Source organism: Kitasatospora sp. NPDC003701 (assembly GCF_053587085.1).
Genome location: NZ_JBSFNM010000002.1, coordinates 111,768 through 225,226, shown reverse-complemented (window position 1 = coordinate 225,226; position 113,459 = coordinate 111,768). Strand labels below are relative to the sequence as shown.

The window sequence follows — 113,459 nt, the reverse complement described above, 5'->3', positions numbered from 1 at the left end:
CCGGCGAGCCCGGGCGCAGCCCGGCGGAGGTCTCCACCAGCGGCAGCTCGGTGATGCCGGGGACCAGCTCGTGGGCGTCGCGCAGCAGCTCGTACACCCCGCCGGCGGTGACGGTGGTGTCGTAGCCCTGCTCCTCGCTGGTCGCGCCGATCACCAGCTCGCCGTTCTCGCGCGGCACCAGGTAGAGGTGCTGACCGCGGACCACCGCGCGGACGTTGCGGGAGAGGAACGGGCGGTAGGCCGGCGGGATGTGCAGCCGCAGGATCTGGCCCTTCACCGGACGGATCGCCGGCAGCACGCCCTCGGGCAGGCCGGGCAGCAGATGGCTGCGGGAGCCGGCGGCGAGCACGATCCGGTCGGCGGTCAGCGTCTCGGCGGTGCCCAGCCGGACGCCGACGGCCCGGCCGTCCTCGACCAGCAGCTCGGTGGCCTCGGTGCGGTGCAGCCCCACGTTCGCCCGCTCGCAGGCGAGGACCAGGGCCCGGGCCAGCCGGCGGCCGTCCACCTGGTGGTCGTCGGTGACGTGCAGGCCGCCGCGCACGCCCGGGGCGAGCATCGGTTCCAGCCGGCGGGCCTCCCGGCCGGTCAGCCACTGCGAGTCGAGGCCGAGCCGCCGGTGGAAGGCGTGCAGTTCGCGCAGTTCCTCGCGGTCGTCGGAGTCGAGGGCGACGGCGACGGTGCCGCACCGGCGGTAGCCGGTGTCCTGGCCGTCGGAGGCCTCGGTGAGCTCGGCGGCGAAGGCCGCGTACCGCTCGTTGGAGGCCATCCCGAGGCGCAGCAACGGCTCCTCGCCGTACTGGAGTTCGGTGACGGGGGCGAGCATGCCGGCCGCCACCCGGGCGGCGCCGCCGCCGGGGTCGGGGTCGACCACCACGATGTTCCGCACCCCGCGCAGGGCCGCCCGCCAGGCGACGGCGAGGCCGATGATGCCGCCGCCGACGACCAGGACGTCGGCATGGGCGCCTGCTGCCAAGCGTGTCAAAGTCGCTGCTCTCCCTTCGCCGGTATGACCCGGATCAGGTTCGGACGGTCGCAGGCCGTGTCAGCCCGCCTCTCAGCCCGGTCCGCCGGGCTCCCGTGATGGTGCCCCCACCATAACTCCGGGGGTTGTCGCCGCCGAAGGCGCGTACGAGGGGTGGACGGCGGGGTGGCCGGCGGGTCCGGCGGACGGGCCGACCGTCCTCCGGTGCTCCCGGCGGGCGCCAGTACAGTGACGGGCGTGGCAGAGCTGAGCGGGACGGATCAGGTGGTCGTGGTCGGGGCCGGGCTGGCCGGGGCGCACTGCGCCGCGGGCCTGCGGCAGGGCGGCTGGCGGGGGCGGATCGTCCTGGTCGGCGAGGAGCCGCACCGGCCGTACGACCGGCCGCCGCTCTCCAAGGAGGTGCTGCTCGGCAAGGCCGACGCCACCCCGCTCGACCTCGACCTCGCGCAGCTGGGCGTCGAACTGCTCACCGGCCGCCGCGCGACCGGCCTCACCCCCGGCGTGCTGCACACCGACGGCGGCGACCTGCCGTACGACGCCCTGGTGCTCGCCACCGGCGCCACTCCGCGCGCCCTGCCCGGTGCCGAGCGCGCCCTGCCCGGTGCCGAGCGCGCCCACCTGCTGCACACCCTGGACGACGCGCTGGCGCTGCGCGCCCTGCTCCGCCCCGGCCTGCGCCTGGTGCTGGTCGGCGCGGGCTGGATCGGCGCCGAGGTGGCCACCGCCGCCCGGGCGGCCGGCTGCGAGGTCACCGTCGTCGAGGCGGGCCCGGCGCCCGTCCCCGGCGCGCTGCCGGCCGCGGTCGGCCACGCGATGGCGGCCTGGTACGCCGAGGCCGGTGTGGAGCTGCGCTGCGGCGTCGGGGTCGCGGCGGTCGAGCCCGGCGCGGTGCTGCTGGCGGACGGCTCGCACCTGCCCGCCGACGAGGTCGTGGTCGGCATCGGCGCCCGCCCGGCCACCGACTGGCTGGCCGGCTCCGGTGTCGGGCTGGACGCCGCCGGCGCCGTCCTGGTGGACGAGCGGCTGCGCACCACCCTGCCCGGCGTCTACGCGGCCGGCGACTGCGTGAGCTACCCGTCGGCGCGGGCCGGCGCCCGGCTGACCGTCCAGCACTGGGACCACGCGCTGCAGTCCGGCGGGGCGGCGGCCGCCGCCGTGCTCGGCGCGGACCTCTCGTACGACCCGGTGCCGTACTTCTGGTCGGAGCAGTTCGGCCGGATGGTGCAGTACGCCGGGCGGCACGGCGAGGGCGACGAGCTGGTCTGGCGCGGCTCGCCGCAGGACCCGTCCTGGGCGGTGCTCTGGCTGCGCGACGGCGCGTTGCGCGCCCTGCTGACGGTGGACCGCCCGCGCGATCTCACCCAGGGCCGCCGGCTGGTCGAGCGCGGCGCGGTGCTCGATCCGGGGCGGGCGGCGGACCCGGCGGTGGCGCTGAAGTCGGCCGTCGCGGAGTAGCCCGGGCGGCCGATTGGTGCGCGGCGGGCCGTGGAGGTGGCAGTCTGGTGACGTGAGTGAGATCGAAAGCAAGATTGAAGCCCTGGTCACCGAGTGGATGTACCTGCCCGACATCTCGGAGCAGTGGGGGGTCCGGGTCACCGAGGTGCGCGACCTGGTCAAGAACGGCGGGCTGATCGCCGTCCGGCGGGGCCCGAACAAGTCGCTCCAGGTGCCGGCCGCGTTCATCGACGGCCCGGGCCTGGTCAAGCACCTGTCCGGCACCCTGACGGTGCTGCGCGACTGCGGGTACAACGACGCGGAGATCCTGGAGTGGCTCTTCACCGAGGACCCGTCGCTGCCCGGCAGCCCGATCCAGGCGCTGCAGGAGAACCGTGGCACCGAGGTGAAGCGCCGCGCCCAGGCGATGCTGATCTGATGGCGGCGGACACACCGCGCCGGCGGCTCGCCGACGCCCGGCTCTACCTGTGCACCGACGCCCGCCGCGAGCAGGGCGACCTCGCGCAGTTCCTGGACGCGGCGCTGGCCGGCGGGGTGGACATCGTCCAGCTCCGCGACAAGGGCCTGGAGGCCAAGCAGGAGCTGGCGGCCCTGGAGGTCTTCGCCGACGCCTGCCGCCGCCACGGGAAGCTGCTCGCCGTCAACGACCGCGCCGACGTCGCGCACGCGGCCCGGCCCGACGTGCTGCACCTCGGGCAGGACGACCTGCCGGTGCCCGCCGCCCGGGCGATCCTCGGCGAGGACGTGCTGATCGGCCGCTCCTGCCACGCCGAGTCCGAGGTGGACGCGGCGCTCGCCGAGCCCGGCGTGGACTACTTCTGCACCGGCCCGGTCTGGCCCACCCCGACCAAGCCGGGCCGCCACGCGCCCGGCCTCGGCCTGGTCGCGTACGCGGCGGAGCGGACCACCGACCGGCCGTGGTTCGCCATCGGCGGCATCGACCTGGGCAACCTGGACGAGGTGCTGGCGGCCGGCGCGAGCCGGGTCGTGGTGGTGCGCGCCATCACCGCCGCGGACGACCCGCAGGCGGCCGCCGCCGCGTTCGCCCGTCGGCTGCGGGCGGTCTGACCCGGACGGCTGCCGCCGTCCCGGCACGTCCCGGGCAGCGCGTTGCCGGGCAGCGGGTTCTCCGGCACCCGCGGCCCGGGACCTCCGGCACCCACCCCCGGGTGCCGGAGGCCTCAGTACTTGCGGACGGTGGCGGCCTCGGCCAGCGCCAGCAGCACCTCGCGGGCCCGCCCGTCGGCCAGCGGCGCCGCCTCCAGCGCGGCCAGCGACTGCCGCATCAGCTCCTCGATCCGCTGCTCCACCCGCTCGGGCGCGCCGCTGCGCCCGACCAGCTCGCGCAGCCGGGCCACCTCCTCGGGCGCCAGGTCCGGCGCGCCGAGCCGCTCGTCCAGGTACCGGGCGTCGGCGGCGGGCAGCCCCCGCATCGCGTGCGCGACCAGCAGCGTCCGCTTGCCCTCGCGGAGGTCGTCCCCGGCGGGCTTGCCGGTGACCGCCGGGTCCCCGAAGACGCCGAGCAGGTCGTCCCTCAGCTGGAACGCCTCGCCCAGCGGCAGGCCGAACGCCCCGTACGCCTCGACCAGCTCCGGCCCGGCGCCCGCCAGCAGCGCGCCGACCTGCAGCGGCCGCTCGATCGTGTACTTGGCCGACTTGTAGTGCAGCACGGTCTGCGCCCGGTCCAGCGCGCCCTCGTCCGTGGAGTCCCCGGCGACCGGCTCCAGGACGTCCAGGTACTGGCCGACCATGACCTCGGTGCGCATCAGGTCGAACGCCGGCTTGGCGGCGAGCACGGCGGCCGGGTCCAGTCCCGAGCGCAGGAACAGCTCGTCGCACCAGATCAGCAGCAGGTCGCCGAGCAGCACCGCCGCCGAGGCGCCGAACTGCTCGCGGTCGCCGCGCCAGCCGCTCGCGCGGTGCAGCGCCTCGAAGCGGCGGTGGACGGAGGGCAGGCCGCGGCGGGTGTCGCTGCGGTCCATCAGGTCGTCGTGGACCAGCGCGCTGGCCTGCAGCAGCTCCAGGGCGGCCGCGGCGTGCGCGATGGCCTCGCCGGCGGCCGGGCCGCCGGCGCCGCGCCAGCCCCAGTAGCAGAACGCCGGGCGCAGCCGCTTGCCGCCGTCCAGCAGGAAGTCGCGCAGTGCCTCGACGGCGGGCGTCAGCTGCGGGGAGATCTTCCCCAGCAGGGCCGACTGGCCGTCCATGAACCCGGCGAGGGCGGCGTTGACGCGCTCGCGCACGTCCTCCACGTCAATCGGGTTGGCCGGCCGGTTGCTGGACGAGGTCACGATGAGGCTCCGGAGGTTTCGCTGGGGGTGCGGCAAGCGTAGCCGGACGGACGCGAACAGCTGTACGGACGAGCCCGATGCGGCCGTCCGGGTGGTAAGCGGAATATCGTCCATTGATTGTCTCAATAGCTGGAACCGGGTTGTCCGTGCCCTTCGGCCGACGGTTAACCTGCCACCATGGCACTCGGCATCGCTACCACCAGAACAGACCGCGCTTCGACGGTCCGCGAGCTTCTGGCGGCCGGCAAGCGGTCCTTCTCCTTCGAGTTCATGCCCCCGCGCACCGAGGTCGGTGAGCACCGCCTCTGGGACGCCATCCGCCGCCTCGAACCGCTCGACCCCAACTTCGTCTGCATGACGTACGGCGCCGGCGGTTCCTCGCGGGAGCGCACGGTCAACATGGTCGGCCGGATCGCCACCGAGACCACCCTGACCCCGGTGGCCCACCTGACCGCGGTGGACCACTCGGTCGCCGAGCTGCGCAACATCATCGGCCAGTACGCCGACCAGGGCGTGCGCAACGTCCTCGCCGTGCGCGGCGACCCGCCCGGCGACCCGACGGGCGAGTGGGTCAGCCACCCGGAGGGCGTCACCTACGCCTACGAGCTGGTGGAGCTGATCAAGGGGATCGGCGACTTCTGCGTGGGCGTCGCCGCCTCGCCGAACATGCACCCGCGCTCGACCGACTGGGACGAGGACATCCGGCACTTCGTGGCGAAGATCCGCTCCGGGGCCGACTACGCGATCACCCAGATGTTCTTCGAGGTCGACGACTACCTGCGGCTGCGCGACCGCGTCGCGGCCGCGGGCTGCGAGGCGCCGATCATCCCGGAGATCATGCCGGTCACCAACGCCAAGCAGCTGGAGCGCTTCCCGCAGCTGAGCGGGTCGGCCTTCCCGCCGGACCTGGAGGAGCGGCTGCGGGCCGCGATCGACGACCCGGCGGCGCTGCGCGCGATCGGCATGGAGCACGCCACCGCGATGTCCGAGCGGCTGCTGGCGGAGGGCGCCCCCGGGCTGCACTTCATCACGCTCAACCACTCGACCGCGACGCTGGAGATCTACCAGAACCTCGGCCTGCACCAGCGCTGATCGGGCCCGCTCTCCCGGCCGGCCGGGCCTTCGGGCGGCCGGGAACGCAATGCGGTACCCGGGCCGTTCAACCGGTACAGTCGCCGCACACGCGCGGCGCGCGCGGGCACGCGACTCGGAGGTAGCGGGCGGATGGGCATCGGATACCTGCTGCTGTACGGGGCGTTGGCGGTGGTGGCGCTCTGGCTGCTGGCCGAGCTGCTGCTGCAGAACCGCGCCCCGGTGCACTGGCGCGCGCTCGCCCTGGCCGGCTTCCTCGGGGTGCCCGCCGGGATGGCGATCGGCTCGGTCGTGGTGATCGGCGCCGGCGCCGCCCTGTTCGCGCTCGGCCAGACCCTCGTCACCCTCTCCGTGAAGCGCGGCTACGCGGCCGGCTGGTCGCTGCGCCGGGCCGACGGCGGCCTGCCCGGCCCGCTGGCCAAGGTGCCCCTGCTGGGCGCGCTGACCGGTGGCGCGGCGGCGGCCACCGCGGTGGCGGCCGACCGGATCGGCACGGTCAGCGCGATCGAGGAGAGCCCGGCACCGGTCGCGGTGGCCGAGGACGTCCCGGCCGTCGAGCAGACCGCCGCCTTCGAGATGCAGGAGCTCGCCGCGGACGGCGTCTACGCCCCCGGCTACTACGAGCAGCAGCAGCCCGCTCCGCAAGCCCAGCCCGACCCGTACGCCGAGGCCTACCAGGCCGGCTACGACACCCCGCAGCAGCAGCCCGCCTGGGACGCGAACGCCCAGCAGCAGTGGCAGACCCAGCAGCAGCCGGCCTTCGCCTACGACCAGGGCTACGGCACCTACCAGCAGCAGCCGGACCCGTACGCGGGCTACCAGCAGCAACCGCAGGTGGACGCGTACGGCGCCTACCAGCAGCACGGCCAGCAGCAGCCCGAGCAGCAGCAGTACGGCTACGACCAGCAGGCGCAGCACGCCCAGCAGCAGTGGCAGCAGCAGTTCGACCAGCAGCAGCCGCACCAGCCCCAGCCGGGCATCCCGCAGCAGCCCGGCTACGACTACGGCTACCAGCACCAGCAGCAGACCAGCTGGCAGCAGCAGAGCTGAGCCCGCCCTCCGGCCGGGCCGCTCAGGCCGGGCCGGTCAGGCCGGGCCGATGAGGTTGGCCGCGATGCAGGCCGACATCCCGACCCGGGCCAGTCCGCCGCCGGGGTGGGCCGCGCCGCCGACCAGGTAGAAGCCGGGCGCCTCCTCGGTCGGGGCCTGGAGGTAGGCACCGCGGGCGCCGGCCAGCGCGGGCAGCGGCACGGAGCCGAAGAAGGAGCCGGTCTCCCGCTCGGTGTCCGCCGGGGTGCGCACCACCCGCCAGAGCACCCGCTCGCCGAGGCCCAGCCCGGCGGCGTCCACCTGCGCGAGCATCCGGTCGGCGAAGCGGTCGGCGACGCCCGGCGCCGTCCAGTCGAGCCCCATCGCCGGGGTGGTCGCGGTGAGCACCACGGCCTCGTGGCCGGCGGGGTGCAGCGACGCGTCGTCCGGGCGCAGCACCTGGACGGTCGGCCGGTCCGCGAGCGGGGTGCCGGCGTCGAAGACCCCGTCCAGTTCGGCGGTGCGGTCCGCGGCGTGCACCACCGTCCGGTGCGCGGTGCCGGCGGGGCGCTCCCCGCGCAGCGCGAGGAGCACCACGACCCGGCCGGGCGCGGCGTACAGCCGTTCCATCGACGAGGGCCAGTCGTCCTGGGAGCCGGCCGTGCCGAGGTACTCCGAGAACACCACCCGGGCGTCCATCGCGGAGACCACCACGTCGGCGTCGAGCCGGCCGGCCGTGGTGTCGACGCCGCACGCCCGGCCGTCCTTCTCCAGCACCTCCTCGACCCGGGTGTCGAAGCGGAACTCCACCCCGCGCTGCTCGCACCGCCGGTACACCGCGTCGGCCAGCGCGCGGATGCCGCCCCGGACGTACCAGACCCCGAAGGACTGCTCCATGTAGGGCAGCACGGTGGCCCCGGCCGGCGCGGTGCGCGGGTCGAAGCCGAAGCGCAGGGCGTGCTCGTGCAGCAGCGCGGTCAGCCCGTCGTGGCCGCCGAGCTCCTTGGCGGCGACGTCGGCGAGCGTCCACGGCTTGGCGCCGAACAGGCGGGCGAGCAGACCGGGCGGGGGTGGCGCCGTGGGGTACGGGTCGGTGCGCAGCGGCGCGGGGTCGGCCGGGAGGGGTTCCTCCAGCAGCGGGCGGCGGGTGGCCTCCCAGACCGTGCGGCCGTGGTTCATCACCTCGGCCCAGCGGGCGCCCGAGCCGGCGCCGAACGCCGCGTCCAGGGCCTGGATCACGCCGCCTCGGGAGGCGTTGGGCAGCAGCAGGTCGGTGCCGTCGGGGAACAGGTGCCGGCTCTCCGGGTCCACCGGGGCCAGCTCGACCAGCTGCTCCAGCGGCTCCCGGCCGGTCTTCAGCGCGAGGTCGCGGTAGACGGCCGGGAGGGTGAGCAGCCCGGGCCCGGTGTCGAAGGCGAAGCCGTCGCGCTCGTACCGGCCGACCATGCCCCCGTACGTCCCGCTCGCCTCGCAGACCGTCACCCGGTGGCCGAGGGTCGCCAGCCGGGAAGCCGTCGCGAGCCCGCTCATTCCTGCGCCGATGATGACGATCCGTGCCATGGACCGCATCCTACGGCCGGGGTACGGGCACCTTCTCCGCCGGTCGGACGCCCGCCGCGCGGGCGGCCCGGCGCTCGCGGCGGCGGTCCCGGAAGCGGCGGATCCGGCTGATCGCGAACCAAACCAGCAGCAGGCCGACGGCCAGCAGGACGGCGGCGATCGAGGCGGCCAGCCACGGGTGGAAGATCGCCAGGGTGACCAGGGCGGCGACCGAGACGTCCTCGGCCAGGCTCACCGCGATGTTGCTGGCCGGCTCGGGGGAGGTGTTGACGGCCATCCGCAGCGAGGCCTTGACCAGATGGCTGACCAGCGCGGTGGTGCCGCCCATCGCCCCCGCCGCGACCTCGCCCAGCGAGCCCGGGTCGGCGCTCGCCAGCAGCGCGCCGACGGTGGCGCCCGCGATCGGGCGGATCACCGTGTGGACGGCGTCCCACAGGCTGTCCACGTACGGGATCTTGTCGGCCACCGCCTCCAGCAGGAACAGCACCGCGGCGGCGACCAGCACGTCGGTGCGCTCCAGCGCGGGCGGCACCGAGTCGGCGCCGGCGAACCGGCCCAGCAGTCCGAGCAGCAGCACCACCGCGTACGCGTTGATCCCGCTGGCCAGTCCGCTGGTGAAGATCAGCGGAACGATGGTCATCCGTTCCTCCTCGTGGCGCCCGCCGGGATCCGCCCGGCTCGCCGTACCGTACCGGGACGCCCGGCGGGCGGCCGTCGGTTCCCGCCCCGGCGGAACTGAGTACGGATACTCAGGAACCCGGTTGAGTAGTTGAGCGGATGGCCTCCGACCTGCGGAGACGGGACAGTGGTGACACCGGGACAGCGGCGCGTCGGGCGCCGCGGCCCCGGGACGGCGGACAGGTGCCGTCCAGCGGGCACGGGGGCCGCGGACGCCACCGCTCGGTCCGCACCGGAGCCGGTCGTAGGCCGCGCACCGCCGACACGGGGCGGCGGAGCGGGGTCAGGGGGGACCGGCGACCCGGAGGGGGCTCCGAAGCGACGACCGTGGGGGACGGCGCTCCGGCGAGGGTGCGGGGCGGTGGGGCGCGGGACCGGCGGGGCCGGCCGGCGGGCCGCCGCCCGCACGCGTGCGCGCGGCCGGAGCCGGTGCGCGCGGCCGCGTTGTCAGTGGCCCCGGTCACGATGGAGGAGCACGGACCACCCGGTCCGCGCGCTGCCTCGGACCGGGGGAGACCATGACCATCAGCCGTCCTGAGCCCGTCACCACCCGCCTCCACTCCGCCGCCCACCGGCCGGACGCGCACCGCCCCGCCGCCGGGGACGTCCACCCGGTGGTCCGCCGGGTCGCCGCGCCGCCCGCCGCACTCGACCTGCTCGCCGACGCGCACCGCACCCTCGCCGGGGCCCGCGCCCGGGAGGACCCGCTGGAGCGGTACGCCGCCGCCCACCTCGCCGCGCTGCGCACCGTCGCGGCGGTGCTGGCCGCGCGTGGCCGCCCGGAGAAGAGCCCCCGGCGCCGCCAGGCCATCCGCAGCGCTTGGGAGGTGCTGCCCGAGATCGCCCCCGAGCTCGCCGAGTGGGCGGTGTACTTCGCGGCCGGCGCCCGCCGCCGGGCCGCCGCCGAGGCCGGGATCAGGGGCGCCGCCTCCGCCCGCGACGCCGACGACCTGATCCGCAACTCCGCGCTCTTCCTGCGGCTGGTCGAACGGCTGCTCGGCCTGCACCCGACGCCGCCCGCCCCGCGGCTGCCGCTGGACGACGACGGGGGCGACGGCGGGGGCGACGGCCACGACCCGGTGTTCCGGCGGTGACCGGCGGAGGGGCCCGGCCCCCGTCCCGGTCTAAGGTGGAGGCATCCTGATCGATCTGCACGTGCCAAGGAGCCCGACCTTGTACCCGACGCGTCCCCGCAGCGCCCTGCGTACCGCCGTGGTGTGGGAGGTGGTGCGGGCAGCCCTGGAGAAGCGGGCGGCCGAGCTGGACCAGCCCGTGCTCGACGTGGTCGACACCGGCGGCGGCACCGGCAACTTCGCGGTGCCGGTCGCCCGGCTCGGCCACCGGGTGACCGTGGTCGACCCGAGCCCCGACGCGCTGTTCGCGCTGGAGCGCCGGGCCGCCGAGGCCGGCGTCACCGACCTGGTCCGCGCCGTCCAGGGCGACACCCAGACGCTGCCCGAGCTGGTCGCCCCCGGCACCGTCGACGCGGTGCTCTGCCACGGGGTGCTGGAGGTCGTGGACGACCCGGCCGAGTCGCTCGGCAGCCTGGCCGGCACCCTGCGCCGCGGCGGCTTCGTCAGCCTGCTGGCCGCCAACCGCAACGGCGCGGTGCTGGCCCGCGCGCTCGGGGGCCACTTCACCGACGCCCGCACCGTCCTGGAGGCCGCCGACGGCCGCTGGGGCGCGAGCGACCCGATGCCGCGCCGCTTCACCGGCGAGGAGCTCGACCGGCTGGCCGTCGGCGCCGGCCTGCGGGTGGACTCGGTGCACGGCGTCCGGGTCTTCGCCGACCTGGTGCCCGGCGTCCTGGTGGACACCGAGCCGGGCGCGCTGGAGGCGCTGCTCAAGCTGGAGGAGGCCGCCGCCGAGCAGCCGGCCTTCCACGCCGTGGCGACCCAGCTCCACCTGCTGGCCACCCTGGCCTGACCCCGCCTTCTCCCGCGGTTCTCCGCCCGGTCTCCTCGCGGCCGGCGCCGAAGCTCCCCAGGTCCCGACCGATTCCACCCGGTCGGGCACTTGTCCGCTCCCGGCCGCGTTGAGCACTGTGCAGCCCGGACCGCCCGGTGCGGCCCGGCCCTCGCGTGGTCGACCACCCCGCAACGGGCCGGTGGACCGTATGATCTGGGTAAAGCCGGAAAGCATGACAGCCGGATGCATGGGGCATATGGACGACACGGGCCTGGGCCCCCGTACAGGCGTCCGACCGCGTGTTCTGAAGGCTGATTGGACTTTGCCTCCCCGACCGGGGCGGCGGACCGGTCGCACCGGCGACCGACGAGTAGGAGGACTCCGTGCCGCTCTCGGAGCACGAGCAGCGACTGCTCGACCAGATGGAGCGAGCGCTGTATGCCGAAGATCCCAAATTCGCGACGGCGCTCGAGGGAACCGGGCTGCGCACCTACACCCGTCGGCGGGTCTACCTGGCCGTCGGTGGCTTCGTGGTGGGCATCGGACTGCTGATGGGCGGCATGGTCGTCCCGGACCAGATCTGGGTGAGCGTGGTCGGGTTCCTGGTGATGCTGGGGTGCGCCGTCTTCGCCGTGACCGGCTGGCGCCGCGGGCCCGCGGGCCAGGCCTCCGGCCCCCGGCCGGCTGCGGCACCGCGCCGCAAGGCGGGGGTGATGGACCGGGTGGAGCAGCGTTGGCAGCGCCGCCGGGACGAGCAGACCGGCGGCTTCTGAGCCACCGGCCGCACACCGGAGAACGCCACGAGGGCGGGCAGTCGATCCGACTGCCCGCCCTCGTGTTTCGTGTGCGCCCCGTGTCGGCGTTCCGTGTGCGCCCCGTGTCAGGGCGTCTCGCGGTCCGCACCCTTGCGACGGCGCAGCCGGTCCAGGCCCCGACGCAGTGGCGCGGTCGCCCGGGCGACCCGGCCGCGGGCCGCGAGCCGGGCGGCCAGCACCGCGTCCGAGAGCTGCCACCAGAGCTTGGCCGAGGACGGCGGCAGCAGCACCGCCTTCGTCCGGCCGACCCGGCCGGCGCCGGCCCGCAGGCCGTCCCGGGCGGTCCGGACGTCCGCCGCCACGGGCGTGGACACCTCGGCGGAGCGGGCGTAGAGCACCCGCTCGGTGGCCAGGGCCACCCGCCCGGCGGCGGCCGCCGAGGCCTCGTCGAGCTCGGCCGCCTCGGCGATCCGGCGGGCGGCGGCGCGCGGGGTGCGCGACTCGTCCGGCGGGATGCCGAGGTCCCAGGCGGAGTCGATCAGCTCGTCCCAGGCGGCCAGCACCTGTGCGTCGGTCGGCTCGGCCGGGCCGTCCCCGCCGGGCCGGCGCCGCCCGCCCGCACCGAGCCGGCGGCGGCGCAGCAGCTCCCGCCAGACCATCGGGGTGAGCAGCAGGGCGAGCACCACCAGCACCGCGGCCAGGGTGGTGAGCACCTGCCAGGACAGCAGCCAGGAGTCCTGCCGGGCGCCGGCGGCCGACTTGCCCTTGTCCCCGCACTCGCCCATGCGGCGCAGCTTGGGGTCGCAGTCGCTGCTGCTGGAGGGCGCCGCGACCGGGGCGGTGCTCTGCGCGGCGGCGGTCGGCTGCTGGGTCGGCGCGGTGGCGGGCGCGGCGACCGGCTCGGTGTAGCGGGGCTGGACGCCACGGGTCGGCGTGGGCTCGAAGCGCAGCCAGCCGAAGCCCTGGAAGTACAGCTCGGGCCAGGCGTGGTACATCAGCCCGTTCACCGAGTAGCGGTCGCCGCCCTTGGCGTCGCCCGGGGTGAAGCCGACCGCGACCCGGGACGGGATGCCCAGGGTGCGGGCCATCGCCGCCATGGTGGAGGCGAAGTGCACGCAGAAGCCCTTGCGGTCGCGCAGGAAGTCCGCGATCGCGGTGCTGCCGGTACCGGCCTTGATCTTGGTGTTGTAGGTGAACTCGGAGCTGGTGAACCAGTCCTGCAGCGCGAGCGCCCGGTCGTACGCGGTGGACGCGTTCCGGGTGACGTCCTGGGCCTTCTCCCGGACCACCGGCGGCAGGTCCTTGGGCAGCTCGGTGTAGTGCTCGGCGAGCTTGGGCGGTACCGGTCCCGCGCCGCGCAGCTCGGCCGCGGTGGGCCGGACGTCGTAGGCGGTGGCCTTGTAGCGCAGGCCCTTGATGGCCTTGTCCCTGGTCGAGAGCACGGTGCCGGTGAGGGTGTCCACCTTCCAGTCGCCGGGGTTGGGGACGCTGACGCCGCTGGCCGGGTAGGGCATGGGCAGCCAGCTCGACTCCAGCCTGTCGGTGGCCTGGAAGTCGCCCTGCTGTGCCGGGATGTCGGTCTTCGCCAGACCCTCGGGGGCGGGGAGGCCGTCCTTGAGTTCGGTCACCGCGGGGTTGCTGAGCTTCCACGCGGTGCCGTCGAACTGGTCCAGCGAGCCGGTGCGCAGGTAGGCGGTGTCCGCGAGGCTGCTGTCCATCCGGTAGGTGAGCAGCTCGACGTCGCTGGGGGTGGCCAGCGCCGCCTCCAGGGTGACCAGCGGGTCGAGGGTGGTGACGCCGCCGGCCCCGACCCCGGCGCCCGAGCCGCCGGACGGGCCGGTGTGGACCAGGCCGCCCTCCCAGCGCGGCAGGAAGGCGGGCACCAGCAGGGCCAGCGCGAGCGCCAGGACGCCGATCCGCTGGCCGCCCTGGCTGAGTGCGCCGGAGCCCTCGCCCTGGCGCGCGGTGCCGCGGAAGACCCGGCCCCAGCGGGACACCCGGTCCTGGCCCTCGGCGAACAGCAGCACCAGGTAGCCGGCGGCGGCGAGGCCGAACCAGACCCAGCTGCCGCCGTCCCCGGCCAGCCCGTTGCCGACCGAGTAGAGCGCCAGCAGCGGCAGCCCGGCCAGCGCGGAGCGCCGGTAGGTGACCGCGACGGTGTCCACCGCGATGGCGATCAGACCGACGGAGCCGACCAGGATCAGCCGCAGGCCCGGCTCGGGCGGCGCGGGGATGGCGTACTCCCGGATGTCGTCGAGACCACGGCCGAGGACCTGGGCGAGGGTGTGCACCGACCGGGTGCCGGGCACCACGCCGCCCCAGAGGGCGGTGGAGCTGGCGAAGCCGACCAGCAGCAGGACGAACAGGACGATCAGCTGCCCGAGCGGCACCGTCCAGCGGTAGAACGGCGTCCGGCGCAGGCCCGCGCCGGCCGCCGCGACCACGGCGATCACCAGGTAGGCGTGGGTGATCCAGCCCTTGGTGGTCAGCAGCGGGATCAGGCAGAGCGCGGCCAGGGCGGTGGCCAGCGCCGAGTACACGGTCAGTTTGGCCCGGGTGGTCACGCGCCGGCCTCATCTCGGTAGGGGGAGGGCGACTCGGTCCGGTCGGCGGCCTGCCAGAGCTCCGGTGCGGAGTCCCCGGCGCGGACCGGCAGGACGGTCCAGCCGGCCTCGCGCAGCTGCCGGACCCGGTCGCGGAACTCCTCCCCGCCGGTGTCGGGCGCGAGCATCCGCAGGCCGGCCCAGGTGCCGGTGTCGAGCAGGAAGACGACGGCGCCGCCGGTGCGGCGCCGCAGCCGGGCCAGCCGGGCGGTCTGCGCCTCGTCCAGCTCGCCGAGGACGGCGACCAGCAGGCCCTCGCCGGAGCCGCGCAGGGGCTCCTCGGCGCGGGAGAGCCCGCCGCCGTCGGAGAGGTCGACCACCGCGAGCGCGTCCAGGATCAGGCCGGAGGCGTCGGCGGCGGTGTTCCCGCCGCCGGCGTCCGGTCCGGGCACGCAGTGGCCGGTGTCGGTGAGCAGCCGGGTCTGGTAGCCGCGCTCCAGCAGGTGCGCGGCGACCGAGGCGGCGCAGCTGACCGCCCACTCGAAGGAGGACGCCGGGCCGCTGCCGCGGTGGCCGGTCTCCCGGGTGTCCAGCAGGACGGTGGCCCGGGCCTTCTTCGGCTGCTCCTCGCGGCGGACCATCAGCTCGCCGTACCGGGCGGTGGACTTCCAGTGCACCCGGCGCAGGTCGTCACCGTGCCGGTACTCGCGCAGGATGACGTCGTCGTCACCGGCCAGCGCCAGGGTGCGGGTGTGGCTCTCGCCCTGGCCGAGCCACTCGCCGCTGAGCCGCACCTGCGGCAGCTGCTGCACCTGCGGCACGACGGTGAGCACGTCGGAGGCGGTGAAGGAACGGTTCACCTCGCACATGCCGAACGGGTCGGAGAGCCGCAGCTGGAGCGGGCCGAGCGGGTAGCGCCCGCGCAGGTCGGAGCGGACCCGGTAGGAGACCTCGCGGTGCCCGTGCGGTTCGACCCGGTCCAGCACGAACCGCGGGCGCGGCCCGAGCACGTACGGGACCTTGTCCTCCAGCAGCAGCAGGCCGGTGGGCACCCGGGAGACGTTGTCCACCCGCAGGTGGACCCGGGCCTCGTGGCCGGCGACGGCGCGGCGCGGGCTGAGCCGGCGTCCGCTGGCCACCCGGTAGCGGGTGTTGGCCAGCAGCAGCGCGGCGGCCAGCGGCAGCGCCGCCAGCAGCACGCCGACGCGCAGCAGCGCGTCCTGGTCGAGCAGGTAGGCACAGGCCACCGAGGTGACCCCGGCGGCGAGGAAGGAGCGGCCCCGGGTGGTGAGGCCGTTCAGGCCGGCGCGCAGGCCCGACGGTGCGTCGGACGGTCCCACCTCAGCCCCTCCGCAGCGCCGGGCCGGCCTGGCCCTGCGGGCGCGGCAGCGGCAGCCGGGCGACCAGGTCGGCCACGATCTGCTCGGAGGTGCGCCGGCTCAGCTGGGTCTCGGCGGTCGGCATCAGGCGGTGGGCGAGCACCGGGACGGCCAGGCGCTGGATGTCGTCCGGGGTGACGTAGTCGCGGCCGTCCAGCGCGGCGGCGGCGCGCGCGGCCCGGACCAGGTGCAGGGTGGCGCGCGGCGAGGCGCCCAGGCGCAGCTCGTGGCTGGTGCGGGTGGCGCCGACCAGGTCGACGGCGTAGCGGCGGACCGGGTCGGCGATGTGCACGGTGCGCACCAGGTCGATCAGCTTGAGGATGTCGGCGGCGTGCGCGACCGGCTGGAGGTCCTCCAGCGGGCTGGCGCCGCCGTGCACGTCGAGCATCGCGAACTCGGCCTCGGGGCTCGGGTAGCCGATCGAGATCCGGGCCATGAAGCGGTCCCGCTGGGCCTCCGGGAGGGGGTAGGTGCCCTCCATCTCGACCGGGTTCTGGGTGGCGACCACCATGAACGGCGAGGGCAGCTCGTAGCTGGTGCCGTCGATGGTGACCTGGCGCTCCTCCATCGACTCCAGCAGCGCGGACTGGGTCTTCGGCGAGGCCCGGTTGATCTCGTCGCCGACCACGATCTGGGCGAAGATCGCGCCCGGGCGGAACTCGAAGTCGCGCTGGTGCTGGTCGAAGATGTTGGTGCCGGTGACGTCGGAGGGCAGCAGGTCCGGGGTGAACTGGATGCGCCGCACCGTGCAGTCGACGGACCTGGCCAGCGCCTTGGCCAGCATGGTCTTGCCGACGCCGGGCACGTCCTCCAGCAGCAGGTGGCCCTCGGCGAGCAGGACCGTCAGCGCGATCCGGACGGCCTCCGGCTTGCCCTCGATCACGCTCTCGATGTTGGCCCGGACCCGCTCCACGACGGCGGCGAGCTCCGGCAGGCCGACCGGGTGGTAACCCTTCGCCCCCTGGTCGCTCCCCGCGCGACCTTCGAGACCGGCCTGATCGTTGTAGCTCGTCACCCGTACGCTCCCTGGCACACTGCGCCCGCCTCACCCCGAGGCGGGCCCCCACCCCATGCTGGACGCGGCTCCTCCGGGAGCGGTTCCGTAGCGGGAGCCGGTGCCGTGGTGGGGCCTGCGGCTGGCCGCCCCAGGTGGTTCGGGGTCCGACCGGCAGGCGCATTCTCCCCCGGGCGGTGGCCAGAAGTCACCACCCGGCCGAAAGGCGCCCGGGAAAGCCGTGGGGTGGCGGGGCACCCGGTCGGGAGCGGGGGGAGTGCCGCGGCGGGAACGCCGGCGGGGCCCGGACGACGTTGGCCGGGCCGGCGGCGGACGGTGGGCGGGGTGGGTCAGGCGATCTCGCGGAGCAGCCCGGTGTGGACGTCGAAGACGAAGCCCCGGACGTCGTCGGTGTGCGGCAGGAAGGGCGAGGTGCGGACCCGCTGCATGGACTGCCGGACGTCGCTGTCGAGGTCGACGAAGGCCTCGACCGCCCACTGCGGACGCTGGCCGACCTCCTGCTCCAGCTCGCGCCGGAAGTCCTCGGTGAGGCCGAGCAGACCGCAGCCGGTGTGGTGGATCAGGGCGACGGAGCGGGTGCCGAGGGCGCGCTGGCTGATGGTGAGCGAGCGGATGGTGTCGTCGGTGACCACACCTCCGGCGTTGCGGATGACGTGGGCGTCGCCCAGTTCGAGGCCGAGCGCGGCGAACAGGTCGAGTCGGGCGTCCATGCAGGCCACCACGGCGATGTGCTGGACGGGCCGGGCGTCCATGCCGCCGTCGCGGAAGGTCACCGCGTACTCGCGGTTGGCCGCCACGAAGCGGTCGATGATGTTCGGTTCGGTGGTGTCGGCAGCGGCTGTCGGCGTGGGCCGGTCGGGGGTCACTGTCATGGTGAAGACGTTAGTGCGATTCGGGCGTCCGTGGTGGGGTCGAGGGCTACAGAGCGGGCTGCTGTGACCGAGTGCATATCGACAACCGGGCGGGGTCGCCGACCGGCCGCCGGGGTGTTCCGGGCGGGTTTGTCCCGCCTCGTCGGGCTCGGGGCGCGCGGCGGTGCCGCGCGATCCCCGGGCGGAGCCCCCGGCGGCCCGTCGGACGCCCACGACCTGCGGTGATCCGTACCGCCGCCCGGGTGGTGCGCCGGAGCGGACCATTGACTGACGGGGTGTCCGCGATAGAGTTGCGGCGCAGTGGAGCACACCCGCCGAGGCCCGTCAACCGGGCGTTTTCCGGCCGGTGCGACGGCCGACGCGGCCGGTGGCCTCCACCCGCTCCGTGCCACCTGGCGCACCTTCCCCGGCGCCGGGCGGTCACGATCTTCCCCCTGAGCGGGCGGGGACCACGGGCCGCGTTCCGGCCGCCGGCGGCTGCCACCCGCCGCCCCAGGCGCCGACTCCGGCACACAGTGGGCCAAAATGGTCGGAGCTCCCGGACGTCGGGGCTGCTTCGCACCGAAGAAGGGCGCCACCGCGCATGAGCACCAACGATCCGGCCCCCAAGCACGTCCCCGTGATGCTGCAGCGGTGCATGGACGCGCTGGCCCCGGCGATCTCGCAGCCCGGCGCGGTGGTGGTGGACGCCACGCTCGGCCTCGGCGGGCACAGCGAGGCCCTGCTGACCCAGTTCCCGGACGTCCGGCTGGTCGCGGTGGACCGCGACCCGGCCGCCCTCAAGCTCTCCGCCGAACGGCTGGCCCCGTTCGGCGACCGGGCGACCCTGGTGCACGCCGTCTACGACGAGATCCCCGAGGTGCTGGAGCGCCTGGACATCCCCCGGGTGCAGGGCGTCCTGTTCGACCTCGGCGTCTCCTCGATGCAGCTGGACGAGGCCGAGCGCGGCTTCGCCTACTCCCAGGACGCCCCGCTGGACATGCGGATGGACCAGACCCGGGGCCTGAGCGCGGCCGAGGTGCTGAACACCTACACCCACGGGCAGCTGGCCCGGATCCTCAAGGTGTACGGCGAGGAGCGGTTCGCCGGGAAGATCGCCTCGGTGATCCTGCGCGAGCGGGAGAAGGAACCGTTCACCAACAGCGCGCGTCTGGTCGATCTGGTGCGCAACGCCATTCCGGCCGCCACCCGCCGCACCGGCGGGAACCCGGCCAAGCGCACCTTCCAGGCGCTGCGGATCGAGGTCAACGGCGAGCTGGAGGTGCTGGACCGGGCGATCCCGGGTGCGCTCGACGCGCTGGCGCTGGGCGGGCGGATCGTCGTGATGTCCTACCAGTCGCTGGAGGACCGCCTGGTCAAGCAGTACTTCGCGGCGGGCGCGACCACCACCGCCCCGCCGGGGCTGCCGTTCGTCCCGGAGGAGCACCAGCCCTGGCTGAAGCTGATCACTCGCGGTGCCGAGCTGGCCACCGAGGAGGAGATCGAGGAGAACCGGCGCGCCGCGCCCGTGCGACTGCGGGTGGCGGAGAGGATCAGGGACCGAAGCACCCGGGGCTGACCAGGTTCGCGGGGCGGTCCGAAGGGCGGAGGAGACAGCGTGGGGCCGGTGGCCGGAGGCGGGGCGGGGAGCGCGGTGCTCCCCGGGCAGGGCGGCAGGGCGCGGATCACGGTCCGGCCGGGGCGGCGCCCGGTACGGGGGAGGACGCCGTTCGCCGTCCTGGTCGTGGTCCTGCTCGCGGCCGGGCTGCTCGGTCTGCTGGCCCTGAACACCGCGCTCAACGAGGGCTCTTTCGAGCTGTCCAGACTGCAGCGGCAGACCACCGTGCTCACCGACGAGCAGCAGGGCCTGCAGCACCAGATCGACCAGAACTCCGCGCCGGACGCGCTCGCCCGCCGGGCCGCCGAGCTGGGCATGGTGCCCGCCGGGGGGTTGGCCTTCCTGGACGTCCCGAACGGTGGCAAGGTGCTCGGTACGCCCGGACCGGCCCAGGACAGCCCCCCGGTGAAACGGTCCACCACCGAGCCGTGGCCCGGGAAGCAGCCGTCGCCGAGCGCCCAGCCGGGTGCCCCGGCCGCGCCGGCGCCCGGCGGTGACACCACGGTCCAGATCAATCCGGCCGTTCCCGCCCCCGCCGGTTCGCCGGCCGCGCCCCAGCCGGCGCCGACCACGACCGGAGGTGCGGGCCGATGAGCGAGCGAGTCAATCGGAGGGTGTGCGTTGCGCGGAGTGCTCGCCGAGTGCAGCGAGGTGGGCGCATGAGCGGGCGGGTCGCCGGAGGGTGTGTGTTGCGCGGAGTGCTCGCCGAGTGCAGCGAGGTGGGCGCATGAGCGAGCGGAGCGAGCGAGTCAATCGGAGGGTGTGCGTTGCGCGAAGCGCTCGCCGAGTGCAGCGAGGTGGGCGCATGAGCGGGCGGGTCGTCGGAGGGTGTGCGTTGGGCGGAGTGCTCGCCGAGTGCAGCGAGGTGGGCGCATGAGCACGCCCCGACAGCCCACCGGCGGGACCGGCGGCGCCGGTGGCCGCCGGCCCGTCGCCAAGGGCGCCGCACCGCGGCTGACCCCGCGCGGCCAGGCCGGCAAGGCCCAGCCCCCGAAGGCGCAGCCGGCCAAGCCCCAGCCCGCCCGCTCCAAGCAGCCCCCGAAGGCCCAACCTCCGAAGGCCCAACCTCCGAAGGCTCAGCCCCCGAAGTCCCAGACCCCCAAGGCGCAGTCGGCCAAGGCCCAGCCCCCGAAGGCCCAGTCGGCCAGGGCCCGGGATCCGCAGGCCGCCGGCCGGTCGGCCCGGACCCCGCAGCAGCGCCGCCCGGAGGGCCGCTCGCCCCTGCGGGGCCAGGCACCCGGCCGGCCGCGCCCGAAACCCCGCCCGGCGCAGCGCCCGCAGCCGAAGGCGATCCGGCTGGCCGACCCGCGCCGCCGGCTGCGGGTGGTCACCGTGGCGCTCTCCCTGGTGTTCTCGGTCTTCGCCGGCCGCCTCGTCCAGCTCCAGCTGCTGGACTCCGACGCGCTGGCCGCCGACGCCAACACCAACCGCTACCTGGACATCCCGATCACCGCCGAGCGCGGCTCGATAACGTCCGCCGACGGCGTGGCACTGGCCACCACCGTCGACGCGTACGACATCACCGCCGACCCGGCCATGTTCACCCCGGAGGCGGCCGGCATCCCGGACGCCCCCGAACAGGCGGCCGCGCTGCTGGCCCCGATCCTCGGCCTGCCCAAGGAGAAGATCGCCGCCGACCTGCACACCCCCAAGACCCGCTACAAGCGGCTCGCCGCCCAGCAGACCCCGGACGTCAAGAACCAGATCAGCGACCTCAAGTCGGGCCTGGAGAAGCAGGCCGGCTCGCGCGCCTGCGCGGCCCAGAAGCGTCTGCTCAGCAAGGCCGTGGACGAGGGCGGCCGGACCAGGCTGGACAACGAGTGCGTCAACCCGCTGGCCGGGGTGTTCAACCGGGAGACCCAGAAGCGGGTCTACCCCTCGGACGGCCTGGCCGCCAACCTGGTCGGCTTCGTCAACGCCGAGGGCGAGGGCGCCGGCGGCCTGGAGTCGCAGTACCAGAAGGTGCTGGCGGGCAAGGACGGCCACAGCAGCTACGCCCAGGCGGGCGGCCGGCTGGTGCCCACCGCCGGGGGCTCGCTGGACCCGGCCGTGCCCGGCACCGACCTGCGGCTGACCGTCAACCGGGACATCCAGTGGGCCGCCCAGCGCGCCATCACCGACCAGGTCGCCAACGCCGGGGCGGAGAAGGGCTACGTCATCGTCCAGGACGTGAAGAACGGCCAGGTCCTGGCGATGGCCACCTCGCCCGGTTTCAACCCCAACGACCTGAGCACGGCGAAGTCCTCCCAGCTCGGCAACCCGGCCCTGCAGGACGCCTACGAGCCGGGCTCCACCGCCAAGCTGATGACCATGGCCGCCGTGCTGGACACCGGCAAGGCCACCTGGGACACCAAGGTCACCGTGCCGTACCCGCTGGTCCGCGGCGATGTCGCGTTCAAGGACGACGTCTGGCACGACACCTGGTACCTGACGCTGGCCGGCGTGCTCGCCAAGTCCTCCAACATCGGCACCATCGAGGCCGCCCAGACCCTCGGCGCCACCCAGCCCGAGGCCAACAAGGTGCTCCACGACTACCTGCGCAAGTTCGGCATCGGCGAGCAGACCGGTCTCGGCTTCCCCGGCGAGACCCCGGGAATCCTGGACAAGGCGGAGGACTGGAAGGCCTCGAAGCAGTACACCATCCCGTTCGGCCAGGGCCTGTCGGTGAACGCCCTGCAGGCCACCTCGGTGTTCTCCACCATCGCCAACGGCGGGGTCCGGGTGGCCCCGAGCGTCGTCCAGGGCACCACCGCGCCGGACGGGCGCTTCACCCCGGCCGCGCCCGGCGCGCAGTCCCGGGTGGTCAGCGAGCAGACCGCGAAGACGCTCACCGAGATGCTGGAGTCGGTCGTCACCGACGAGCAGGGCACCGGCGGCAAGGCCGCCATCCCCGGCTACCGGGTGGCGGGCAAGACCGGCACGGCCAACCGGGTGGACCCGAAGACCGGTGGCTACCGCGGGTACACGGCCTCGTTCATCGGCTTCGCCCCCGCCGACGCCCCCCGGGTCACCGTCTCGTGCGTGATCCAGGACCCGGTCAACGGCCACTTCGGCGGCCAGCTCTGCGGTCCGGTGTTCAAGCAGGTGATGGAGTTCACCCTGAAGACCCTGCAGGTGCCGCCGAGCGGCAGCGAGGCACCCAACCTGCCCGTCGAGTGGAAGCCGTGATCGACCATGAGCAACGAGCGGACCGGGCGGGACGACGGCACGGCGAAGGCCCGGTTTGGCCCTGGACACCCTCCGGCGGATAGCCTTCCCGCCGTGCCGAAACCCGATCAAATCACCGTGAGCCCGCCGCGCCCCGCCCGGGCGCAGGCCCTGCCGCTCGCCGAGCTGGCCCGTCTGCTCGGCCTCGCGCCGGTCGAGGGGGGCCCGGTCACCGGTGTCACCCACGACTCCCGCGCGGTGCGCCCGGGCGATGTCTACGTGGCCTTCCCGGGCGCCAACCACCACGGCGCGGCCTTCGCGGCCCAGGCCGCCGCCGCGGGCGCGGTGGCGCTGCTCACCGACCCGGCCGGCGCCGAGCTGGCGGCCGGCACCGGCCTGCCGCCGCTGGTGGTCGACCGCCCGCGGGCCCGGATGGGCGAACTGGCCGCCGCGGTCTACGGCCGGCCCTCCGAGCGGCTGCTGATGATCGGGCTGACCGGTACCAACGGCAAGACCACGACCTCCTACCTGGTCGAGGGCGGCCTGCGCGGCGCCGGGCGCAGCCCCGGGGTGATCGGCACCGTCGAGATGCGCGTCGGTGACGAGCGGATCAAGAGCGAGCGCACCACCCCCGAGGCCACCGACCTGCACGCGATCCTCGCCGTGATGGGCGAGCGCGGCGCGGACGCGGTGACCATGGAGGTCTCCAGCCACGCGCTGGTCTTCGGCCGCACCGACGGCGTGGCCTACGACGTCGCGCTGTTCAACAACCTCACGCCCGAGCACCTCGACTTCCACCCGGACATGGAGGACTACTTCCAGGCGAAGGCCCGGCTCTTCCAGCCCGGCAAGTCCCGGCTCGGCGTCGCCAACCTGGACGACCCGTACGGTCGCCGGCTGGTGGCCGAGGCGAAGATCCCGGTCACCTCGTTCTCGGCGACCGGCGCGGCGCAGGCCGACTGGCGGGCGGTGGACGTCCAGCTCGGCCCGGTCGGGTCGACCTTCCGGGTGCTCGGCCCCGACGGCGCCGAGGCCGACGCGTCCGTCCCGCTGCCGGGACCGTTCAACGTCGCCAACGCGCTGGCCGCGATCACCGTGCTGGTGACCGCCGGGCTGCCGCTGGAGCAGGTCGTCGCCGGCATCGCCGCGGTGCCCGGGGTACCGGGCCGGCTGGAGCGGGTGGACGCCGGACAGCCGTTCGTCGCGGTGGTCGACTACGCCCACAAGCCGGACGCCCTGCGCGCCGTCCTGGCCTCGCTGCGCGAGGTCACCAAGGGCCGGCTGCACGTGGTGGTGGGCTGCGGCGGCGACCGCGACCCGCACAAGCGCGCCCCGATGGGCGCCATCGCCGCCGAGCTCGCCGACACCGCCCTGCTGACCAGCGACAACCCGCGCAGCGAGGACCCGTTGGCGATCCTCGCCACCATGCTCACGGGCGCCGCCTCGGTGCCCGAGGCCGAGCGCGGCGCCGTCCTGGTCGTGCCCGACCGGGCCGAGGCGGTCCACCTCGCGGTGGCCCGTGCCCAGGCCGGCGACACCGTGCTGGTGGCCGGCAAGGGCCACGAGCTCGGCCAGTACGTACGAGACGAGATCCGCCCCTTCGACGACCGGGAGGTACTGCGGGACTCGATCACGCGGACCACGGCCGCCCGGGGCACCGGAGGAGTAGAGCAGCCGTGATCGCACTGACCCTCGCCGAGGTGGCCGCAGCCGTCGGAGGCACCCTGGACGGCGCCGACCCCGACACCCCGGTGACCGGCCCGGTCGAGGTCGACTCCCGCAAGGTGCGCCCCGGCTGCCTGTTCGCGGCCTTCGCCGGCGACCGCGTGGACGGCCACGACTACGCCGAGCAGGCGGTCGCCGCCGGCGCCGTCGCCGTGCTGGCCTCCCGCCCGGTCGGGGTGCCCGCCGTCCTGGTCGACAGCGTGGTGGACGCGCTCGGCAAGCTGGCCCGGACCGTGGTGGCCCGCGCCGAGGCCACCACCGTGGTCGCGCTGACCGGCTCGGCCGGCAAGACCAGCACCAAGGACCTGATCGCCCAGCTGCTCCAGCGGCTCGGCGAGACCGTCTACCCGCCCGGCTCGCTCAACAACGAGATCGGGCACCCGATGACCGCGCTGCGGGTCGAGGCCGGCACCCGGCACCTGGTGATGGAGATGGGCGCCCGGCACAAGGGCGACATCCAGTACCTCACCTCGATCACCCCGCCGCGGATCGGCCTGGTGCTGAACGTCGGCACCGCGCACGTCGGCGAGTTCGGCTCCCAGGAGGCGATCGCCGAGGCGAAGGGCGAGCTGGTCGAGGCCCTGCCGGCGGACGGCGCGGCGATCCTGAACGCAGACGACCCGCTGGTACGCGCGATGGCCTCCCGCACCAAGGCCCGGGTGGTGTACTTCGGGGAGTCCCGGGAGGCCCACATCCGGGCACAGGACGTTCGCCTGGACTCCACCGGACGGCCATCGTTCACGCTGACCACCCCGGCCGGTTCCGCACCCGTGCAGCTGCGCCTGTACGGTGAGCACCACGTCTCGAACGCCCTCGCCGCCGCCGCGGTGGCGGTGGAGCTCGGGATGACCGTCGACGACACCGCCGAAGCGCTGAGCGAGGCGGGTGCGCTGTCCCGCTGGCGCATGGAGGTCGTCGACCGGGCCGATGGTGTCACCGTCGTGAACGACGCCTACAACGCGAACCCCGACTCGATGCGGGCCGCGCTGCGGGCGCTGGTCTCGATCGGGGGACGCGGCCCGGAGCGCCGCCGCACCTGGGCGGTGCTCGGCGAGATGCGGGAGCTCGGCGAGGAGAGCCTGGCCGAGCACGACGCCATCGGGCGGCTCGCGGTACGGCTGGACGTCACCAAGCTGGTGGCGGTCGGCGGACGCGAGGCGGCCTGTATGGAACTGGGCGCTAGGAACGAAGGTTCGTGGGGTGAGGAGTCGGTGCTGGTGTCCGACGCGGACGCGGCGGTCGAACTGCTGCGCAGTCAGCTTCGGCCGGGGGATGTGGTCCTGGTGAAGGCGTCCCGTTCGGTGGGGCTGGAGAAGGTGGCCGAGACACTGCTCGCGGACGGTGCGGCCGAGTAATGAAGCAGATCCTCTTCTCCGGCATGATCGGCCTGGTCCTCTCGCTGCTCGGGACCCCGGCCCTGATCAAGCTGCTCGCCAAGCACGGCTACGGCCAGTACATCCGCGACGACGGCCCCAAGGCGCACCACAGCAAGAAGGGCACGCCCACCATGGGCGGCATCGCCTTCATCCTGGCGACGCTGATCGCCTACTTCGCGACCAAGGCGATAACGGGCGAGTCCCCGACCGCCTCCGGTCTGCTGGTGCTGTTCCTGACGGTGGGTCTGGGCCTGGTCGGCTTCCTGGACGACTACATCAAGGTCGTCAAGCGCCGCTCGCTCGGTCTGCGGGCCAAGGCGAAGCTCTTCGGCCAGTCGTTCGTGGGCCTCGCCTTCGCGATCCTGGCCCTGCAGTTCAGCGACGACCGCGGGCTCTCCCCGGCCTCCCAGCACCTCTCCTTCGTCCGGGACTTCGGCTGGTCGATCGGACCGGTGCTGTTCGTCATCTTCGCGTACTTCATGATCGCGGCGATGTCGAACGGCGTGAACCTGACGGACGGTCTGGACGGCCTGGCCACCGGCGCCTCGGTGATGGTCTTCGGCGCCTACACCTTCATCGGCGTCTGGGAGTACGGCCAGAGCTGCGCCTACGCGATCTCGGCCACCTCCAGCTGCTACGACGTCCGCGACCCGCTGGACCTCGCGGTGGTCGCCGCCGCCCTGATGGGCTCCTGCTTCGGCTTCCTCTGGTGGAACACCTCGCCCGCCAAGATCTTCATGGGCGACACCGGCTCGCTGGCGCTCGGCGGCGCCCTGGCCGGTCTGGCGATCTGCTCGCGCACCGAGCTGCTGCTCGCGCTGCTCGGCGGCCTCTACGTGATCATCACCCTCTCGGTGATCATCCAGGTCGGCTCCTTCCGGATGACCGGCAAGCGCGTCTTCAAGATGGCCCCGCTCCAGCACCACTTCGAACTCAAGGGCTGGACCGAAGTCCTGATCGTGGTCCGGTTCTGGATCATCCAGGGCCTCTGCGTGGCCGTCGGCCTCGGCCTCTTCTACGCGGGATGGGTGACGGGATGACCGGACCCGAGTGGACCGGACTGCCGGTCGCCGTCGCCGGCCTCGGCGTCTCCGGGATCAGCGCCGCCCGGGTGCTGCACGGCCTCGGCGCGCAGGTCACCGTCGTGGACGGCGGCTCCGGCCCGGGCCTGGAGGCCCGCGCCGCCGAGCTGCGGGCGCAGGGCGTCACCGTCCGCCTCGGCGACGGCGACAGCCTGCCCGGGGGCACCCGGCTGGTCGTCACCTCGCCGGGCTGGCCGCCCACCAGCCCGCTGTTCGCCGCCGCCGGAGCGGCCGGCGTCGAGGTCTGGGGCGACGTCGAACTGGCCTGGCGCCTGCGCCGCCCGCTGGCGTCCACCGGCGAGCCGGCCCCCTGGCTGGCCGTCACCGGCACCAACGGCAAGACCACCACCGTCCAGATGCTCGCCTCGATCCTGACCGCCGCCGGCCGGCGCACCGCCGCCGTCGGCAACGTCGGGGTCTCGGTGCTGGACGCGGTGCTCGCCGAGGAGCCGTACGACGTGCTCGCCGTCGAACTCTCCAGCTACCAGCTGCACTGGGCGCCCTCGCTGCGCCCGTACGCGGCGGCCGTGCTCAACCTGGCGCCCGACCACCTCGACTGGCACGGCTCGATGGAGGCGTACGCCGCCGACAAGGGCCGGATCTACGAGGGCAACGTCGTCGCCTGCGTGTACAACCTGGCCGACCCGGCCACCGAGGCGCTGGTCCGCGAGGCCGACGTCGAGGAGGGCTGCCGGGCGATCGGATTCGGCCTCGGCGCGCCCGGCCTGTCGAACCTCGGCGTGGTCGACGGCCTGCTGGTGGACCGCGCCTTCGTGCCGGACCGGGCCAAGAGCGCCGCCGAGCTGGGCTCGGTCGCCGACGTCCACCCGCCGGCCCCGCACAACATCGCCAACGCCCTCGCCGCCGCCGCCCTCGCCCGGGCGTACGGGGTGGACGCCGCGGCCGTCCGGGAGGGCCTGCGGGCCTTCCGTCCGGACGCCCACCGGATCGCCGAGGTCGGCGTGGTCGACGGGGTCACGTACATCGACGACTCCAAGGCCACCAACACCCATGCCGCGGCGGCCTCGCTGGCCGCGTACCGGCCGGTCGTCTGGATCGCCGGCGGCCTGGCCAAGGGCGCCGCGTTCGACGACCTGGTGCAGGGCGCGGCCGAGCGGCTGCGCGCGGTGGTGCTGATCGGCGAGGACCGCGCGCTGATCCGGGAGGCGCTGGCGCGACACGCGCCGGATGTCCCGGTGATCGAGGCGGCCGAGGGCCAGACTGGCGCGGTGGCGATGGCCGAGGTGGTGCGGACGGCCGCGTCGCTCGCCCGATCGGGTGACACGGTGCTGCTGGCCCCGGCCTGCGCCTCGATGGACATGTTCACCAACTACGGCGAGCGCGGCGACCTCTTCGCCGCAGCGGTCCGGGACCTCACGGACAGCTGAGGCGTGACAGCGGCCCGCCACCCGAACGGGGTGCCGGGCCGTTCGTCCACCCGCGCGAGGGCGGACGAGCCCGACGGCCGTCCTCCCGTGCACGGGCGAACGAGCCGAAGGGCCGGACAGAAGCGGCCCGGAGGCGGGCCGAGCCACGAGAGAAGGGGAGCACGTGGTGGCGGGGCAGGGCAGGGTGGGCGGTTCCGGTACGCCGGAGAAGGGCCCCGCCGATCCGTGGCGGGTGATCTCGGCCACCACGACCGCCTACAAGTCGGCCGGCCCGGTGGCCCGTCTGCAGGCCTTCCGGGCCCGTCTGCGGTACACCCTGGACCGGCCGCTCACGCCCTACCTGCTGATCATCGGCGCGACGCTGCTGCTGGTGGTGCTCGGCCTGATGATGGTCTTCTCGGCCTCGCAGATCCTCGCGCTGGGCCAGCACCGCTCGACCCAGTTCTACTTCTTCAAGCAGCTGGTCGCGGTGCTGCTCGGCTTCTCGCTGCTGGTCGGCTTCGCCCTGGTGCCGGTCGCGGTGCTCCGCGTGATCGTCTACCCCGTGATGTTCGGCGTGATCGGCGCCCTCGCGCTGGTCGCGATCCCCGGCGTCGGGGTGGAGGTCAACGGCAACCGCAACTGGCTGGACCTGGGGTTCTTCCAGTTCCAGCCGTCCGAGTTCGCCAAGCTCGCACTGGTGCTCTGGGGCGCCGACCTGCTCGCCCGCAAGCAGCGGAACGGCACCCTCGACCAGTGGAAGCACCTGCTGGTCCCGCTGGTGCCGGGCGCGCTGCTGCTGCTCGCGATGATCATGCTCGGCGGGGACATGGGCACCTCGATGATCCTGGTGGCCATGCTCTTCGGCCTGCTCTGGATGGTCGGCGCCCCGATGCGGCTGTTCGTCGCCACCCTCGGCGTCGCCGTCGTGGTCTGCACCGCCCTGGTGGTCACCGTCCCGCACCGGGCCGAACGGCTCTCCTGCATCGGCGTGACCAAGCTCGATCCGGCCGGTTCCTGCTTCCAGGCCCTGCACGGTGTGTACTCGTTCGGACTCGGCGGCCTGTTCGGTTCCGGCCTCGGCGCCGGCGTCGAGAAGTGGGGCCAGCTCCCGGAGGCGCACACCGACTTCATCTTCGCCACGACGGGCGAGGAACTGGGCCTGGTGGGGACGCTGTCGGTGATCGGTCTCTTCGCGGCACTAGGCTACGCGGGTATCCGTGTGGCCATCGGTACGAAGGATCCCTTCGTCAGGTACGCCGCGGGAGCCGCCACCACCTGGATCATGGCGCAGGCCGTGATCAACCTGGGGTCGGCGCTGGGACTGCTGCCCATCGCGGGCGTCCCGCTCCCGCTGTTCTCCTACGGCGGTTCCGCCATGCTGTCGGCCATGTCCGCGATCGGTGTGCTGCTGTGCCTCGCACGCAGCACCTCGGGCGCGAAGGCGGCCCTGGCCGCCCGGAGCAAGAACTCCCGGATCAGGAGACGACTGGCCCGGGTGCTGCCACGACGACGAACCACAGCGCGCCCGGCCCCGGTGCCGGCACGCAGGGAGCGGTGAATTTCGGTGCATGTCGTACTCGCCGGCGGGGGGACCGCCGGTCACATCGAGCCGGCCCTCGCCCTCGCGGACGCCCTCCGCAGGCACGACCCGTCCATCGGGATCACCGCCCTGGGCACCGAGCGCGGACTGGAGACCCGGCTGGTACCCGAGCGGGGTTACCACCTGGAGCTGATTCCGGCCGTTCCGCTGCCCCGCAAGCCGACCCCCGAACTGATCACCGTCCCGGGCCGGCTGCGCGGCACCGTCCGGGCCGCCCAGGAGATCATCGAGCGGGTCAACGCCGACGCCGTGGTCGGCTTCGGCGGCTACGTGGCGATGCCGGCCTACCTGGCCGCCAAGCGGGCCGGGGTGCCGATCGTGGTCCACGAGGCCAACGCGCGGCCCGGCCTGGCCAACAAGATCGGCGCCCGCTACAGCGACTTCGTCGCGGTCTCCACGCCGGACAGCAAGTTGCGCGACTCCCGGTACATCGGCATCCCGCTGCGCCGGACCATCGCCACCCTGGACCGCAACGCGGCCCGGCCCGAGGCCCGGCACTACTTCGGCCTCGACCAGCGGCTGCCCACCCTGCTGGTCTCCGGCGGTTCGCAGGGCGCGCGGCGGCTCAACGAGACCGTCACCGCCATCGCGCCCCGGCTGCAGCAGTACGGCGTGCAGATCCTGCACGCCGTCGGCCCGAAGAACGAGCTGCCGCAGGTGGACGACATCCCCGGGATGCCGCCGTACCGCGCGGTGCCGTACGTGGACCGGATGGACCTCGCGTACGCCGCCGCCGACCTGATGCTCTGCCGGGCCGGCGCCATGACGGTGGCCGAGCTGGCGGCGGTCGGCCTGCCGGCCGCCTTCGTCCCGCTGCCGATCGGCAACGGCGAGCAGCGGCTGAACGCCCAGCCGATGGTCAAGGCCGGCGGCGGCCTGCTGGTCGACGACGCGGAATTGACCCCGGAGTGGGTGCTGCAGAACGTGCTGCCGGTGCTCACCGACCCGCAGCGGCTCTGGGACATGAGCCGGGCGGCCGCCGAGTTCGGCCGCCGGGACGCCGACGAGCTGCTGGTCGGCATGGTCTACGAGGCGATCGAGGCCGCCAGGGGTGGCCGCCGACGTGGCTGACGGCCGGCTCGCCGATCCGTCCCGGCCCGGCGGCCGGGGGACACCTCCCGGCCGCCGGGCCGGGGGCGGGTACCCGCAGGAGGAGGTGGAGTTCGGGGACGAGGACCACTCGCCCCGGCTCCGGCTCTCCCGGCGGGGCATCGCGGTGCTGGGTGCGCTCGGCGCCGCGGTGCTGGGCGTGCTGGCCTGGCTGGTGTTCTTCTCCTCGGCGCTGGACGTGCGCAGCGTCGCGGTGCAGGGGGTGCAGGACGACCGGCTGACGGTCGAGCAGGTGCGTGCGGCGATCGGCACGGTCGGGGCCGGCCCGCTGGCCCGGGTGGACCTGGACGACGCCACCCGGCGGGTGGAGGCGATCCCGCGGGTGGCCCGGGCCGAGGTCTGGCGAGGCTGGCCGCACACCCTGCGGGTGAAGATCACCCAGCGCACGGCGGTCGCCGCCGTCAAGGGGGAGGACGGCAAGTTCACCCAGGTGGATGCGGGTGGCGTGAGCTTCGCCACCGAGGACGCCGCCCCGGCGGGGGTGCCGGTGGTCGAACTGCGGCTCAGTCAGCAGGCGAACGATGTGGCCGCCGTGATCACCCGTCCGCAGTTGGTGCAGGGGGCGGTGGCGGTGGCGGCCGGACTGCCGGCGGAGGTCCGCCAGCGGGCCGGGGCGGTGCTGGTGCACTCCTACGACGACATCCAGCTGCAGCTCAGCGGGGGTGCGACGGTGCGCTGGGGGAGTCCGGAGCAGATCGATCGAAAAGCCCGGGTGCTGGTGGCACTGATGAGTCAGAAGGGTACGAACTTCGACGTCAGTGCGCCGGAGGCGCCGGCGGTGTCGTGATGATCCGGTAGGTTCTCTCTCTGGGGGAGGGGTTGACGCCTTTCGGTGACGGCCCGACCCTTGGTGGTCACCCCGGTTTCATAAGCCGGTTGATGATCACATAGGCTCAAAAGAAAAAGGGAAGCTCGGCGTGTTCGTTGAAACACGTGCCCGGGGCCACCTAGTGTCCTGTGTCACCAGACTGTGTTTCCTGGTGATGTGACGGAGGCACAGGACTAACCCTAAAGGTCAAGTTTAGGGTTGGGGTCGGCGGTCGGCATTTCGGACATTCAGTCAGAAACCAGGCTCCCTACCCATCGACATCCGTCGGTACGGCACCCCACCGGGGCCGGCCGACCCGGAAATTCGAGGCGAGAGGCCTTCGACGTGGCAGCACCGCAGAACTACCTCGCAGTCATCAAGGTCGTCGGCATCGGCGGCGGTGGTGTCAACGCCATCAACCGGATGATCGAGGTCGGTCTCAAGGGCGTCGAGTTCATCGCGATCAACACCGATGCGCAGGCCCTCCTGATGAGCGACGCCGACGTCAAGCTCGATGTGGGCCGTGAACTCACCCGGGGCCTCGGCGCCGGCGCCAACCCCGAGGTCGGCCGCAAGGCCGCCGAGGACCACCGCGAGGAGATCGAGGAGGTCCTCAAGGGGGCCGACATGGTCTTCGTGACCGCGGGCGAGGGCGGTGGGACCGGCACGGGCGGCGCGCCGGTCGTCGCCAACATCGCCCGCTCGCTCGGCGCGCTGACCATCGGCGTGGTCACCCGCCCCTTCACCTTCGAGGGCCGCCGCCGCGCGAACCAGGCCGAGGACGGCATCGCCGGCCTGCGCGAAGAGGTCGACACCCTCATCGTCATCCCCAACGACCGGCTGCTGTCCATCTCGGACCGCCAGGTCAGCGTGCTGGACGCGTTCCGCTCCGCCGACCAGGTGCTGCTCTCCGGCGTCCAGGGCATCACCGACCTGATCACCACCCCGGGTCTGATCAACCTCGACTTCGCGGACGTCAAGTCCGTCATGTCGGAGGCCGGTTCGGCGCTGATGGGCATCGGTTCCGCCCGCGGCGAGGACCGCGCCAAGGCGGCCGCCGTGATGGCGATCTCCTCGCCGCTGCTGGAGGCCTCGATCGACGGCGCCCGCGGCGTGCTGCTCTCCATCTCCGGTGGCTCGGACCTCGGCCTGTTCGAGATCAACGAGTCCGCCCAGCTGGTCAGCGAGGCCGCGCACCCCGAGGCCAACATCATCTTCGGTGCGGTCATCGACGACGCGCTCGGCGACGAGGTGCGGGTCACCGTGATCGCGGCCGGCTTCGACGGCGGCCAGCCCCCGGCGATCGTCCGCGACCCGGTGGTCAAGGCCACCCCGGCCACGCCGCCCGCCGCCCCCGAGCGTCCGGCGACCCGGCCCTCGTACGGGAGCATCGGCTCGGTCACCTCCCGTTCGGAGAACGAGGCCCCGGCGCGCTCGGCGGAGAGCCCGGCCACCACGACGGCCGCTCCGGTGCCGCCGCAGGTGCAGCCGGTCCGCCAGCCGTACGTGGAGAGCCCCGCCGAGGAGCTCGACGTGCCGGACTTCCTGAAGTAAGCAGTGGTCGATCACGCAGTACGCAACGGTGCTCACTTCGCCTTCACCGACCGGTGGGGCGGGGTGAGCACTTCGCCGTACGGGGAGCTGAACCTCGGCGGCGCGGTGGGGGACGACCCGGCCGCCGTCCGGCGCAACCGGGAGATCGCGGCCGGCGCGCTGGGCCTCGACCCGGCGGACGTGGTCTGGATGAACCAGGTCCACGGCGCGGACGTGGCCGTGGTGACGCGGCGCCAGCCCGCGGGGGAGGCGCCGACCGTCGACGCGGTGGTCACCGACCGGCCGCTGGCGCTGGCGGTGCTGACCGCGGACTGCACGCCGGTGCTGCTGGCCGACCCGGTGGCGGGCGTGGTGGGCGCGGCCCACGCGGGCCGGCCCGGGCTCGCGGCCGGGGTGGTGCCGGCGGTGGTCCGGGCGATGGTCGAACTGGGTGCCGAGCCGGGGCGGATCACCGCCGCGACCGGGCCCGCGGTCTGCGGCCGCTGCTACGAGGTGCCGGCCGAGCTGCGCGCCGAGGTGGCCGCGCTGGTGCCGGCCGCGCACGCCGAGACCTCCTGGGGCACCCCGGCCCTGGACGTGGCGGAGGGAGTGGCGGCCCAGCTGGCCGCTGCGGGAGTCACCGAGTTGGTGCGATCATCGGTCTGCACCCTCGAATCCGCCGATCACTACTCCTATCGCCGCGAGCAGCGCACGGGCCGGCTCGCGAGCTACGTCTGGTTGGGCTCTGATCACTCATGACGAACGACATCTACGGACCGTTCCCGGGCGGTGCGGATTTCCTGGCCGCCCTGACGGAGGGCCAGCGCGCCCGGTACGAGGAACTCGGGACCAACCTCGACGTGGTCGAGCGCCGGATCGCCGACGCCTGCGCGGCCGCGGGGCGGGCGCGTGACGAGGTGCGGCTGATCGTCGTCACCAAGACCTACCCGGCACAGGACAGCGCGCTGCTGGCCGCACTGGGCGTCACCGATGTCGCGGAGAACCGCGACCAGGACGCGGCGCCCAAGGCGGAGCAGTGCAGAAACCTTCCGCTGGACTGGCACTTCGTCGGCCAGCTGCAGACCAACAAGGTCCGCTCGGTGGTCCGGTACGCGAACCACGTGCACTCGGTGGACCGGCTGCGGCTGGTGGAGTCGCTCTCCGCGGCGGTGCTCAAGGCCGAGCGCCCGGAGCTCGGCTGCCTGGTGCAGGTCGCGCTGGAGAAGGAGCACGGCGAGGGCGAGGGCCGGGCCGGGGTCGCCCCGGCGGAGGTCGGGGCGCTGGCCGACGCGATCGCCGCCGCGCCCGGGCTGCGACTGGACGGTGTGATGACCGTCGCCCCGCTCTCCGGGCCGCTCGCTGGGGACCCGGCCCGGGCCTTCGGGCGGTTGACGGAAATCGCAACCGCCGTACGGACGGCCCATCCTGCTGCCACCATGGTTTCCGCAGGAATGAGCGGTGACCTTGAGCAGGCCGTTGCCGCCGGGGCGACACATGTGCGCGTCGGAACGGCGGTACTCGGAGTGCGGTCACCCCTCAGGTAACGTCACCGGGTAGTAGATCAGACTGCAGGACAAAATAGGACAGAAACTAGCAGCTTTCCAGAGCGCTAGCGAACCGTGGATCGCAGCTCCGCGGCCCCCACCCACGAGTTCTGACCGGCCGTCGGCCCGACGGCTCGTCGTGGGCGGACCGCGGAATCCGCAGGCGGGGCCGGACGGCCCGGCCGTCGGTACGGAGCCGGTCCACCACGGAGCGAGCAGGGCGAGCGACCATCGAGAGGCGCGCGTTCGCGAAGCGACCACCTCGCGTAGCGGGGCGGGCATGAGCGGAGGAGACAGGAGCATGGCCGGCGCAATGCGCAAGATGGCGGTCTACCTCGGCCTCGTGGAGGACGAGACGTACGACGGCCAGGGGTACGACCCCGACGACGACTACGACGCGGACCCCGAGCCGATCCGAACGGGGCGGACGGAGGACATCCCCCGGCCCGCCGCGGCACCCGCCCCGGTCTCCTCGATCACGCCGCAGCCGGTGCCGGCCGCGGTGCCGATCCGCCAGGAGACCCCGAGGATGGCCCCAGTGTCGTCCATCACACCCGAACGCCGCCACAACCTGGAGAAGAGCGCCCCGGTGATCATGCCCAAGGTAGTGAACGAACGAGAGCCCTACCGCATCACCACGCTGCACCCCCGGACCTACAACGAGGCCCGTACGATCGGGGAACAGTTCCGTGGCGGCACCCCGGTGATCATGAATTTGACCGAGATGGACGACACCGATGCCAAGCGGCTCGTAGACTTCGCCGCTGGACTCGTCTTCGGTCTGCACGGCAGTATCGAGCGCGTGACACAGAAGGTGTTCCTGCTGTCGCCTGCTAACGTCGATGTCACGGCGGAGGACAAGGCTCGGATCGCCGAGGGTGGGTTCTTCAACCAGAGCTGACCCGGCCACGACTTTACGTGTGGATCTGATCGACAGTGAGTTAGTGACAGGCGGCACGGCCGAAGGGCCGAGAACCGGGGAGAGGGAAGCGCGATGGGGATCGTGTGGGCGGTGCTCTATTACGCGCTGACCGTCTTCCTGGTGTTCCTGCTTGTGCGGCTGGTGATGGACTGGGTGTTCCAGTTCGCACGTTCGTGGCGGCCCGGCAAGGCCATGGTCCTGGTCCTGGAGGCCACGTACACTGTCACGGATCCGCCGCTCAAGCTTCTTCGGCGGTTCATTCCGCCGTTGCGTCTCGGGGGCGTGGCGCTCGACCTGTCCTTCTTCGTACTGATGATCATTGTGTATGTCCTGATCTCGCTTGTGCGGCCCTAGTCGTAGGTGAGCGATGCGACAGGATGCCGGTGTGCCGACGATCACGTTGAGGTGAAGAGATGCCATTGACCCCCGAGGACGTTCGGAACAAGCAGTTCACGACCGTCCGCCTGCGCGAAGGCTATGACGAGGACGAGGTCGATGCCTTCCTCGACGAGGTCGAGGCGGAGCTGACCCGCCTTCTCCGCGAGAACGAGGACCTGCGCGCCAAGCTGGCCGCCGCGACCCGTGCCGCCGCGCAGAACCAGGCCAACATGCGCAAGGAGCCGCCGCAGGACTCGCGTCCCGGCGCCCCGGTGCCGGCCGCCATATCCGGCCCGCCGGTGCCCGGGCAGCAGCAGGGCCCCGGCCCGCAGCAGATGGGCGGCCCCGGCGGTCCGCAGCAGATGGGCGGCCCGCAGCAGCAGCAGATGGGCAACCAGCCCCTCGGCCTGCCGTCCGGCGCCCCGCAGCTCCCGTCCGGCCAGGGCGGCCCGATGGGCGGCCCGCAGCAGCAGATGAACCAGACCATGGGCGGCCAGCAGCAGCTGGTGCAGCCGATGGGCGGTCAGATGCTCCAGCCCATGGGCGGCCCCGGTGGCCCGCAGCAGATGGGCAACCCGATGGGCCAGGGCATGGGCCAGCAGCAGATGCAGCAGATGGGTGGCCCGATGGGCCAGCCGCAGCAGATGGGCGGCCCGCTCGGCGCTCCGATGCAGCAGCAGCAGCAGGGCCCCGGTGGCGACAGCGCGGCCCGCGTGCTGGCGCTCGCCCAGCAGACCGCCGACCAGGCGATCTCGGAGGCCCGTTCCGAGGCCAACAAGATCGTCGGCGAGGCGCGCAGCCGGGCCGAGGGCCTGGAGCGCGACGCCCGTGCCAAGGCCGACGCCCTGGAGCGGGACGCGCAGGAGAAGCACCGCGTCGCGATGGGCTCGCTGGAGTCCGCGCGCGCCACGCTGGAGCGCAAGGTCGAGGACCTGCGGGCCTTCGAGCGCGAGTACCGCACGCGTCTGAAGTCCTACCTGGAGACCCAGCTGCGCCAGCTGGAGTCGCAGGCGGACGACTCGCTCGCTCCGCCGCGCATCCCGGCCACCGCCTCGCTGCCGCCGGCCGCGTCGTCGATGGCTCCGGCCGGTGCGTCCGCGATGAGCGGGGGTGCTCCGAGCTTCGGTGGCAACCAGCCGTCCTTCGGCGGGAACCAGCCCTCGTTCGGTGGCCAGAGCTCCTTCGGCGGCAACAACGGTGCGCCGAGCTTCGGCGGGCAGTCCTCCGGCGGCAACTCCGGTGCCCCGCAGATGCAGCCGGCCGGGATGACGCAGCCGATGGCGGCCGTCCGTCCGCAGCCGCCGCAGCCGATGCAGCAGGCGCCGGCGCCGATGCGCGGGTTCCTGATCGACGAGGACGGCGACAACTGAGGTTGTAGCCAGGCATTTCGAGGGCGCCCCTGCCGTGACTTCCGGGTCATGACGGGGGCGCCCTCGTCCGTGCCCGCAGGGGGGCGGACGCGGGCGCGTCCGGGGACGGCGAAGCCGCCGCCGCCCCGGGTGGGGCGGCGGCGGCTTCGGGGCGTTCCGGTCGGGCCCGGTGGATCGGGCCCTGCGGATCACGGCCGGTGGATCAGGCCTTGCGGAGCTGGAAGGCGAGGCCGAGGCCCTCGTCCGAGAAGGTCTCGGACTCCCAGTCGGCGGCGCCGGCCGCGAAGTCGGTGGCCAGCACCTCCTCGGCGACCAGCGGGCCGTGCTCGGCGATCGCCTCGGCGGTCTCCTCGTTGGCGGCCTGCCAGCGCAGCACGATCCGGTCGGCGACGTCGAGGCCGGAGTTCTTCCGGGCCTCCTGGATCTGGCGGATCGCGTCCCGGGCGACGCCCAGGCGCTTGAGCTCCGGCGTGATGTGCAGGTCGAGCGCGACGGTCGCGCCGGACTCGTTGGCGACCGCCCAGCCCTCGCGCGGCGTCTCGGTGATGATCACCTCGTCCGGGCCCAGCTCGATCCGCTCGCCGTTCAGCTCGACGCCGGTGGTGCCGTCGGTGCGCAGCTCGGCGGCGAGCTGCGCGGCGTCGGCGGCGGCGACCGCCTTGGCCACGTCCTGGACGCCCTTGCCGAAGCGCTTGCCCAGCGCGCGGAAGTTGGCCTTCGCGGTGGTGTCGACCAGCGAGCCGCCGACCTGCGCCAGCGACTCCAGGGCGGAGACGTTGAGCTCCTCGGCGATCTGCGCGCGCAGATCGGCCGGCAGCTCGTCCCAGCCCTGGGCGGCGATCAGCGCGCGGGAGAGCGGCTGACGGGTCTTCACGCCGGACTCGGCGCGGGTGGCCCGGCCCAGCTCGACCAGCCGGCGCACCAGCGCCATGTGGCGCGAGAGGTCCGCGTCGATCAGCGCCTCGTCCGCCTCCGGCCAGGTGGCCAGGTGCACCGAGGCCGGGGCCTGCGGCGCGACCGGGACGACGAGGTCCTGCCAGACCTGCTCGGTGATGAACGGGGTCAGCGGGGCCATCAGCCGGGTGACCGTCTCCAGCGCCTCGTGCAGGGTGGCGAGCGCGGCGGCGTCGCCCTGCCAGAAGCGGCGGCGGCCGCGGCGGACGTACCAGTTGGAGAGGTCGTCGACGAAGCCGGAGAGCAGCTTGCCGGCGCGCTGGGTGTCGTAGGCCTCGAAGGCCGCGTCGACCTCGCGGACCAGGGTGTTCAGCTCGGAGAGCACCCAGCGGTCCAGCTGCGGGCGCTCGGCCGGGGCCGGGTCGCTCGCGGAGGGCGCCCAGCCGGAGGTGCGGGCGTACAGGGCCTGGAAGGCGACGGTGTTCCAGTAGGTGAGGAGGGTCTTGCGGACCACCTCCTGGATGGTGCCGTGGCCGACCCGGCGGGCCGACCAGGGCGAACCGCCGGCCGCCATGAACCAGCGCACCGCGTCCGCGCCGTGCTGGTCCATCAGCGGGATCGGCTGCAGGATGTTGCCCAGGTGCTTGGACATCTTGCGGCCGTCCTCGGCCAGGATGTGGCCCAGGCAGACGACGTTCTCGTAGCTGTTCTTGTCGAACACCAGGGTGCCGACGGCCATCAGCGTGTAGAACCAGCCACGGGTCTGGTCGATCGCCTCGGAGATGAACTGCGCCGGGTAGCGCTTCTCGAACAGCTCCTTGTTCTCGTACGGGTAGCCGTACTGGGCGAAGGGCATCGAGCCGGAGTCGTACCAGGCGTCGATCACCTCGGGCACCCGGGTGGCGGTGCCGGAGCACTCGCGGCAGGCGAAGGTGACGTCGTCGATGTACGGGCGGTGCGGGTCGAGGCCGCTCCGGTCGGTGCCGGTCAGCTCGGAGAGCTCGGCCAGCGAGCCGACGCAGGTGAGGTGGCCCTCCTCGCAGCGCCAGATCGGCAGCGGGGTGCCCCAGTAGCGGTTACGGCTGAGCGCCCAGTCGATGTTGTTGTTCAGCCAGTCGCCGAAGCGGCCGTGCTTGACGTTCTCCGGGTACCAGTTGGTGGCCTCGTTCTCGCGGATCAGCGCGTCCTTGACGGCGGTGGTCCGGATGTACCAGGACGGCTGCGCGTAGTAGAGCAGCGCGGTGTGGCAGCGCCAGCAGTGCGGGTAGCTGTGCTCGTACGGCAGGTGGCGGAAGAGCAGGCCGCGCTCCTTGAGGTCCGCGACCAGGGCCTCGTCGGCCTTCTTGAAGAACTGGCCGCCGACCAGCGGGACCTCGGGGGCGAAGGTGCCGTCGGCGAGCACCGGGTTGACCACCGGCAGGCCGTAGCGGCGGCAGGTCGCGAGGTCGTCCGCGCCGAAGGCGGGGGACTGGTGGACGATACCGGTGCCGTCCTCGGTGGTGACGTAGTCGGCGTTGAGGACGTAGTGCGCGTCCTCGATCTCGACCAGGTCGAAGGGGCGCCGGTACGTCCAGCGCTCCATCTCGGCGCCGGTGAAGGACTCGCCGGTGGCCTCCCAGCCCTCGCCGAGCGCCTTGGCCAGCAGCGGCTCCGCGACGACCAGCCGCTCGGTGCCGTCGGTGGCCACCACGTAGGTGACCTCGGGGTGGACGGCGGCGGCGGTGTTGGAGACCAGGGTCCACGGGGTGGTCGTCCAGATCAGCAGCGCGGCCCCGCCGGCCAGCGGGCCGGAGGTGAGCGGGAAGCGGACGAAGACCGAGGGGTCGACGACGGTCTCGTAGCCCTGGGCCAGCTCGTGGTCGGACAGGCCGGTGCCGCAGCGCGGGCACCAGGGGGCGACCCGGTGGTCCTGGACCAGCAGGCCCTTGTCGAAGATCTGCTTGAGCGACCACCAGACCGACTGGACGTAGGACGGGTCCATCGTCCGGTAGGCGTCGTCGAGGTCGACCCAGTAGCCCATCCGGGTGGTCAGCTCGGTGAAGGCGTCGGTGTGGCGGGTCACCGACTCGCGGCACTTGGCGTTGAACTCGGCGATGCCGTACGCCTCGATGTCCTGCTTGCCGGAGAAGCCCAGCTCCTTCTCGACGGCCAGCTCGACCGGGAGGCCGTGACAGTCCCAGCCGGCCTTGCGGGCGACGTGGTAGCCCTTCATCGTCCGGTAGCGCGGGAAGACGTCCTTGAAGACGCGGGCCTCGATGTGGTGGGCGCCGGGCATGCCGTTGGCGGTCGGCGGTCCCTCGTAGAACACCCACTCGGGGCGGCCCTCGGACTGCTCCAGGCTGCGCTGGAAGATCTTGTTGTCCTGCCAGAACGAGAGGATCTGGTGTTCGAGGGCAGGCAGGTCCACCTGCGCGGGGACGGAGTTGTAGGTGGTCATCGCGGCTGTCAACCTCCGACGGATGTGGGCTGGATCCGACGGAGGGACGAGACGGCATGCCGCCCCGCGGTACCACCCTCCTTGGCCGCGGTGCTGCTGCGACCCTCTTGTTTGGGCTTGCTGCCGGGTCTACCGGGCTGCTGGGACCTGCCCAGCGGCCGTTCTTCCGGCGGCTCCGGGGTGATCTTCCCGCCGTGCACACCCCCGGGCTCGCACCGTCCCCGGGTCGCTGGTGGCTGCGTACGTCGGTACTCGTCCCATCTGCGCCTTGCCGGCCCAGTCTATCGGCAGCCGCAAGTCGGTTTGTCCGGCGCCGCGACGGCGGGCGGAGGCGGTTAGGCGGGGGTGTTCTGGGCACAACTCTGGTCAGCGCGCGGGGCGGGGCGGCTGTGACGGCTGCCTGGGTGGGATCATTGTGAGGCGTCGGTATGTCATGTTGTGACCGGTTTTGATGGGGATTATCGTTCCGGCACTGGAAGCCGCCGGGAACCGGCGGCTCGATTCGTTCGTAGATGGGGTCGAAGCCATGGCTGATGAGGCAACCGGCGCGGGTACCGTCACCAAGCGGGCTCGCAAGGCTGTGGCAGGCGAACCAGGGGAGGGGACCGTGACCACTACCGCACGGCACAAGACCAGCAACGACTCCGCACTTGTGGGCCCCGGCCGCACCCGCACGCCGGCCGCGGCCGCGGCCCGCGGCGGTGGCGCCGAATCGGTGGACCCGGCCGAGCTGCCCGTCCGCCCGGGCGAGGACCCGTGGACCTCGCAGGAGGTGCACGAGCTGCACGCCGAGCTGATCACCGAGCTGGACCGGCTGCAGAACGAGATCGGGACGGCCGAGGCCGCCATCACCGGGCTGATGCGCGACTCCAACGACGGAGCCGGCGACGACCAGGTGGACGCCGGTACGAAGAACATCTCCCGGGAGAGCGAGCTGGCGCTGGCCAACAACGCCAGGGACAGCCTCGCCCAGGCCGAGCGCGCGCTGGCCCGGCTGGAGGGGGTCGGCTTCGGGACCTGCGAGTCCTGCGGCCAGGCCATCGGCAAGGCCCGGATGCAGGCCTTCCCCAGGGCGACGCTCTGCGTCCAGTGCAAGGCCAAGCAGGAACGCCGCTGACCGGGGCGACGCGGGGGGTCGGGCTTGCCGTACGCTCGACCCCGTAACGTCGCCTGACTCGTCGAGGTCGGCGACCACCGGCCCACTCTCCCCCGACCTTCGGCCCCGGGGGACCCTCATCGGCAGCGGAGCGGATCATCAGTACGCAAGGTTCCCCCCAGACGCGGGACGAGTCCGTCCCGACCCCCGCCGTAGCCGTGGAGGAGGCCGTGGTCGAGCCCGGTGAGGTGACCGCTCCGGTGGAGCGGGAGGCGCCGAAGGGGCGCCGGCGGATCGGCGTCCTGCTGGGCGTCGCGCTGGTCGCCTTCCTGATCGACCTGGGGACCAAGCTGCTGGTGGTCGCCCGGCTGGAGAACCACGCGGCGATCAAGGTGATCGGCGACGTGGTGACCTTCCAGGTGATCCGCAACTCCGGCGCCGCGTTCGGCATGGGACAGGCGCTGACCATCGTCTTCACGGTGATCGCCGCGTCCGTCATCGTGGTCATCTGGCGGATCGCCCGCCGGCTGTACAGCCTCCCGTGGGCGATCGCGCTGGGGCTGCTGCTCGGCGGGGCGCTGGGCAACCTCACCGACCGGCTGTTCCGCTCGCCGAGCGCGTTCCGCGGCCACGTCGTGGACTTCATCTCCGTCCAGCACTTCGCGGTCTTCAACCTCGCCGACTCGGCGATCGTCTGCGGCGGCATCCTGGTGGTGCTGCTCTCCTTCCGCGGCAGCAACCCGGACGGCACCGTCCACCAGCCGGCCGACAAGGGCGGCGCGGGCAAGGGCGAGGCCGGCGCGGGGGACGCGGACGAGGACCGGCCCGGCCCGACCGCGTAAGGGGCCGCTCCCGCGTCCGGCATACTCGTACGGGTGAGTACCGCAGCGCAGATCCGCAGCCTCCCCGTACCCGACGGCCTGGAGGGCGAGCGTCTCGACGCCGCCCTCGCCCGGATGTTCGGCTTCTCCCGGACGAAGGCCGCCGAGTTGGCCGCCGACGGCAAGGTGACGCTCGACGGCGCCCTGGCCGGAAAGTCGGACCGGGTCACCGCCGGCTCCTGGCTGGAGGTCGAGATCCCGGCCCCCGCCGCGCCCGTGCGGATCGTCGCCGAGCATGTCGAGGGCATGCGCATCGTCCACGACGACGAGGACATCGTGCTCGTCGACAAGCCGGTCGGCGTCGCCGCCCACCCCAGCCCCGGCTGGACCGGCCCGACCGTGATCGGCGGCCTGGCCGCCGCCGGCTACCGGATCTCCACCTCCGGCGCCGCCGAGCGCCAGGGCGTCGTGCACCGGCTCGACGTCGGCACCTCCGGGCTGATGGTGGTCGCCAAGTCCGAGCGCGCCTACACCGACCTCAAGCGGCAGTTCCACGACCGGGTGACCGAGAAGAAGTACCACACGCTGGTGCAGGGCCACCCGGACCCGATGAGCGGCACCGTGGACGCCCCGATCGGGCGCCACCCCAGCTCGGACTGGAAGTGGGCGGTCACCCGCGAGGGCAAGCCGTCCGTCACCCACTACGACCTCATCGAGGCGTACCGGGCCGCGTCGCTGCTGGACATCAAGCTGGAGACCGGCCGGACCCACCAGATCCGGGTGCACATGTCCGCGCTGCGCCACCCCTGCGTCGGCGACCTCACCTACGGCGCCGACCCGACGCTGGCCAAGCGGCTCGGGCTGACCCGGCAGTGGCTGCACGCGGTCTCGCTCGGCTTCGAGCACCCGGCCGACGGCGAGTGGGTGCAGTTCTCCAGCGAGTACCCCGAGGACCTGCGCAAGGCGCTGGACATCATCGCCGCGGAGAGCTGACATGAGCCCGTTCGCGGTGCGGATCCGGGTGGCCGACGGCGAGGACGACCTGGCGCTGGTGCGGGGTGTCCGGCACGAGGTGTTCATCGCCGAGCAGGGCGTGCCCGAGGAGCTGGAGTACGACGAGCTCGACGCGACCTCCGAGCACCTGCTGGCGGTCGGCCCGGAGGGCGAGCCGCTCGGCACCGCCCGGCTGATCCACGGCCCGCAGGCGCTCGCCCTCACCGGCGGGACGGCGGGCCGGGTGCTGCTCGGCCGGCTCGCGGTGGTGAAGGCGGCGCGCGGCACCGGGCTGGGCGCCGAGCTGGTGCGCGCGGTGGAGGCGGCCGGACGCGGGCGGGGCGCCCGCGAGGTCGAGCTGCACGCGCAGGTCCAGGCGCTGGGCTTCTACGAGCGGCTCGGCTACACGGCCGAGGGGCCGGTCTACGACGACGCCGGGATCCCGCACCGCACCATGACCCGGGTGCTCTAGGACGATTCGGGGTGCTCCTCCGTCCGCAGGCGGGGGAGCGCGCCCGGGTGCTCGTCGCGCAGGTAGGCGACCAGCTGCTCGCGGACGGCGAAGCGCAGCAGGGCGGCGTCGTCGGGGTTGCGGGCGGTCATCGTGGCGCGCACCACCAGGGTGCTCGGGGTGCTGTCGGTGGCGTGGAGGGCCCACTCGGCGCCGTCCCAGCGCGGATCGCGCTCCAGCCGCTCGTGCAGGGCGGCGCGCAGCCGGTCCACCGGGGTGGTGTGGTCGACGTGCAGGACGACCGCGGCGAGCAGGCCCGGGTCGCGGCGGGTCCAGTTCTCGAAGGGCTTGTTGACGAAGTACGAGACCGGGACGACCAGCCGGCGGTAGTCCCAGAGCCGGATCACCAGGTAGGAGAGGGTGATCTCCTCGACGGTGCCCTGCTGGCCGTCGACCACCACGGTGTCGCCGATCCGGACGGTGTCGCCGAAGGCGATCTGCAGGCCCGCGAAGAAGTTGCTCAGGGTGCCCTGGAGCGCGATGCCGGCCACGATGCCGAGGATGCCGGCGGAGGCGAGCAGGCCGGCCCCGACGGTGCGCATCGCGGAGAAGGTCAGCAGCATCACGGCGACGGTGACCACGACGATCACGGCGTCGGCCACCCGGCGCAGCATGCTGATCTGGGTGTGCACCCGCTGCACCCGGGCGGGGTCGTCGGCGACCGTCTCGTACCGGCTGAGCACCGCCTCCAGGACGGCCGCCACCACCCGGACGGCGAGCCAGCCGACGGCGGCGAGCAGGATCAGCAGCACCAGGTGGTGCAGGCTGTCGTCGTGCTGGTGGAAGATCCGCTCCAGCGGCGCGGCGGCGAGCAGCAGGGCCGACACGACCACGAGCTGCAGGGGGATCCGGCAGCGGCGCAGCAGCGGCCAGACGGCGGCGTCCGGGTGACTCGCGGCGACGCGCTGGAGCACCTGGTCGACGACCCAGCCGGTCACCAGGGTGGCGGCGACGGCGGCGAGCAGGGCGAGCAGCGGCCGGAGCACAGGCACACCTCGTCGTCGGGCGGTGGGGCGGGACGTGCGTACGATACCCGGGCGTAGTCGGGTGAATCGGTTGATTCGGTGCGCTCCGGCCCGGGCGGCTTTATCGGACGCCTACCGGCGTGGCGGATACGATCACCGACCATGGAGCTCGGTGGGGCGTGGCGCCGGTGGCGCGGCCGTGGGACGACGGCCGGACGGAGAGTACTGGCCGCGACGGTGGCCCTGGTGGCCGTGGCCGGGATCGGTACGGCGGTGGCCGTGGCGGCGGGCGGCGACGGGACGGTCCGTCAGGAGGATCGATTCCTCGCCATGCCGGAGACGCCCGGCAGCGACGCCGTGGTCCAGCTGGACACCTCGTTCTTCACCACCGGGCCGGGCCCGCGCCCGGCGGTCCTGCTCGCCCACGGCTTCGGCGGCTCGAAGGAGGACGAGCGCGAGCGCGCCCGGCAGCTCGCCCGGCAGGGCTACGCGGTCCTGACCTGGTCGGCGCGCGGCTTCGGCCACTCCGGCGGCCGGATCGGTCTCAACGCGCCCGACCGCGAGGTCGAGGACGTCCGGCACCTGGTCGACTGGCTGGCCCAGCGGCCCGAGGTGCGGCTGGACGGGCCGGGCGACCCGCGGGTGGGCATCACCGGCGCCTCGTACGGCGGGGCGGCGGCGCTGCTCGGCTCGGCCTACGACACCCGGATCGACGCCGTGGCCAGCCAGATCACCTGGTGGAACCTGGCCGACGCGCTGTTCCCCCAGGGCGTGCAGGGCTCGGGCGCGGTGGACGGGGTGTTCAAGAAGCTCTGGGCCGGCCTGTTCTTCACCACCGGATCGGCGGGGGACCTCGGCCCCTCGGGCGAGGCGCCGCGCGGCGGCACCGGCCCGCAGCGGGCCCCGGGCGAGGCGACGGACGCGGCGGTCGGCTGCGGCCGCTTCCTGGACGAGCTCTGCCGGATGTACGACCGGGTCGCGACCGCCGGACGCGCCGATCCGGACGCCGTGGCGCTGCTGGAACGCTCCAGCCCGTCCTCGGTGGCCGGGCGGCTCAAGGTGCCCACGCTGGTCGTCCAGGGCCAGCAGGACTCGCTGTTCCCGCTCGACCAGGGCGATGCGATCGCCCGGGCGGTCGCGGCCAACGGCGCGCCGGTCGCGGTGGACTGGTTCGCGGGCGGCCACGACGGCGGCACCGACACCAGCGCCCGGGTGGACGACCGGGTCGGGGCCTGGTTCGACAGCTATCTGAAGCCGGACGTGAAGCGGCCGGGCCCGGCCGGCGCGGACACCGGCCCGGCGTTCCGGGTCACCCGCACCGGCGGGGTCGACTCCACCGGCTTCCAGGCCGTGCTGCGCGGCGCCTCCGCCGACGCCTACCCGGGCCTGGCGGGCACCGGCTCGCGGCGGCTGGAGCTGACCGGCGGTGCGGCCGGCGCCGAGCAGGCCTTCGCCAACCCGCCCGGCGGCGCTCCGCCCAACATCTCCGCGTTGCCCGGCATCGGCGCGCTCAGCCAGGCCGCCGCGCTCGGCGGCGGGCTCTCGATCGACTTCCCCGGCCAGTACGCCGGGTTCGACTCCGCGCCGCTGGACGGGCAGCTGCACCTGACCGGGCAGCCGACCGTCCCGGTGAACGTCCGGGCCGACCGGCCGGACGCGGTGCTCTTCGCCAAGCTGTACGACGTCGCGCCGGACGGCAAGCAGAGCCTGCCGCAGCAGCTGGCCGCCCCGCTCCGGGTGACCGGCGCGGACGCACCCGGCGGCAGGACCGTCACGGTGGCGCTGCCCGCCGTGGACCACACCTTCGCGGCCGGGCACCGGCTGCGGCTGGTGCTCGCCTCGACCGACCTGGCCTACGCCTCGCCCGCCGAGCCGGCCGCCTACCGGGCGGCCCTGGCCGGTCCGCTCACCGTGCCGACCGTCGACGAGCTGGTCACCGAGGCCGCGCCGCTGCCGGCCCGGACCTGGGCGCTGCCGCTGGTCGCCGTCCTGGTGGCGGCCGCGCTGCTGCTGGTGCCGCGACTGCGCCGGCGCGGGCGGGCCGCCCGCAGGCCGGCCTACGACCCGGCGCTGGCCGGGGTGCCGCTGCAGATCACCGGCCTCGGCAAGCGCTACAAGGGCGCCACCGACCGGTACGCCGTCCGGGACGTGGGCTTCCGGGTGGAGCAGGGCCAGGTGCTCGGACTGCTCGGGCCCAACGGCGCCGGCAAGACCACCACGCTGCGGATGCTGATGGGCCTGATCCGGCCCGACGCCGGGGAGATCAGGATCTTCGGCCACCTGGTGCGGCCCGGCGCGCCGGTGCTCTCCCGGGTCGGCGCCTTCGTCGAGGGCGCCGGGTTCCTGCCGCACCTCAGCGGCCGGGCCAACCTGCGGCTGTACTGGCAGGCCACCGGCCGCCCGGAGGCGGACGCGCACCTGGCGGAGGCGCTCGCCATCGCCGGGCTCGGCGAGGCGCTGGACCGGGCGGTGCGCACCTACTCGCAGGGCATGCGGCAGCGCCTGGCCATCGCCCAGGCCATGCTCGGCCTGCCGGACCTGCTGATCCTGGACGAGCCGACCAACGGGCTCGACCCGCCGCAGATCCGCGAGATGCGCGAGGTGATGGTGCGCTACGCCGCCGCCGGGCGGACCGTCATCGTCTCCAGCCACCTGCTGGCGGAGGTGGAGCAGAGCTGCACCGACCTGGTGGTGATGGACCGCGGCCGGCTGGTCACGGCCGGCGCCGTCGCCGAGATCGTCGGCGCGGGCGAGCAGCTGCTGATCGGCACGCCCGCCTCGTTCGGGCCGGAGGAGCTGGCGGCGGCCGCCGACAAGGTGGCCGCGCTGGCCGGGGTCGGCTCGGCGGAGCCGGTCGGGGACGGGCTGCTGGTGCGGCTGGACGGCATGGCGGCCAGCCAGTTGCTGGCCGAACTGGTGCGCCTGGGGGTGCCGGTGGAGCGGGCCGGGCCGCACCGCCGGCTGGAGGACGCGTTCCTGTCGCTGATCGGAGGTACGGCGTGAGCGCCGTTGTGTCACCGGACCACGCGCCCGGGTACCGGCCCGGCCGGACGCTGCCGCTGCGGGTCGAGGCCATGCGCCAGCTGCGGCGCCGGCGCACCCTGGTGATCGGCGGGGTGCTGGCGGCGATGCCGTTCGTCATCCTGGCGGCGTTCCAGATCGGCGGCACGCCGGGCCGGGCCGACCGGACCAGCTTCATCGAGCTGGCCACCGCCTCCGGCCCGAACTTCGCGACCACCCTGCTCTTCATGGGCACCGGCTTCCTGCTGGTGATCCCGGTCGCGCTGTTCTGCGGGGACACCGTGGCCTCGGAGGCCAGCTGGTCCTCGCTGCGCTACCTGCTGGCCGCGCCGGTGCCCCGGGCCCGGCTGCTGGCCCGCAAGTTCGCGGTGGGGCTGGCCTTCTCGGCGGCGGCCGTGGTGCTGCTGCCGGCGATCGGGCTGCTGGTCGGCACCGCGGCGTACGGCTGGGGGGACCTCAAGCTGCCCGCCGGGGTGAGCCTGTCGGCGGGGGAGGCGCTGCCGCGGCTGGCGCTCGCGGTCGCGTTCGTGTTCCTGAGCGAGGTGGTGATCGCGGCGCTGGCGTTCTGGCTGTCCACCGCCACCGACGCGCCGCTGGGCGCGGTCGGCGGGGCGGTCTTCGCCTCGATCGTCACCGGGGTGCTGGACGCCGTCACCGCCCTCGGTGACCTGCGCGAATGGCTGCCCGCGCACTGGCAGTACGCCTGGGCGGACGCCCTGCAGCCGCAGCTGGAGTGGGGCGGCATGGTGCAGGGCGTCTCGCTGTCGCTCTCCTACGCGGTGGTGCTGCTGGCGCTGGCGTTCCGCGGGTTCGCCCGCAAGGACGTGGTGTCCTGAGGGGTGCGCCGGGCGGCGCACCCCTCAGGGGCGGCTCACTTGACGGGGGAGTAGACCCGCTCGACCTGCTGGGTGCCGGAGCGGGTGCGGTAGGAGCGCGTCCACTTGGTGGTGGCGTCCTTGCGGGTGCGGTCGGACAGGACGTAGTAGTCCATCTGGGTCTGGCCCGGGGTGATGTCCAGGACGCCGTAGCCGTGCGAGTCCAGGTCGACCCACTTGACGTGCGGGTTGGCCGACTTGATCGCGGCGGCCGCCACCAGCGAGAGGGTCTGCGGGGCGACCTTGAGGACGTCGTCGATGTTGTCCGACGTCACCGAGGTGACCACGAACTCGGTGGCCGCGCTGCCCGAGAGCGGGTAGGTGGCGGCCTCGTGCGGGACGTCCGACGCCCAGGCGGAGTGGATGTCACCGGTCAGGAAGACGGTGTTGTTGATGCCGTTGGCCTTGAGGTGGCCGAGCAGCTCGCGGCGGTCGTGGGTGTAGCCGTCCCACTGGTCGGTGTTGATCGCGAGGCCCTCGCCGGGCAGGCCGAGCAGCTTGGCCAGCGGGCGCAGCAGGTAGTCGGGCAGCGAGAAGAAGGCGACCGGGGAGATCATCACCTCGTTGCCGATCAGCCGCCAGGTGGTGTCGGAGGCGGCGAGCCCGGCCTTCAGCCAGTCCATCTGGGCGCGGCCGGTGATGCTGCGGTCGGCCGAGTCGACGTCGCCGTTGCCGACCTTGACCTGCTCCGAGCGGAACGAGCGCTGGTCCATCAGGTGGAGGTCGGCCAGCTTGCCGTAGCGCAGGCGGCGGTAGGTGGTGCCGGCGATCGACGGGCGGACCGGCATCCACTCGAAGTAGGCCTGCTTGGCGGCGGCCATCCGGTCGGCCCAGTTGCCCTCGGTGCCGGGGGTGTGGTTCTCGGCGCCGCCGGACCAGGCGTCGTTGGCGAACTCGTGGTCGTCCCAGATCGCGATGGTCGGGACCTGCGCGTGCAGTGCCTGGAGGTCCTCGTCGGTCTTGTAGCGGCCGTGCCGGGTGCGGTAGTCGGCGAGGCTGAGGATCTCGTGGGCGGGGGCGTGCGGGCGCACGACGGTGCCGCGGGCGCAGAACTCGCCGGTCTTGTACTCGTAGATGTAGTCGCCGAGGAAGAGGAAGGCGTCCAGGTCGCCTCTCGCCGCGAGGTGGCGGTAGGCGGAGAAGTAGCCGGCCTCCCAGTTGGCGCAGGACGCGACGCCGAGGCGCAGGCGGGCGAGGGCGGCGTCGGCGGCCGGGGTGGTGTGGGTGCGGCCGACCGGGGAGACGGTGCCGCCGGCGGTGAAGCGGTACCAGTAGAGGGTGTCCGGGGTCAGGCCGCGGACGTCGGCCTTGACGGTGTGGTCGGAGGCGGCGGTGGCGGTCACCGTGCCGCTCGCCGCGATCCGGGTGAAGCCCTTGTCGGAGGCGAGCTCCCAGCGGACCTCGGTGTCGGGGCCGGCGGCGGAGCCGGGGACGGCGTCGGGGGTCGGGGTGACCCTGGTCCAGAGCAGGACGCCGTCGGGGAGCGGGTCGCCGGAGGCGACGCCGTGCAGGAACTGGGGGGCGGTCGCGGCCGAGGCCGCGGAACCGAGCGCGAGCGGCAGGGCGGCGGCGCCGGCCACGATCGCGGTGGCCTTCAGCACCTGGCGACGGTGCGGGCGGGCAGCAGTCATGTCTTCGACAAGGTCAGTCACGGCCGACAGGCTACCGGGCAGTAATGGGCTGTTCCATATGTTGAACTGACTGTTTGTCGCCGATTCACCGATGTGTGACGTCCCGCCACCGCCGCGCGGGCGGGACGCCACCCGGCGGCCATGCGCGATGATGGGGGAGCCCCTGCCCACCCTGCAAGGAAGTTCGACCGTGGCCCAGATCCTGCTCCTCCACTCCGTCTACGGCCTGCGCCCCGCCGTCCACACCGCCGCCGACCGGCTGCGCGCCGCCGGGCACACCGTGCACACCCCGGACCTGTTCGACGGGAAGACCTTCGACGACGTCGAGGAGGGCACGGCCTACAAGGAGGAGCTCGGCAGCGACGAACTGCTGCGCCGGGCCGTCGGCGCCGCCGCCCCGCTGCTGGGCTCGGGGGCCGCGCTCGTCTACGCGGGCCTCTCGCTGGGCGGCTCACTCGCCCAGAACCTGGCGCTGGCCGACGAGAAGGCGCTCGGCCTGCTCCTCCTGCACGGCACCTCGGACATCCGGGAGGACGCGGCCACCTCGATCGCCGTCCAGCTGCACGTGGCCGAGCCGGACCCGTTCGAGTCCGAGGACTGGCTGAACGCCTGGTACCTGCAGATGCGCCGGGCCGGCGCCGACGTCGAGGTGCACCGCTACCGGGGCGCCGGGCACGTCTACACCGACCCGGAGCTGCCGGACTACGACGCCGAGGCGGCCGAGCGGACCTGGGCGGTCGCCCTGGAGTTCCTGGCGGAGCTGGACGAGCAGGCGGCCTGAGGCCGCCCCGCACGGGCGGGGGCCGGGCCGGCCGGTCGCGGAGGGAGCGTCAGACTGGGGGCATGGCTGACTCTTCGGTGGGGCTCGGTGGGGAAGACGACGAGGTGCCCGCGGCGGCACTGTTGAGGCGTACGGCCGGGGAGCTCGGGGTCGTGCTGCCCGCACCGTCCGGGGCGTGGGAGCGCATCGTCGAGTTCGACGACCCCGGGACGGGCCGCAGGGCGGTCGTGAATCCGCCCGACCCCGATCGGGGGCGCCCCTACCAGGTGCGCCTCACGGGCCACGGCGCCCCGCTGGCCGGCGGGCTGACCGGGGAGGTGGCCGAGGTCGTCACGGCGACGGCGGCGTGGATGGGCGGTGCGAACCTCGTGGCGGTCGCCGCGGCCGCGCCGTTCGTGCGGTTCCGGGACTGGGCCCTCGCCCACGAGCGGGAACGGCTCGACGAGGTCGAGCTGACCTGGATGATCAAGCTGGACCGCGTCCACCACCCGCCCTACGACCGGCACCCGCGCGCCCACGCGCTGCTGGCGGCCGCGTACGCCCAGCCGGTGCTGCGGCGGCTGGTGCCGGTCAACAGCCACTTCAACCTGTGGTTCTCCACGAGCCGCGCGCAGCCGTGGACGGCGAGGGTCGGGGAGGTGATCGACCCGAACCACGAGGGCCGGTACGCCGTGTGGAGCTCCGGGGAGCTCCTCTCGTGCTTCGACACCGCGGAGGAGGCCGTGGCCCTCGTGGTGGCCGGTCTGCCGGAGGGGACCGGCCCCGCGCGCTGACCGGCGGAGCGGGTCACGCGGCTGGTCGACCTGCCCGCGGCGGAGGGAGAGGATGGGCCCATGGCGATGAGTGACGGGCGGTACGCGCCGGCGGCGACGATGATCGGGCTGGTCCAGCGGGGGCGGGGGCTCGGCGCGCGGATGGCGGCGGAGGATCCGGTGGCCGCCGCCGCGCTCGTCCACGGCTGCGTCCGCTGGGACTGGCGGTGGGACTCGGTCGACCGGCGGGCGCTCTACCTGGCCCGGCTGGTGAGGGACTTGGAGGTGCCGCTCGGGCCGGTGGCGGAGGGGCTCGGGGGCGACGGGGGCAGGTCCGAGCGGGCGGCCCGGGTGCTGGGGCTGCTGGCGCTGGACGGGTCGGGGGAGGCCCGGGAGGCGCTGCGGGAGTACGTGAAGGAGGGGGAGCACTGGGTCGCCGCGCTGGAGGAGATGGCGCGCCGGTGGCCGGTGGAGTGGTGGGAGGACCTGGCGGAGACCGGGCGGGAGCGGGCGGCGCGGGACCCGAAGGACCGGTGGGGGGAGCCGTGGGACCGGTGGGGGCCGGCCGGGCCGTGTCCGGTGGGAGGACCCCGGGAGCCGAAGCCGTTGGCGGAGACCGACAACGCCCGGCTGCCGGAGCTGGTGGCGGACCTGGAGCGGGACTGGGTGGAGCGGCGGTGGTGCGGGCCGGTGCACACGGCGCGCGGGCTGGCGCGGTTCGGGGCCGGGGCCCGGGACGCGGTCTCGCTGCTGCGGCGGTTCTGGCTGTGGACGCCGCACTCGTACGAGCGGGCGGGCTATCTGGAGGCGTTGGCGGAGATCGACCCGACCGGGTTGGAGTCGGTGTACGTGGAGTGCCTCTGGGACTGCGAGGACGACGCCCGGCTGCTCGGTGTGCGGCGGGCGCCGGACGGAGCCGAGGTGCGGGAGCGGCTGGCGTACCTGCGGGACGACCCGATGGAGGAGCCCGCGGTCAGGGCCGCCGCCGGGGAGCGGCTGGCGGCCCCGACCCGGTAGGGCCTACAGGCCGGGGATGCGGCCGTTGCGGTAGAGGTCGACGAAGAGCTGGTGGTCCTGACGGGCCCGCGCCCCGTACGCGTGCGCGAAGTCGACCAGCATCGCGGTGAAGCCGGCCTCGTCGCGGGCGATGGCGGCGTCGATGGCGTGCTCGGTGGAGAACGGCACCAGGGTGTGGCCGCTGGAGGACTCGTCGGCGGCGGCGTGCATGGTGGCGGTGGCGCGGCCGAGGTACTCGGTAACGGCGAGCAGGTCGGACAGCTCGTTGAGGTCGGTCCAGTCGAGGTCGGTGGTGTAGGGGGACACCTCGGCCACCAGCTGGCCGCGCCCGCGCAGGGTGGTGTAGCCGAGCCACGGGTCGCTGTGGGCCTGGAGGGCGCGCTGGGAGATGACCGTGCGGTGGCCCTCGTGCTCGAAGTAGCCGGCGATCGCCGGGTCGGTGACGTGCCGGGCGACGGCGGGCGTCTGGCCCTGCTTGATGTAGATGATCACGTCGTTCTCGAGCGCGTCGGTGTGGCCCTCCAGCAGCAGGTTGTAGGAGGGCAGGCCGGCGCTGCCGATCCCGATGCCGCGGCGGCCGACGACGTCCTTGACCCGCAGCGACTCCGGGCGGGTGCGGGAGGCGGGCGGCAGGGTGGCGAGGTAGGCGGCGAAGGCCTCCAGCACCTCGGCCCGGGTCGGCTCGTCCAGCTCGATCGCGCCGCCGCCGGTGCGGAAGCGGCGCTCGTACCCGTCGACGACGGTCTCGGACTCCAGCAGCGCGACCCGGGTCTGCAGCCGGGCCCGGCGCAGGGTGTCCAGGATCGGGCCGGTGGCGGTGTCCAGGGTGAAGGGGTCGGCGTCGCCGGAGGAGACGTGGGCGGCGATCTGGGCCCGGTAGGCGGTGGCGAAGGCGGTGACCAGCCGGGTGATCGTGGTGTCGGACAGCGCCTTGGCGTAGCCGATCAGGGCCAGCGAGGCGGCGAGCCGCTGGACGTCCCAGGTGAAGGCGCCGACGTAGGCCTCGTCGAAGTCGTTGACGTTGAAGACCAGCCGGCCCTCGGCGTTCAGGTAGGTGCCGAAGTTCTCGGCGTGCAGGTCGCCGTGGATCCAGACCCGGCTGGTGCGCTCGTCCAGGAAGGTGGTGCCGTACCCGGCGAACGGGCCGTCGGCGAGGTCGGCGTAGTAGAGCCCGGCGGTGCCCCGGTAGAAGGCGAAGGCGGAGGCGGCCATCTTCCGGAACTTCACCCGGAACGCCGCCGGGTCCTTGGCGAGGAGGTCGCCGAAGGCCGTGTCGAAGACACGCAGGACGGTCTCGGCGCGGTGGTCGGCGGGGGGTTGCGGGTGGGACATGGGCGGGTCCTTTGCGACGCGTGGGCGGCCGGAGACTTCTGTGACCGGAGGCTAGAGTAGGACCGTGAACGTGTGAGAGCTGGTCCGGGCCCCCGATGGCGGCTCGGGCCACATATGTTTCCAGGCACAATCGTGACCTGCGCGTTCGCCGGCCAGCCAGACAGCACCAGCCTCCGGAGGCCCCGCCTTGAGCGACCAGCCGTACGCGCATCTGCACGTCCACACCGAGTACTCGATGCTGGACGGGGCCGCCCGGCTGAAGCAGCTCTTCAAGGAGGTCGAGCGGCTCGGCCAGACCCATGTCGCGATGACCGACCACGGCAACATGTACGGCGCGGCCGAGTTCCACAAGCAGGCCACCGCGGCCGGGATCACCCCGGTGATCGGCATCGAGGCGTACGTCGCCCCCGAGGCGCGCACCAACACCAAGCGCGTCCTCTGGGGCCAGCCGCACCAGAAGCGGGACGACGTCTCGGCGTCCGGCGCGTACACCCACAAGACCATCTGGGCCCGGAACAAGGAGGGCCTGCACAACCTCTTCAAGCTGACCTCGCGCTCCTACGCCGAGGGCTGGCTGGTGAAGTGGCCCCGGATGGACAAGGAGATCATCGCCGAGCACGCGGCCGGCCTGATGGCCACCACCGGCTGCCCCTCCGGCGAGGTGCAGACCCGGCTGCGGCTCGGCCAGTTCGACGAGGCGCTCAAGTCCGCCGCCGACTACCAGGAGATCTTCGGCCGGGAGAACTACTTCCTGGAGCTGATGGACCACGGGCTGGACATCGAGAAGCGGGTCCGCGACGGGCTGCTGGACATCGGCCGGAAGCTGGGCATCCCGCCGGTGGTCACCAACGACTCGCACTACACCACCGAGTCCGACGCCGGTGCGCACGACCTGCTGCTCTGCGTCCAGACCGGCAAGAACCTCTCCGACCCGGACCGCTTCCGCTTCGACGGCACCGGCTACTACATCAAGTCGGCCGCCGAGATGTACGCGCTGGACTCCTCGGACGCCTGGCAGGAGGGCTGCCGCAACAGCCAGCTGCTGGTCGCCTCGCGGGTCGACACCGAGGGCATGTTCGAGTTCAAGAACCTGATGCCGCGGTTCCCCATCCCGGCGGGCTTCGAGTCCGAGGCGGACTTCTTCAAGGCCCAGGTGTGGAAGGGCATGGACTGGCGCTTCCCGGGCGGGTACGACGAGGAGCACAAGAAGCTCGCCGAGTACGAGATGGACACCATCATCCAGATGGGGTTCCCGGCGTACTTCCTGGTGGTCGCCGACTTCATCATGTGGGCCAAGGAGCAGGGCATCGCGGTGGGCCCGGGCCGCGGTTCGGCGGCCGGCTCGCTGGTCGCCTACGCGATGGGCATCACCGACCTCGACCCGATCCCGCACGGCCTGATCTTCGAGCGCTTCCTCAACCCCGAGCGCATCTCCATGCCCGATGTCGACATCGACTTCGACGAGCGCCGGCGCGGTGACGTGATCCGGTACGTGACGGAGAAGTGGGGCTCCGACAAGGTCGCCATGATCGTCACGTACGGCACCATCAAGGCGAAGGCCGCCATCAAGGACTCCTCGCGCGTCCTCGGCTACCCGTACGCGATGGGCGACCGGATCACCAAGGCGATGCCACCGGACGTCATGGGCAAGGGCATCCCGCTCTCCGGCATCACCGACTCCTCGCACCCGCGCTACGGCGAGGCCGGCGAGATCCGCGGGCTGTACGAGAACGACCCGGACGTCCGCAAGGTGATCGACACCGCGCGCGGCATCGAGGGCCTGATCCGCCAGCCCGGCGTGCACGCGGCCGGCGTCATCATGTCCTCCGAGCCGCTCACCGACCACATCCCGGTCTGGACCCGGCACACCGACGGCGTCACCATCACGCAGTTCGACTACCCCACCTGTGAGGGCCTCGGCCTCCTCAAGATGGACTTCCTCGGCCTGCGCAACCTGACGATCATGGACGACGCCGTCAAGGCGATCGAGAAGAACAAGGGCATCAAGATCAACCTCCTTGATCTGCCCCTGGACGACAAGCCCACCTACGAGCTGCTGGCGCGCGGCGACACGCTCGGCGTCTTCCAGCTCGACGGCGGGCCGATGCGCTCGCTGCTGCGCCTCATGAAGCCCGACAACTTCGAGGACATCTCCGCCGTCCTCGCGCTGTACCGGCCGGGCCCGATGGGCGTCAACTCGCACACCAACTACGCGCTGCGCAAGAACGGCCAGCAGGAGATCACCCCGATCCACCCGGAGCTGGCGAAGCCCCTGGCGGAGATCCTGGAGCCGACGTACGGCCTGATCGTCTACCAGGAGCAGGTGCAGAAGGCCGCGCAGATCCTGGCCGGCTACTCGCTCGGCCAGGCCGACCTGCTGCGCCGGGCCATGGGCAAGAAGAAGAAGGAGATCCTGGAGGCCGAGTTCGTCCCGTTCCAGCGGGGCTGCCGCGAGCACGGCTACTCGGACGCGGCGATCCAGGCGGTGTGGGACGTCCTCGTCCCCTTCTCCGGCTACGCGTTCAACAAGGCGCACACCGCCGGGTACGGGCTGGTCTCGTACTGGACGGCGTACCTCAAGGCCAACTACCCGGCCGAGTACATGTCCGGCCTGCTGACGTCGGTCAAGGACGACAAGGACAAGTCGGCGGTCTACCTCAACGAGTGCCGCAAGATGGGCATCCAGGTGCTCCCGCCGGACGTGAACGAGTCGGACTCCGACTTCACCCCGCACGGGGACACCCTCGTCCGGTTCGGGCTCACCGCCATCCGCAACGTCGGCGGGCCGGTGGTGGAGTCGATGATCCGCACCCGGAGGGCGAAGGGGAAGTTCACCTCCTTCCCCGACTTCCTGGAGAAGGTGGAGTCGGTGGTCTGCAACAAGCGGACCGTCGAATCGCTCATCAAGGCGGGCGCGTTCGACTCGCTCGGGCACACCCGCAAGGGGCTGACCGCGCAGTTCGAGCCGATGATCGACAACGTCGTCGGGGTCAAGCGCAAGCAGGCCGAGGGCCAGTTCGACCTGTTCAGCTCCGCCGAGACCGGGCCGAGCGGCGGCGACGCGGCCGGCGAGGAGCCGAGCTTCGGGCTGGACGTGGTCTTCTCCGAGGAGGAGTGGGACAAGGCCTTCCTGCTCACCCAGGAGCGGGAGATGCTCGGCCTCTACGTCTCCTCGCACCCGCTGCACGGCATCGAGCACCTCCTCGCCGACAAGGCGGACTGCGCGGTGGCCGACCTCGCGGAGCGGCCGGACGGCTCGATCGTCACCATCGGCGGCATCATCTCGGGCCTCCAGCGGAAGATGACCAAGCAGGGCAACGCCTGGGCGATCGCCACCGTCGAGGACCTGGCCGGCTCGATCGACTGCATGTTCTTCCCGGCCAGCTACCAGCTGGTCTCCTCCCAACTCGTCGAGGACGCCGTGGTGTTCGTCCGCGGCAAGGTGGACAAGCGGGAGGACGTGCCGCGGCTGATGGGCATGGAGCTGTCCGTGCCGGACCTGACCAACGTCGCCGCCCAGCTGCCGATCACCCTCACCATCGCCGAGAGCCGGCTCAACCCGGCGGTGGTGACCCGGCTGGGCGAGGTGCTGGCCCACCACAAGGGCAGCACCGAGGTGCACGTCCATCTGCGGCGCGGTGACAGCACCACCGTGCTGCGGCTGGACCGGCACCGGGTGAAGTCCGACCCGGCGCTGTTCGGGGACCTCAAGCAGCTGCTCGGGCCGAGCTGCCTGGCGAACTGAGCTCTTGGGCCGCCCGGCGGACCGGGCCCGGCCGGGCCCTACGCCGCCGTGCCGCGGAGCCCGGGCGGGACGGCCGTGTACAGGGCCGAGACGAAGGCCGAGATCGCCGGGTGCGAGCCCGCGCCCGCACGGAAGGCGGCGCGGGTGCGGCGGTACATCGGCAGCCGGGTGAGGACCACGCCGGGCGGGGGCTGCGCGGTGCCCAACTGCGGCACCAGCGCCACCCCCTGACCGGCCGCGACCAGGGCCAGCACCGTCGCGAAGTCGTCGATCTGGTGCCGGATCCGGGGGGCGAAGCCGGCGCTCTCGCAGGCCCGGACGGCCATGCTGTGGCAGAGCGTGCCCCGCGGCGACATGATCCAGGGCGCGTCGCGCTGCTCCGCCACGCTGCCGGCCGACCGGGCCGCGAGGTACATCGGCTCGGTGAACACCGGGCGGGTCACCGCCAGACCGGGCTCCGGATCGGCCGGCACCAGGTCGTACTCGTGCACCAGCGCCACGTCCAGCTCGCCCGCGCGCAGCGCCGCGGCCACCGCCGCCGGGTCCACCTCCGTCACCATCGGCTCCAGGCCCGGGTGCCAGCCGGACAGCTCGGCGAGCACCGCCGGGATCACCGCCCGGGCCGCCGAGGGGTAGGTGCCGATCCGCAGCGGGCCGGCCAACCCCTGCCTGGCGTGGGCGAGTTCGGCGTCCGCCTGCTCCAGCCGGGCCAGCACCGCCTCGGCGTGCCGGACGAGGCCCAGCCCGGCCGGCGTCAGCGCGACCCGCCGCCCGCTGCGCTCCAGCAGCGGGACGCCGGCCTCCTTCTCCAGGACGGACAGCTGCTGGGAGACCGCCGAAGGGCTGAACGACAGCGCCTCGGCGACGGCGGCGATGGTGCCGAGGTGGGCGAGTTCGCGCAGCAGGCGCAGGCGTCGGACGTCGAGCATCGGCCCAGCTTACGAGAAGCGTCACAAATCTGAACTGGACCTGCGGGATCGGCGGGCCGCAGGATCGTGGGCATGGAACACACGGTCCTCAAGGGCATCTACGTCCCGCTGATCACCCCGTTCGCCGAGGACGGCTCGGTGGCGCTGGACGCACTGGAGAAGCTGGCCGGCTCGGTGCTGGACGACGGCGCGGCCGGGCTGGTCGCACTCGGCACCACCGGCGAGCCGGCCACGCTGAGCGCGGACGAGCGGCGCGCGGTGACCGAGGTCTGCGCGGCCGTCTGCGCCGAGCGCGGTGCGCAGCTGCTGGTCGGCGCGGGCGGGCCCGGCACCCGGGCGGCCGCCGAGGAGCTGGCCGCGCTGGCGACCCGGGTGCCGGGGGTGGCGGCCGCACTGGTCACCGTCCCCTCCTTCGTGCGCGCGGGCGAGGCCGGGACGGTCGCGCACTTCCGGGCGCTCGCCGAGGCGAGCCCGGTGCCGCTGGTCGCGTACCACATCCCGTACCGGACCGGGCAGCAGCTGACGGTCGGCGCTCTGCGGCAACTGGCCGCCGTGCCGGGGGTGGTGGGCGTCAAGTACGCGACCGGCGGGCTGGACCAGGACGCCGTGGAGCTGCTGGCCGACCCGCCCGCCGGGTTCGCCGTCCTGACGGGGGAGGACGCCTTCCTCCCGCCGATGCTGGCGCTCGGCGCCGCCGGCGGCATCCTGGCCTCGGCCCATCTGGCCACCGCCCGGTTCGTCGAGCTGGCCGCCGCCTGGGAGCGCGGGGACGTGCCCCGCGCCCGGGCGCTGGGGCACCGGCTGACCGCGCTGGCGGTGGCCGCCTTCGCCGCGCCCAACCCGGCCGTGGTCAAGGGCGTGCTGCACGCGCAGGGGCGGATCCCCACCCCGGACGTCCGGCTGCCGCTGCTGCCGGCCGGGCCGGCGGAGGTCGCCGCGGCACTGGCACTGGCGACCGCTCCGGGCGCCGGTCCGGACACCGGTCCCGGCAGTGGTCTGGACCACTAGGGCCTGTCTTCAAACTCCCGCCTGCGGTGCGACGCCGGGGCACGCACCTCGCCGCGTTGTCGTCAGTCGCCAATGCTCCGCAGTGGCTCCTTCCTCCGCCTTGCGATGCACGCACCCCAACGCCGCACCGCCCGCCCTCCGGGCGGACGACGGGAGTTTGAAGACAGGCCCTGGCTCTCACACCGTGGAATACCAGGTCGCCCCGCCCGGGTGACAAGGCATGATGGGCGGAGTGCGGCTGTGACCAGCAACATCAAGAGGAGTAGTCGGAATGAAGATCGGCATTGTCGGGGCCACCGGCCAGGTCGGCGGCGTGGTCCGCGAGATCCTGGCGGAGCGCAACGTCCCGGTGGAGCAGCTGCGGCTGTTCGCCTCGGCCCGTTCGGCCGGGCGCACGCTGCCCTGGCAGGGCACCGAGGTCACCGTCGAGGACGCGGCCACGGCCGACTACACCGGCCTGGACATCGTGATCTTCTCGGCCGGCGGCTCCACCTCCAAGGCCCTCGCCCCCAAGGCGGCCGCGGCCGGTGCCGTCGTGATCGACAACTCCTCGGCCTGGCGCCGCGACCCCGACGTCCCGCTGGTGGTCTCCGAGGTCAACCCCGAGGCCATCGCCGACCGCCCCAAGGGCATCATCGCCAACCCGAACTGCACCACCATGGCCGCCATGCCGGTGCTGCGCCCGCTGCACGACGAGGCCGGCCTCGCCGCGCTGGTCGTCTCCACCTACCAGGCCGTCTCGGGCAGCGGCGTGGCCGGTGTGGCCGAGCTCCAGGACCAGGCCGCCAAGGTCGTCGACGGTGCCTCGGCGCTCGCCCACGACGGCTCCGCGGTCGAGTTCCCCGAGCCCAAGGTCTACAAGCGCCCGATCGCCTTCAACGTGCTGCCGCTGGCCGGCTCCATCGTCGACGACGGCTCCAACGAGACCGACGAGGAGCAGAAGCTCCGCCACGAGAGCCGCAAGATCCTCGGCATCCCCGGGTTGAAGGTGGCCGGCACCTGCGTGCGGGTCCCGGTCTTCTCCGGCCACTCGTTGCAGATCAACGCCCGCTTCGAGCGCCCGATCAGCCCGGAGCGCGCGGTCGAGCTGCTCGCCGGCGCCCCCGGCGTCGAGCTGAGCGAGATCCCCACCCCGCTCCAGGCCGCGGGCCGGGACCCGAGCTTCGTCGGCCGCATCCGCGTCGACGAGACGGTGGAGAACGGGCTGTCGCTGTTCGTCTCCAACGACAACCTGCGCAAGGGCGCCGCGCTCAACGCCGTCCAGCTGGCCGAACTGGTCGCCGCCGAGCTCAAGGGCTGAGTCCGCGGTCGCACCCGGCGGGCCCCGTCCTCGGACGGGGCCCGCTTCGCGTTCACCGGTGCCGGGGTCCAGCGGTGCCGGGGCCCGCTCCGCCCTCCGGATCCGCCGCCGCCGGCTGTTGCCGGACCGCGACATCCGCCGAGATTCACCGGGCGAACCAGGGGTAAAGGTGACCCAACGATCGGGCGGCCACGGGCACCCCTCACCCCGCGGGACCGAGCGCCGGGCCGACCGCGCCCACCCGGCAGCGCCGCACCGGCGCCGCCGGACCCCGAGGGCGAGCGAAAAGAGGTGCGCGATGGACCGCTGTGTCGTCCTGGTGGACGCCGGTTACCTGCTGGGCGCCGCCGCCAGCCTGCTCGCCGGTGACCCGTCCCGGTCCCGCGTCAGTGTCGACCACACCGCGCTCATCACCGCCCTGCGCGAGCGCGCCGAGGCCGAGACCGGTCTGCCGCTGCTGCGGATCTACTGGTTCGACGCCGCCCCCGACCGCCGCCCGATGCCCGAGCACCGCCGGCTCAGGGTCCTGCCGCGGGTCACCGTCCGGCTCGGCGCCCTCACCCGGGCCGAGGGCCGCTGGGTGCAGAAGGGCGTGGACGCCGCGATGCACGCCGAGCTCTCCGAACTCGCCCGCAACCGGGCCTGCGCCGACGTCGTACTGATCACCGGCGACGGGGACCTGCTGCCCGGCATGATGTCCGCCAAGGAGCACGGCGTGGTCGTCCACCTCTGGGCGCTGCAGGCCGCCGACGGCGACTTCAACCAGTCCGAGGACCTGGTCGGCGAGGCCGACGAGCGGCGGGTGCTCGACCGGGAGTGGATCGAGGGCTCCTTCAGCCTGCGGGACACCGCCAGCGCCTTCCCCGCCCCCGGGCCCCGGCACGAGATCGCCAAGATCCTGGCCGCCCCGCCCGCGGCCGTGGCGTCCGCCGTCCGGCCCGCCGCCGTGCCCGCGTCCGCCGAGGTGCCGGTGGCGAACGGGCGCTCCGCCGGGGCGGCCACCGCGCTCAAGGTCGTCCCCACGCCCAAGGACCTCGCCGGGCGCGCCGTCGCCCCGCAGCCCGCCACCGCGGCGCAGCCCACCGGCCCGGTGCTGCGCTGGTCCTCCGACCGGGGCTGGGTCGAGCGGCCCGCCGCCGAGCCCGCCGTCACCGCCGGGGACGGCCTGCCCACCCTCGCCCAGCTGACCACCGCCGAGCAGCGCTGGGCCGACCGCGAGGAGGACATCACCACCATCGGCGGCGACGCGCACGAGGTCGGCCAGGTGTTCGCCCGCCGCTGGACGGAGCGGCTCGGCGACGTCGAGCGGCTCACCGTGCTCTGGCCCGACTACCCGCGCATCCCGCACCGGGTCGACGGCGAGCTGCTCCGCTACGCCGCCCGGTTCGGCCTGCTCGCGCACAAGGACGACCAGATCGACGAGCACGACCGGTACGCCATCCGGGCGGGATTCTGGAAGGAGCTGGCGGGCCGCGTCCCCGGTGGCGACCTCGTCGTCGACGACTGACCGGCGTTCCCGTTTCGGGGGATCAGGCCCCCTTGTCCGGTTACCGGCGTCCACCGCGTAGAGTCTTCGCTCGTGAGCGAGGGCAAGGAGCGGAGCGTCGACAGGGACGCCGTCCGCGAAGCGACCGCTCAGTGGAGCGAGGCGGGCGGATGAGCGAGACGGCCGGGCGGGCACCCCGGGAGGCCTCGCCGTGCTGTGCCGTACGCGACCTGGTCAAGACGTACCGCTCCGGGCGCGGCGCCGGTGCCACCGGGATCCGGGCCAACGACGGCATCAGCCTGACCGTGCGGCAGGGCGAGATCTTCGGACTGCTGGGGCCCAACGGGGCCGGCAAGTCCACGCTGGTCCGCCAGCTCACCGGACTGCTGCGGCCCGACTCCGGCTCCATCGAGCTGCTCGGCCACGACGTCGTCCGCCACCCCGAGCGGGCCGCCCGGCTGCTGGGCTACCTCGGCCAGGAGTCCACCGCGCTGGACGAGCTGACCGTCGCGCTCGCCGCCGAGACCACCGGCCGGCTGCGCGGCCTCAGCCGGGCCCGCGCCCGGGCCGAGGCCGCCGACGTGCTCACCGAACTCGCCCTGGAACCGCTCGCCCACCGCCCGCTCGCCAAGCTCTCCGGCGGCCAGCGCCGGCTGGCCTGCTTCGCCGCCGCGCTGGTGGGGGAGCGGCCGCTGCTGGTGCTGGACGAGCCGACCACCGGCATGGACCCGGTCGCCCGGCGCGCCGTCTGGAGCGCCGTCGACCGCCGCCGGGCCGAGCGGCGGACCACGGTGCTGCTGGTCACCCACAACGTGATCGAGGCCGAGACCGTGCTGGACCGGGTCGCGGTGGTGGACGAGGGCCGGGTGATCGCCTGCGACACCCCCGGCGGGCTCAAGGCACTGGTGGACGGCGACGTCCGGCTGGACCTGGTCTGGCGGGACGAGGCGCCGATGGCGGTGCCCGCGGTCGCCGCGCTCGCCGAGCGGGCCGAGCGCACCGGCCGGCGCTGGACCGTGCGCACCACCCCCGAGCGGGCCCGCGAACTGGTCGCCGCCGTCACCACCGGCCCGGCCTTCGCCGCGCTGGACGACTTCACCCTGGCCACCCCGAGCCTTGAGGACGCCTACCTCAAGCTGGGCGGCCGCCATGGAGGACTGGCCAAGTGACGCTGCTCTCGGTGCCGCCGCAGACCGCCGGGCCCGTGGACGGCGGGCCCGCCCCGCTGGCCCCCGCCGCCCGGCTGCTGCCCGCGCTGGCCGCCGTCTACCGGGCGCAGCTGGCCCGGGCCAAGGTGGCCCGCATCCCGTTGCTGTTCGTGGCGACCTTCCAGTCGCTCGGCATCCTGGTGATGATGCGCGGCGTCGTCGACCCGGGGCAGACCTCGGCCGCGCGTTCGGTGGTGGCCGGCTCCAGCGTGCTGGTGGTGGCCTTCGTGGCGCTCAACCTGCTCGCCCAGTACTTCGGCCGGCTGCGGGCCACCGGCGGACTCGACCACTACGCGACGCTGCCCGTCCCGGCCGCCTCGGTGGTGCTCGGCGCGGCCGCCGCGTACGCCTCGTTCACGCTGCCGGGCACCCTGGTGACGGCCGTCGCCGGGGCGTGGATGTTCGGGCTCCCGATGGGGCAGCTCTGGGTGCTGCTCGCGGTGGTGCCGCTGGCCGGGGCGGCGCTCTCCGGGCTCGGCGCGGTCTGCGGGCTGCTGGCGCCCAAGCAGGAGATCGCCACCATGCTGGGGCAGCTCGGCATGTCGGCGGCGCTGCTGCTGGGCGTGCTCCCGGTGGACCACCTGCCGCAGCCGGTGCTCTGGCTGCGCGACCTGCTGCCCTCCACGTACGGCGTGGAGGCCTTCGCCCGGACCTTCGCGGCCGACCCGGACTGGGCGGCGGTGGCGGGGAACCTGGCGGTCTGCGCCGGGGTGGGTGTGGTGTCGCTGGCGGCGGCCACCTGGGCGTACCGGCGGGCCACCACGCGCTAGGAGCCGCCCGGGACCGCGCCCGGCCCGGGCCGGGCGCACGGGTGCCGGGTCCGTTCGGACGGCGATCGTGAAACGATGGGCCCGTGACCGTACCGAACACACCTCCGGATCCCCTGCGCGCCGCCGCGGATGCCGCCGCTCCTGGTCCGGCCGCCGGCCCGAACCCGTACGCGCCGCCGCCCGTGGACCAGGCCGTGCTGCGTGCCGCGGACCGGCGGGCGCCGCTGGAGCGGCTGCTGCCCGAGCTGAAGGTCGGTGCGGTCACGGTGCTGGCCTGTCTGGCGCTGGGCCTGGTGATGGCGGCGCTCTGGGCCTGGCTGGCGCCGAAGGTGCCCCTGGTGGTCGACGGCAACAAGATCCTCTACGGCGACCCGGAGGGCGAGCAGCGGGCCGGCGCCGACAGCGTCTTCGTGCTGATCGGGCTGGGCATGGGCATCGTGACCGCGCTCGGCGCGTTCCTGTTCACCCGGCGGCGCGGCGGCGGGATCGCGGTGGCGATCGCCCTCGCGACCGGCGGCCTGCTGGCCTCGTTGGGCGCCTGGGGCCTGGGCCGGCGGCTCGGTCCGGCGAGCGACCTGGTCGCCGAGGCCCGGCGGGTCGGCAACGGCGGCCACTTCGACGCCGACATCGACCTCGGGGCCTACGGCGCGCTGCTGGCCTGGCCGATGGCCGCGATGGTGGTGCTGCTGGCGCTCTCGGCCGCCTTCGGCAAGCGCGAGGAGGACCCGCCGCCGTACTGGGCGGGCCCGTACGGCGTGCAGCGGCCCGCGGACGGGCAGCCGGGTGCCGGCCCGGTGACCGGCGGGTCGTTCCACCCGGGCCCGGCGGACCGGCCGCACCCGGGCGACCGGCCGCCGGAGGACCGCACGCCCTGACGGCGCACCGAGCGGGGCGGGCGGCGCCCGTCCGGTTGCCCCGGCGGTCAGCGGCCGATCGGGGCGGTCAGCGCGCCGGTGAGGCCGACCAGGTCGGCCGGGGCCAGCTCGACCTCCAGCCCGCGCCGGCCGGCCGAGACGTACACCGTGGTGTGGCCGAGCGCGCTGTCGTCCACCACGGTGCGCAGCGGGCGGCGCTGGCCGAGCGGCGAGATGCCGCCGAGGACGTAGCCGCTGCTGCGCTCGGCGGCCGCCGGGTCCGCCATCGCGGCCCGTTTGCCGCCGACGGCGGCGGCGAGCGCCTTGAGGTCGAGCTGGCCGGCCACCGGGACGACGCCCACGGTGAGCACGCCGTCGACGTCGGCGACCAGCGTCTTGAAGACCCGCTCGGGCGGCACGCCGAGCACCTCGGCGGCCTCGCCGCCGTAGGAGACGGCGGCCGGATCGTGCTCGTAGGAGTGCACGGTGAACGCCACCGCGGCGTTCTCCAGGGCGACGGTGGCGGGCGTGCCCCCGCCGCCCCTCTTCGGCTTCCTGGCCATCGGGACCTCTTCGAACGGGTGGGTGGGCGTGGTCAGTTGGGGCTGAACGACTGGCGGGTCAGATCGACCGCGGGGAGCGACGGCAGCCAGCTGAGCACCGCCGTCTCGCGGCGCAGCAGCTCCAGCTCGGTGGTCAGCCGTCGGGCGGTGTCGGGGCAGGCCAGCAGCTCCTGCTTGACCGGCGTCCCGAAGACCGAGGCGGCGGCCACCAGGTAGGAGAGCACCTGCGGGTCGTCCGGCAGCTCCTGGCGGCCGACGGTGCTGGCCTCGCGGGCGCCGGCCAGCCGCTTCTGGTACGCCCGGAAGGCCCGCTCCACGCCGGCGGCCAGCGCCCCGGCGCCCTCGCCGGGCAGCTCCTCGATCGGCTCGATCTCGCCGCTCAGGTACGGGCCGCCGGTGTCCACCGAGCGCAGCCGGAACCGGGTGGTGCCGGTGACCAGCAGCTCGTACCGGCCGTCCGGCTGCTCCTGCGCCGAGGCGACGTCGGCCACGCAGCCGACGTGGTACAGCGCCTCCAGGGGGTCCCCGGTGACGGTGCCCAGACCGTCCAGCGGCCCGGCCGGACCCTCCTCGGGGCGGACCGGGGCGACCTCGCGGCCGTCCTTGATGGCGAGCACGCCGAATCGCCGCGGCTGGTCCTCGGGGAGGGCGAGCAGGTCGGCGACCAGACGGCGGTAACGCTCCTCGAAGATGTTCAGGGGCATCACCAGGCCCGGGTAGAGCACGGAGTTCAGCGGGAAGAGCGGCAGCCGTTCTGTCACGGCGCACAGCGTAGTTCCCCGAGCGGTGGATACGCCCGGAGGTTATCCCCGCTGGAGCATCCGGCTGGCCCCGGCGGCGACGGTGGTGGCCAGGACCCAGCCGACGACCACCAGGCCGGAGGCGACCCACTGGGCGGTGCCGCCGGGGTTCCAGCCCTGCTGGCCGAGGTCGACGACCGGCAGCAGCTGGCCCAGCGCGTACAGCACCGGGTTCCAGTGCGGGCGCTCGTCGGCCTTGAGCGGCTGGAGTTCGTGGGTGGCGAAGTAGACGCTGCCCAGCGCCCAGGCGAGCAGCAGCCAGAGCGCGGCCCGGCCGGGGCGGAAGCCGTAGCCGACGGTGACGTCCTGGATCCGGCCCCAGAGCCGGGCGGGCAGCGGCAGGGTCTGCCGGCGGCGGCGCTGCTTGGCGTACAGCACCTCGCGGGCGTCGTCGTCGGCGCCGTCGCGGCGCAGGGCGGCGGCCAGCTGCTCGTAGGACTCGGGCTGGAACTCCACCGCGGAGCCCTCCAGCCAGGCGATCCGCTGCTGGATGCCGAACGGGGCCGCCGGGCGCAGGCACTCGTAGGTGAAGCCGGTGAGGCCGAGGTGCTTGCCGTGCGGCCAGGAGTCGGGGGCGTCGACCAGGTTGCCCACCTTGGCGCGCGAGAGCGAGACCTTGCCGGTGGGCGGGGTGCGGCAGGTGAAGCGCAGCTCGGGGGTGTGGATGCGGCGCAGCGCCAGCTCGTCGTCCGGGCCGAGGTGGAACTCGGCGTCGGCGATCAGGCAGGCGCTGTCGAAGCGGCTGTCGGAGAGCCGGACGGCGCCGTGCGCGCGGAACGGCGTGCTGGGGGAGCCGGCCGGGACGACCTGGCCGTAGCCGGAGCCGTAGTACGACCCGGAGGAGGACCAGCCGCCGTCCGCCGAGCCGCTGAGGTACAGGGTGTGGCCGACGGTGATGCGGACGGCGTTGAGGGCGACCTTGTTCTCCGGCACGGCGTACAGCTGGGCGCCGCGCAGCGAGAGCCGGCCGCCGATCCGGGCGGTGCGCAGGCTGACCTCGCCGCGGGACTCCAGCCGGTCGGCCTCGAAGTCCTGGCTGACCGCCATCCCGTCGGCGGAGAGCGCCCGGCCGAACCGGTCGCCGCCGAGGACGGCCTGGTTGAGCAGCAGGTCGGTGCCGATCCGGGAGTCGGTGAGCCGGATGCCCTGCGGTATCCGGCAGCGGGCCAGGTGCAGGTCGCCCGAGGTGGTGAGGCGGGAGGCCTCCAGCCGGGGTATCAGGCAGCTGACGAAGCGCAGCGTGCCGGCGTCGGCCTCGGAGATCAGCACCTTGCGCTCGAAGCGGCAGTCGCGGATCTCGACGTAGTGGCCGATGCTGCCGCCGGCCAGCACCAGCGGGCCGGTGACCCGGGCGCCGGTCAGCTTGAGGGCGGCGACCCGCCCGGGGGCGGCCGGCGGGCCGTCCAGCAGCAGGTGGGCCAGGACCTCGGCGCGGACGGTGCGCCCGGGGCCCCAGGGCTCGTCGCCGAAGGGGTCGTCCAGCGGGGTGCCGGTGGGCGGGCCGTCGGGGCCGGGACGGGTGTTGGAGGGGGCCTCCCCGGGCTCGGCGCCGCCGGTCCGCAGGTCGTACACCTCGCCCTGGCGGAACGCCTCCCAGAGCCCCTGCTCGGTCCGCGTCCAGTCGTCCGGCGCACGCTCCGCCATCGTTCCCCCGTCTCCCCCGGTCGTCTCGCCTTTCGTATCACGGACTGAAATGCGGGGCCGCCGGTTCCGGCCACTCCTTACACTGGGTGGCGTGATCTCTCGAATCGACCTGCGCGGCTCGCTCGACGACCCGCGTGACCTGCTGCCCCGTGCCGACTTCGACGTCGCGGCCGCCCTGGAGACGGTGCGCCCGATCGCCGAGGACGTGCATCATCGCGGGGTCGCGGCGGTGATCGACATCACGGAGCGTTTCGACGGCGTGCGGCTGGAGTCCACCCGGGTGCCCGCCGAGCAGCTCACCGAGGCCCTGGCGGCGCTGGACCCGAAGGTCCGCGCCGCACTGGAGGAGTCGATCCGCCGCGCCCGCCTCGTCCACGCCGACCAGCGCCGGACCGGGCACACCACCCAGGTGGTGCCGGGCGGCACGGTCACCCAGCGCTGGGTGCCGGTGGACCGGGTCGGCCTGTACGTGCCGGGCGGCCTCGCCGTCTACCCGTCCTCCGTCGTGATGAACGTGGTGCCCGCGCAGGAGGCCGGGGTGACCGGCATCGCGGTGACCTCGCCGCCGCAGAAGGCCTTCGGCGGCCGGGTGCACCCGACGATCCTGGCGGCCTGCGCGCTGCTCGGCGTCACCGAGGTGTACGCCGTCGGCGGCGCCCAGGCGGTCGCCATGTTCGCGCTCGGCACCGAGGAGTGCGAGCCGGTGAACATGGTCACCGGCCCGGGCAACATCTACGTGGCCGCGGCCAAGCGCTACTTCGCCGGCCGGATCGGCATCGACTCCGAGGCCGGCCCGACCGAGATCGCCGTCCTCGCCGACGACAGCGCGGACCCGGTGGACGTCGCCGCCGACCTGATCAGCCAGGCCGAGCACGGCCCGACCTCGGGCTCGGTGCTGGTCACCGACTCGCCCGAGCTGGCCGAGGCCGTCGAGGCCGAGCTGAAGACGCAGGTCGCCCGGACGAAGCACAGCGAGCGGGTGGCCCGGGCGCTGGGCGGCCGGCAGTCCGGCATCATCCTGGTCGACGACCTGACGCAGGGTCTGGCGGTGGTGAACGCCTACGCCGCCGAGCACCTGGAGATCCAGACCCGGGACGCCCACGCGGTCGCCGCCCGGGTCCGCAACGCGGGCGCGATCTTCATCGGCCGCTGGACCCCGGTCTCGCTCGGCGACTACGCGGCCGGCTCCAACCACGTGCTGCCGACCGGCGGTTGCGCCTGCCACTCGGCGGGGCTCTCCGTGCAGACCTTCCTGCGCGGCGTCCAGGTCGTGGAGTACGACCGGGAGGCGCTGGCCGGCATCGCCGCGCACGTCGTCAACCTGGCCGACGCCGAGGACCTGCCGGGCCACGGCGACGCGATCAAGGCACGTTTCGTCGGCGACGAACAGTACTGGCAGAGCGACTGGAGTGTGCCCGGCGCATGAAGATCGACGATCTCCCCATCCGTGACGAGCTGCGCGGCCAGTCCCCGTACGGAGCACCGCAGCTGGACGTCCCCGTCCAGCTGAACACCAACGAGAACCCCTACCCGCTGCCCGCGGAGCTGGTGGCCCGGATCGCCGAGCGCGTCGCCGAGGCCGCCCGCGACCTCAACCGCTACCCCGACCGGGACGCGGTCGAGCTGCGCGAGGGCCTGGCCGGGTACCTGACGCGGACCACCGGCTTCGGGCGCACCCGCGAGCAGGTCTGGGCCGCCAACGGCTCCAACGAGATCCTGCAGCAGCTGCTCCAGACCTTCGGCGGCCCCGGCCGCACCGCGCTCGGCTTCGAGCCCTCCTACTCGATGCACGCCCTGATCTCCCGGGGCACCGGCACCGGCTGGATCTCCGGTCCGCGCAACGAGGACTTCACCATCGACGTGGACGCCGCCGTCGAGGCCATCGCCGAGCACCGGCCGAACGTCGTGTTCATCTGCTCGCCGAACAACCCGACCGGCACCGCCGTCGCCGCCGACGTGGTGCTGCGGCTGTACGAGGCCGCGCAGGCCGCCCGGCCCGCCCTGGTGATCGTGGACGAGGCGTACGTCGAGTTCTCGCACCGCGCCTCGCTGCTGCCGCTGCTGGCCGGCCGCCCCAACCTGGTGGTCACCCGCACCATGTCCAAGGCCTTCGGCGCGGCCGGCCTGCGCCTGGGCTACCTGACGGCCGACGCCGCCGTGGTGGACGCCGTCCAGCTGGTCCGGCTGCCCTACCACCTGTCGGCCGTCACCCAGGCCACCGCGCTGGCCTGCCTGGAGCACACCGACACCCTGCTCGGGTACGTCGGCCGGCTCAAGGCCGAGCGCGACCGGCTGGTCGAGGCGCTGCGCGGGCTGGGCCTGGAGGTGACCGACTCGGACGCCAACTTCGTCCAGTTCGGCCGCTTCGCGGACACCCACGCGGTCTGGCAGGCCATCCTCGACCGGGGCGTCCTGGTCCGCGACAACGGCGTCCCCGGATGGCTGCGCGTCACCGCCGGCACCCCTGCCGAGAACGACGCCTTCCTGGCCGCCGTCTCTTCAGTGATCAAGGAGCTGTAACCCCGTATGTCCCGTATCGGACGCGTTGAACGCACCACCAAGGAGACCTCGGTCCTGGTCGAGATCGATCTCGACGGCACCGGCCGGACCGACATCTCCACGGGCGTCGGGTTCTACGACCACATGCTCGACCAGCTCGGCCGCCACGGCCTCTTCGACCTCACCGTGAAGACCGACGGCGACCTGCACATCGACACCCACCACACCATCGAGGACACCGCCCTCGCCCTGGGCGCCGCCTTCAAGCAGGCGCTCGGCGACAAGGTCGGCATCTACCGCTTCGGCAACTGCACGGTGCCGCTGGACGAGTCGCTCGCCCAGGTCACCGTGGACCTCTCCGGCCGCCCCTACCTGGTGCACACCGAGCCGGAGCACATGGCGCCGATGATCGGCAGCTACGACACCACCATGACCCGGCACATCCTGGAGTCCTTCGTGGCCCAGGCGCAGGTCGCCCTGCACGTCCACGTGCCGTACGGACGCAACGCGCACCACATCGTGGAGTGCCAGTTCAAGGCGCTGGCCCGGGCCCTGCGCTACGCCGCCGAGCGCGACCCGCGCGCGGCCGGCATCCTCCCGTCTACCAAGGGTGCGCTGTGAGCAAGTCCGCGATCGTCCTCCTCTTCGTCGGCCTCTTCCTGGCCGGCGGCGTGATCTCGTTCTGGAAGCAGAAGATCCCGAAGGGCGTCATCGCCGTGCTCGCCATAGGCTCGGTGCTCTGCCTGGCCTCCGGCCTGATGCGCCTCTAGCGCCGCGCGCGGACAGCGCCGTACAGAGCCGCTTAGGAACAGCCGAGAGACTTGGACACCTGAACATGGGCAAGAACGTCGTCGTACTCGACTACGGGTCGGGCAACCTCCGCTCGGCCCAGCGCGCCGTCGAGCGCACCGGCGCGACCGTCACCGTCACGTCGGACTTCCAGGCCGCGATGGACGCGGACGGCCTGCTCGTCCCCGGCGTCGGCGCCTTCGAGGCCTGCATGCGCGGGCTGAAGGCCGTCCGCGGGGACTGGATCATCGGCCGCCGCCTCGCCGGCGGCCGCCCGGTCATGGGCATCTGCGTGGGCATGCAGATCCTCTTCGAGAAGGGGGTCGAGCACGGCGTGGAGACGGCCGGCTGCGACGAGTGGCCGGGCAGCGTCGAACCGCTGGACGCGCCGATCGTCCCGCACATGGGCTGGAACACCGTGGACGCCCCCGAGCAGAGCCGGATGTTCGCCGGCCTCGACGCCGACACCCGCTTCTACTTCGTGCACTCCTACGGGGTGCGCCGCTGGGAGCTGGAGGTGCACAGCGCGCGGATCAACGCCCCGCTGGTCACCTGGGCCACGCACGGGCAGCCGTTCGTCGCGGCCGTCGAGAACGGCCCGCTCTGGGCCACCCAGTTCCACCCCGAGAAGTCCGGCGACGCCGGCGCCGCCCTGCTGACCAACTGGGTCAACACCCTCTGACGATCTGAGAGTTGTCACCATCATGAGCCGCCTCGAACTGCTCCCCGCCGTCGACGTCCGGGACGGCCAGGCCGTCCGCCTGGTCAAGGGCGCCTCCGGCACCGAGACCTCCTTCGGCGAGCCGCTCGCCGCCGCCCTCGCCTGGCAGAACGCCGGCGCCGAGTGGCTCCACCTGGTCGACCTGGACGCCGCGTTCGGCACCGGCAGCAACCGCGACCTGCTCCGCGAGGTCACCGCCGCGCTGGACATCAAGGTCGAGCTGTCCGGCGGCATCCGCGACGACGAGTCGCTGGCCGCGGCCCTCGCCACCGGCTGCACCCGGGTCAACCTCGGCACCGCCGCCCTGGAGAGCCCCGAGTGGGTCGCCAAGGTCATCGCCGAGCACGGCGACAAGATCGCCGTCGGCCTGGACGTGGTCGGCACCACCCTGCGCGGCCGCGGCTGGACCCGCGACGGCGGTCAGCTCTTCGACGTGCTGGCCCGCCTCGACGCCGAGGGCTGCGCCCGCTACGTCGTCACCGACGTCAACCGGGACGGCACCCTGACCGGCCCCAACCTGCAGCTGCTGCGCGACGTCTGCGCCGCCACCGACAAGCCGGTGGTCGCCTCCGGCGGCGTCTCCTCGCTGGACGACCTGCGCGCCATCGCCACTCTCGTCGGCGAGGGTGTCGAGGGTGCCATCGTGGGCAAGGCACTCTACGAGCAGAAGTTCACCCTCGAAGAGGCCCTGGAGGCGGTTTCAGGATGACGGAACGTCAGATCGTACGCGGTCGGGTGGCCGGGTTCTCCCCCTGGGAGGACGAGTTCGGCTACTCGCGGGCGGTCGCCGCGGGAGACCATGTGCACGTGGCCGGCTCCACCGCCTGGGTGGACGGGAAGATCGAGCACGAGGGCGACCCGTACCTGCAGACCCTCGCCGCGTTCGGCGTCGGCCTCCAGGCCCTGGCCGCGTACGGTCTGACGACGGACGACGTGGTCCGTACCCGGATGTACATCACCCACGCCCGCGACGCCGACGAGGTGGGCCGCGCCCACCGCAGCCTCTTCGACGTCGTCCGCCCGGCGGCCACCATGGTGGTGGTCGACGGCCTGATCGACTCCCGGATGATGGTCGAGGTCGAACTCGACGCCTACCGCGCCGGGCTCGCACGCACTCTGGAAGGCAAACAGCCGTGACCCTCGCCGTACGTGTCATCCCCTGCCTGGACGTCGACGCCGGGCGGGTGGTGAAGGGCGTCAACTTCCAGAACCTGCGCGACGCCGGTGACCCGGTCGAGATGGCCAAGCTCTACGACGCCGAGGGTGCCGACGAACTGACCTTCCTCGACATCACCGCCTCCTCCGGCGACCGCGAGACCACCTACGACGTGGTCCGCCGCACGGCCGAGCAGGTCTTCATCCCGCTCACCGTCGGCGGCGGCATCCGGGCCGTCGACGACGTGGACAAGCTGCTGCGGGCCGGCGCCGACAAGGTGGGCGTCAACACCGCGGCGATCGCCCGCCCGGAGCTGGTCCGGGAGATCGCGCAGCGCTTCGGCCGCCAGGTGCTGGTGCTGTCGGTGGACGCCCGGCGCTGCCCGGAGGGCACCGAGACCGCCTCGGGCTTCGAGGTCACCACCCACGGCGGGCGCCGGGGCACCGGCCTGGACGCCGTCGAGTGGGCGGGCCGCGCGGCCGAGCTGGGCGCGGGCGAGATCCTGCTCAACTCGATGGACGCGGACGGCACCAAGGACGGCTACGACCTGGAGCTGATCCGGGCCGTCCGCAAGAGCGTCGCCGTCCCGGTGATCGCCTCCGGCGGCGCCGGCAAGCTCGCCGACTTCGCCCCCGCCGTGGAGGCCGGCGCCGACGCCGTGCTGGCCGCCAGCGTCTTCCACTTCGGGGACCTGCGGATCGGCGAGGTCAAGGACGCGCTGCGGGAGGCCGGGCACCCCGTCCGCTGATCCCCCGCCCGTGCCGTCCCCACCCGCGGGCGTGGACGGCACGGGCGGCCGCGGTCAGGACTGCTGCCGCGGCTCGCCCTTGATCAGCGCGAACGGCGCGCCGAACGGGTCCGCCAGCCAGGCGATCCGGCCGACCTCCGGGACGTCCTCGGCGGGCATCAGCACCGTGCCGCCGGCCGCCTGGGCGCGGCCGACCAGCTCGTCCACCCGCTCGGTGGCGAAGTACGGCGTCCAGGACGGCGGTTGGCCCTCGCCCATGACCGGGGCGATGCCGCCGAAGCTGGTGGCCTGCTGGTCGCCGGCGGCGGTGGAGAGCACCAGGTAGGTCATCCCCGGGGCCGGGAACTTCTCCGAGCGCCAGCCGAACACCGCGCGGTAGAAGCCGAACCCGGCCTCCTGGTCGGTGGTGTGCAGCTCGGACCAGACCAGCGCGTTGTCGGTGGACACCGCGTCCAGGCCGGTGGTCGTGCCCGCCTGCCAGATCGCGAACTGCGCGCCCTGCGGGTCGGTGAGCTGGGCCATCCGCCCGGCGTCCATCACGTCGAACGGCGCGGCCCGGACGGTGCCGCCGGCCTGCTCGACGGACTTGGCGGTGGCGTCCGCGTCCGGGGTCTTGAAGTACGTCGTCCAGGCGGACTTCGCGCCCTCCTCGGTGAGCGGCCCGATCGCGCCCACGGTCTTGCCGTCGGCCTGCAGGAAGCCGTAGCCACCCGCCTCCGGGCCGAGCCCCTGGAACGTCCAGCCGAACACCGCGCCGTAGAAGGCGGCGGCGGCCGCCGGATCCGGGCTGCCGAGGTCGATCCAGCAGGGCGAGCCGGTGGGAAAGTCGGTGGTGAGCATGAGGTGGTGCTCCTTCGACGGGAAAGACGGCCGGGCGGCTTTGCGAAGGCGCGGCCGCGCCTCTTCCCGGCCCGTTGCGAGTCTGCACCCCACCACCGACATCCGCAGCCGGGGCGGCCGCGGGCCCGTTCCCGCGGCCGTTCCCGCCGCTGCCGCTACGACCGGGCCGACGGCAGCGGGAGCACGTGGTGCAGCGCGGCGACGGCGTCCGGCGGGCCGTCCACGGACAGCTCGGTGCGGGCGCCCCGCCCGTGGACGAACAGCAGCAGCTCGCCCGGCTCGCCGGTGATCCGCACCGTCGGCGCCCCGGCGGGGCCGACCGTCAGGCTCTGCCCGTCCGGGCGGCGCAGCTCCAGCCGGGCGGGGGAGCGCCGGCCCGCCTCCAGCCGGGCGAGCAGCGGCAGACGGCGCCAGAGCGCCTCGGCCCGCCCGGGCGGCACCGGCTGCGCCCGCCACGATTCGCCCGCCCGGAGGACGTCCTCGGCGTGCACGAAGTACTCCACCGTGTTCGCCGCCTCGTCGGCCCCGGGCAGGGCGAAGGGCGAGAGCAGCGGCGGCCCCGAACGGAACGACCGCAGCAGCTCCTCGTACGGGCGCGCGGCGTAGCCGCTCTGCACCCGGTGGGTCCAGCCGGCCAGGGCGCCGACCCGGATGCCGGCCGCGGCGTCCGGTCGGTGCTCGCGCAGCACCAGGTGGGCGGCGAGGTCCCGGGTGGTCCATCCGGCGCAGAGGGTGGGCGCGTCCGGTCCGGCGGCGGCGAGGAGTCCGGCCAGCCGGTGGCGCTCGGCGAGGGCGTGGTTCGACATGCGGAACAGCCTAGGGGGCGGGTCGTCAGCGCAGGTGCCCGGAGAGCCGGACGCCGCCCGGGCGGTTGCTCGCCGTCAGGGTGCAGGTGAAGTCCCGCCAGCCCTGCTGGTAGTAGGCCGCCGACGGGCCGAAGGGGTAGCCGTAGTACGGGCCGCCGCCGCCCTGGCGGGCCTCGGCGGCGGCCTGGACCGCCTGGCAGCCCTCCCGCATCGCCTTGCTGATCTGGCTGTCGCCGGTCAGGCCCTCCGGGAGCAGCAGGTCGGCGATCGCCTCACCGTCGTGCTCGCCCTCGCAGGGGCGCGCCTCCGGCTTGGTCACCGTCTTGTTCAGCTGCGGGTGGTCGAAGCAGGAGCCCACCGGGAAGAAGGTGTACGGCACCACCCTGGTCGCCGTCGGGGACGGCGTGGGCGTCGGGGTGGGCGTGGGTGCCGGGGAACTCGTGGTGGGAGCGGGCGGCGGCGGCAGCGCGGCGGGCTTCTTCTCGGGCCAGAGGAGCACGGTGGCCACCACCGCGAGCAGCACGGCCAGCACGGCCGAGACGGCGAGGACCAGGCCCCGCGACGGACGGGAGGCGGCTTCGGGCGGCTGCTCGGAGGTCATGGCCACGAGAATGGCCCACTCCGGGGCCCGACGGCAGGCGGTTGGCACAACTCGTACGAGCAGACCGGGCCGGGTGGGGCGGGGGCTCGGCTAGGCTCGCCCCGGCACGACACGATCCCAGGAGTTTCGGATGCGCGTCGGAATCACCGGTCACCGCGGCCTGTCGGGTGGCATCACCGAGATGCTGGTCCGCGGGGACCTCTGGAAGCTGGTCACCACCTTCGGCCCCTACGAGCTGGTCGGCGTCACCTGCGCCGACGAGGGCCCGGAGAGCTGGTTCGCCCGGTCCGTCCTGGAGCACGGCGGCAAGCTGGAGGTCATCGTCCCCGCCGGGGCGCCGCCGGTGGGCCGCGCCGATGACCGGCACCGGGGCACCAGGCTGCGGCTGATGAACGAGGCCAACGCCATCCACCGGCTCGCCGCCGTCGAGCACGGCGGACTCGGCGACGACACCGCGCTCGCCCTGGTCGGCATGGTCGACGAGGTGATCGCGGTCTGGGACGGCGAGCCCGGCAGCGAGCCGGCCCGGGTCGCCGAACTGGCCCGGCGGGCCGGACTCTACGTCCACCGGATCTGGCCGCAGGGCTGCGAGCGGGGGAACTAGGGGGGTGTCAGGCCCGCCCGTGTCCGGGGTGGGCGGCGGCCCGGTGGCCGGGGCGGGGCTGACACAATGGCCCCATGTCCACCACACCCGCCGCCCCCGGCTCCACCGCCCTGGCTCCCGAGATCGCCGCGCGGCTCAAGCGCACCGACGACGGCCTGCTCCCGGCCGTCGCGCAGCAGTACGACACCGGCGAGGTGCTGATGCTGGGCTGGATGGACGACGAGGCGCTGCACCGCACCCTCACCACCGGCCGCTGCACCTACTGGAGCCGCAGCCGCCGGGAGTACTGGGTCAAGGGCGACACCTCGGGCCACGTCCAGCGGGTCGTCTCGGTCGCGCTGGACTGCGACGGCGACACCCTGCTCGTCAAGGTCGACCAGAGCGGCGCCGCCTGCCACACCGGCGACCGCACCTGCTTCGACGCCGACGTGCTCCCGCTCGCCTGACCCCCACAGCCCACCACGACCAGAAGGTGCCGCTCGCCATGGACCTCGAAGCCTTCCGCAAGCTCGCCGTCGACACCCGGGTCATCCCGGTCACCCGCAGGCTCCTCGCGGACGGCCTCACCCCGATCGGCCTCTACCGCAGCCTCGCCGGCGAGCGCCCCGGCACCTTCCTGCTGGAGTCCGCCGAGCAGGGCCGCAGCTGGTCCCGCTACTCCTTCGTCGGCGTGCGCAGCGCCGCCACCCTGACCGCCGGCCCCGACGGCAACGCCCGCTGGCTGGGCACCCCGCCGGTCGGCATCCCCACCACCGGCGACCCGCTCCAGGTGCTGCGCGCCGCGCTGGAGGCGCTGCACACCCCGCGCCGCACCGACGACGGCCTGCCCCCGCTGACCGGCGGCCTGGTCGGCTACCTCGGCTACGACGTCGTGCGCCGGCTGGAGAAGCTGCCCGACCTCAACCCGGACGACCTGCGCCTGCCCGAGCTGACCATGCTGCTCGCCACCGACCTCGCGGTGCTCGACCACGTCGACGGCACGGTGCTGCTGATCGCCAACGCGGTCAACCACAACGACCTGTCCAGCGGCGTCGACGAGGCCTACGCGGACGCGGTGGCCCGCCTCGACGCGATGGAGGCCGACCTCCTCAAGCCGGTCGACCCGGGCCTCGCCACCTTCACCCCGGCCGGCCCCGGCGAGGTCCGCTCGCCGTTCGGCGGGGAGCCGTACCGGGCGGCCGTGGAGGACATCAAGGAGCGGATCCGGGCCGGCGAGGCCTTCCAGGTGGTGCCCTCGCAGCGGTTCGAGGCGCCCTGCCCGGCCTCCGCGCTGGACGTCTACCGGGTGCTGCGCACCACCAACCCGAGCCCGTACATGTACCTGTTCCGCTTCCCCGGCCCGGACGGCGGCGCCGAGGGCGCCTTCGACGTGGTCGGCTCCAGCCCCGAGGCGCTGGTCAAGGTCACCGAGGGCGAGGCGATGCTGCACCCGATCGCCGGCACCCGGCACCGCGGTGCCACCCCGCACGAGGACGCCGAGCTGGCCGCCGAGCTGCTCGCCGACCCGAAGGAGCGGGCCGAGCACCTGATGCTGGTCGACCTGGGCCGCAACGACCTCGGGCGGGTCTGCGAGCCGGGCAGCGTCGAGGTGGTCGACTTCATGCAGGTCGAGCGGTACAGCCACGTCATGCACATCGTCTCGACGGTCACCGGCAAGGTGGCGCCCGGCCGGAGCGCGTTCGACGTGCTGACCGCCTGCTTCCCGGCCGGGACCCTCTCCGGCGCGCCGAAGCCGCGCGCGATGCGCATCATCGAGGAGCTGGAGCCCACCCGCCGGGGTCTGTACGGCGGCTGCGTCGGGTACCTGGACTTCGCCGGGGACTCCGACACCGCGATCGCCATCCGGACCGCCGTGCTGCGCGACGGCACCGCCTACGTCCAGGCGGGCGCGGGTGTGGTCGCCGACTCGGACCCGCACGGCGAGGACACCGAGTGCCGCAACAAGGCCGCCGCCGTGCTGCGCGCCGTGGCCACCGCCAACACCCTGCGCACGCCGACGCTCTAGGAGCTGGGAGGCCACGATGCCGGACGAGCAGCAGTCCACCGGGTCGGCCTGGGACGTCCTGGCGGGCGTGCGGTTCCCGCCCGGCCACCGGGTGGAGATCACCGCCGGGAAGGTCACCATGACGCCGCGCACGGCCGCGTCGGCGGCGGTCGTGCGGGCCGTCGCCGCGCAGGCCGGGGAGCAGTCGGCCGGGCACGGCACGGTGCTCACGGAGGCCGTCGTGGACTTCCCGTCCGCGCGGTACGGCTACGCGCCGGACGTGGCCCTGATCGCCCCCGGCGCGCGGCCCGGCGCCCGGGGCCGGTTCGGGTGGCGCGACCTGGAGGCGGTGCTGGAGGCCGTCCCGCGCTCCCAGCAGGACGACGACTTCGTCCGCAAGCACCGCTTCTACGCGGAGTGCGGGATCCCGCTGTACGTGCTGGTGGACCCGGCGGGCGCGGTCTGCACGGTGTACAGCGCGCCGCAGCCGGCCGGGACCTACCGGGAGGCGGAGCGGGTGCCGTTCGGCAACGACGTGTTCCTGCCGCTGGCGGAGCGGACCCTGGTGCTGCGGACCGACGACTTCCCGGTCGAGTCGCCGACCCCGGGTGCGGAGCCGGGCGGCGGCCGGGGGATAGTGGACGGGTGAGCGTTCCTACCCCGCCCCGTGCCGAAGCCGTATCCGCCGCCCCCGCCAAGGCCGGGCGGCGGACGCTCGGCCTGATGCTGCTGACGACCCTGCTGGGCGCGGTGCTGGTGCTGACGGCCGTCGGCCGGGTCTGGGCCGACGGCAAGGTGGCCGGCTCGGCCGCCGGGACGCTGGAGGTGTCCGCCACCGGCAGCCGGATCTCGGAACTGCCCGGCGGGCTGGCCCTGGTGGCGCTGGCGGCGGCGCTGGCGGTGTTCGCGGTGCGCGGCGCCGGACGGGTCGCGGTCGGCGTGCTCACCCTGCTGGCCGGCCTCGGGGCGGCCGCGACCGCGGCCGCGGGGGCGGGCGACAGCGCCGCGCTGGACAGCGAGGCGGCCCGCAAGCTCGCGCTCTCCGGCACCACCGCCACGGAGGTCGCCCACACCGGCTGGCCCTGGGTGGCCCTGCTCGGCGGGCTGCTGCTGGCCCTGGCCGGGCTGCTCGTGGTCCGGTACGGGCGGAGCTGGCCGGCCATGGGCAGCCGCTACGACGCACCCACCCGGACGGCGCCGGCGAAGGCCCCCGAGACCCCGGCGGACCTCTGGAAGGCGCTGGACCGCGGCGAGGACCCGACCGCGGTCTGATCCGGACCGCGCGGCCGGACCGACCCCGCGGCGGCACCGGTCGTACGGCCGCGGCGACCCGGCGGCCGGTGTGACCCGATAGACGAGCACCCCCTTTGGGGCGGCGCCGTGTGGCCCGGCACAATGGAACACGTCAACCCGCCAGGGGCCCGCGGGCCCGGCCGGGCCCCGGAGAACCAAGGAGCACCGCAGATGTCGGCAGCAGCACACGGCCACAACCCCGCCGCCTGGACCGGCGTGACCATCTCCTTCGTCGGCTTCGCGATCGCGGGCGTGGCGATGATCCTCCCGTCGGTGCCGGTGGTCTGGGGCGGCCTGGCGGTCGTCCTGATAGGCGGCGTGGTCGGCAAGGCCATGTCGATGGCCGGCATGGGCAAGCAGCCCAGCCCGCACTTCGAGACCGTCGAGGACCGGACCGCGGCCGCCGCCGTCACCGCCTGACGCACTCCGTCGCACGGTCGAACGGCGGGCGCACGCCCGCCGTTCCGTCTGTCCGGCCGGGGGGCTCCGCCCGTCCGCGGCCGTTTCGTTTCACCCGCGGGACGCGCCGGACCGGCACAATCGGGGGCGTGAACGCCGCCCCCTCCGTTTCCGCCCGGCCGCCCGTGCTGCGCCGGCTCGGTCCGCCGCTGGCCGCCCTGGCCGCGGTGACCGTCCCCACCGTGTACCTCGCGGTGGTGGACCCGAACGCCCCCGGCCACTACCCGGCCTGCCCGTTCCTGACGGCCACCGGCTGGTGGTGCCCGGGCTGCGGCGGCCTGCGCTGCGTCCACGCCCTCGCCCACGGCGACCTCAGCGGCGCGCTGCACGACAACGCGCCGGCGGTGCTGCTCTTCGCGGTGCTGGCGGTGCTCTGGGTGCGCTGGGTGTGGGCCGCGGTGACCGGCGGTCCGGGGCCCCGGCTCGCGCTCGGCGCCCGGCGCTGGGTGCTGATCGGCCTGCTGCTCCTGGTGTTCACGGTGGTGCGCAATCTGCCCGTCGGCGCGGGTCTGGCACCACCCCTGATCTGAGCGACCGGCCGGTACCGGCGCGGTGTGGGCGCGGTGAAGCCGCAGTTGGGAGGCGTGTCGGGGGGCGTCCGTTCCGCGAGACGCGCGCCGGGTGGATGCGCCTCGCGCTCCCCGGTGCCGATACCATCGAAGGGCCGGCGGGCCCATTGGCCGTCCGGCTCCTCGCTAGCAGAACTAGCAGAAATGATGGGGGCGCTCGCGTGAGTGTGCTCGACTCGATCATCGAAGGGGTCCGCGAGGACCTCGCCGAGCGGCAGGCCCGGGTCTCGTTGGACCAGCTCAAGGAGCTCGCCGCCAAGGCCCCGGACGCCAAGGACGGCGTCGCCGCCCTCAAGGGCGACGGTGTGCGGGTGATCTGCGAGGTCAAGCGCTCCAGCCCGTCCAAGGGCGCACTGGCCGCGATCGCCGACCCGGCCGCCCTGGCGACCGACTACGCGGCCGGCGGTGCCGCCGCGATCAGCGTGCTGACCGAGCAGCGCCGCTTCGGCGGTTCGCTCGCCGACCTGGACGCCGTCCGCGCCGCGGTGGACACCCCGCTGCTGCGCAAGGACTTCATCGTCACCGCCTACCAGCTGTGGGAGGCCCGCGCGCACGGCGCCGACCTCGCGCTGCTGATCGTCGCCGCCCTCGACCAGCCGGCCCTGGTGTCGCTGATCGAGCGCGCCGAGTCGATCGGCCTCACCCCGCTGGTCGAGGTGCACGACGAGGAGGAGATCGCCCGCGCGGTGGACGCCGGCGCGAAGATCATCGGCGTCAACGCCCGCAACCTCAAGACCCTCGAGGTGGACCGCAACACCTTCGGCAACATCGTGCACGCGATCCCGGACGGCGTCGTCAAGATCGCCGAGTCCGGAGTGCGCGGCCCGCTGGACGTGATCTCCTACGCCAACCTCGGCGCCGACGCGGTGCTGGTCGGCGAGTCCCTGGTGACCGGCCGGGACCCGCGCGCCGCGGTGGCCGACCTGGTCGCGGCCGGTGCCCACCCCGCCCTGCGGCACAAGGACTGACCCCGCCGCCATGAAACTCGCCTCCCGTCTCGCCCCCGGCTGCCGCCCGCGCGGCTGCCGCGCGCCCGCACGCCGGGTGCTGGGCAGGCGGGTGCGCTACGTCATCGGCTGCGAGCCCGGGCAGGTGCAGGGCCGCCGATGGCGCAGGACGCACGGCTGATCCAGCCGTTCCGACGTCACTGCCGTCATCTGCGAGAAGGACTTTTCACCATGTCCGAGAAGGACTACCTGCCCGGCGCCGAGGTGCCGGACGCCCGCGGTTACTTCGGCGCCTACGGGGGCCGCTTCATCCCGGAGGCGCTGGTCGCCGCCGTCGAGCAGGTCGCCGAGGAGTACGAGAAGGCCAAGGCCGACCCGGCCTTCCTGGCCGAGCTGGACGGGCTGCTCAAGGACTACACCGGCCGCCCCAGCCCGCTGACCGATGTGCACCGCTTCTCCGCCGAGGCGGGCGGCGCGCGCATCCTGCTCAAGCGCGAGGACCTGAACCACACCGGCTCGCACAAGATCAACAACGTGCTGGGCCAGGCCCTGCTGACCCGGCGGATGGGCAAGACCCGGATCATCGCCGAGACCGGCGCCGGCCAGCACGGCGTGGCCACGGCCACCGCCTGCGCGCTGTTCGGCTTCGACTGCACCATCTACATGGGCGAGGTCGACACCCGGCGCCAGGCGCTGAACGTGGCCCGGATGCGGATGCTCGGCGCCGAGGTGGTGGCCGTCAAGTCCGGCAGCCGCACCCTCAAGGACGCCATCAACGAGGCGTTCCGCGACTGGGTCGCCAACGTGCACTCCACCCACTACCTGTTCGGCACCGTGGCCGGCCCGCACCCGTTCCCGATGATGGTCCGCGACTTCCACCGGGTGATCGGCATCGAGGCCCGGCAGCAGGTCCTGGACCGGACCGGCCGGCTGCCGGACGCCGTGGTCGCCTGCGTCGGCGGCGGCTCCAACGCGATGGGCATCTTCCACGAGTTCATCCCGGACGCCGGGGTGCGCCTGATCGGCTGCGAGGCGGCCGGCGAGGGCGCCGAGACCCCGAAGCACGCCGCCACCCTCACCAAGGGCGACCCGGGCGTGCTGCACGGCTCGCGCACCTACGTCCTGCAGGACGAGGACGGCCAGACCATCGAGTCGCACTCCATCTCGGCCGGGCTGGACTACCCGGGCGTCGGCCCGGAGCACGCCTGGCTGAAGGACACCGGCCGGGCCGAGTACCGCCCGGTCACCGACGACGCCGCCATGCAGGCGCTGCGGCTGCTGTCCCGCACCGAGGGCATCATCCCGGCCATCGAGAGCGCCCACGCGCTGGCCGGCGCCCTGGAGCTGGGCCGTGAACTCGGGCCCGGGGCCACCATCCTGGTCTCGCTCTCCGGGCGCGGCGACAAGGACATGCACACCGCGGCCGAGTACTTCGGCCTGTACGACGAGGCCGGCGGCAACGCGGCCGGCGACAACGGGGCCGCCGACGACCAGGCTGGCGACAACGCGGGCGACGGCGCCGGCAACGGGGGTAAGTGACCATGGCTTCGAAGCTCAGTGACGTCCTGGCCGCGGCCAAGGCGGAGGACCGCGCCGCGCTGATCGGCTACCTGCCGGCCGGCTTCCCGACCGTGGACGGCGGCGTGCGCGCCGTCAACGCGCTGATCGAGGGCGGCTGCGACGTCGTCGAGGTCGGCCTGCCGCACTCCGACCCGGTCCTGGACGGCCCGACCATCCAGACCGCCGACGACATCGCGCTGCGGGCCGGGGTGAAGATCAAGGACGTGCTGCGCACCGTCCAGGAGGTGGCCACCGCGCACCCCGGCGCGGCGGTGCTGGTGATGACCTACTGGAACCCGGTCGAGCGCTACGGCACCGCGCGCTTCGCCGCCGACCTGGCCGCCGCCGGCGGCGCCGGCTGCATCCTGCCGGACCTGCCGGTCGAGGAGTCCGAGGAATGGCGCAAGGCGGCGGACGAGCACGGTCTCGACACCGTCTTCGTGGTCGCTCCGAGCAGCAAGGACAAGCGCCTCGCCGAGGTCACCGCGGCGGGCTCCGGCTTCGTCTACGCGGCCGCGGTGATGGGGGTGACCGGGACCCGGGCCAAGGTCGGCAACCTCGCCGAGGACCTGGTCGCCCGGACCAGGGCCACCACCGGGCTGCCGGTCTGCGTCGGCCTCGGCGTCTCCACCGCGGCCCAGGCCGCCGAGGTGGCCGCCTTCGCCGACGGCGTGATCGTCGGCTCGGCCTTCGTTCAGCGGATCCTGGACGCCGACGGGGACGAGCCCGCCGCGCTGGCGGCCGTCCGCGCCCTGGCCGGCGAGCTGGCCCAGGGGGTCCGCCGCCGGTAGGCACCCGCTCGTGACGGCCCGTCGCCCCCTCCGGTGGGGCGGCGGGCCGTCGGCGTTCCCGGGGGACGGGACCCGAACGAGTGAACCGTGGGGCTCCGACGCATCAGGTGGGGTTGACCGGCGTTGAGTGGAGGGACGAGTGCACGAACCACGTGTGCGGGGGCGCGAAGCGAACGGAAGGGGTCCGCCGGTGCCGGGTGTGCAGCGAGCCGTCCTGCTGCGGGCGGCGGCGGCCGTGCTGGCGCTGACCGCGGCCGTCGGGGCGGACACCGCGGTCGGACAGGCGCTGGCCAGGCGGGGCGCGGAGCGGGCCGAGCGGGACGCGTACGTCTGCGCCGAGGCGGCCCGGGTGGACGCGGTGGCGCGGGCGACGCGCTCGGAGCACCACGGCCGGCCGGACCTCTACGACCCGGGGCGCCCGCCGGGCTGCGAATCGAACGGGCACTAGAACACATACGGGCAGAACGCCATCAGCCGTCACTCTTCCGGCTTAATTCCTGAATATGGAGGAACCGCCCTTCATCCCTTACGGTTCATCAGGAAGTGAACGTGTTTCCCGAGGGGGGTTTCCCGATGGCCGGCCCGGCAGCGCACCTCAGCGAGACCGAGCCGGCGGCCCGGCGGCCGTGGCCGGCCTGGACGGAATGGATCGGTACCGCCGCCCGGCTGGGCCTCGCCGTGGTCTGGGGCTGGGCCGGACTGGCCAAGATCGCCGACCCGGCCGAGGCGGCCCAGGCGGTGCGCGCGTACGAGATCCTGCCCGAATCGCTGGTCAAGCCGGTCGGCTACGCCCTGCCGTTCCTGGAGCTGGCGCTCGCGCTGCTGCTGCTGATCGGTCTCGGCGTCCGGCTGGTCGCGGGCGTCTCGGCGCTGCTGCTGCTCGCCTTCATCGCCGGGATCGCCTCGGCCTGGGCGCGCGGCATCTCGATCGACTGCGGCTGCTTCGGCGGCGGCGGGGCGGTGGACTCCTCGCAGACCGAGTACCTGCAGGAGATCCTGCGCGACACCGGGTTCCTGGTCCTGGCCGGCTGGCTGATCTGGCGACCCCGCACCAAGTTCTCGGTGGACGGCTGGCTGGCGGCCTGAGCGGCCGCCACCACCCACCCCCACACCCCTTTCCCCGATTGTGGATGTCAAGGCAATGAGCGAGAAGAACCGAGAAGGCAAGCGCACCGCCCGCGAGCGGATGCTGGCGGAGCGGGCGGCCGACGAGGCCCGCGGCCGGCGCAAGAAGAAGCTGGTGATCGGCGGTGTGGTGCTGGCCGTGATCGCCGCCGCCGTGGTCACCGGTGTCGTGGTGCAGAACGAGCGCTCCAAGCCGGAGACCCCGACCGCCGCGCCCGCCGGCACGATCGGCGACAAGAACCTGGTCATCCCGGTCGGCGCGGCCGACGCCCCGTCCGTCCTCACCGTCTACGAGGACCCGCGCTGCCCCGCCTGCGGCACCTTCGAGCGTGAATTCGCCTCGACCATCGACCAGTTGGAAGACGCCGGCAAGATCTACAGCAACTACCACGTGGTCTCGTTCATCGACCGTGCGGTACCCGGCAAGGGCTCCAAGTACGGTGCCAACGCGCTGGCCTGCGCCCAGGAGGCCGGGCACTTCCGCGACTACCACGACGTGCTCTACCGCAACCAGCCGGACGAGACCAACGACGCCTTCGGCGACAAGGCCACCCTGATCAACCTGGCGAAGCAGGTCGACGGCCTGGACACGCCCGCCTTCGAGGCCTGCGTCAACGACAACACCTTCGGCGGCTGGGTGTCCGCGGTGCAGCAGGACTTCGACAAGTCCAGCTACAAGTCGACGCCGACGGTCCTGCTCAACGGCCAGCCGATCTACCCGAAGAACGGCACCGAGGAGATCACCCCGCAGAACCTGGTGAAGTGGGTGGACGCCGCCAACCAGGGCAAGAAGCCGGGGACGCCGGGCTCGCACGGGCAGTCCCCGGCGCCGAGCGGCACCGCCTCGGAGAGCAACAACCCCTCGCCGAACGCCGGCTGAGGCGGGTACCGGCCGGTCGGCCGCCGCCCCTCCCCGTCCGGAGCGGGCGGCGGCGCAGTCGGCGCCCGGCGCCCGCCGCCGTGTTGTTCGGGATCTGTGACCCGCGGGGTGTCCGGGGCGGGCCGTCGACCCTGTAGCGTCGGAGCTGCCATGGATATCGCCTACATTCCCAGCCCGTCGCGGGGCGTCCTCTATCTCGGACCGGTCCCGCTGCGCGCCTACGCCTTCTGCATCATCCTCGGTGTCGTCGTCGCCGTCTGGCTCGGCAGCAAGCGCTGGGTCGCCCGGGGTGGTGGCAAGCACACGGTCGGCGACATCGCCGTCTGGGCCGTGCCGTTCGGCCTGGTCGGCGGCCGGCTCTACCACGTGATCACCGACAACCAGCTCTACTTCGGCGAGGGCAAGAACCCCTGGAACGCCTTCAAGATCTGGGAGGGCGGCCTCGGGATCTGGGGCGCGATCGCGTTCGGCGCGGTCGGCGCCTGGATCGGCGCCCGCCGCCGGGGCGTGCCGCTGCCCGCGTACGCCGACGCGATCGCGCCGGGCATCGCGCTGGCCCAGGCGCTCGGGCGCTGGGGCAACTGGTTCAACCAGGAGCTGTACGGCCGGGAGACCACGCTGCCGTGGGGCCTGGAGATCGACAAGACGCTGCCGAACGGCGAGGTGGTCACGGGGATCTACCACCCGACCTTCCTCTACGAGTCGCTCTGGTGCGTCGGCGTCGCGGCGCTGGTGATCTGGGCGGACCGCCGGTTCACCCTCGGCCACGGCCGGGCCTTCGCGCTGTACGTGGCCGCGTACACGGTCGGCCGGTTCTGGACCGAGTGGCTGCGGATCGACGAGGCGCACACCTTCTTCGGGCTGCGGCTCAACGACTGGGTGGCCATCGTGGTCTTCCTCGGCGCCGTCGCCTACCTCGTGATCGTCGGGAAGAAGCGGCCCGGCCGGGAGGACCCGGCGAGCATCGACCCGACCGCGACCGGCCCCTCCGACGACGCCGAGACCGCGGACCCGGCGACGGACCTCGCGAAGGGCCCGGCGAAGGGCTCTGCCAAGGACCTCGCGAAGGACCCCGCGAAGGACCCCGCGAAGGACCTCGCGAAGGGCTCTGCCGAGGACTCCGCGGACCGGAGCCGGGCCGCGTCTCGCCCCTCGGACAAAAAGGCGGACACCGAGTCGGCCGAGCGTGCCGCCGAGAGTGCCGACAAGGACGCCAAGAACCTCACCTGACCAGCGCTTTCCCGTGCCACCGGCCGCCCTCCCGACTTCCGCGGAGGGCGGCCGGAGCCGTGTTCGGGCAGCCTAACTTTGCTGGAACTGCCCAGGCCGGGAGGGCTACGTTCGAGTCGTCGAACGATCGGACGGAGGCCCGAGACCGTGAGCGTGACCACCCTTGAACCCGAGGCCGGGCACCACCCCCGCGTGCCCGCCGCCGGGCACCACCGCGATGTGAACGGCGGCTGGCTGCGGCCGGCGGTGTTCGGTGCGATGGACGGGCTGGTCTCCAACGTCGCGCTGATGACCGGCGTGGTCGGCGGCGCGGTCTCCAACAGCACCGTGGTGATCACCGGCCTGGCCGGTCTGGCGGCCGGCGCCTGCTCCATGGCGGCGGGGGAGTACACCTCGGTGGCCTCGCAGCGCGAGCTGGTCCAGGCGGAGATCGAGGTCGAGCGGCTGGAGCTGCGCCGCAACCCGCAGGGTGAGCTGGCCGAGCTGGCCCAGCTGTACGCCTCGCGCGGGGTCGATCCGGACTTGGCGCGCGAGGTGGCCCGCCAGCTCTCCGCCGATCCGGACCGGACGCTGGAGGTCCATGCGCGGGAGGAGCTGGGCGTGGACCCCAACGACCTGCCCTCGCCGTGGGTCGCGGCCGGGTCCTCGTTCGTCTGCTTCGCCGTCGGCGCGCTGCTGCCGCTGCTTCCCTACCTGCTGGGCGCGACCTCGCTGCTGCCGGCGCTGCTGCTCTCGATGGCCGGCCTCTTCCTCTGCGGCGCGGTGGTCGCCCGGGTGACGGCGCGCACCTGGTGGTACAGCGGGCTGCGGCAGCTGGTGCTGGGCGGGGCGGCGGCCGGGGTGACGTACCTGCTGGGAGCGCTCATCGGCGGACAGGTCGGCTGAGCCGGGCGGGGCGGACCGCCGGGCCGGGCCGGGCCCGCCGGGGCGGGTGCGGCGGCCGGGGCGGCCGGGGCCGGGGGTTCGTGGATTGCTACAGGAGCCTGCATGGTTATGCTGTGCAGCGCGTGACGTTCCGCACATGGGCCCGGAAGCCCGGTCGTCCTAGTATCGGCCGCAGGCCCGTCGGTCCGAGGATTTCCCCGGTCCGGTCGGCCCCGGAGGATCGAATCGCAGGCGCGCTCGTGGCGATCTTGTCGACGGGGGATTTCGGTCCCGTTTCGGCCTCCCGAGGCACGGGCACACTTGAGGGAGCGCGCAGTCGGCAAGCCGACTCCTCCCGCTCGCATTACCAGCCGGTAATAGCCCCTGACCTGGGGTCATGTCCGCCATATGGACGAGATGTTCCACTTCTCGGGATCTCCGGCATCATGTAACCTGCACGAAATCGCAGAGGGCCAACGTCGTCCCTATTGCACGAAGCTCATTGCTCAAGACGACGACGGGAGAGCCGATGCTGTCTGCATCCATGCACTCCGCAAACGAGCCCCAGGCCGGCGCAGCCCGCCCGCCGTACGCGCTCGTTCCGGATGCGCGACCTGCTGCTCAGGGCCTGTACGACCCGCGGAACGAGCACGACGCCTGTGGCGTCGGTTTCGTCGCGACGCTGACCGGCATCGCCGACCACAAGATCGTCGAGCAGGCGCTGACCGTCCTGCGCAACCTGGAGCACCGGGGTGCCACCGGCGCCGAGCCGGACTCCGGTGACGGCGCGGGCATCCTGACCCAGATCCCCGACGCGTTCCTGCGCGCCAAGGTCTCCTTCGAGCTCCCCGCCGCCGGCTCCTACGCGGTCGGCATCGCCTTCCTGCCCGACGAGGACACGGCCGCCGACGCCGCCGTCGCGCAGATCGAGGCCATCGCCGCCGAGGAGGACCTGACCGTCCTCGGCTGGCGCGACGTCCCGGTCACCCCGGACCTGCTCGGCGCCACCGCCCGCAGCGTGATGCCGCGCTTCCGCCAGGTCTTCCTGAGCGCCGGCGACGGCGCCGAGGGCATCGCGCTGGACCGGCTCGCCTTCGTCGTCCGCAAGCGCTCCGAGCGCGAGGCCGGTGTCTACTTCCCGTCGCTCTCCGCGCGCACCATCGTCTACAAGGGCATGCTGACCACCGGCCAGCTGGAGCCCTTCTTCCCCGACCTGTCGGACCGGCTCTACGCCTCCGCGCTCGGTCTGGTGCACTCGCGCTTCTCCACCAACACCTTCCCGAGCTGGCCGCTCGCCCACCCGTACCGCTTCGTCGCGCACAACGGCGAGATCAACACGGTCAAGGGCAACCGGAACTGGATGACCGCCCGCGAGTCCCAGCTCGCCACCGACCTCATCCCGGCCAACCGGAACGGGCAGGGCCTGGAACGGATCTTCCCGATCTGCACCCCCGAGCACTCCGACTCGGCCTCCTTCGACGAGGTCCTGGAGCTGCTCCACCTCGGCGGCCGCTCGCTGCCGCACTCGGTGCTGATGATGATCCCGGAGGCGTGGGAGAACCACGCCACCATGGAGCCGGCCCGCCGCGCGTTCTACCAGTACCACTCCAACCTGATGGAGCCCTGGGACGGCCCGGCCTGCGTCACCTTCACCGACGGCACCCAGATCGGCGCCGTGCTGGACCGCAACGGCCTGCGTCCGGCCCGCTACTGGATCACCGAGGACGGCCTGGTCGTCCTCTCCTCCGAGGTCGGCGTGCTCGACATCGAGCAGGAGAAGGTCGCCAAGAAGGGGCGCCTGCAGCCCGGCAAGATGTTCCTCATCGACACCGCGGAGCACCGCATCGTCGAGGACGAGGAGATCAAGTCCGCGCTGGCGTCCGAGCACCCCTACGCGGAGTGGGTCGCGGGCGGCCAGATCCAGCTCGCCAAGCTGCCCGAGCGCGAGCACATCGCGCACACCCACGCGTCGGTGACGCGCCGCCAGCAGACCTTCGGGTACACCGAGGAGGAGCTGCGGGTCATCCTCGCGCCGATGGCCCGCACCGGCGGTGAGGCGCTCGGCTCGATGGGCACGGACAGCCCGATCGCCGCGCTCTCCGAGAAGCCGCGCCTGCTGTTCGACTACTTCGTGCAGCTCTTCGCGCAGGTCACCAACCCGCCGCTGGACGCCATCCGCGAGGAGCTCGTCACCTCGCTGCTGAGCAACCTCGGCCCCGAGGGCAACCTGCTGGCCGCCGAGGCCGCCTCCTGCCGCTCGGTCGGCATCACCTTCCCGGTGATCGACAACGACGAGCTGGCCAAGCTCGTCCACATCAACCACGACGGGGACCAGCCCGGCCTCAAGGCCGTCACGCTGTCCGGCCTGTACAAGGTCGCCACCGGCGGCGAGGGCCTGGCCGCGCGACTGGCCGAGATCGCCGCCGAGGCCGACGCCGCGATCGCCGACGGCGCCCGGATCGTCGTGCTCTCCGACCGGCACTCGGACGCCGAGCACGCCCCGATCCCCTCGCTGCTGCTCACCTCCGCGATCCACCACCACCTCATCCGCACCAAGCAGCGCACCCAGGTGTCGCTGCTGGTCGAGGCCGGTGACGTCCGCGAGGTGCACCACGTCGCGCTGCTGATCGGCTACGGCGCCGGCGCGGTCAACCCGTACCTGGCCATGGAGTCCGTCGAGGACCTCGTCGCCCAGGGAGTCTTCATCGAGGGCGTCGAGCCCGAGCGGGCCATCAAGAACCTGATCAAGGCGCTCGGCAAGGGCGTGCTCAAGGTCATGTCCAAGATGGGCATCTCCACCGTCGCCTCCTACCGCGGCGCGCAGGTCTTCGAGGCGATCGGCCTCTCCCAGGAGCTGGTCGGCGCCTACTTCGCGGGCACCACCACCAAGCTCGGCGGCATCGGCCTGGACGAGCTCGCCAAGGAGGTGGCCGCCCGCCACGCCAAGGCCTACCCCGCCTCCGGCATCCCCGCCGCGCACCGCGCGCTGGAGATCGGCGGCGAGTACCAGTGGCGCCGCGAGGGCGAGCCGCACCTGTTCGACCCGGACACCGTCTTCCGGCTGCAGCACTCCACCCGCAACCGCCGGTACGACATCTTCAAGCAGTACACGGACCGGGTGAACGAGCAGTCCGAGCGCCTGATGACGCTGCGCGGCCTGTTCCAGCTGGACGGCCTCGGCCGCACCCCGATCTCCGTCGACGAGGTCGAGCCGGTCTCCGAGATCGTCAAGCGCTTCTCCACCGGCGCCATGTCGTACGGCTCGATCTCCCTCGAGGCGCACGAGACCCTGGCCATCGCGATGAACCGCCTCGGAGGCAAGTCCAACACCGGTGAGGGCGGCGAGGACCCGGACCGCCTCTACGACCCGGAGCGCCGCTCGGCGATCAAGCAGGTCGCCTCCGGCCGGTTCGGCGTCACCTCCGAGTACCTGGTCAACGCGGACGACATCCAGATCAAGATGGCCCAGGGCGCCAAGCCCGGCGAGGGCGGCCAGCTGCCCGGCCACAAGGTCTACCCGTGGGTCGCCAAGACCCGGCACTCCACCCCGGGCGTCGGTCTGATCTCCCCGCCGCCGCACCACGACATCTACTCCATCGAGGACCTCGCCCAGCTGATCCACGACCTCAAGAACGCCAACCCGGCGGCCCGCATCCACGTGAAGCTGGTCTCCGAGGTCGGCGTCGGCACGGTCGCGGCCGGCGTCTCCAAGGCGCACGCGGACGTCGTGCTGGTCTCCGGCCACGACGGCGGCACCGGCGCCTCGCCGCTCACCTCGCTCAAGCACGCGGGCGGCCCCTGGGAGCTCGGCCTCGCCGAGACCCAGCAGACCCTGCTGCTCAACGGCCTGCGCGACCGCATCGTGGTGCAGACCGACGGCCAGCTCAAGACCGGTCGCGACGTGGTCATCGCCGCCCTGCTGGGCGCCGAGGAGTTCGGCTTCGCCACCGCCCCGCTGGTGGTCTCCGGCTGCATCATGATGCGCGTCTGCCACCTGGACACCTGCCCGGTCGGCGTCGCCACCCAGAACCCGGTGCTGCGCGAGCGCTTCTCCGGCAAGCCCGAGTTCGTCGTGAACTTCTTCGAGTTCATCGCCGAGGAGGTCCGGGAGATCCTGGCCGAGCTGGGCTTCCGCACCATCGAGGAGGCCGTCGGCCACGCCGAGCACATCAACGCGGCCGCCGCGATCGACCACTGGAAGGCCGCCGGGCTCGACCTGGCGCCGCTGTTCCACGTCCCCGAGCTGCCCGAGGGCGCGGCCCTGCACCGCACCACCACGCAGGACCACGCGCTCGACAAGGCCCTGGACAACCAGCTGATCGACCTCGCCCAGGACGCCCTGGAGCGCGGCGACGCCGTCCGCATCCAGCTGCCGATCCGCAACGTCAACCGCACGGTCGGCACCATGCTCGGCCACGAGGTGACCAAGCGGTACCGCGGCGAGGGCCTGCCGGAGGGGACCATCGACGTCACCTTCACCGGCTCGGCCGGGCAGTCGTTCGGCGCCTTCGTGCCGAAGGGCATCACGCTGCGCCTGGAGGGCGACGCGAACGACTACGTCGGCAAGGGCCTCTCCGGCGGTGTGGTGATCGTCCGCCCGGCGCGCGAGGCGGCCGCGATCGGCGCCGACGCGCAGCGCCACGTGATCGCCGGCAACACCATCGGCTACGGCGCCACCAGCGGCCGCGTGCACCTGCGCGGCAAGGCCGGCGAGCGCTTCGCCGTCCGCAACTCCGGTGCCACCCTGGTGGTCGAGGGCGTGGGCGACCACGGCCTGGAGTACATGACCGGCGGCCGGGTCGTCATCCTCGGCGAGACCGGGCGCAACCTGGCGGCCGGCATGTCCGGCGGTGTCGCCTACGTGCTGGACCTGCGCCCCGCGAACGTCAACGACGGCATGGTGGGCATCGAGGCCCCCAGCGCCGCCGACCGCGACTGGCTGCGCGAGACCGTGCAGCAGCACTACGAGGAGACCGGCTCCACCGTGGCCGCCGAGCTCCTGGCCGACTGGGGCAGCGGGGTCTCCCGCTTCTCCACGATCATGCCGACCGACTACAAGGCAGTGCTCGCCGCCAAGGACGCCGCTGAGCGCGATGGACTCTCCGAGTCCGAGACCACTCGCAAGATGATGGAGGCGGCACGTGGCTGACCCCAAGGGCTTCCTGACCACCGGAAAGCAGCTGGCCGAGCGCCGGCCCGTGGACGTCCGTCTGCGGGACTGGAACGAGGTCTACGTCGAACGCAGCCTCCTGCCGATCATCACCAAGCAGGCCGGCCGCTGCATGGACTGCGGCATCCCGTTCTGCCACAACGGCTGCCCGCTCGGGAACCTCATCCCCGAGTGGAACGACCTGGCCTACCGGGACGACTTCGTCGGTGCGATCGAGCGGCTGCACGCGACCAACAACTTCCCGGAGTTCACCGGGCGGCTCTGCCCGGCTCCCTGCGAGTCCGCGTGCGTGCTGGGCATCAACCAGGACGCGGTGACCATCAAGAACGTCGAGGTCACCATCATCGACAAGGCCTGGGACCGCGGCGGCGTCACGCCGCAGATCCCCGAGCGGCTCTCCGGCAAGACCGTCGCCGTGGTGGGCTCCGGCCCGGCCGGCCTGGCCGTCGCCCAGCAGCTCACCCGGGCCGGGCACACCGTGGTGGTGTACGAGCGCGCCGACCGCATCGGCGGCCTGCTGCGCTACGGCATCCCCGAGTTCAAGATGGAGAAGCGCCACATCAACCGCCGCATCGAGCAGATGCGTGCGGAGGGCACCCGGTTCCGCACCGGCGTCCACGTCGGCGAGGACATCACCGGCCAGCAGCTGCGCGAGCGCTTCGACGCGGTGGTCGTGGCCGCCGGGGCGACGACCGCCCGCGACCTGCCGGTGCCCGGGCGCGAGCTCAAGGGCATCCACCAGGCGATGGAGTACCTGCCGCTGGCCAACAAGGTGCAGGAGGGCGACTTCGTGGAGCCCCCGATCACCGCCAAGGGCAAGCACGTCATCGTCATCGGCGGCGGCGACACCGGCGCGGACTGCCTCGGCACCGCGCTGCGCCAGGGGGCGGCCTCGGTCACCCAGCTGGAGATCATGCCGCGGCCGAGCGACGAGCGGCCCGGCCACCAGCCCTGGCCGACCATGCCGATGACCTACAAGGTCACCTCGGCCCACGAGGAGGGCGGCGACCGGATCTACGCGGTCAACACCACCCACTTCACCGGCGACGAGGACGGCAACGTCCAGGAGCTGCACCTGGTCGAGGTCGAGTTCAAGGACGGCCGCTTCGAGCCGGTGCCCGGCACCGAGCGGGCGATCCCGGCCCAGCTGGTCACCCTGGCCATGGGCTTCACCGGCACGGACGTGAAGAACGGCCTGGTCGAGCAGCTTGGCGTCGACCTGGACGCGCGGGGTAATGTGGCCCGGGACGGGAAGTTCGCCACCAATGTCGATGGCGTCTACGTCTGCGGTGACGCCGGACGCGGTCAGTCGCTGATCGTCTGGGCCATCGCGGAGGGCCGTTCGGCCGCCGCCGCGGTGGACAAGTACCTGGGCGGCAAGACTCCGCTGCCCGCCCCGATCCGCCCGACGGACCGCCCGCTGGTGGTCTGACGCACGGCCGGACCGTGGGCGGCCACCCCCGCCGACGGATCCCGTCCACCCCCAGAGCGCCCGGCACCGCATTGCCGGGAGTTTGAGCCGCTCCTCCCGCCAGTGTCGCCGGGCCAAACGCGGTCCCACGGCGCCTGCCCTCTCCCCGACCAGTTGAGGGCAGGTGCCGCTTTCCGTTGTCCGGGGGCCGTTCGTTCTGTTGTTCCGGGGCCGGGTGGGGCGCGGTCGTCGCCGGCTTTCCGGGGGCCGTTCCGTCGTTCCGGGGCCGGGTGGGGCGCGGTCGTCGCCGGCTCAGGGCCGGCTCGCGGTCCCGGCGGGCGCGGTGCTCGTCGCACCGGGGCGGTCGGGCCAGGGCGGCAGCCCCGGGCCGCGGTCCGGTTCTACGACGGTCACCACGGCGAACAGCAGGGCCGTGAGGGCCAGCACGGTGAGCAGCAGGGCGGCGGGGCTCGGGCGGCGTCGGCGCATGGCCGTTGGACGGCGCACCGGCCGGTGCGGTTCCGGGCTCAGCCGCGCAGCAGGAGTTCGGCGGCCTCGGTCCGCAGATAGAGGACGGTGCGGCCGGTGCGGTGGCGGGCGGTGAGGCCGGCCTCGCGCAGGGCGGTCAGGTGGTGCGACACGTTGGCGGCGGACAGGCCCGTCCGGGCGGCGAGTTCGGTGGTCGAGGCGGGCGCGTCGAGTTCGGCGAGCAGCCGGGCCCGGGTGCGGCCGATCACCCGGGCCAGGCCGTCGGGGGCGATCGCGCCGGCGCTCTCCCAGAGCGTGGCCACCCCGCGCGGCGGGTAGACCAGACCGGGCTGTCCCTCGGCCTGCCAGACCATGCCCGGCCAGATGAACACCGACGGCACCAGCACCAGGCCCCGCCCGCCGTCCAGCCGGTGCTCGATCTCGTAGCGCCGCTGCGTCACCGTCATCCGGGTCTCCTCCCAGCGCACCTTCGGGTGGAGACCGTCGAACAGCGCGGCCGGCCCGTCGGCCGCCATCCGGCGCGCCCGGTGGAGGATCTCGCCCTCCACCAGCCGGACGATCCGCCCCCAGTACGGCTCCACCACCGCGGACCAGTACGCCCGGATCTCACCGGCCAGCCGCTCCAGGCCGGCCGCCGGATCGGCGTACAGCGCGGCCACCAGCGGCGGCAGCGGCTGCCCGACCAGGTCCAGCTCGGCCCGCACGGCCTCCGGGCCGGTGGCCACCAGCACCGCCAGTTCGGCCTCGATGTCGGGCGCGGTCGCGGACGGGAGCGCGGTCAGGAACCCCGGCAGGTGCCAGGCGGGCATCGGCACCAGCTGCGACAGCAGGTCGTAGCGGACACCGCCGGCGGCCAGCCGCTGCCGGGCCCGGCGCACCCACGGCAGGTGGACGGCCTTGGCGCCCGGGTCCTTGAGCACTTGCACGCTGGTCACCACCTCGATGACGCGCGAGCAGGCGAACCGGATGGCGGCCACGTCCTGGGCCGAGAAGTCCAAGGTCAGCACGGTGCCTCCGGGAGGGGAGCGGGACGGATTCGATCAGGATCGAATCTCTGGGCAGGAATGATCATGCCCGGAACGCTGGTCCCATGACCACCGCGACGCTCACCCCGCTGCGCGACCGACTGGGCCTGCCGGACACCTCCGGCCGGACCGGGCTGGTCGGCGCCCACCTCATCGACAGCCTCGGCACCGGACTGATCCTCGCCTTCACCCTCGTCTACTTCGCCCGCACCACCGGCCTGACCGTCACCGCGATCGGCGCCGCCGTCACCGCCGCCCGGCTGCTCGCCCTGCCCACCGCGATCGGCGTCGGCCCGCTGATCGACCGCTACGGCGCCCGGCTGGTGGCCGCCGGCGGCAACGCGCTCTCCGCCCTCGCGTTCGGCGGCTACCTGCTCGCCCAGCAGCTCTGGCAGATCGTGCTGGTCTGCCTGCTCGCCCAGATCGGCCACGTCGCCTACTGGACCTCCAGCACCGGCCTGGTGGTGCTCGCCGCCGAGGAGGGGGAGCGCACCCGCTGGTTCGCGCTGGTGCAGACGCTGCGCAACACCGGGCTGGGCCTGGGCGGGGCGCTGGGCGCCGTCCTGGTGGCCGGCGGGGGCACCGGGGGCCTGCGGCTGCTGGTGGTGCTCAACGCGGTCAGCTACGTCGTCGCGACCGCCCTGCTGGCCGCCTGGCGGCCCGCGCCCGCCCCGGCGCGGGCCGAGGCGCCGGTGAAGGAGGCGGGCGGCTACCGGACGGTGCTGCGCGACCGCCGCTACCTGCTGCTGGTCGCCGTGAACCTCACCTTCGTCTTCGGCTCGATGATCCTCAGCATGCTGCTCGCCGTGTACCTCACCGAGGGCCTGCACCGCGAGGCCTGGGTGGCCGGCTCGCTGCTGGTGCTCAACGGCGTCCAGGTCGTCCTCACTGGGAACGTCGTGGCCGGGCGGCTGGAGCGGTTCCGGCCGACCAGGGTGCTCGCCGCCGCCTCGCTCCTCAACGCCCTCGCCTTCGGCGCCTTCGCCCTCGTGGCCGCCGCCCCCGGCTGGGCCGTCCTCGCCGGGCTCTACGCCGCGATGTTCCTCTACAACATCGCCGAGACCATGGCCACCCCCTTCCGCGAGGAGCTCAGCGTCTCGCTCGCCGACCCCGCGCTGCGCGGCCGCTACCTCGCCGTCTACCAACTGTCCTGGAACGTCGGCCAGGCGGTGGCTCCCGCCCTGCTCACCCTGCTGCTCGGCCGGGGCGCCGCCTGGCCCTGGCTGTTCCTGCTGGTCCTGAGCCTGGCCGCGGTGCCCGGGCTGCTACGCCTGGAACGCGACCGCTGACGGACTGTTGTTTGTCCGTGCCAGATGGCAGACTGCGGCCGACGGCCGGGGGGCTGCGCGAGGTGCGGAGGGTGACGCGATGAGCACGACTCAGGCAGGCGGAGGTGCCACGGTACGGCGCCTGCTGCTGGGTTCCCAGCTGCGAAGGCTGCGGGAGGCCAGAGGCGTCAGCCGGGAGGAGGCGGGGTATTCGATCCGCGCCTCCGAGTCCAAGATCAGCCGGATGGAGCTCGGCCGGGTCGGCTTCAAGGAGCGCGACGTCGCCGACCTGCTCACCCTGTACGGGGTCGAGGCCGAGCAGGAGCGGGCCTCCGTGCTCGGCCTGCTCCGCGAGGCCAACGCGACGTCCTGGTGGCACGGTTACGGCGACGTCCTGCCGGGCTGGTTCCAGACCTACCTCGGCCTGGAGGAGGCCGCCACCGAGATCCGCAGCTACGAGGTCCAGTTCGTCCACGGGCTGCTGCAGACCGCCGACTACGCGCGCGCGGTGATCACCCACGGCGGGCACGTCACCGAGGCCGAGGAGGTCGAGCGGCGGGTCGAGGTCCGGCTGAAGCGCCAGCGGGTGCTCACCGCCGACCGGGCGCCGCGGCTGCTCGCCGTCCTGGACGAGGCCGCGCTGCGCCGCCCGTGGGGCGGGCCCGAGTTGATGCGGGCGCAGATCGACCGGCTGCTGGAGCTGACCGAACTGCCCAACGTCGTCCTCCAGGTGATGCCGCTGGGCTTCGGCGGCCTGCGCGCGGAGGGCGGCGCCTTCTCGGTGCTGAGCTTCGCCGAGCCGGACCTCGCGGACGTCGTCTACCTGGAGCAGTTCACCACCGCGCTGTACCTGGACAAGCCCGCCGAGGTGGCCGAGTACTCCGGCGCGGCGGACGGTCTGGTGGCCGACAGCCTCTCCCCCGAGCTGACACGGGAACTTCTTCGCTCCGTACGCCAAGAGCTGTAAAGCGTAAGTACGATGAGTCGCGATCAGATCTGATCGAGGAAGGCCTGCGGGCTTTCCTGCGGCTTTCCCGAATCAGCACGAGAGGGACCAGATGTCGTACCTTTCCGAGTTGGCGCTGCAGTACATCGACGGCGAGTGGCGGGCCGGCAGCGGCTCCTGGGACATCGTCGACGTCGATCCCTTCACCGGTGACAAGCTCGCCACCATCACCGTCGCCACCGTCGAGGAGGTCGACCGGGCGTACCGCGCCGCCGAGCGGGCGCAGAAGGAGTGGGCCGCCACCAACCCCTACGCGCGCCGGCTGGTCTTCGAGCGCGCGCTGCGCATCGTCGAGGAGCGCGAGCCGGAGATCACCGAGGCGATCATGGCCGAGCTGGGCGGCACCGCCCTGAAGGCCGCGTTCGAACTCTCGCTCACCAAGGACATGTTGCGCGAGTCGATGCAGCTCGCGCTGCGCGCCGAGGGCCGGCTGCTGCCCTCCCCGGTGGATGGCAAGGAGAACCGCCTGTACCGCCTGCCGGTCGGTGTGGTCGGCGTGATCAGCCCGTTCAACTTCCCGCTGTTCCTGTCGCTGAAGGCCGTCGCGCCGGCCCTCGCGCTCGGCAACGGCGTGGTGCTCAAGCCGCACCAGGAGACCCCGGTGGTCGGCGGCACCCTGATTGCCAAGATCTTCGAGGAGGCGGGCCTGCCGGCCGGTCTGCTCAACATCGTGGTCACCGACATCGCCGAGATCGGGGACGCGTTCATCGAGCACCCCGTCCCCAAGGTGATCTCCTTCACCGGCTCGGACAAGGTCGGCCGGCACGTCGCCACCGTCGCCGCCTCGCACTTCAAGCGGACGGTGCTGGAGCTCGGCGGCAACAGCGCGCTGATCGTGCTCGACGACGCGGACCTCGACTACGCGGTCGACGCCGCCGTGTTCAGCCGCTTCGCCCACCAAGGCCAGGTCTGCATGGCCGCCAACCGGGTGCTGGTCGACCGCAGCATCGAGGCGGAGTTCACCGAGCGCTTCGTCCGCAAGGTCGCCTCGCTGCGGGTCGGCGACCCGAAGGACCCGGCCACCCAGATCGGCCCGTTGATAAACCCGGTGCAGGCCGACGCCATCACCGCCCAGGTCGACCAGGCGATCGCCGACGGCGCCACCGCGCTGCTGCGCGGCGAGACCAACGGCAGCCTGATGGACCCGGTCGTGCTCGGCGGGCTGCCGGCCGGCGCGCCGATCCTGCAGCGCGAACTCTTCGGCCCGGTGGCCCTGGTGGTGGCGTTCGACGGCGAGGACGAGGCGGTCCGGCTCGCCAACGACACCCCCTTCGGGCTCAGCGGCGCCGTGCACACGGCGGACGTGGAGCGCGGCGTGCGGGTGGCGCAGCGGATCGAGACCGGCATGATCCACGTCAACGACGGCACCATCGCCGACGAGCCGGTGGTGCCCTTCGGCGGCGAGAAGAACTCCGGGGTGGGCCGCCTCAACGGCGACGCGACGGTGGACGCCTTCACCACGGTGAAGTGGATCTCCATCCAGCACGGGCGCAGCCACTTCCCGTTCTGACCGCTCGCCCCGCCCGGCCGGCCGGAGCCCCCGCCCACCCCCTCGCGGGGCGGCCGGGGGCTCCGCACCGCGGGCGGGCCCCCGTCGTCGGTGGGGCTCAGACCGGGTAGCGGATCAGCTCGCCGGTGGTGAGCTCGAAGGCGAACGGCTCCGGGACGGGCACCCGGTCGCCGAACCTGCCGCTCCACCGGCGGTGGTAGACACCGCCGCCGGGCTCGGAGTGGAGGGTGAGCGAGCCCTCGCGAGGGTCGATCACCAGATACAGCGGGATGCCCATCAGGGGATGGTCGCGGACCTTGCCGACCAGGTCGTTCTCCGGATTGGACGGCGGGACGATCTCCACGGCGATCTCGGCGAGTTCGGCCGGTACCTCGTTGCCGCCGAGCTCGACCACCGAGAGCGGGATGTAGGTGAGGGCCGGATTGCGCAGTTTGCCGGTGTTCGGCGAGGCCAGGTCGGTGTTCTCGCTGGGCATCAGGTCGGCGGGCCGGTGCGCGTCGAACTGCTCCCGGACGATCAGCAGATTGCGCTGGTGGATCACCGACGGGCCGGCCGTCATGATGATCTCGTCGCCGGAGATCTCGATCTTCCACCCCGACGGTAGCGCCAGGCTCTGCGCGTACGCCAGGAGCTGGGCATGTCGCTCGGGGACCTGGAACTCGGTCATGCCGCCATCCTCCCACCGCTGGGCGGGCGGGCCCGGGTGGCGGGCCCGCCCGGTGGCGGCGGCCGCGGTCCGGGACGGGCGCCGGGGCCCGTGCCGTCAGGCGTCGTCCCGCAGGCGGCGCAGGACGGTCATCAGTTCCTCGGGCGGGGCGACGGAGAACGAGCGGGTGGCCTCGTCGATGTGGGTCAGCGAGGTCACGGCGCCCCGGTGCCACCAGTAGAGCCGCGGTGACAGCGGGCCCGGGTTGTCCTGGTAGGCGCCGAGGCCGAAGGCCGCCAGGTCGTTGACCGCCTCGACCGCGTGCTGGTCGGCCAGCGGGTGGAAGACCAGGTAGTGCCGGCTCGGCACGGTGAACAGGGCGCCCTCGGCGGGCAGTTCGCGCCCGGTGACGGCGCGGGCCAGGTCGTCCAGGACGAGGGCCTTGCTGGCGACGAACATCGACTCGCCGTTGGCGATGTGCATCGCCGCACCGCCCCGGCCGTGGGCGAGGTCGTACCCGACCGGCTCGCGGACCAGGTTGGCGCGCCCGGCGGTGCGCAGCGCGTCCAGGCCGACCTCGGCGACGAACCGGTCGTCGAGGGTGCGGACCGCCTCGGGGAGGTCCAGCGAGACCGCCTCCTGCAGGCCGGCCGCGACGGGACGGACGTAGCTGAAGGAGGGGGCCGTCTCCGGGGAGAAGGCGTCGTCGGGGATCAGCCGCAGGTAGGCCGAGCGGAGGATGTCGTCGGAGCCCCGCGGGGTCGCCGCCGCGGCGCCGTGGACGACGCGGAAGTGGCGCTCCACCAGCTGCGGCCACTCGCGCGGGTCCGCGCGCCGGCACAGCTCGGCGAGGTTGTACAGGGAGTTGGTGCCCTGCGGGGCGTGCAGGGTGTCGCCGACGACGGTGATCCCCGGGGTGCCCGCGTGGTGCTGGATCACCAGGCTGCGCAGGTAGTCGGCCTGTTGGACCGTCATGGCGGTCAGATGGGGGTCGTGTCGAGGGGCGGCCTTGGACCTGAGGAACTTCATGGTCCGACTCTATGAGGCGGTTTGTCCGATCGGCCGCCCGGGGTCGGAGCGCCCGGGTCGGCCGCCCGGGGTCGGAGCGCTCGGGTCGGCCGCCCGGGGCCGGACGGCGAGGACGCGGGCGCCCCGCCACCCGGGGAAGTGGGTGGCGGGGCGCCCGCGGTCCGGCGGTCCGGCAGGCTCAGAACACCGGCCGGCCGGCGCGCACCAGGCGCCAGGACTCGCCGGCGAAGTCGGCCGGGTCGATGACGCCCTTGGCCTTGACCCAGGAGATCATCGCGTTGCGGATCTCGTCCGAGTTGGCCCACACCTTCTGGGCGGCCGCGACGTGCGGGAAGTTGCCGCCGCCGTTGGCGCGGTAGTTGTTGACCGCGAGGACGAACTGGGCGGCCGGGTCGACCGGCTTGCCCTCGAAGGAGAGGTTGACGATCCGGGAGCCGACCGGCTGGGCGATGTCGATGTCGTAGCCCAGGCCGTAGATCGAGTCGTAGTTGTAGTCCGGGGTGCTCCCCGCGTTCGTCAGGGTGGCCTTGTCGACCGGCGCGTCCGGGGCGACCTGGGCGTAGTACCGGGCCGAGAACTCCAGGTAGTCCTTGAGCTGGGCGCCCGTCAGGATGCGGGCCTCCAGGGTGTTCTCGTAGATGTACAGGCCCGCCGCGTCGCGCAGCTTGACCTGGCCGGCCGGGATCACCGCGGTGCGGTTGAACGGCGCGGCCTGCGCCAGCACCGGCAGCTTGGCGTACTGGCCGCCGGCCAGCGCCTCCTTGACGACGTCGGCCTGGACGCGGCCGATCAGGTCGATGATCGGCACGTCCTTGAACGGCGCCTCGGCGATCGACAGCTGGATCTTCGCGGTGCCGATGACCTGGTTGACGTACTCGACCACCTTCTTGTGCTGGTCGGTCATCAGGTCGACGATCTCCGGGTCCTCCGGGACGGTGTTGGAGTTCAGCACCCGGGAGGAGAGCGAGACCACCTTCCAGGCGCCGTTGTCCAGCTCCACCTCGAAGTCGAAGCACGTCAGCCGCTGGCCCCAGCAGAGCGGCTCGGAGAGCACGACGGTGCGGCCGGTCGCCTTGTTGACCACCAGGCGCTGCGGGATCTCCTTGTGCGCGTGGCCCACCAGGACGGCGTCGATGCCCGCGACCTGCTCGGCCAGCGCGACCGAGACGTTCTCCCCCCACGGCAGCTGGTCGCCGTAGGAGGTGGCCTCGTCCATGCCGGAGTGGCAGGCCACCACGACGACGTCCGCGCCGGCCGCCTTGACCTTGGGCACCCAGATCTTCGCGGTCTCCACGATGCCGGGGAACGTCATCTTGCCGGCCACGTTCGCCTTGTCCCAGATCGCGATGCCCGGGTTGGTCAGGCCCAGGATGCCGACCTTGAGGGCCGGGCCGTTGCCCAGCTTCAGCTTGCGGATCACGTACGGCGGGAAGGCCGGCTTGTCGTTCTTGGCGTTCAGCGCGTTGGCGCCCAGCAGCGGGAAGTCCAGCTGCTCCTCGTAGGCGCGCAGGGTGTCGATGCCGTAGTTGAACTCGTGGTTGCCGAGCGCCGCGGCCGTGTACTCCATGGTGTTCATGGCGAGCGCCATCGGGTGCTCGGGCGCGTAGTCGGCGTCCGTCGCGATCGGGTCGACCCGGGCGTAGTAGTAGGTCAGCTGGGTGCCCTGGATGGTGTCGCCGGCGTCGATCAGCAGGGTGCGGTCCCAGCCCTTCTCCTCGCGGACCTGCTTGGCCAGCGTGGAGATCTTGGCGAGGCCGACCTCGTTGTGCGCCTTGTCGGCGTAGACCGCGTCGGTGAAGTAGTCCCAGTTGAGCACCCGGCCGTGCAGGTCGGTGGTGCCCATGACGGTGAAGGCCTGCTTCTTGGCCCGGCCCTTGGCGCGGGCGTCGTCCGGGCCGGCCGCCGCGGCGGGGGAGGCTGCGGCGAGGCCGGTGCCGCCGACCAGGGCGGCGCCGGCGGCGGTGACGGCGGACCGGGTGACGAAGTCACGGCGGTTCAGAGGCATGGACGGCTCTCCCGGGTGGGGACGGCGGACGGATCGTCAACGATGGTGGTGACGCGCGTAGAGGTACGCGCGTAGAAGTGTGCCGCGCGACCCCGGCCGATGGATAGCCCCGGAACGTTTCCAGCAGGTGAGATCTTGGCGACTCGTTCGTGACACCGGCGGGCGGGTACCGCGCACCCGCCGGGGCGTTCGCCGACGGGGCCGTCGGCCGAGGAGCCGCCCGCGGGCGGGCGCCCGAGAACGAGCCACCCGCCGCCGCCGCGGGACGGAGCGCGGCGGGGCGGGTGGCGGCGGGGAGGCGAAGGCCTAGATGTACCCCTCGCGGACCGCATGGGCCACGGCGTGTGCCCGATTGCGCAACTGCAGACGGGTGGTCAGCCCGTGCAGGACGTTCTTGACGGTCCGCTCGGAATACGACAGCCGCGCCGCGATCTCACCCGTGTCCCAGCCCTCGGCGACCAGCCGCAGCACGTCCGACTCCCGCTCGGACAGCCCCGCCGGCGCATGCCCCGGCATCCCCTGGACACTCCGCTGCAACCGGCCCACCTGGCTGATCAGCCGGCCCAGCAGGTCCGCCGGCAGGTCGCCGTCGCCCCGGGCCGCGGCGAGCACCGCCCGCCCCAGCCGCTCGGCCGTCGCCTCCCGGCGCCAGATGATCGCGGCCACGCCGCACTCCACCGCCTCCAGCAGCTCGGCCTCGCGCATCCGCTCGACCACCAGCACCACCCGCTGGTCGGCACCGCGGATCAGCCGCCGCAGGTTCGCCATCACGGCCGCGTCCGCGGACTCGGCCAGCAGCACCGTCACCGCCCCCGGCGTGGTCGGCGCACCCGGAGCCGGGTCCGCCAGCTCCAGACCCGGGTGACGGCGCAGCTGCGCCTCCGCACCGGCCCGCGAGATCGGGTCCGCGGCCTGCACGACGACGCTGGTCCGGCCACCGCTGGACGGGGGAGCGGCGGACGGGGCGACGTGGCGAACGGACATCGGGCGCTGCGGCGGCACCACGCGCTGACCGGTCGACGCGAGAGCGTGCCTGGGCACGGCGCGGCGTTCGTGGTCGGTGTGCAGGACAGACAATCTGGCCCCCTCCTGGAGAGTCCCGGCCCGCCACCGGACGGCCGGAACGCGTGCCGAGGGGCGTTGCGAGAACCCGGCGGGCGGTGGCCGTGCGGCGTGCGATGCGGGGACGACGACGGCCCCCCGGTAGGCTCCATGGTCCCCGCCACGGGCGGCCATGACCATCGTGGTCCACCACGAGATCGGCCACCCGACGGCATCGGAGCAGCGCAGCGCCGCGCGGACACGCGGACGAGGTGCGCCGCACGAGCCCGGGCGGGGGCGCTGCGGGGCCCGACGGGAGGGGTGCCGGGCGGGTCGGGTGGGGTGCTGTGCGGCTCCGAAAGGGGTGCGACGAGAATCACAGCTCTAACCGAGCCGCTGACACGGCGTCAAGCCGTTTCCCCGCACAACGGGGAAAAGTGCCCGTCCGGTCATCCGGCGGGCGTCGCGGGAGGGAAGCAGATGAGCACCGTCAGGACGCGCGGACACCACCAGGACCGGACCGTTGCCGCACCACCGCACCTCGCGGCCCGCGACGCCCAGCTGCGCCGGATCGCCGCGCTCGCCGACCGCGCCCGCGCCGGCACCGGCGGCGTCCTGCTGCTCACCGGCCCCGCCGGCACCGGACGCAGCACCCTCCTCGCCGAAGCCGCCCGCCGCGAGGCCGCCCACGACACCACCGTCCTGTGGGCCCGCTGCTCCGCCGACGAGGCCACCACCCCCTACGCCGCCGCCCGCCAGCTCTTCGAGGCCGCCCCCGGCCCCGGCACACCACCCGCCGGCACCCCCCGCACCCCCGGCACCCCCGGCACACCGGACACCGACACCGAGCTCTGGGCCCTGCTGCGCCTGCACGCCGCCCACAGCCCCGTCCTGCTCGCCGTCGACGACATCCACCTCGCCGACCGGCCCTCCCGCGACTGGCTGCTCCAGCTCGCCCGCCGGATCGACCGGCTGCCCGTCCTCCTGCTGGCCACCGAACGCCGCCAGGCCGCCCTCGGCACCCCGCCCGCCCGCTTCGGCCGCGGCCTGCCGCCCGGACTGGCCGACACCACCCGGCTCGGCCCCCTCGACACCACCGCCGCGACCCGCCTCGCCGAACTCCACCTCGGCCTCGGCGCCCCGCCCGCCCTCGCCGCCGACTGCGTCCACGCCACCGGCGGCAACCCGCTGCTGCTCACCGCACTCCTCAGCGACCTGCGCGACCACCCCGACGGGCCCTGCCCCCTCGCCTTCACCGCCCTGCCCGCCCCGCCCGCCCTCGTCGCCCTCCCGGCCCTGCCCGCGCCCCGCCCCCTCGCCGCCCTCCGGACCCTCCCCGACAGCTGCACCCGGCTGCCCGGCGGAGCCTTCCCCGAGGCCGTCGAGCAGTGGCTCCGCGGCGGCGGCGACCGCGCCCTCACCGCCGCCCGGGTCCTCGCCCGGATGCAGGAGCACCCGGCCGCCCGCAGCGCACCACTGCCCGGCGCCGGCGACAGCGACCTCGTCCCGATGCTCGCCGAACTCGCCGGCGCCGACCCCGACCAGATCGCCGGCTGGCTCGCCGAACTCACCGCCCAGCACCTCCTCGACGACCCCGGCCCCGGCCGCTGGCCCCGCTTCGCCCACCCGCTGCTCGCCGACGCCGTCCTGGCCGGCCACGAACCCGGCCACCGCGCCCACGTCCACCGCCGCGCCGCCGAGTTCCTGCACCGCAGCGGGGCACCCGACGAACGCGTCGCCGGGCACCTCCTGCTCACCCCCGCCCCCGCCCCGCGCTGGGCCGCCGAAGCCCTGCGCCGGGCCGCCCGCAAGGCCGCCGAGGCCGACCGCCCCGAGGACGCCGTCACCCTGCTGCGCCGCGTCCTCACCGAGCCGCTCAGCGACCGCCGGCGCGGCCTGCTGCTCACCGAGCTCGGCGGCCTCGAAGTCACCCTGGGCCCGGCCGAGCGCACCGCCGGCGTCCGCCACCTCGCCGAGGCCGTCCACCTCCAGCAGTCCGACGAAGGCGTCTTCCAGACCGCCAACACGCTCGGCGCCGTACTGGCCGCCCGCGGCGACGCCCCCGCCGCGCTGGAACTGATGGAGGAACTCGCCGAACGCTTCGCCGACCGCGACGACCTCGTCCACGCCGTGCAGGCCGCCGCCGCGCTGATCGCCGCCCACGACGGCCACAGCTGGCTCCAGGTGGTCGAGGGCGTCCAGCGGTTCGCCGCCCGCACCCGGCACCGGCTCGCGCCGCCCGCCTACGCGCTGCTCACCGAGTTCGACTCGACCAGCGGCGTGCTCTCCGCCGCCGAGGTGGCCGGCCGGGTCAGGGAACTGCTCGACGCCCCGGTCGACCCGCTCTGCCGCTCCTACGTACTGGTCTCCGCCGCCACCCTCGCCCAGTGGGCCGACCAGCTGCCCGAGGCCGACCGGCTGGTGGCACGCGGCCTGGCCGCGTACCGGGGGCCCTCGCTCGACCCCGGGTACCAGTGCCTGCTGAGCGTCCGGGCCGAGACCCAGGTGATGCGCGGCGAGTACCAGGCGCTGCTGGACGACCTCGCCCTCACCGAGCCGACCGCCACCGCGTCCGCCGCCCGGTCCGCTGCCGCCGCGTCCCCGGCTCCCGAGGTGCCCTCGGCGCCCGCGCCGGCCACCCTGCCCGCCGCGGCCGCGTCCGCCGCCCAGCCGGGGCGTCACGGGCTGCGGACCGGGGCGTGGGGACGGGGCGGCGGCGAGGCCGCCGAGCGGTCCGTCCGGTCCTGGTGGTGCGGGACACCGGCGGACGCCGCGTCGGGCGCCGGCGGCACGGGGCCGGCCGGCCGGGGGCCGGGTTGCGCGGGGGAGGGGGGCGCCGGCTCCGGTGCCGCCGGCGGTGGGTCCGGCACCGCCCCGGGACCGTGCGCCGGGACCGCCGCAGCCGGATCCGCAGCCGGGGGAGCAGCTGGAGCCGGGGGAGCAGCCGGAGCCGGAGGACCCGACGACTCCGCCACCGCCACCGAGACGGCGCCCGGCCACTACGCCGGACTGCTCGGGCAGCAGAACGCCCACCTGGTCGCCCAGGCCGTCATCGCCCTCACCGAGACCGGCCGCTACTGGCAGGCCCACGGCCTCGCCCGCGCCGTCGCCGCCGACCGCGCTCAGGGCTCCTGGGAGTGGAACGAGTACCTCTACGCCCGCGGCCTGCTCCGACTGGCCACCGGCGAGCCCGCCGAAGCCCTCGTCGACCTGATGGAATGCGGACGCCGACAGGGCGAACGACAGGTCCACAGCCCCATCGTCACCCCCTGGCGGTCCGCCGCCGCCGACTGCCACACCGCACTCGGCGAGCCCGGCCCCGCCGTCGCCCTCGCCGAGGAGGAACTGCGGCTCGCCCGGATCTGGGGCACCCCCCGCACCGTCGGCCGCGCCCTGCGCGCCCTCGCCGCCGCCACCGGCGGCCGGCACGGACTCGACCTCGCCGCCGAATCGGTCGAACTCCTGCGCACCGCCGAAGTGGAGACCGAACTCATCCCCGCACTGATCACCTACGGACGCCTCCTCGCCGACGGCGGCCGGCGCGGCGCCGCCCGCCGCGCCCTGCGCGAAGCCGCCGGCCGGGCCGAACGGCTCGGCGCGGTACGGCTGCGGGCCGTCGCGGTGGAATCGCTCCGCGCCAGCGGCGCCCGCCGCGGCCGCGGCGAGCACGCCGGGGCGGAAGCCCTCACCGACAGCGAACTGCGGATCTGCCGACTGGCCACGGCCGGGCACTCCAACGCCGAGATCGCCGCGATGCTCCACCTGGCCGTGCGCACCGTGGAGACCCACCTGACCAACAGCTTCCGCAAACTCGGCGTCCGGCGGCGGGCCGAACTGGCCGGGGCACTGGAGGCGTGAACGGCGCGGGCCGGGCGGACCACGTCCGCCCGGCCCGCTCAGGCCGCCAGCGCCGCCGTCATCAGCTCCACCTCACGGGCGAGCGCCACCCCCGGATCGGCCCCGTCCGGCGACCAGCGCCGCCACGTCCGGGCCCGCAGATAGCCGTCCACCGCCACCGGCAGCCGCCGCAGCACGATCCGCTCGGCCGCCGGCCCCCGCCCGGACACCCGCAACCGCTCCACCAGGGCGTCCACCGGCACCGACGGCGGCAACGCCACCGTCCCCAGGTAACCGACCAGCGCCTCCAGCTCCGCCCACGGCGGCGGCGGGGGCAACGGATCCGGCACCGGCCGGGACACCGGCAGCGCCGGATCGGGCGGCCCCGGGGTCAGCAGCGCCCCGACCCCGTACAGCGCCGCCACGATCCCCGGCCACCAGGCACCACCGAGCCCCGCGAAGTGCAGCACCAGCCCGCCCGCCCCGGCCCCGCAGCCCACCAGATTGCGGGTCGACTCCAGATACCGGACCACCCGCCGCCCGCCGCCGCTACTGGTAGCCACGAATCTCCTCGAACGCGCCGTCCAGCGAAGCCGTCCCGTCGAACAGCTTGCCGCCGGTCAGATCCGCGATCCCCTGCAACTGGTTCTTCGCCGCGTCCCCGAACAGGATCGGGAACACCGGCACCGCCTTCTGCGCGGCCGGGAGCCCGTTGTAGAAGTTCCTGAAGTCCTTGTCCGACGCGCCCTCGTTGCTCTCGCCGTCCGTCATCACCACGATCGACGTGAACCGGTCGTCCCCCGTCGCCGCCTGCTGCCGGTCCAGCACCTTGTACGCCTCCTGCAACGAGCTGTACACCGCCGTCCCGCCGTCCGCCGACAACGCCTGCACATCCGCGTTGATCGACGCCAGCTCCTGCTGCGCACCCGTCGCCGGCACCGTGTGCGTCTTCGTCGACTTCACCTTCGACGCGAACGACAACAACGTCACCTCCTCCCGGTTGCGGAACCGCCGCACCCCACGGGTGTCGTCCGCCCCCGTCAGCCGGCCCATCGCCGACTTCAGCGCCGCCAGCCGGTCACCCGCCATCGACCCCGAGGTGTCCAGCACGTACACCGTCCGCGACGGCCGGCGCAGCTCGTCCTGGTACGAGGCCAGCAAGCCGTCCGCGACCGCCTTGCTGCCCGGGAACGGCAGCTCGCGCCGCCGGTCGGCCGGCAGCGACGCCGCCGGCGCCACCCCCGCCGCCACCGGACGGCGCAGCGTCAGCTCCGAGATCCGCTTCTGCACGTCCTCCTTCAACAGGTACTCCGTCAGCCGCTGGAACGAGTCCCGCTCCCGCTGCGCCGACGAACTGAGCAGCGTCAACGGATAGTTCGCCGACACCACCCCGTCGGTCGGCCGCACCACCGTCAACTGCTGGTCCGCCGCCAGCGTCTTGTTCATCGACAGCAGCACCGACTCGTAGTTCACCAGCGCCCCGACCCGCCCCTGCTCCGCCCGCGCGTACGCCTGCGCCAGCCAGCCGGAGGAACCCGAGGTCAACTTCTGCCCCGTGAAGAACTGCTTCAGCGACGGCGTCGCCTTCCGCACATCCGCGTCCGTGAGCGCCGAGTCCGCCCCCGAGAACGCCGACGCCACCGCCACCAGTGCCGAGAACCCCGAATTGGACCGCGACGGATCGGCCATCCCGTACGCCAGCCTGCCGGTCGACGCCGCGTCCGCCAGCTGCGCCCAGCTCACCTTCGAGCCGTCCCCCCAGCCCAGCTCACCGAGCGAGGCCGAGCGCACCCCCACCGCCACCGGCGACACCATCACCGGCGTCTCGGACAGCAGCTTGGACCTCCCCGTGTCGTCCAACCGCAGATAGTGGTTGGACGGGAACCACACCGCGTCGTACTTGCCGTCGGCCCGGCCCGAGGCGACGGCGTCCGCACCGTCCAGCGAGCCGGTCCAGGCGAACTGCACGGTCACCCCGGTCGCCTTCTGCGCCTCCTCCAGCACCGGTGCCATGTCCTGGAGTTCGCTGCCCGCCAGCACGCGCAGCACACCCGCCCGCGCGGTCGGCGCGGGCGCGTCGCTCTGCCGCGGCGCCGGCGCCGGCGAGGACGTGCACGCCGTCGCCGCCACCAGCAGCGCCACCCCCGCCGCCAGTACCCGCCCGCCGCGCCGGAGCGCGGCCCCCGCCCTGGTCGTCCTCATCGTCGTGCCACCTGTCCCGCCGTCGATCCTGCCGAGTGCCGTGCCGTCCGTCGTGCCGTGCGTCGTGCCGCCCGCCCTGCCGCCTGCCGTACTTCCCGCCGCGCCGCCGGTCCTCGTCACCATGGGCCGGTCACTTCCCCTTGGCCGCGTCGACCAGCTTGGCCAGCATCGTGGGCTCCGCGACCGGCGCCTGCTTCACCCCGGCCGGCTTCAGGTCCGGCGCGAAGGCGGGGTTCTCCCGGCCGGCGGTCTGCAGACCGAAGGCGGCCGGGTCCGACTGGGGCCGGAAACCGTACTTCGCCTCCAGCTTCCGCAGCTTCTCGTTGTCGCGCAGCAGGTTGGCCAGCTTCTGGCCGGCCTCGGTGCGCCCGACGATGGTGTGGTCGGAGGAGATGGTGGTGTCCGGGTACAGCACCACCATGTCGCCGGCGTTCTTGCCCTCCACGGCCAACTCGGCCGCCTGCGACTCGTAGGCGAGCACCAGCGGATTGCCGACGTTCGAGAGGAAGTCCCGGAACGGCTCGTCGCTGCTGCTCTTCTGGATGCCCTGCTTGGAGGTCAGCGCGAGCAGGACGCCCTTCACCTGCTGGACCTCGGCATCGGTCGAGACCACCTGGTGGTTGTTCAGCAGGTAGGAGACGAGCGCGATGTACAGGGCGCCGGAGGAGGACTCGGACGGGTCGGTGGTGGTCATGTAGATCGCCCCGCTGAGGTCCGACTGCTGCTTGGCCCCGTTGAGCTCCTCCCACTTCTGGCCGGCCTTGGCCCGGTTGAGGTACTCGTCCATCTTGAGCGTCCACACCCGGGAGTTCTGGTCCTGGGAGGCCAGCCCGTTCTGCGCCAGCACCTTGGCGGTGGACTGGTGGGCCAGGACCACCAGCGGCGAGTAGAACGGCCGGATCGGCGCGTCCTTGAGCTTCAGCTGCCCGCGGATCGCCTCGGCCGGCGACAGGCTGGCCGGGAAGGCGAAGTCGAGCTGGTCGACCTTGCTCTCGCCCATCAGCCACGAACCGGTCGTCTGCACGTCGACCTTGAGGCCCTGCTCGGCCAGCGCCGCCGTCACGTCCGGGTCCCTGAAGAAGTCGCGCTTCTCGGAACCGATCACGCCGGTGACGGTGACGATCTTGGGCCTCGGATCGCCGCCGCCGGGTGATTTGAGCAGTGCGAACGCCACCCCGCCGAGCAGCACCAGTGCCGCGACCACCCCGAACGCACGCTTCATACCGAGCGATTCCCCCTCGTCGGATCCGTGTCCGGGCTCCCACCCGGGTGACGAGCGTCCCGCCGGGCCGCGAGCCACGGCCGAAGTCACGGTGAACCAGGGGTGAACACCCCTTCACGGAATCGCATCGACGGGCGCGGCCGGGGCCGGCGCGGACGGCGCGACCGCCGGGACGACCGCCGGGGCCGGGCGCCACCTCCTCCCCGGGAACCGGACCCGAGCGGATACCCTGGCGGCCGGCCGGGAGGGCGTTCACGGGCGGTACGGACAAGCGCGGCGGAGCGCTGCTCGCAGGGGGTGAAGGGCGGTGGGCGCACCGGCGAACGACGCCCGGTGGGCGTTCCACGTCGACGAGGACGACATGGTCGTCGTCGAGGCGCCCCCCGGCACCGACGAGAACCTGCGGCTGGCGATCGAGACGCTGATCCTCCCGTTCGGCCTCGACGGCGACGGCCCGAGGACCTACCTCCGGGAGTGGCACCGCCGCGCGGCCGAGGCCGGTAGCGGATACCGGCTCGGCACCGCCGCCGCCGGCGCCCGGAGGAGCGGACCCGACCTCGTCGAAATCATCGACCTGTACA

Annotated in this window: 99 protein-coding genes and 1 riboswitch (2 of these 100 cut by a window edge); of the genes, 71 read left to right on the top strand and 28 right to left on the bottom strand. The window is 73.7% G+C overall.

Features of this window, described 5'->3' with window-relative positions; all coding sequences use genetic code 11:
• A protein-coding gene (gene thiO / locus ACWDRR_RS03135) for a glycine oxidase ThiO (RefSeq protein WP_449770430.1) crosses the window boundary here: on the bottom strand, positions 1-973 show its 5' portion. 188 nt of this gene lie to the left of the window's left edge; 973 of the gene's 1,161 nt are visible here — the first part of the coding sequence; its start codon is at positions 971-973; the stop codon falls past the left edge of the window.
• 3 nt (positions 974-976) lie between these two features.
• A riboswitch (TPP riboswitch) is annotated at positions 977-1,089 on the bottom strand.
• A 121-nt stretch (positions 1,090-1,210) separates the two neighbouring features.
• Between thiO and ACWDRR_RS03130 the strand changes: the two genes are divergently transcribed.
• Genes ACWDRR_RS03130 through thiE form a run of 3 tightly spaced genes read left to right on the top strand, consistent with a single transcriptional unit; the run spans position 1,211 to position 3,505 of the window.
• Entirely contained in the window at positions 1,211-2,437 is a 1,227-nt protein-coding gene (locus ACWDRR_RS03130; RefSeq protein ID WP_449770429.1) for an NAD(P)/FAD-dependent oxidoreductase, read from the top strand.
• Positions 2,438-2,489: 52 nt separating this feature from the next.
• Positions 2,490-2,855 carry an Rv2175c family DNA-binding protein gene (locus ACWDRR_RS03125; RefSeq protein ID WP_449770428.1) on the top strand — a complete coding sequence of 122 codons (366 nt, stop codon included), beginning with the start codon at positions 2,490-2,492 and terminating at the stop codon, positions 2,853-2,855.
• Positions 2,855-3,505 carry a thiamine phosphate synthase gene (gene thiE, locus ACWDRR_RS03120; RefSeq protein WP_449770427.1) on the top strand — a complete coding sequence of 217 codons (651 nt, stop codon included), beginning with the start codon at positions 2,855-2,857 and terminating at the stop codon, positions 3,503-3,505. The genes ACWDRR_RS03125 and thiE overlap by 1 nt, the downstream gene beginning before the upstream one ends.
• 113 nt (positions 3,506-3,618) lie before the next feature.
• Here thiE and ACWDRR_RS03115 read toward each other — a convergent pair whose 3' ends face one another.
• Positions 3,619-4,725 carry a polyprenyl synthetase family protein gene (locus ACWDRR_RS03115; RefSeq protein WP_449770426.1) on the bottom strand — a complete coding sequence of 369 codons (1,107 nt, stop codon included), beginning with the start codon at positions 4,723-4,725 and terminating at the stop codon, positions 3,619-3,621.
• A gap of 177 nt (positions 4,726-4,902) precedes the next feature.
• Here ACWDRR_RS03115 and metF point away from each other — a divergent pair, with 177 nt between their 5' ends.
• A complete protein-coding gene (metF, locus tag ACWDRR_RS03110) occupies positions 4,903-5,817 on the top strand; it encodes a methylenetetrahydrofolate reductase [NAD(P)H] (RefSeq protein WP_449770425.1) in 915 nt (304 codons plus the stop codon).
• 132 nt (positions 5,818-5,949) lie between these two features.
• Positions 5,950-6,867: a hypothetical protein gene (locus ACWDRR_RS03105; RefSeq protein ID WP_449770424.1), complete on the top strand. Its 918-nt coding sequence runs from the start codon at positions 5,950-5,952 to the stop codon at positions 6,865-6,867.
• 36 nt (positions 6,868-6,903) lie between these two features.
• Here ACWDRR_RS03105 and ACWDRR_RS03100 read toward each other — a convergent pair whose 3' ends face one another.
• Positions 6,904-8,406 carry a phytoene desaturase family protein gene (locus ACWDRR_RS03100; protein WP_449770423.1) on the bottom strand — a complete coding sequence of 501 codons (1,503 nt, stop codon included), beginning with the start codon at positions 8,404-8,406 and terminating at the stop codon, positions 6,904-6,906.
• A 10-nt stretch (positions 8,407-8,416) separates the two neighbouring features.
• Entirely contained in the window at positions 8,417-9,046 is a 630-nt protein-coding gene (locus tag ACWDRR_RS03095) for a DUF4126 domain-containing protein (RefSeq protein ID WP_449770422.1), read from the bottom strand.
• A gap of 556 nt (positions 9,047-9,602) precedes the next feature.
• Here ACWDRR_RS03095 and ACWDRR_RS03090 point away from each other — a divergent pair.
• The 3 genes from ACWDRR_RS03090 (at position 9,603) to ACWDRR_RS03080 (ending at position 11,765) form a co-directional block, all read left to right on the top strand.
• Positions 9,603-10,178, top strand: a complete 576-nt coding sequence (locus tag ACWDRR_RS03090; protein ID WP_449770421.1) for an SAV_6107 family HEPN domain-containing protein — start codon at positions 9,603-9,605, stop codon at positions 10,176-10,178.
• Between the two features lie 79 nt (positions 10,179-10,257).
• Positions 10,258-11,010 (top strand): methyltransferase domain-containing protein, encoded by a 753-nt coding sequence (locus ACWDRR_RS03085; protein ID WP_449770420.1) that lies wholly within the window; start codon positions 10,258-10,260, stop codon positions 11,008-11,010.
• A 365-nt stretch (positions 11,011-11,375) separates the two neighbouring features.
• Positions 11,376-11,765 (top strand): DUF3040 domain-containing protein, encoded by a 390-nt coding sequence (locus ACWDRR_RS03080; protein WP_329487266.1) that lies wholly within the window; start codon positions 11,376-11,378, stop codon positions 11,763-11,765.
• A 107-nt stretch (positions 11,766-11,872) separates the two neighbouring features.
• On the opposite strand, the gene ACWDRR_RS03075 is transcribed toward ACWDRR_RS03080, so the two are convergent.
• The 4 genes from ACWDRR_RS03075 to ACWDRR_RS03060 all read right to left on the bottom strand — a co-directional run bounded on the left by ACWDRR_RS03075 (position 11,873) and on the right by ACWDRR_RS03060 (position 17,556).
• Positions 11,873-14,311: a transglutaminase family protein gene (locus tag ACWDRR_RS03075; protein WP_449770419.1), complete on the bottom strand. Its 2,439-nt coding sequence runs from the start codon at positions 14,309-14,311 to the stop codon at positions 11,873-11,875.
• A complete protein-coding gene (locus ACWDRR_RS03070) occupies positions 14,308-15,630 on the bottom strand; it encodes a DUF58 domain-containing protein (protein WP_449770418.1) in 1,323 nt (440 codons plus the stop codon). Before ACWDRR_RS03070 ends, ACWDRR_RS03075 begins: the two co-directional genes overlap by 4 nt.
• A gap of 1 nt (position 15,631) precedes the next feature.
• Complete coding sequence (locus ACWDRR_RS03065; protein WP_449770417.1) at positions 15,632-16,684, bottom strand: AAA family ATPase; 1,053 nt, start codon at positions 16,682-16,684, stop codon at positions 15,632-15,634.
• Positions 16,685-17,013: 329 nt separating this feature from the next.
• Entirely contained in the window at positions 17,014-17,556 is a 543-nt protein-coding gene (locus ACWDRR_RS03060) for a beta-class carbonic anhydrase (protein ID WP_449770416.1), read from the bottom strand.
• Positions 17,557-18,139: 583 nt separating this feature from the next.
• Here ACWDRR_RS03060 and rsmH point away from each other — a divergent pair.
• From rsmH to ACWDRR_RS02980, 16 genes are all read left to right on the top strand, one after another.
• Positions 18,140-19,114 (top strand): 16S rRNA (cytosine(1402)-N(4))-methyltransferase RsmH, encoded by a 975-nt coding sequence (gene rsmH / locus ACWDRR_RS03055; protein WP_449770415.1) that lies wholly within the window; start codon positions 18,140-18,142, stop codon positions 19,112-19,114.
• Between the two features lie 39 nt (positions 19,115-19,153).
• Complete coding sequence (locus ACWDRR_RS03050) at positions 19,154-19,747, top strand: cell division protein FtsL (RefSeq protein ID WP_449770414.1); 594 nt, start codon at positions 19,154-19,156, stop codon at positions 19,745-19,747.
• 279 nt (positions 19,748-20,026) lie between these two features.
• A complete protein-coding gene (locus ACWDRR_RS03045) occupies positions 20,027-22,321 on the top strand; it encodes a penicillin-binding transpeptidase domain-containing protein (RefSeq protein ID WP_449770413.1) in 2,295 nt (764 codons plus the stop codon).
• A gap of 6 nt (positions 22,322-22,327) precedes the next feature.
• A complete protein-coding gene (locus ACWDRR_RS03040; RefSeq protein WP_449770412.1) occupies positions 22,328-23,980 on the top strand; it encodes a UDP-N-acetylmuramoyl-L-alanyl-D-glutamate--2,6-diaminopimelate ligase in 1,653 nt (550 codons plus the stop codon).
• Positions 23,977-25,380 (top strand): UDP-N-acetylmuramoyl-tripeptide--D-alanyl-D-alanine ligase, encoded by a 1,404-nt coding sequence (locus ACWDRR_RS03035; RefSeq protein WP_449770411.1) that lies wholly within the window; start codon positions 23,977-23,979, stop codon positions 25,378-25,380. The genes ACWDRR_RS03040 and ACWDRR_RS03035 overlap by 4 nt, the downstream gene beginning before the upstream one ends.
• Entirely contained in the window at positions 25,380-26,441 is a 1,062-nt protein-coding gene (mraY, locus tag ACWDRR_RS03030) for a phospho-N-acetylmuramoyl-pentapeptide-transferase (RefSeq protein WP_449770410.1), read from the top strand. Before ACWDRR_RS03035 ends, mraY begins: the two co-directional genes overlap by 1 nt.
• Complete coding sequence (gene murD / locus ACWDRR_RS03025) at positions 26,438-27,871, top strand: UDP-N-acetylmuramoyl-L-alanine--D-glutamate ligase (RefSeq protein ID WP_449770409.1); 1,434 nt, start codon at positions 26,438-26,440, stop codon at positions 27,869-27,871. The genes mraY and murD overlap by 4 nt, the downstream gene beginning before the upstream one ends.
• 166 nt (positions 27,872-28,037) lie before the next feature.
• Positions 28,038-29,411, top strand: a complete 1,374-nt coding sequence (ftsW, locus tag ACWDRR_RS03020; RefSeq protein ID WP_449770408.1) for a putative lipid II flippase FtsW — start codon at positions 28,038-28,040, stop codon at positions 29,409-29,411.
• Between the two features lie 6 nt (positions 29,412-29,417).
• Entirely contained in the window at positions 29,418-30,524 is a 1,107-nt protein-coding gene (gene murG, locus ACWDRR_RS03015) for an undecaprenyldiphospho-muramoylpentapeptide beta-N-acetylglucosaminyltransferase (RefSeq protein ID WP_387880332.1), read from the top strand.
• The gene (locus tag ACWDRR_RS03010) at positions 30,517-31,350 is read left to right on the top strand and encodes a cell division protein FtsQ/DivIB (RefSeq protein WP_449770407.1); all 834 of its coding nucleotides are present in this window, start codon (positions 30,517-30,519) and stop codon (positions 31,348-31,350) included. Before murG ends, ACWDRR_RS03010 begins: the two co-directional genes overlap by 8 nt.
• Positions 31,351-31,716: 366 nt before the next feature.
• On the top strand, positions 31,717-32,925 hold the full coding sequence (gene ftsZ / locus ACWDRR_RS03005) for a cell division protein FtsZ (RefSeq protein ID WP_449770406.1): 1,209 nt from the start codon (positions 31,717-31,719) through the stop codon (positions 32,923-32,925).
• Between the two features lie 3 nt (positions 32,926-32,928).
• Positions 32,929-33,663, top strand: a complete 735-nt coding sequence (pgeF, locus tag ACWDRR_RS03000; RefSeq protein WP_449770405.1) for a peptidoglycan editing factor PgeF — start codon at positions 32,929-32,931, stop codon at positions 33,661-33,663.
• Positions 33,660-34,448 (top strand): YggS family pyridoxal phosphate-dependent enzyme, encoded by a 789-nt coding sequence (locus tag ACWDRR_RS02995; protein ID WP_449770404.1) that lies wholly within the window; start codon positions 33,660-33,662, stop codon positions 34,446-34,448. The genes pgeF and ACWDRR_RS02995 overlap by 4 nt, the downstream gene beginning before the upstream one ends.
• 301 nt (positions 34,449-34,749) lie before the next feature.
• Positions 34,750-35,349, top strand: a complete 600-nt coding sequence (locus ACWDRR_RS02990) for a cell division protein SepF (protein WP_329487250.1) — start codon at positions 34,750-34,752, stop codon at positions 35,347-35,349.
• A gap of 93 nt (positions 35,350-35,442) precedes the next feature.
• Positions 35,443-35,724 carry a YggT family protein gene (locus tag ACWDRR_RS02985; protein WP_148645520.1) on the top strand — a complete coding sequence of 94 codons (282 nt, stop codon included), beginning with the start codon at positions 35,443-35,445 and terminating at the stop codon, positions 35,722-35,724.
• A gap of 59 nt (positions 35,725-35,783) precedes the next feature.
• Complete coding sequence (locus ACWDRR_RS02980) at positions 35,784-37,118, top strand: DivIVA domain-containing protein (protein ID WP_449770403.1); 1,335 nt, start codon at positions 35,784-35,786, stop codon at positions 37,116-37,118.
• Positions 37,119-37,320: 202 nt separating this feature from the next.
• On the opposite strand, the gene ileS is transcribed toward ACWDRR_RS02980, so the two are convergent.
• Positions 37,321-40,449, bottom strand: a complete 3,129-nt coding sequence (ileS, locus tag ACWDRR_RS02975; RefSeq protein ID WP_449770402.1) for an isoleucine--tRNA ligase — start codon at positions 40,447-40,449, stop codon at positions 37,321-37,323.
• A 607-nt stretch (positions 40,450-41,056) separates the two neighbouring features.
• Between ileS and ACWDRR_RS02970 the strand changes: the two genes are divergently transcribed.
• From ACWDRR_RS02970 to ACWDRR_RS02955, 4 genes are all read left to right on the top strand, one after another.
• Positions 41,057-41,566, top strand: a complete 510-nt coding sequence (locus tag ACWDRR_RS02970; RefSeq protein ID WP_449770401.1) for a TraR/DksA family transcriptional regulator — start codon at positions 41,057-41,059, stop codon at positions 41,564-41,566.
• A gap of 209 nt (positions 41,567-41,775) precedes the next feature.
• The gene (lspA, locus tag ACWDRR_RS02965; protein WP_449770400.1) at positions 41,776-42,387 is read left to right on the top strand and encodes a signal peptidase II; all 612 of its coding nucleotides are present in this window, start codon (positions 41,776-41,778) and stop codon (positions 42,385-42,387) included.
• A 33-nt stretch (positions 42,388-42,420) separates the two neighbouring features.
• Positions 42,421-43,359, top strand: coding sequence for an RluA family pseudouridine synthase (locus tag ACWDRR_RS02960; protein ID WP_449770399.1), 939 nt, complete (start codon positions 42,421-42,423; stop codon positions 43,357-43,359).
• Position 43,360: 1 nt separating this feature from the next.
• Positions 43,361-43,831: a GNAT family N-acetyltransferase gene (locus ACWDRR_RS02955; protein WP_449770398.1), complete on the top strand. Its 471-nt coding sequence runs from the start codon at positions 43,361-43,363 to the stop codon at positions 43,829-43,831.
• Here the strand turns inward: ACWDRR_RS02955 and ACWDRR_RS02950 are convergent.
• Positions 43,828-44,856, bottom strand: coding sequence for a mechanosensitive ion channel family protein (locus ACWDRR_RS02950; RefSeq protein ID WP_449770397.1), 1,029 nt, complete (start codon positions 44,854-44,856; stop codon positions 43,828-43,830). The two genes, ACWDRR_RS02955 and ACWDRR_RS02950, sit on opposite strands and share 4 nt — an antisense overlap.
• Before the next feature lie 141 nt (positions 44,857-44,997).
• Here ACWDRR_RS02950 and ACWDRR_RS02945 point away from each other — a divergent pair, with 141 nt between their 5' ends.
• Both ACWDRR_RS02945 and ACWDRR_RS02940 read left to right on the top strand, forming a co-directional pair.
• Positions 44,998-47,838 (top strand): alpha/beta fold hydrolase, encoded by a 2,841-nt coding sequence (locus ACWDRR_RS02945; RefSeq protein WP_449770396.1) that lies wholly within the window; start codon positions 44,998-45,000, stop codon positions 47,836-47,838.
• Entirely contained in the window at positions 47,835-48,692 is an 858-nt protein-coding gene (locus tag ACWDRR_RS02940) for an ABC transporter permease (RefSeq protein ID WP_449770395.1), read from the top strand. The genes ACWDRR_RS02945 and ACWDRR_RS02940 overlap by 4 nt, the downstream gene beginning before the upstream one ends.
• Before the next feature lie 35 nt (positions 48,693-48,727).
• Here the strand turns inward: ACWDRR_RS02940 and ACWDRR_RS02935 are convergent, their stop codons facing one another.
• The gene (locus ACWDRR_RS02935) at positions 48,728-50,362 is read right to left on the bottom strand and encodes an alkaline phosphatase D family protein (protein ID WP_449770534.1); all 1,635 of its coding nucleotides are present in this window, start codon (positions 50,360-50,362) and stop codon (positions 48,728-48,730) included.
• A 151-nt stretch (positions 50,363-50,513) separates the two neighbouring features.
• On the opposite strand from ACWDRR_RS02935, the gene ACWDRR_RS02930 reads away from it, so the two are divergent.
• The 3 genes from ACWDRR_RS02930 to ACWDRR_RS02920 all read left to right on the top strand — a co-directional run bounded on the left by ACWDRR_RS02930 (position 50,514) and on the right by ACWDRR_RS02920 (position 52,912).
• Positions 50,514-51,143, top strand: a complete 630-nt coding sequence (locus ACWDRR_RS02930; protein WP_449770533.1) for a dienelactone hydrolase family protein — start codon at positions 50,514-50,516, stop codon at positions 51,141-51,143.
• A gap of 62 nt (positions 51,144-51,205) precedes the next feature.
• On the top strand, positions 51,206-51,916 hold the full coding sequence (locus tag ACWDRR_RS02925) for a DUF6193 family natural product biosynthesis protein (protein ID WP_449770394.1): 711 nt from the start codon (positions 51,206-51,208) through the stop codon (positions 51,914-51,916).
• Between the two features lie 60 nt (positions 51,917-51,976).
• Positions 51,977-52,912 (top strand): hypothetical protein, encoded by a 936-nt coding sequence (locus ACWDRR_RS02920; RefSeq protein ID WP_449770393.1) that lies wholly within the window; start codon positions 51,977-51,979, stop codon positions 52,910-52,912.
• A gap of 3 nt (positions 52,913-52,915) precedes the next feature.
• On the opposite strand, the gene ACWDRR_RS02915 is transcribed toward ACWDRR_RS02920, so the two are convergent.
• A complete protein-coding gene (locus ACWDRR_RS02915; RefSeq protein WP_449770392.1) occupies positions 52,916-54,244 on the bottom strand; it encodes a DUF2252 domain-containing protein in 1,329 nt (442 codons plus the stop codon).
• 187 nt (positions 54,245-54,431) lie between these two features.
• Here ACWDRR_RS02915 and dnaE point away from each other — a divergent pair, with 187 nt between their 5' ends.
• Positions 54,432-57,989, top strand: a complete 3,558-nt coding sequence (dnaE, locus tag ACWDRR_RS02910; protein ID WP_449770391.1) for a DNA polymerase III subunit alpha — start codon at positions 54,432-54,434, stop codon at positions 57,987-57,989.
• A gap of 38 nt (positions 57,990-58,027) precedes the next feature.
• On the opposite strand, the gene ACWDRR_RS02905 is transcribed toward dnaE, so the two are convergent.
• A complete protein-coding gene (locus ACWDRR_RS02905; RefSeq protein WP_449770390.1) occupies positions 58,028-58,918 on the bottom strand; it encodes a LysR substrate-binding domain-containing protein in 891 nt (296 codons plus the stop codon).
• 72 nt (positions 58,919-58,990) lie between these two features.
• Here ACWDRR_RS02905 and ACWDRR_RS02900 point away from each other — a divergent pair, with 72 nt between their 5' ends.
• The 6 genes from ACWDRR_RS02900 (at position 58,991) to ACWDRR_RS02875 (ending at position 65,565) form a co-directional block, all read left to right on the top strand.
• The gene (locus tag ACWDRR_RS02900) at positions 58,991-59,926 is read left to right on the top strand and encodes a dihydrodipicolinate synthase family protein (RefSeq protein ID WP_449770389.1); all 936 of its coding nucleotides are present in this window, start codon (positions 58,991-58,993) and stop codon (positions 59,924-59,926) included.
• Positions 59,927-60,197: 271 nt separating this feature from the next.
• Positions 60,198-61,226 (top strand): aspartate-semialdehyde dehydrogenase, encoded by a 1,029-nt coding sequence (locus ACWDRR_RS02895; protein ID WP_449770388.1) that lies wholly within the window; start codon positions 60,198-60,200, stop codon positions 61,224-61,226.
• Between the two features lie 298 nt (positions 61,227-61,524).
• Complete coding sequence (locus ACWDRR_RS02890) at positions 61,525-62,733, top strand: NYN domain-containing protein (RefSeq protein ID WP_449770387.1); 1,209 nt, start codon at positions 61,525-61,527, stop codon at positions 62,731-62,733.
• A 149-nt stretch (positions 62,734-62,882) separates the two neighbouring features.
• Positions 62,883-63,881, top strand: a complete 999-nt coding sequence (locus tag ACWDRR_RS02885; RefSeq protein WP_449770386.1) for an ABC transporter ATP-binding protein — start codon at positions 62,883-62,885, stop codon at positions 63,879-63,881.
• Positions 63,878-64,690, top strand: a complete 813-nt coding sequence (locus tag ACWDRR_RS02880) for an ABC transporter permease (protein ID WP_449770385.1) — start codon at positions 63,878-63,880, stop codon at positions 64,688-64,690. Before ACWDRR_RS02885 ends, ACWDRR_RS02880 begins: the two co-directional genes overlap by 4 nt.
• Positions 64,691-64,773: 83 nt before the next feature.
• Positions 64,774-65,565 carry a hypothetical protein gene (locus ACWDRR_RS02875; RefSeq protein ID WP_449770384.1) on the top strand — a complete coding sequence of 264 codons (792 nt, stop codon included), beginning with the start codon at positions 64,774-64,776 and terminating at the stop codon, positions 65,563-65,565.
• 47 nt (positions 65,566-65,612) lie between these two features.
• Here the strand turns inward: ACWDRR_RS02875 and ybaK are convergent, their stop codons facing one another.
• From ybaK to ACWDRR_RS02860, 3 genes are read right to left on the bottom strand one after another with little or no spacing between them, the layout of a single operon-like run.
• A complete protein-coding gene (gene ybaK / locus ACWDRR_RS02870) occupies positions 65,613-66,107 on the bottom strand; it encodes a Cys-tRNA(Pro) deacylase (protein ID WP_449770383.1) in 495 nt (164 codons plus the stop codon).
• A gap of 32 nt (positions 66,108-66,139) precedes the next feature.
• Positions 66,140-66,868 carry an LON peptidase substrate-binding domain-containing protein gene (locus ACWDRR_RS02865; RefSeq protein WP_449770382.1) on the bottom strand — a complete coding sequence of 243 codons (729 nt, stop codon included), beginning with the start codon at positions 66,866-66,868 and terminating at the stop codon, positions 66,140-66,142.
• Between the two features lie 42 nt (positions 66,869-66,910).
• Positions 66,911-68,551: an oxidoreductase gene (locus tag ACWDRR_RS02860; protein ID WP_449770381.1), complete on the bottom strand. Its 1,641-nt coding sequence runs from the start codon at positions 68,549-68,551 to the stop codon at positions 66,911-66,913.
• A 91-nt stretch (positions 68,552-68,642) separates the two neighbouring features.
• On the opposite strand from ACWDRR_RS02860, the gene hisD reads away from it, so the two are divergent.
• The 8 genes from hisD (at position 68,643) to hisF (ending at position 74,464) form a co-directional block, all read left to right on the top strand.
• Positions 68,643-69,977 carry a histidinol dehydrogenase gene (gene hisD, locus ACWDRR_RS02855; RefSeq protein WP_449770380.1) on the top strand — a complete coding sequence of 445 codons (1,335 nt, stop codon included), beginning with the start codon at positions 68,643-68,645 and terminating at the stop codon, positions 69,975-69,977.
• Entirely contained in the window at positions 69,974-71,071 is a 1,098-nt protein-coding gene (locus tag ACWDRR_RS02850) for a histidinol-phosphate transaminase (protein WP_449770379.1), read from the top strand. The genes hisD and ACWDRR_RS02850 overlap by 4 nt, the downstream gene beginning before the upstream one ends.
• Before the next feature lie 6 nt (positions 71,072-71,077).
• Positions 71,078-71,671 (top strand): imidazoleglycerol-phosphate dehydratase HisB, encoded by a 594-nt coding sequence (gene hisB / locus ACWDRR_RS02845; protein ID WP_449770378.1) that lies wholly within the window; start codon positions 71,078-71,080, stop codon positions 71,669-71,671.
• Complete coding sequence (locus tag ACWDRR_RS02840) at positions 71,668-71,820, top strand: hypothetical protein (protein WP_329487225.1); 153 nt, start codon at positions 71,668-71,670, stop codon at positions 71,818-71,820. The genes hisB and ACWDRR_RS02840 overlap by 4 nt, the downstream gene beginning before the upstream one ends.
• Positions 71,821-71,885: 65 nt before the next feature.
• Positions 71,886-72,521, top strand: a complete 636-nt coding sequence (gene hisH / locus ACWDRR_RS02835) for an imidazole glycerol phosphate synthase subunit HisH (RefSeq protein WP_449770377.1) — start codon at positions 71,886-71,888, stop codon at positions 72,519-72,521.
• Positions 72,522-72,543: 22 nt separating this feature from the next.
• On the top strand, positions 72,544-73,269 hold the full coding sequence (gene priA, locus ACWDRR_RS02830) for a bifunctional 1-(5-phosphoribosyl)-5-((5-phosphoribosylamino)methylideneamino)imidazole-4-carboxamide isomerase/phosphoribosylanthranilate isomerase PriA (RefSeq protein ID WP_360633292.1): 726 nt from the start codon (positions 72,544-72,546) through the stop codon (positions 73,267-73,269).
• Complete coding sequence (locus tag ACWDRR_RS02825; RefSeq protein WP_449770376.1) at positions 73,266-73,697, top strand: RidA family protein; 432 nt, start codon at positions 73,266-73,268, stop codon at positions 73,695-73,697. The genes priA and ACWDRR_RS02825 overlap by 4 nt, the downstream gene beginning before the upstream one ends.
• Positions 73,694-74,464: an imidazole glycerol phosphate synthase subunit HisF gene (gene hisF, locus ACWDRR_RS02820; RefSeq protein ID WP_449770375.1), complete on the top strand. Its 771-nt coding sequence runs from the start codon at positions 73,694-73,696 to the stop codon at positions 74,462-74,464. Before ACWDRR_RS02825 ends, hisF begins: the two co-directional genes overlap by 4 nt.
• A 54-nt stretch (positions 74,465-74,518) precedes the next feature.
• On the opposite strand, the gene ACWDRR_RS02815 is transcribed toward hisF, so the two are convergent.
• From ACWDRR_RS02815 to ACWDRR_RS02805, 3 genes are all read right to left on the bottom strand, one after another.
• Complete coding sequence (locus ACWDRR_RS02815; protein ID WP_449770374.1) at positions 74,519-75,304, bottom strand: VOC family protein; 786 nt, start codon at positions 75,302-75,304, stop codon at positions 74,519-74,521.
• Between the two features lie 155 nt (positions 75,305-75,459).
• Entirely contained in the window at positions 75,460-76,110 is a 651-nt protein-coding gene (locus ACWDRR_RS02810) for a TIGR03085 family metal-binding protein (RefSeq protein ID WP_449770373.1), read from the bottom strand.
• A 25-nt stretch (positions 76,111-76,135) separates the two neighbouring features.
• Entirely contained in the window at positions 76,136-76,711 is a 576-nt protein-coding gene (locus tag ACWDRR_RS02805; protein ID WP_449770372.1) for a hypothetical protein, read from the bottom strand.
• A 130-nt stretch (positions 76,712-76,841) separates the two neighbouring features.
• Between ACWDRR_RS02805 and ACWDRR_RS02800 the strand changes: the two genes are divergently transcribed.
• From ACWDRR_RS02800 to ACWDRR_RS02715, 18 genes are all read left to right on the top strand, one after another.
• Entirely contained in the window at positions 76,842-77,315 is a 474-nt protein-coding gene (locus ACWDRR_RS02800) for a hypothetical protein (protein ID WP_449770371.1), read from the top strand.
• Between the two features lie 74 nt (positions 77,316-77,389).
• On the top strand, positions 77,390-77,761 hold the full coding sequence (gene hisI / locus ACWDRR_RS02795) for a phosphoribosyl-AMP cyclohydrolase (protein ID WP_329487216.1): 372 nt from the start codon (positions 77,390-77,392) through the stop codon (positions 77,759-77,761).
• Between the two features lie 38 nt (positions 77,762-77,799).
• Positions 77,800-79,320 carry an anthranilate synthase component I gene (locus ACWDRR_RS02790; RefSeq protein ID WP_449770370.1) on the top strand — a complete coding sequence of 507 codons (1,521 nt, stop codon included), beginning with the start codon at positions 77,800-77,802 and terminating at the stop codon, positions 79,318-79,320.
• 16 nt (positions 79,321-79,336) lie between these two features.
• A complete protein-coding gene (locus tag ACWDRR_RS02785; protein ID WP_449770369.1) occupies positions 79,337-79,948 on the top strand; it encodes a Uma2 family endonuclease in 612 nt (203 codons plus the stop codon).
• The gene (locus tag ACWDRR_RS02780) at positions 79,945-80,571 is read left to right on the top strand and encodes a TIGR02234 family membrane protein (RefSeq protein WP_449770368.1); all 627 of its coding nucleotides are present in this window, start codon (positions 79,945-79,947) and stop codon (positions 80,569-80,571) included. The genes ACWDRR_RS02785 and ACWDRR_RS02780 overlap by 4 nt, the downstream gene beginning before the upstream one ends.
• Before the next feature lie 192 nt (positions 80,572-80,763).
• Entirely contained in the window at positions 80,764-81,012 is a 249-nt protein-coding gene (locus ACWDRR_RS02775) for an HGxxPAAW family protein (protein ID WP_449770367.1), read from the top strand.
• Positions 81,013-81,140: 128 nt separating this feature from the next.
• A complete protein-coding gene (locus ACWDRR_RS02770; RefSeq protein WP_449770366.1) occupies positions 81,141-81,581 on the top strand; it encodes a DUF2752 domain-containing protein in 441 nt (146 codons plus the stop codon).
• 200 nt (positions 81,582-81,781) lie between these two features.
• Positions 81,782-82,588 carry an indole-3-glycerol phosphate synthase TrpC gene (gene trpC, locus ACWDRR_RS02765; RefSeq protein WP_449770365.1) on the top strand — a complete coding sequence of 269 codons (807 nt, stop codon included), beginning with the start codon at positions 81,782-81,784 and terminating at the stop codon, positions 82,586-82,588.
• A gap of 10 nt (positions 82,589-82,598) precedes the next feature.
• On the top strand, positions 82,599-82,748 hold the full coding sequence (trpM, locus tag ACWDRR_RS02760; protein ID WP_387880437.1) for a tryptophan biosynthesis modulator TrpM: 150 nt from the start codon (positions 82,599-82,601) through the stop codon (positions 82,746-82,748).
• Between the two features lie 50 nt (positions 82,749-82,798).
• Positions 82,799-84,106: a tryptophan synthase subunit beta gene (trpB, locus tag ACWDRR_RS02755; RefSeq protein WP_449770364.1), complete on the top strand. Its 1,308-nt coding sequence runs from the start codon at positions 82,799-82,801 to the stop codon at positions 84,104-84,106.
• 2 nt (positions 84,107-84,108) lie between these two features.
• Positions 84,109-84,918, top strand: coding sequence for a tryptophan synthase subunit alpha (gene trpA / locus ACWDRR_RS02750; protein ID WP_449770363.1), 810 nt, complete (start codon positions 84,109-84,111; stop codon positions 84,916-84,918).
• A 199-nt stretch (positions 84,919-85,117) separates the two neighbouring features.
• Complete coding sequence (locus tag ACWDRR_RS02745) at positions 85,118-85,366, top strand: hypothetical protein (protein WP_449770362.1); 249 nt, start codon at positions 85,118-85,120, stop codon at positions 85,364-85,366.
• 125 nt (positions 85,367-85,491) lie between these two features.
• The gene (locus tag ACWDRR_RS02740; RefSeq protein WP_449770361.1) at positions 85,492-86,004 is read left to right on the top strand and encodes a MauE/DoxX family redox-associated membrane protein; all 513 of its coding nucleotides are present in this window, start codon (positions 85,492-85,494) and stop codon (positions 86,002-86,004) included.
• Between the two features lie 55 nt (positions 86,005-86,059).
• Positions 86,060-86,923 (top strand): DsbA family protein, encoded by an 864-nt coding sequence (locus ACWDRR_RS02735; protein WP_449770360.1) that lies wholly within the window; start codon positions 86,060-86,062, stop codon positions 86,921-86,923.
• A gap of 150 nt (positions 86,924-87,073) precedes the next feature.
• Entirely contained in the window at positions 87,074-88,153 is a 1,080-nt protein-coding gene (gene lgt / locus ACWDRR_RS02730) for a prolipoprotein diacylglyceryl transferase (RefSeq protein WP_449770359.1), read from the top strand.
• Between the two features lie 153 nt (positions 88,154-88,306).
• Positions 88,307-89,038, top strand: a complete 732-nt coding sequence (locus ACWDRR_RS02725; protein WP_449770358.1) for a VIT1/CCC1 transporter family protein — start codon at positions 88,307-88,309, stop codon at positions 89,036-89,038.
• Positions 89,039-89,561: 523 nt separating this feature from the next.
• Entirely contained in the window at positions 89,562-94,166 is a 4,605-nt protein-coding gene (gene gltB / locus ACWDRR_RS02720) for a glutamate synthase large subunit (RefSeq protein ID WP_449770357.1), read from the top strand.
• Complete coding sequence (locus ACWDRR_RS02715) at positions 94,159-95,619, top strand: glutamate synthase subunit beta (protein WP_449770356.1); 1,461 nt, start codon at positions 94,159-94,161, stop codon at positions 95,617-95,619. Before gltB ends, ACWDRR_RS02715 begins: the two co-directional genes overlap by 8 nt.
• Positions 95,620-95,910: 291 nt before the next feature.
• Here ACWDRR_RS02715 and ACWDRR_RS02710 read toward each other — a convergent pair whose 3' ends face one another.
• Together ACWDRR_RS02710 and ACWDRR_RS02705 are read right to left on the bottom strand one after the other, a co-directional pair.
• Complete coding sequence (locus ACWDRR_RS02710; RefSeq protein WP_449770355.1) at positions 95,911-96,087, bottom strand: hypothetical protein; 177 nt, start codon at positions 96,085-96,087, stop codon at positions 95,911-95,913.
• 38 nt (positions 96,088-96,125) lie between these two features.
• Positions 96,126-97,094, bottom strand: a complete 969-nt coding sequence (locus ACWDRR_RS02705; RefSeq protein ID WP_449770354.1) for an ArsR/SmtB family transcription factor — start codon at positions 97,092-97,094, stop codon at positions 96,126-96,128.
• 83 nt (positions 97,095-97,177) lie between these two features.
• Here ACWDRR_RS02705 and ACWDRR_RS02700 point away from each other — a divergent pair, with 83 nt between their 5' ends.
• From ACWDRR_RS02700 to ACWDRR_RS02690, 3 genes are all read left to right on the top strand, one after another.
• Entirely contained in the window at positions 97,178-98,401 is a 1,224-nt protein-coding gene (locus ACWDRR_RS02700) for an MFS transporter (RefSeq protein WP_449770353.1), read from the top strand.
• A gap of 79 nt (positions 98,402-98,480) precedes the next feature.
• Positions 98,481-99,347, top strand: a complete 867-nt coding sequence (locus ACWDRR_RS02695; protein ID WP_449770352.1) for a helix-turn-helix domain-containing protein — start codon at positions 98,481-98,483, stop codon at positions 99,345-99,347.
• A gap of 91 nt (positions 99,348-99,438) precedes the next feature.
• Positions 99,439-100,896, top strand: coding sequence for an aldehyde dehydrogenase family protein (locus ACWDRR_RS02690; RefSeq protein ID WP_449770351.1), 1,458 nt, complete (start codon positions 99,439-99,441; stop codon positions 100,894-100,896).
• Between the two features lie 97 nt (positions 100,897-100,993).
• Here ACWDRR_RS02690 and ACWDRR_RS02685 read toward each other — a convergent pair whose 3' ends face one another.
• The 4 genes from ACWDRR_RS02685 to ACWDRR_RS02670 form a co-directional block, all read right to left on the bottom strand.
• On the bottom strand, positions 100,994-101,563 hold the full coding sequence (locus tag ACWDRR_RS02685) for a Uma2 family endonuclease (protein ID WP_449770350.1): 570 nt from the start codon (positions 101,561-101,563) through the stop codon (positions 100,994-100,996).
• A 96-nt stretch (positions 101,564-101,659) separates the two neighbouring features.
• Positions 101,660-102,571: a hypothetical protein gene (locus ACWDRR_RS02680; protein ID WP_449770349.1), complete on the bottom strand. Its 912-nt coding sequence runs from the start codon at positions 102,569-102,571 to the stop codon at positions 101,660-101,662.
• Positions 102,572-102,749: 178 nt separating this feature from the next.
• Positions 102,750-104,576 carry a bifunctional metallophosphatase/5'-nucleotidase gene (locus tag ACWDRR_RS02675; protein ID WP_449770348.1) on the bottom strand — a complete coding sequence of 609 codons (1,827 nt, stop codon included), beginning with the start codon at positions 104,574-104,576 and terminating at the stop codon, positions 102,750-102,752.
• A gap of 306 nt (positions 104,577-104,882) precedes the next feature.
• Positions 104,883-105,560, bottom strand: a complete 678-nt coding sequence (locus ACWDRR_RS02670) for a helix-turn-helix transcriptional regulator (protein WP_449770532.1) — start codon at positions 105,558-105,560, stop codon at positions 104,883-104,885.
• A 537-nt stretch (positions 105,561-106,097) separates the two neighbouring features.
• Between ACWDRR_RS02670 and ACWDRR_RS02665 the strand changes: the two genes are divergently transcribed.
• Positions 106,098-109,475 (top strand): AAA family ATPase, encoded by a 3,378-nt coding sequence (locus ACWDRR_RS02665; RefSeq protein ID WP_449770347.1) that lies wholly within the window; start codon positions 106,098-106,100, stop codon positions 109,473-109,475.
• 38 nt (positions 109,476-109,513) lie between these two features.
• Here the strand turns inward: ACWDRR_RS02665 and ACWDRR_RS02660 are convergent, their stop codons facing one another.
• From ACWDRR_RS02660 to ACWDRR_RS02650, 3 genes are all read right to left on the bottom strand, one after another.
• Positions 109,514-110,017 (bottom strand): hypothetical protein, encoded by a 504-nt coding sequence (locus ACWDRR_RS02660; protein WP_449770346.1) that lies wholly within the window; start codon positions 110,015-110,017, stop codon positions 109,514-109,516.
• Positions 110,004-111,656, bottom strand: a complete 1,653-nt coding sequence (locus ACWDRR_RS02655) for a VWA domain-containing protein (RefSeq protein WP_449770345.1) — start codon at positions 111,654-111,656, stop codon at positions 110,004-110,006. Before ACWDRR_RS02655 ends, ACWDRR_RS02660 begins: the two co-directional genes overlap by 14 nt.
• A gap of 130 nt (positions 111,657-111,786) precedes the next feature.
• Positions 111,787-112,878 carry a hypothetical protein gene (locus ACWDRR_RS02650; RefSeq protein WP_449770344.1) on the bottom strand — a complete coding sequence of 364 codons (1,092 nt, stop codon included), beginning with the start codon at positions 112,876-112,878 and terminating at the stop codon, positions 111,787-111,789.
• A 307-nt stretch (positions 112,879-113,185) separates the two neighbouring features.
• Between ACWDRR_RS02650 and ACWDRR_RS02645 the strand changes: the two genes are divergently transcribed.
• Positions 113,186-113,459, top strand: partial view of a hypothetical protein gene (locus ACWDRR_RS02645; protein ID WP_449770343.1) — the 5' portion only. The gene runs 119 nt beyond the window's last position; 274 of the gene's 393 nt are visible here — the first part of the coding sequence; the start codon lies at positions 113,186-113,188; its stop codon lies off the right edge, out of view.

Excerpts from the sequence above, each read along its gene's own strand:
- thiE (WP_449770427.1), top strand. The coding sequence starts at position 2,855 with ATGGCGGCGGACACACCGCGCCGGCGGCTCGCCGACGCCCGGCTCTAC.
- metF (WP_449770425.1), top strand. The coding sequence starts at position 4,903 with ATGGCACTCGGCATCGCTACCACCAGAACAGACCGCGCTTCGACGGTC.
- ACWDRR_RS03105 (WP_449770424.1), top strand. The coding sequence starts at position 5,950 with ATGGGCATCGGATACCTGCTGCTGTACGGGGCGTTGGCGGTGGTGGCG.
- ACWDRR_RS03100 (WP_449770423.1), bottom strand. The coding sequence starts at position 8,406 with ATGGCACGGATCGTCATCATCGGCGCAGGAATGAGCGGGCTCGCGACG.
- ACWDRR_RS03095 (WP_449770422.1), bottom strand. The coding sequence starts at position 9,046 with ATGACCATCGTTCCGCTGATCTTCACCAGCGGACTGGCCAGCGGGATC.
- ACWDRR_RS03090 (WP_449770421.1), top strand. The coding sequence starts at position 9,603 with ATGACCATCAGCCGTCCTGAGCCCGTCACCACCCGCCTCCACTCCGCC.
- ACWDRR_RS03060 (WP_449770416.1), bottom strand. The coding sequence starts at position 17,556 with ATGACAGTGACCCCCGACCGGCCCACGCCGACAGCCGCTGCCGACACC.
- rsmH (WP_449770415.1), top strand. The coding sequence starts at position 18,140 with ATGAGCACCAACGATCCGGCCCCCAAGCACGTCCCCGTGATGCTGCAG.
- ACWDRR_RS03045 (WP_449770413.1), top strand. The coding sequence starts at position 20,027 with ATGAGCACGCCCCGACAGCCCACCGGCGGGACCGGCGGCGCCGGTGGC.
- ACWDRR_RS03040 (WP_449770412.1), top strand. The coding sequence starts at position 22,328 with ATGAGCAACGAGCGGACCGGGCGGGACGACGGCACGGCGAAGGCCCGG.
- mraY (WP_449770410.1), top strand. The coding sequence starts at position 25,380 with ATGAAGCAGATCCTCTTCTCCGGCATGATCGGCCTGGTCCTCTCGCTG.
- murD (WP_449770409.1), top strand. The coding sequence starts at position 26,438 with ATGACCGGACCCGAGTGGACCGGACTGCCGGTCGCCGTCGCCGGCCTC.
- ACWDRR_RS02995 (WP_449770404.1), top strand. The coding sequence starts at position 33,660 with ATGACGAACGACATCTACGGACCGTTCCCGGGCGGTGCGGATTTCCTG.
- ACWDRR_RS02990 (WP_329487250.1), top strand. The coding sequence starts at position 34,750 with ATGGCCGGCGCAATGCGCAAGATGGCGGTCTACCTCGGCCTCGTGGAG.
- ACWDRR_RS02985 (WP_148645520.1), top strand. The coding sequence starts at position 35,443 with ATGGGGATCGTGTGGGCGGTGCTCTATTACGCGCTGACCGTCTTCCTG.
- ACWDRR_RS02980 (WP_449770403.1), top strand. The coding sequence starts at position 35,784 with ATGCCATTGACCCCCGAGGACGTTCGGAACAAGCAGTTCACGACCGTC.
- ileS (WP_449770402.1), bottom strand. The coding sequence starts at position 40,449 with ATGACCACCTACAACTCCGTCCCCGCGCAGGTGGACCTGCCTGCCCTC.
- ACWDRR_RS02955 (WP_449770398.1), top strand. The coding sequence starts at position 43,361 with ATGAGCCCGTTCGCGGTGCGGATCCGGGTGGCCGACGGCGAGGACGAC.
- ACWDRR_RS02945 (WP_449770396.1), top strand. The coding sequence starts at position 44,998 with ATGGAGCTCGGTGGGGCGTGGCGCCGGTGGCGCGGCCGTGGGACGACG.
- ACWDRR_RS02935 (WP_449770534.1), bottom strand. The coding sequence starts at position 50,362 with ATGACTGCTGCCCGCCCGCACCGTCGCCAGGTGCTGAAGGCCACCGCG.
- ACWDRR_RS02930 (WP_449770533.1), top strand. The coding sequence starts at position 50,514 with ATGGGGGAGCCCCTGCCCACCCTGCAAGGAAGTTCGACCGTGGCCCAG.
- ACWDRR_RS02925 (WP_449770394.1), top strand. The coding sequence starts at position 51,206 with ATGGCTGACTCTTCGGTGGGGCTCGGTGGGGAAGACGACGAGGTGCCC.
- ACWDRR_RS02920 (WP_449770393.1), top strand. The coding sequence starts at position 51,977 with ATGGCGATGAGTGACGGGCGGTACGCGCCGGCGGCGACGATGATCGGG.
- ACWDRR_RS02915 (WP_449770392.1), bottom strand. The coding sequence starts at position 54,244 with ATGTCCCACCCGCAACCCCCCGCCGACCACCGCGCCGAGACCGTCCTG.
- ACWDRR_RS02905 (WP_449770390.1), bottom strand. The coding sequence starts at position 58,918 with ATGCTCGACGTCCGACGCCTGCGCCTGCTGCGCGAACTCGCCCACCTC.
- ACWDRR_RS02900 (WP_449770389.1), top strand. The coding sequence starts at position 58,991 with ATGGAACACACGGTCCTCAAGGGCATCTACGTCCCGCTGATCACCCCG.
- ACWDRR_RS02895 (WP_449770388.1), top strand. The coding sequence starts at position 60,198 with ATGAAGATCGGCATTGTCGGGGCCACCGGCCAGGTCGGCGGCGTGGTC.
- ACWDRR_RS02890 (WP_449770387.1), top strand. The coding sequence starts at position 61,525 with ATGGACCGCTGTGTCGTCCTGGTGGACGCCGGTTACCTGCTGGGCGCC.
- ACWDRR_RS02885 (WP_449770386.1), top strand. The coding sequence starts at position 62,883 with ATGAGCGAGACGGCCGGGCGGGCACCCCGGGAGGCCTCGCCGTGCTGT.
- ybaK (WP_449770383.1), bottom strand. The coding sequence starts at position 66,107 with ATGGCCAGGAAGCCGAAGAGGGGCGGCGGGGGCACGCCCGCCACCGTC.
- ACWDRR_RS02860 (WP_449770381.1), bottom strand. The coding sequence starts at position 68,551 with ATGGCGGAGCGTGCGCCGGACGACTGGACGCGGACCGAGCAGGGGCTC.
- ACWDRR_RS02850 (WP_449770379.1), top strand. The coding sequence starts at position 69,974 with ATGAAGATCGACGATCTCCCCATCCGTGACGAGCTGCGCGGCCAGTCC.
- hisB (WP_449770378.1), top strand. The coding sequence starts at position 71,078 with ATGTCCCGTATCGGACGCGTTGAACGCACCACCAAGGAGACCTCGGTC.
- hisH (WP_449770377.1), top strand. The coding sequence starts at position 71,886 with ATGGGCAAGAACGTCGTCGTACTCGACTACGGGTCGGGCAACCTCCGC.
- priA (WP_360633292.1), top strand. The coding sequence starts at position 72,544 with ATGAGCCGCCTCGAACTGCTCCCCGCCGTCGACGTCCGGGACGGCCAG.
- ACWDRR_RS02825 (WP_449770376.1), top strand. The coding sequence starts at position 73,266 with ATGACGGAACGTCAGATCGTACGCGGTCGGGTGGCCGGGTTCTCCCCC.
- ACWDRR_RS02815 (WP_449770374.1), bottom strand. The coding sequence starts at position 75,304 with ATGCTCACCACCGACTTTCCCACCGGCTCGCCCTGCTGGATCGACCTC.
- ACWDRR_RS02810 (WP_449770373.1), bottom strand. The coding sequence starts at position 76,110 with ATGTCGAACCACGCCCTCGCCGAGCGCCACCGGCTGGCCGGACTCCTC.
- ACWDRR_RS02805 (WP_449770372.1), bottom strand. The coding sequence starts at position 76,711 with ATGACCTCCGAGCAGCCGCCCGAAGCCGCCTCCCGTCCGTCGCGGGGC.
- ACWDRR_RS02800 (WP_449770371.1), top strand. The coding sequence starts at position 76,842 with ATGCGCGTCGGAATCACCGGTCACCGCGGCCTGTCGGGTGGCATCACC.
- hisI (WP_329487216.1), top strand. The coding sequence starts at position 77,390 with ATGTCCACCACACCCGCCGCCCCCGGCTCCACCGCCCTGGCTCCCGAG.
- ACWDRR_RS02790 (WP_449770370.1), top strand. The coding sequence starts at position 77,800 with ATGGACCTCGAAGCCTTCCGCAAGCTCGCCGTCGACACCCGGGTCATC.
- ACWDRR_RS02785 (WP_449770369.1), top strand. The coding sequence starts at position 79,337 with ATGCCGGACGAGCAGCAGTCCACCGGGTCGGCCTGGGACGTCCTGGCG.
- ACWDRR_RS02775 (WP_449770367.1), top strand. The coding sequence starts at position 80,764 with ATGTCGGCAGCAGCACACGGCCACAACCCCGCCGCCTGGACCGGCGTG.
- trpM (WP_387880437.1), top strand. The coding sequence starts at position 82,599 with ATGAAACTCGCCTCCCGTCTCGCCCCCGGCTGCCGCCCGCGCGGCTGC.
- trpB (WP_449770364.1), top strand. The coding sequence starts at position 82,799 with ATGTCCGAGAAGGACTACCTGCCCGGCGCCGAGGTGCCGGACGCCCGC.
- trpA (WP_449770363.1), top strand. The coding sequence starts at position 84,109 with ATGGCTTCGAAGCTCAGTGACGTCCTGGCCGCGGCCAAGGCGGAGGAC.
- ACWDRR_RS02740 (WP_449770361.1), top strand. The coding sequence starts at position 85,492 with ATGGCCGGCCCGGCAGCGCACCTCAGCGAGACCGAGCCGGCGGCCCGG.
- ACWDRR_RS02735 (WP_449770360.1), top strand. The coding sequence starts at position 86,060 with ATGAGCGAGAAGAACCGAGAAGGCAAGCGCACCGCCCGCGAGCGGATG.
- lgt (WP_449770359.1), top strand. The coding sequence starts at position 87,074 with ATGGATATCGCCTACATTCCCAGCCCGTCGCGGGGCGTCCTCTATCTC.
- gltB (WP_449770357.1), top strand. The coding sequence starts at position 89,562 with ATGCACTCCGCAAACGAGCCCCAGGCCGGCGCAGCCCGCCCGCCGTAC.
- ACWDRR_RS02710 (WP_449770355.1), bottom strand. The coding sequence starts at position 96,087 with ATGCGCCGACGCCGCCCGAGCCCCGCCGCCCTGCTGCTCACCGTGCTG.
- ACWDRR_RS02700 (WP_449770353.1), top strand. The coding sequence starts at position 97,178 with ATGACCACCGCGACGCTCACCCCGCTGCGCGACCGACTGGGCCTGCCG.
- ACWDRR_RS02695 (WP_449770352.1), top strand. The coding sequence starts at position 98,481 with ATGAGCACGACTCAGGCAGGCGGAGGTGCCACGGTACGGCGCCTGCTG.
- ACWDRR_RS02690 (WP_449770351.1), top strand. The coding sequence starts at position 99,439 with ATGTCGTACCTTTCCGAGTTGGCGCTGCAGTACATCGACGGCGAGTGG.
- ACWDRR_RS02685 (WP_449770350.1), bottom strand. The coding sequence starts at position 101,563 with ATGACCGAGTTCCAGGTCCCCGAGCGACATGCCCAGCTCCTGGCGTAC.
- ACWDRR_RS02680 (WP_449770349.1), bottom strand. The coding sequence starts at position 102,571 with ATGAAGTTCCTCAGGTCCAAGGCCGCCCCTCGACACGACCCCCATCTG.
- ACWDRR_RS02675 (WP_449770348.1), bottom strand. The coding sequence starts at position 104,576 with ATGCCTCTGAACCGCCGTGACTTCGTCACCCGGTCCGCCGTCACCGCC.
- ACWDRR_RS02670 (WP_449770532.1), bottom strand. The coding sequence starts at position 105,560 with ATGTCCGTTCGCCACGTCGCCCCGTCCGCCGCTCCCCCGTCCAGCGGT.
- ACWDRR_RS02665 (WP_449770347.1), top strand. The coding sequence starts at position 106,098 with ATGAGCACCGTCAGGACGCGCGGACACCACCAGGACCGGACCGTTGCC.
- ACWDRR_RS02655 (WP_449770345.1), bottom strand. The coding sequence starts at position 111,656 with ATGAGGACGACCAGGGCGGGGGCCGCGCTCCGGCGCGGCGGGCGGGTA.
- ACWDRR_RS02650 (WP_449770344.1), bottom strand. The coding sequence starts at position 112,878 with ATGAAGCGTGCGTTCGGGGTGGTCGCGGCACTGGTGCTGCTCGGCGGG.